The organism is Rhodococcus sp. BH4 (assembly GCF_002079265.1).
Classification (GTDB): domain Bacteria; phylum Actinomycetota; class Actinomycetes; order Mycobacteriales; family Mycobacteriaceae; genus Rhodococcus_F; species Rhodococcus_F qingshengii.
Map to the genome: position 1 here is coordinate 5,206,516 of NZ_CP014941.1, position 114,886 is coordinate 5,321,401.

Here is a 114,886-nt window from a genome sequence, read left to right on the forward strand (position 1 = left end):
GACGCCGAGGCCGGCCTGCACGCTCGTTCCGGCGGCCGTGAAGATGCCGGCCGACAGCGCGGTGGATCCACCGAGTTCGGTTTCGGATTCGAACAGCAGAACGGATGCGCCTTCTTCAGCTGCCGACACCGCAGCGGCGAGACCTGCTCCGCCGCCACCGATGACAACGACGTCCCAGTGTTCGGTCATGAAAGTTCTCCAGTCTCCGCGATGATGCGGTGGTAAAGACCGTTCGACACCAACCCGCCGTCGACAGTGAGTTCCGTACCGGTGGTGTAGGTGGAACTGTTCGAGAGCAGGAACAGCACTGCTTCGGTGATCTCGTCGAGAGTTCCCATGCGTCCGAAGGGAACCGACTTCAGTGACGCGGCGACGAAGTCGTTCGCGCCGCCGAGCAGCGCCGTACCGACCAGTCCCGGGTGCACCGAGTTGACGCGAATCCCCCACTGCGCGAAGTTGCCTGCGGCCGACTTCGACAGACCGGTCAGACCCCACTTGCTCGACGAGTAAGCCGGAGAGAAGTATCCGATCTGACCGGCGATGGACGAGATGTTGACGATCGATCCGCCACCACTCTCGCGCATCAGCGGCGCCACCGCCTTCATACCGTAGAACGGGCCGAAGAGGTTGATCTTCATGGTCAGCTCCCAGATGTCGTTCGGGGTGTCCATGAATTCGAGCCGACGCGAGATACCGGCATTGTTGACCAGTCCGCCGAGTTCCCCACGGGTGGTGCGAATTTCGTCGACAACCCGGTCCCAGGCATCGACATCGGTGACGTCGAGAATATGAGCGGACGCCGATCCGCCTGCGGCGACGATGTCGTCGACCACGCCGGATGAATCCGAAACATCGGCAATGCAGACATGCGAACCGCGCGCGGCGAGAGTGTGCGCGTGATGCGCTCCCATCCCGGCAGCACCGCCGGTAACGAGAACGACGCCGGGATATGTCGTGGACTCAGACATGCCGCGAACCACCGTCCACCGCAATGCTGTGCCCGGTGACGTAACGCGCGCTGTCCGAGAGCAGGAACAGCAGCGGGCCGAAGACCTCTTCGGGCGAGCCCAGACGATGCAGCGGTACCGCGTCGAGTGCGTTCGCGAGCGCGATCGGATCTTCCTGAACCCACTTCGTCATCGCCGTGTCGATGTAGCCGGGCGCAATGGAGTTGACCCGAATACCCTTGTCGCCGAACTCCACTGCGAGAGACTCCGTGAGGTGCGCAACGGCAGCTTTCGACGTGCAGTATGCGCCCCTCCCCTTCCGCACACGCAGCGCAGACACCGAAGACATGTTGACGATGGCGCCGCCGGGACCGAGGTGACGTGCCGCCGCCTGCGCACCGTAGAGCACTCCTTCGACATTGACACTCAGCGTTGCGCCGATCTGCTCCGGGGTGATCTCCTCGGCCAGCGCAAACGGGAAGATACCCGCATTGTTGATCCAGAAATCGACCCGGCCGAACTCCTTCAACGCCAACTGCGCAAGCAATTCATGCTCGTCGGGCTTGGTGACGTCGACCCGAGCTCCGACGACGCGACCCGGCTTGTCCGCCAGTGCATTCGATTCGAGGTCCGTGTTGATTCGTGCGGCCGTGGCGAGCATCTGCTCTTCGTTGATGTCGGCGCCGACGACATGTACGCCGCGCGTTGCCAGTCCTTCGGCGAACGTCGCACCCATACCCTGAGCCGCGCCGGTCACCACTGCGACCTTGCCTGCCAACTCCGGGTACACCGCCGACATCTGCGTCACAACGGTACGGCCCGGGTTCGTCTGGTCAGAGCTTTCGGTCATGATGTACTTCTCCTACTGAATATTGTTGTGCAAGAAACATTTCGGTACTTCAAGCTTGTTCGGACGCTCGGGGCGCGTCGTCGCGGGAGACGGTGCGGCGGGCGATCTTCCACTCCTCGCCGACCCGAACCACGTGATCTGTGACAGTTGTCATCCGCACCAGTCGCGAGTCTCCGCCGCGAGCGGTGGCAACGATCTGCAGGTACCCGTGCACTGTGAGAGCACTCTCGTCCACCGCCTCGACGACGAGATTGGTCAGAACGTGGCGATGCACTTCGTCAGTAGCTTCCGCCGCCGCGAAGAAGCGAGCAGCAAAAGCCGCAAGGGCGTCGAAACCGACCACGGGTTCCGGATAACTGGGGGAATGAAACTCACCGCCATCGGTGAATGTCTGCGCCCAATCCTGCTGGCGCCCAGAGTCTATGCAATGACTCTGGTGGCCGTACAGCTGGTGAATTGCGGCAACGTCCCCCGTTGCCACGACGCTGTAGTTGCTCATGAAGGTTCTCTCCGAACACGCTGCGCTGCATCCACCCGAAGGTTGTGCAGCTCCGTAAGGTGTGCGATAATCGCACACACTGTGCGATATGTTCAAAGCGTAGGTGGCATACCTCACAAACGTCAAGAAAGGGATTTGATGTCAGAGCTGAGCGAGGAACACCGACCGCGCAAAAGTGCAGTTCAAGTGGACTCCAGCATGTCGAAAACGCTGCACCACGGACTCGAGATCCTGGAACTCCTGACGTCCTATCCGCACGGCTTGTCGGTCACCGATATCGCCGACGGAGTGGGAGTCCACCGAACCGTCGCACATCGGTTGATCCGCACGCTCGAGGCTCATCACCTGTGCCGCAAGGACTCCTTCAAGCGCGTCACTCTCGGCGCCGGCCTGGTCACCCTCGCCGAACCGGTGGAACAGGATTTGCGCACTCTCGCTCGCCCGATACTTCAAGAACTTGCCGAGGCCACCGAGGCGACAGCGCACCTGGTGGTCCGCGAGAGCGATACCGAAGTGCGCGCGCTGATGGTGGTCGAACCGCGCAGCGCCAAGGTTCACGTCGCGTTTCATCCAGGGCAGGTCGATCCGATCGACCGCGGCTCCGCCGGGCTCTCCATCCTTGCCTCACTCCCGCCGACGAGCGGGGAACGAGAGGAAGTGACGGCGGCACGCGCACGCGGCTACGCAGTGACCGTCGGCGAGGTCATCCCGTCCGTCCTGGGAATCTCGGCGGTGATCCCCGGCCGACGCCGCGACGCCATCTCCAGCCTCGGAATTTCCGTCTTCGACTCCGAGGACCAAGCAGCGCTGGGCGCCGAGGTCATGGCAGCGGCAAAAACCCTCGGCAGCATGTTGCGCTGATCCGAACACCAGTCGAGCCCCGGGAATACCCGGGGCTCGACTTTGTTGACTCCGAATGAGATAGTTGAACAATCAACTACCTGACATCAGCTTCACGGATACAAGGAGTACGACATGCCTGCTGTGACAGTCGAGAACATCTTGGCCCTGCCCCGTCTCGACGAGCCGGCAGAGTCAGCAGTCGACCGCCCCGTCAAGAGCATCACCACCGCACCGGTCGGATACGAAGGTGAAGGCTTTCCCGTTCACCGCGCCTTCGCCGGCATCGACCTCTCCGCCCTCGATCCCTTCATCCACATGGACCAGATGGGCGAGGTCAACTACGCACCCGGAGAACCCAAGGGCACACCGTGGCACCCGCACCGCGGCTTCGAAACCGTGACCTACATGATCGACGGCATCATGGAGCACCAGGACTCCAACGGTGGCGGTGGCATTATCGGCGGCGGCGACACCCAGTGGATGACCGCGGGTGGCGGCATCCTCCACATCGAAACTCCGCCGGAGCACCTCGTCCTCAGCGGCGGCCTTTTCCACGGCGTCCAACTGTGGGTCAACCTGCCTCGCGACAACAAGATGGCATCTCCGCGGTACCAGGACATCACCGGTAACAAGGTGGCCCTGCTTTCCTCGCCGGACGGCGGAGCCTTGGTACGCGTCATCGCCGGAGACATCGCCGGCCACGCCGGACCTGGTTCGACGTACACACCGATCGCGCTCTCCCACACGACTGTGGCCCCGGGTGCGAGCCTGACGCTTCCGTGGAACCCCGAGTTCAACGCGATCGTCTACGTGCTCGCCGGCGAAGGCACGGTCGGGGCCGAGCGTCGGCCCATTCGTGTCGGACAGACAGCTGTCTTCGGACGCGGTGACTCCATCACCGTCGCCGCCTCCGATCGCCAGGATTCACGGACCGAATCTCTCGAGGTATTCATCCTCGGCGGCAAACCGATTCGTGAGCCCATCGCGATGGCCGGGCCGTTCGTCATGAACACCAAGTCCGAGGTCATGCAGGCCTTCGAGGACTTCCAGGCCGGACGCCTGGGATCCATCCCGGCGGCACACGAGACGCTGAGCTGACATGTCGTCGGTAGTCGTCCAGCGAGCTGACGAACGTGCGCATCTCAACTACGGCTGGCTCACGGCGCGTCACAGTTTCCCCTTCGCCGGAAACTTCGATCACGCCGCGTACGCGCATGGACTTCTGTTGGTGAACAACGACGACATCATCGAAGCCGACTACGGTTTCGACACTCATCAGCACCGCGACACCGAGATCGTGACGTGGGTGCTCAGCGGATCTCTGGTTCACCAGGATTCCGCTGGGCACTCCGGGGTCATCCATCGCGGACTCGCGCAGAGAATGAGCGCCGGTACCGGAATCCTGCACTCCGAGCGCAACGATCGCTTCCGGGCCGACGGCTCGCGTGTCACCGAGCCCGTTCACCTCGTCCAGATGTGGATACCCCCGGACGAATCCGGAGTGACTCCGAGCTATCAGGAACTCGACATCAACTCCGAACTCGACGGCGGTGGCCTGATCACCCTGGCGTCGGGGATGCCCGCGCATCGCGACCACAGCGCGATCAGCTTGCACAACAAACATGCGGCACTGCATGTTGCTCGCCTCGAGACCGGTGGGTCGGTATCTCTCCCGGATGCGCCGTACGTGCACGGCTTCATCGCCGGTGGCACTGTCGACGTCGAGGGAGTCGGATTGCTCGGTCCGGGAGATTCGTTGCGACTCAAGGATACTGGCGGTCAACGAGTCGAGGGAATCGGCGATGCGGAGATACTCGTGTGGGAGATGCACGCGTCGACGAACTGACGACACCACCGAGTACGCCCAATGTTCGGACTACACAGCAGGTTCGTCGTAGGGTGGATGCCGGTAGTGGCGGATCCCGATTGTGGTGGATCCCGGTGGTACAGAAGGAGGAGCCATGGCATCTGGTCGAGCACAGGCCCCACGGACGACACCGCACATCGATGTGCACCGCTCCGGCGATCGCTTGAAATCCCGCGTCTCCTGGCTGGATTCGAAACATTCGTTCTCGTTCGGACAGCACTACGATCCGGACAACACTCATCACGGATTGCTGCTCGTCAACAACGACGACACCGTACTGGCGGGAACCGGTTTCGACACCCATCCGCACAAGGACATGGAAATCGTGACCTGGGTGCTTCGCGGTTCGCTCGTGCACCAGGATTCCATCGGCCACACCGGCGTCATCTATCCGGGACTCGCCCAGCGCATGAGCGCCGGTACCGGAATCATGCACAGTGAGAAGAACGATTCGTGGCGTATCGGCGGCGAACAGCATTCCGACCCCGTGCATTTCATTCAGATGTGGGTGGTACCGGACGAAGGTGGACTGACCCCCGGTTACGAACAGCTCGAGATCGACGACGAACTGCTGCGCGGCGGTCTGATCCCGGTTGCCTCCGGGATGGAGCGCTACAAGGATCATTCGGCGATTCGCATCAACAACAAGAACGCCGCCATGCATGTCGCACGCATTCTGCCGGGCACCTCCGTGAATCTTCCGGGCGCACGGTTCCTGCACGTCTTCGTCGCGCAGGGCACTGCCGAGATGGAGGGCGTCGGCACACTGTACGAGGGCGATGCTGTCCGGTTGAGCGATTCGGGTGGCCAGCAGCTGACCTCCGACGCCGGGGCCGAAGTCCTCGTCTGGGAGATGCATTCACGTATCGGTGGTTGAGACCCGGTCTCGGCAGGACTCGGCGCGCTGGAGATACTCGACGGATGAGCATCGACAACTCCGCCGCGCCCGTCAAGAAGCTTGACCCACTCAACACATTGATGGGTGTGCGCGCCGTTTCGGTCGAGCCCGGGGACCTGGCCTTCGCGCAGGCCGTCGGCGAGCGATTCCACGATCACCGTGGCAAGACCGTGCTCGGTTCCATCGGAGTCATGATCGACGGTGCCATGGGTGGCGCGGTGTACTCGGGACTGACCTCGGGCCATCAGTCCGTGCTCGCGCAGGTCACGGTCAGTGCGGGCGCCGACATCCCCGACGTCGCGGACGTCGGTGCCACCGGAACACTCGTGCATCTCGACGACGGCGTCGGACTCGCATCCGGGCAACTTCGCGACGAGAACGGCACCCTTCTGGCAGTGATGGCCGGTCGCGCCATGGTGGTCTCGCGTCCCCCCGTCGTGGGAATCGACGACTACGTGGAGGGCGAGCCGCTGCCCGTCCCGACGCCGGAGAAGACAAGCGACCTGAGCGGGTTGTCCGGGTCCGACGTCGTCGAAGGAATCCGCGACGGCAAACTCGAACGCGGTCCACTCGCCGGTCTCCTCGATCTTGCTGTCGTCGACGTGACCCCGGGTTCCGTCGTCGGTGAGTTCGCACCCGTGGCCTGGATGGCCAACCCGTTGGGCGCCGTTCAGGGCGGTGTCCTCATCTCGGCAGTCGACGCCATCACTGGCCTGTCTGCCCAGACCCTGACCAGCGTCGACCAGGACTATCGCGTCCTCGACCACAAGATCGACTTCCTGCGCTCACCCGACATCGGCGGGCCGGTCTTGCGCGCCGAGGCCTCCGTGATTCGTGCCGGGCGCAGGCTCGCGCTGATCGAAACTCGCATCGTCGACGCCGGCGGACAGGTCTATGTGCGGGCCACTTCGAGCATTCAGATGCTCTCCCAGCAAGTTCACAGCGGATAACCAGTTCCGCACCAGGTCGCCCGTCCACCATTGAGACAACAGCCCACACAATGGAGGTACAGCGGCGTGAACAAAGACATCGAAGCGAGCAGGCTGCGCGTGAGCCGTCGGCGGGCTCTCGCCCTCGGCGGAACCATCAGTCTCGGCGGGCTCATCGCAGCGTGCTCCGGCAACAGTGGCACCGCCACGACGACTTCGGCTGCGGCTGCGTCGACGACAACCACTTCCGGCACCTCCGCCGCGGCCACGTCCGGCGACGCTGTCACCGCACTTCTGGCCAAAGCACCGCAGTGTGTCATGAGCAAGGAAGAGACGCAGGGTCCCTACTGGTTCGACGTCGACTCCATTCGCGGCGACATCCGCGAGGACCGTCCGGGCACCACGCTGCAGGTTGCGATGCGCGTGCAGGACAACAGCCAGTGCAACGTCGACGGCAGCATCGGCGCGGTCAGTAACGCCGTCGTCGAGATCTGGCACTGCGACGCCGGCGGCGTGTACTCCGGCTTCGAATCCGGTTCGCTGAGCGCCAACGGCGGCGGCGGTGGCGGAACTCCCCCGGCCGGGGGGATGGGTGAACCTCCGTCAGGTGCACCCGGAGGCGGAATGGGCGAACCACCGTCAGGCGCCCCCGGCGGAATGGGCGGCGGCATGGGAGGGTCCGGTGAGACCTCCGACGGTTCGTACAGCGTCGGCGACACCGAAGCCACCACCACCGACGACGGTACCTATCTGCGCGGGGCGCAGACCACCGATGCAAACGGCATCGCACAGTTCACCACGATCTTCCCCGGCTGGTACATGGGCCGCACCACCCACATCCACGTCAAGGTTCACATCGACAAGAAGACGGTCCTCACGTCGCAGACCTTCTTCGACGAGACCCTTCTCGACGAGGTGTACTCGCAGTCCCCGTACAGCGAGCACACCGGTCGTGAGAACAACACGAACAACGCCAGTGACGGCATCTACGACGACACCGGCCTCATGACCGTCGAAAAGCAATCGGACGGGTCCTACCTCGCCGTCATCAACCTGGGTATCGACGCCTGAGGTAGGAGCCCGGTCAGCTGCCGACGTATGCCGCGAGGTGCTTTCCGGTGAGTGTGGAGCCGTCGGCGACGAGCTCCTCGGGAGTGCCCTCGAAGACGATCCGACCGCCGTCGTGACCGGCACCAGGGCCGAGGTCGATGATCCAGTCTGCGTGTGCCATCACCGCTTGGTGGTGCTCGATCACGATGACTGACTTACCGGAATCGACCAGTCGATCGAGCAGGCCGAGCAACTGCTCGACGTCGGCCAGGTGCAGTCCGGTGGTCGGCTCGTCGAGGACGTACACGCCGCCCTTCTCACCCAGGTGGGTTGCCAGCTTGATGCGCTGACGCTCACCGCCCGACAGCGTCGTCAACGGCTGGCCGATCGTGAGGTATCCGAGCCCCACGTCGACCAGTCGGACGAGGATCTTGTGCGCAGCGAGGGTCTTGGCCTCACCCTCGCCGAAGAACTCCTCGGCCTCGGCCACCGACATCGTGAGAACCTCGTTGATGTCCTTGCCACCGAATTTGTATTCGAGTACCTCGGCTTGGAAGCGCTTGCCCTCGCACTCCTCGCAGAGAGTGGCAACGCCGGCCATCATCGCCAGGTCGCTGTAGATGACGCCGTTGCCGTTGCACGTCGGGCAGGCGCCCTCGGAGTTGGCACTGAACAGCGCCGGCTTCACGCCGTTGGCCTTCGCGAATGCCTTGCGGATCGGGTCGAGCAGCCCCGTGTACGTCGCCGGGTTGCTCCGACGCGAGCCGCGGATCGCACTCTGATCGACCGACACCACGTCTTCGCGTTTCGCGAGTGAGCCGTGGATCAGCGAACTCTTGCCCGACCCTGCCACACCGGTCACCACGACCAGGACGCCGAGCGGTACGTCGACGTCTACATCTTGGAGGTTGTGTGAGTTCGCTCCACGAATCTCGATTGCTCCGGTGGACTCCCGCACGGTCTCTTTGATTGCGGCCCGGTCGTCGAAGTGACGGCCGGTTACGGTGTCGCTGGCACGAAGGCCCTCGACGGTGCCCTCGAAGCAGACGTTTCCGCCGGCGCTACCCGCACCCGGACCGAGGTCGACGATGTGGTCGGCGATCACGATCGTCTCCGGCTTGTGCTCGACCACGAGCACGGTGTTGCCCTTGTCGCGCAGGCGCAGCAGTAGGTCGTTCATCCTCGCGATGTCGTGCGGATGCAGGCCGGTGGTGGGCTCGTCGAAAACATACGTGATGTCGGTGAGCGAGGAACCCAGGTGACGAATCATCTTGGTGCGCTGAGCTTCACCACCGGACAGCGTTCCCGACGGCCGATCGAGACTGAGGTAGCCGAGTCCGATCTCCACGAACGAGTCGAGCGTTTCACCAAGCGTCGTGAGCAACGGCGCGACCGAAGGCTCCTTCAGTCCGCTGACCCATTCCGCGAGATCGCTGATCTGCATCGAGCAGGCGTCGGCGATGTTGACGCCCTTGATCTTCGACGACCGCGCCCCCTCGCTCAGTCGCGTCCCGTCGCATTCGGGGCAGGTGGTGAACGTGATCGCCCGCTCGACGAAAGCCCGGATGTGGGGCTGCATCGCGTCGACGTCCTTGGCCAGGAACGACTTCTGAATCTGCGGAATCAGACCCGTGTACGTCAGGTTGATGCCTTCGACCTTGATCTTGGTCGGCTCTTTGTAGAGCAGATCGTTCAGTTCCTTCTTGGTGTACTTCTTGATCGGCTTGTCGGGATCGAAGAAGCCGCAGCCGCGATAGATCCGGCCGTACCAACCCTCCATGCTGTAACCGGGCACCGTGATCGCACTCTCGTTGAGCGACTTGGTGTCGTCGTACAACGCGGTCAGATCGAAATCGTTGACCGCCCCTCGTCCCTCACACCGCGGACACATGCCGCCGGTGATCTTGAAGCTGCGACGCTCTTTCGTCTGACGTCCGCCGCGTTCCATCGTGACCGCGCCTGCTCCGGAGATCGAGGCCACGTTGAACGAAAACGCCTGAGGCGAACCGATGTGAGGCTTTCCGAGACGGCTGAACAGGATGCGGAGCATCGCGTTGGCGTCGGTGGCGGTTCCGACGGTCGAGCGCGGGTCGACTCCCATCCGCTGCTGATCGACGATGATCGCGGTGGTCAGGCCGTCGAGAACATCGACGTCCGGCCGCGCGAGCGTCGGCATGAAACCTTGAACGAAAGCGCTGTAGGTCTCGTTGATCATCCGCTGCGATTCCGCGGCGATCGTACTGAACACCAGCGAACTCTTCCCCGAACCGGAGACGCCGGTGAATACCGTCAGCCTCCGCTTCGGGATCTCGACACTGATGTCTTCGAGGTTGTTCACCCGCGCGCCTTGCACGCGGATCAAATCGTGGCTGTCTGCGGTGTGCAAGGCAGTCATCGTGTCTCCATCTGTCAGTCGATCGCCGACGGTCTCAGCGCAGTTGACGGGCTCAGCGCAGTTCTTGAATACGGATCAGGTTTCCCGCTGGGTCCCGGACGGCGCAATCGCGAACGCCGTACGGCTGCTCGGTCGGTTCCTGGACGACGTCGATGTCGCCGGCCTGAAGCCGCTCGAACGTGTCGTCCAGATCTTTGGTGGCCAGGAGAAGTCCGCCGTAGGTGCCCTTGGCCATCATCTCGATGATGGTGCGGCGCTCCTCGTCGGTGATTCCGGGATCGACGGCCGGCGGATGCAGCACGATGGAGGTGCCGGGCTGGCCGGGCGGCCCCACCGTGATCCAACGCATCCCGTCGTAGCCGACGTCGTTGCGAACCTCGAAGCCGAGCGTGTCGCGATAGAAGTTCAGGGCGGCTTCAGGGTCGTCCTGCGGAAGGAAACTCGAGTGAATGGTGATGTCCATGGCGATCACGTTAATTGCGGCTGCGCGGTCTGCGCTTCTCGATTCCTGATCGGTCTGGTGACTTGTTTGGACACGCAGGACGGCATTCCTGCCGTCGACTGCTCGGCCTCGCGCCGATAGACACTGGGCGGAACCCCCACCAATTCGGTGAACTTGCTGCTGAAAGTGCCGAGAGAGCTGCAACCGACCTCGAAGCAGACGTCCGTGACACTGAGGTCTCCGCGCCGCAGTAACGCCATCGCTCGCTCGATTCGCCTGGTCATCAGGTAGGCGTACGGCGGTTCTCCGTATGCCTGACGGAATTGGCGACTGAGATGCCCCGCAGACATGTTCACTCCCCGCGCGAGCGCCTCCACGTCCAGAGGCCGCGCGTACTCCCGGTCGATACGGTCTCGCACACGTCGTAGTCGCGCGAGGTCCTGCAGGTGCGGATCTGCGGCAGGTCTGCTGGTCACGTATTCGATCGTGCCATGCCATACCGACGTTGCCCAGCACAAGAGATGAACTCGGCGTGGAGCGATCGCGCACACACCGAGCAGTTCGTCATGATCGTGTAAGGATGGAGAAATGACCACGGCTCATCGCTCAGGCATCGACCTCACCCACCTCGACGGCGACACACGGGCGCAGGACGATCTGTTCGTCCACGTCAACGGAAAATGGCTCGCCGAATACGAGATTCCGGCAGACCGCGCAGTCGACGGGGCCTTCCGGACGCTCTACGACAAGGCCGAAGAAGACGTACAGACCATCATCACCGAAGCCGCGGAGTCCAACTCGGCCGCCGGTACCGATGCACAGCGCATCGGCGACCTGTACTCGAGTTTCATGGACGCCGACGCCGTGGAGGCCGCAGGCCTCGGCCCCATCGACGACGAGCTCGACGCCGTCGCCGATGCGCCGGACCGGTCGTCGCTGGCCACCGTGATCGGACGCCACCAGCGCGTCGGCGTCGGCGGTGCCATCTCGCATTACGTCGACACCGATGCCAAGAACTCCGAGCGGTACCTGATCCACTTCAGCCAGTCGGGAATCAGCCTCCCCGACGAGTCGTACTACCGCGAGGACAACTACGCGGAGATCCGCGAGAAGTACGTCACGCACATCGACAAGATGTTCACCCTCGCCGGCGTCGGCTACGACGCCCAGCGTGTGTTCGAGCTCGAGAAGAAGATCGCGGCCGGGCATTGGGACGTCGTCAAGCGTCGTGACGCAGATTTGAGTTACAACCTGGTGGGCTTCGAGGAACTGACCGAGCAGAACCCCGGTTTGGACTGGGCGGCATGGCTGTCCGGTCTCGGCGCCGATTCGGAGAAGTTCGCCGAGATCGTGGTCCGCCAGCCCGATTTCCTGCACACCTTCACCGCACTCTGGGCGTCGGAGTCACTGGACGATTGGAAGGCATGGGCGGCGTGGAAGGTGCTTCATGCCCGCTCCCCTTACCTGCATTCGGCCCTGGTCGACGAGACCTTCGCTTTCTACGGCACCACGCTCTCGGGAACCGAAGAGAACCGTGAGCGCTGGAAGCGCGGGGTAAGCCTGGTCCAGGATCTGCTCGGCGAGGCCGTCGGCAAGCTCTACGTCGATCGACACTTCCCCGCAGAGGCGAAGACCCGCATGCTGGAACTGGTCGCAAACCTGCAGGAGGCGTACCGCCGCAACATCTCCGACCTCGAGTGGATGAGCCCGCAGACTCGTGAGGCTGCATTGGCCAAGCTCGAGAAGTTCACCCCGAAGATCGGTTACCCCGATAAGTGGCGCGACTACGCCGGACTCGAGATCTCGGCAACCGACCTGGTGGGCAACTACCGTCGCGGATACGCCGCCGAGTACGACCGTGACCTGGCCAAGCTGGGCGGCCCTGTCGACCGTGACGAGTGGTTCATGACACCGCAGACCGTCAACGCCTACTACAACCCGGGCATGAACGAAATCGTCTTCCCCGCAGCCATTCTCCAGCCGCCGTTCTTCGACGCGGCAGCCGACGACGCTGCCAACTACGGCGGCATCGGCGCCGTCATCGGCCACGAGATCGGTCACGGATTCGACGATCAGGGCGCCAAGTACGACGGCGACGGCAACATGGTCGACTGGTGGACCGACGAGGACCGCAGCGAATTCGGCAAGCGCACAAAGGCTCTCATCGAGCAGTACAACGAGTTCGAGCCCAAGGAACTGCCGGGCCACCACGTCAACGGCGAGTTCACGATCGGCGAGAACATCGGCGACCTCGGCGGGCTGTCGATCGCGATCGCGGCGTACAAGATCGCGACCGAAGGTACCGAACCTCCGGTCATCGACGGACTCACCGGCTTGCAGCGCGTGTTCTTCGGGTGGGCGCAGGTATGGCGCACGAAGGCCCGTGAGGCCGAAGCGCTTCGCCGTCTGGCCGTCGACCCGCACTCGCCGCCGGAGTTCCGGTGCAACGGCGTCGTCCGCAACCTCGACACGTTCCACGAGGAGTTCGACGTCAAGCCCGGTGACGCACTGTATTTGGAGCCGGAGAAGCGTGTGAAGATCTGGTAGCAGGGGCAAGCCCCTGTGCGCGCTTAGGGACCCCCTGGACTCCCTGAGCGCGCACGGGGCCGAAGGCCTACCGGGCGTACATGATCACCCCGACGCCGACCAGACAGATCAGCGCACCGGCGATGTCGAAACGATCCGGGCGGAATCCGTCCATCACCACCGCCCACAGCAGTGAACCTGCGACGAAGATCCCGCCGTACGCGGCGAGGATGCGCCCGAAGTTCGCATCGGGTTGCATGGTGGCGACCAGACCGTAGAGGCCGAGCGAGATGACGCCGAGCCCCACCCAGATCCATCCCTTGTGCTCGCGAATTCCCTGCCACACCAACCACGCGCCCCCGATTTCGAGCAGCGCGGCGAGTACGAACAGCAACAGCGAACGTGCGACGGTCATGCCGCACACAGTATCGCTACAGACGTACTCCGGTCTCCGCGGAAAAGAAGTACACCTCGCCGGCCTTGGGCAGCAGATGAAGCGACTCCCCCGGTGCCACCGACATCTTCCGGTCGACGCGAATGACGATTCGACCGGATCGGCTCTGCCACTGCGAATCCGGGGCACCCTTTGCATAGACGAACGATTCGGCTCCCAACTCTTCGAGCAGATCGGCATCCACGGCCAGCGAGCCCTTTCGCCACGCTCCCACCAGATCCCACGATTCCGGGCGCACTCCCACGACGACCCGCTCCCGCTCGGACGCCCCGGTGGGCAGCGGAATCCGCAGATCACCGAGCACTGCGACGGTTCCCTCGACCGGCGCTTCGATCAGGTTCATGCCGGGCGATCCGATGAAGGCGGCCACAAAGGTGTTGACGGGGTTGTCGTAGAGTTCGCGCGGCTTCGCCACCTGCTGCAAGCGACCGTCCAGCATCACCGCCACTCGGTCCCCCATCGTCATCGCCTCGACCTGATCGTGGGTGACGTAGACCGTCGTGGTGCCGAGTCGACGCTGTAAGGCGGCGATCTGCGACCGTGTGCTGACGCGTAGTTTGGCATCCAGATTGCTGAGCGGCTCATCCATGCAGAACACCTTGGGATGGCGAACGATGGCTCTACCCATGGCGACTCGCTGGCGTTGCCCACCGGACAGCTTGGCCGGTTTACGTCCGAGCAGCGGTTCGAGCTCGAGCATCCGCGCTGCCTCGAGTACCCGCTCCCGTCGCTCGGCCTTTCCTACTCCGGCATTCTGCAGCGCGAAGCCCATGTTCTGCTCGACGGTCATGTTCGGGTACAGCGCGTAACTCTGAAACACCATGGCGACGTCACGTGCTCGCGGAGCGAGGTGCGTGACGTCCGTGCCGCCGATCTCGATCCGGCCGTCCGACGCGGACTCGAGACCGGCGAGCATTCGCAGGCTGGTGGACTTACCGCAACCGGAAGGTCCTACGAGTACCAGGAACTCACCGTCGGCGATGTCGAGGTCGAGACGGTCGACTGCCGGTCGATCGGTTCCTTCGTAGCGGTGCGTGACTCCCGCGAATTGCACGTTGGCCATGAGTGTTCTCTCCTACTACTTCGGCAGCTTGGGGGTGATCTGCCGGTCGATGATCTGCTGCAACTGCGTGGCAACGCCGGCGAATGTCGATGCGACGTCGGCCTTCTGGAGAGCGATCTGCTCGAGTCCGGTGCCGATGATCTGATCCCCACCCGGGACGAACACGCGTGCGTAGTCCTGCGAGCGCGTACGCGAGAGCTGATCCACAGCGGTACGGGAGTTGGGGTTCGCGTCGAGGAACGCCTTCATGCTCGGCTCCGAGGTTGCCGACTTGCGGACCGGCATGTAGCCGACGTTCTGCGAGAAGTACGCCGTGTTCTCACCATTGGTGATGAAGTCGATGAACTTGAGCGCGTTCTTCTTACGCTGATCGGAGATCTTGGACGGGATGGCAAGCCCGGCACCGCCGGTGGGGCAACCGGGAGTTCCGTCCACTGCCGGGAGGAAAGCGGTGCCGAAGTCGAAGTTGGCAGTCTTCTTGATGCCGGACAGATCGCCCGTCGACGCGATGGTCGACGCCAGAATGCCGGTACCGAATTCGTTCGCGATGTCAGTGGAGACCGCGGCGTACTTCTTATCGTGAATCATGCTGGAGAGGAACTGCCCTGCGGCAATGGTCTTCTCGTTGTCGAGCTGCAGATTCCACTGGTCGGAGTACGAGCCGCCGAACGTCCAGATTGGGCCTTCGTAGGTCCAGCCGAGGTAATCCTTCGCGTTGCCCCACCCGTGTGCCAACTTGCCGTTGCCCACGACCTTCTGCAGCTCGGGTCCCCACTCGTCGAACTCCTGCCATGTCGCCGGCCCACGGTCGGGAAGACCTGCCTGCGACCAGACCGCCTTGTTGTAGTAGAACAACGGCGTCGACCGCGCGTAGGGAAGCGCATAGTGCTTGCCCTGGAACAGGTAGTCGGCGAGCAGTGAATCGACGTAGTCGGCCGAGTCGACCCCCACCTCGGAGAAGAGTCCGTCGAGCGGCTCGATTGCCCCGGCCAGTGCATAGTTGAACCACCAGACATCCGACAGCACAACCACATCGGGCACATCTCCACCGGAGAGGGCAGCGTTGAACTTCTGTGCCACCTCTTCGTAGTTCTTGCCGCCGTCCACCAAGTTGACCTTCAGGTCCGGGTACTTGGTCTGGAAGCGGTTGATCAGTTCCTTCTCCACGTCGGTGGACTTACCCGGATGGTTCGACCAGAAGGTGATGGTGTTGGAATCACCCGACGCACCGGATGTTCCCGCAGCATCAGCGCTCGACCCGCCGGATCCCGCGCACGCGGTCAGTGCGGCTCCGGCGGCGATTGCACCGCCGAGGCTCAAGAATCCGCGCCTGTTCATGTTTGCCATTACTGCTCCTCGAGAAAGAAATGTGACGGGAAAGCTGTCAGCCCTTGACCGCACCGGAGGTGAGGCCCTTGATCATGTGTCGTTGCAGCAGAAGGAAAATCACCAGGATCGGTAGCATCGTCAGCACCGTTCCTGCCATGACCGGACCCCAGTTGGTAAGTCCGTCGTTGTTCTGCAGTTGGGTCAATCCGATCGGCAGCGGCGCTACCGAGGAATCGTCGGACATGAGGAACGGCCACAGGTACTCGTTCCATTCGTTGACCACCGTGATGATGCCGAACGCCACCATCGTGGGTCCGGAAACGGGGAGCACCACGCGCCAGAGCAACCGCCAGTGGCCGGCTCCGTCCATCCGCGCCGCCTCGACGATCTCCGAAGGGATCGAGAGGAAGTCGTTGCGCATGAGGAACGTACCGAAGGCTACACCCGCGAGCGGAACTATGATGCCCTGGAACGTGTTACGCCAGCCCCACTCTGCCACGAGCGCGTAATTCGAGATCACGGTGATCTGGTTCGGAACCATCAATGCGGCGATGATTCCGAGAAAGACAAAGTTCTTCCCCGGGAAGCGCAGGAAAACAAGCCCATAGGCGCTGAGAGTCCCCAGAACGAACTTCGCCGCCGACAGAATCGTCGTGATCACTATCGAGTTCCGCAAGAACATCCAGAACGGGACCGATGTGGTTGCTTCCGAATAGTTTTCGGGATGCAGCGACGACGGCCACCACGTTGCCGGCTGCGTGTAGATCTCCGGGCGCTCCTTGAACGAGGTCATCACGATCCAGTAGAGCGGCAGGACGATGATGACCAACGCGATCACCATTGCCGCATAGCCGAGGATCTTCACACCGACCTCACGCCGGTCCACGTTCTTGCGGTCCGGCCCCGGCCTAACGACGGAAGTCGGAGCAGCGCTTTTCTTTTCCTCTACCGCTGTCATTTCTCTTCTCCCCGATCCATGGCACGAACCTGGTAGACGGTGATGATCAGCAGGATCAGGAACATGATGGTGGCAACCGTCGCACCGTAGCCCGCCCGGAAGTTTCGGAACGTCTCGTTGTACACCTGGTAGACCATCGTCGTCGTCCCCGTACCCAGCGGGCCACCACGGGTCATGACGTTGATGATGTCGAAGACCTGGAGCGAGTTGAGCATGACGGTGATGGAGAGGAAGAACGTCGTCGGGCGCAACTGAGGTAGGAGAACCCGGCGGAACTTGGTCCACGGCTTGGCGCCGTCGATTTCGGCAGCTTCGTTCAGCTCCTGCCGAACTCCTTGCAGTGCAGCGAGATAGATGACAAACGTGTACCCGAGGTTCTTCCACATGTATGTCACCGTCACCATGAACAGCGCCCAGTGGGGATCCTGATAGAAGTCGGGCGATTGGAGTCCGACACGGTGCAGGAGATCCTGGATCAGGCCGAAGTTGGGGTCGAAGACGAACTGAAACGCGACACCGATCGCTGCACCGGAGATCACGAACGGCGCGAAGATGGCCGACCGAACCAGGTTTCGCCCGACGAGCTTGCGATCGAGCAGCATGGCCAACGCCAAACCGATGACCATCGAACCCACCACTGTAACCAACGTGAATATCACTGTGTTGGTGACGATCTGCCAGGTGTCGCTTCGTCCGAACCACTCGCGGTAGTTGCTCAGCCCGATGAACGTCGCCTTCGGGTCCGCAATGTTCCAGTCGAAGAACGAAAGTCGGATGTTGTCCACCAGCGGGCGATAGGTGAACAAGATCAGCAACGCGAGATTGGGGCCGACCAAGAGCGCGAAGAGCGCGTAATCACGCCATGGTCTGCCCCACAGACCTGGCTTGCCTGAAGTGGGCAGCGTTCTTTCCGGACTCGATCTCACTGAGGCAGTCTGACCGCCCGCAACGAATGAATGGTGAACGTACAAGACACTCGAGCTGAACGCGACACGAAAAAGGCCCTGCGCGAATACTTCTCGCGCAGGGCCTTCCTCGTCGATGTCTAGCGGTTCCAGTCGCCCAATCCGTCGGCGCCGCTGAGGACTCCACCTGCGGTGTTCTGCACGATCACCGGGTCACCCTTGCCTGCGTTCTCGAAGAACCACTTGGCGTCCTCGGTGCTGACATTGAGGCAGCCGTGGCTGACGTTGGTGAAACCTTGTTGCGCAACCGACCACGGAGCGGCATGGACGAAGATGCCACTGTAGGAAATTCGTGTCGCGTACTCGACGTAGGTGCGGTAACCCTCGGGAGAATCGATCGGGACGCCGTACGTGGACGAATCCATGTACATGTCGCGCAACTGCTCGCCGACGATGTACGTGCCGTTCGGTGTTTCGTGACCCGGCTTGCCGAACGACGTCGGCATGGTGCGCACGACCTCACCGTTGCGGGTGACGGTGACCTGCTTGGTGTTGTCGTCCGCGACGGTGACGAGTGCGTCACCGATGTTGAACGTGGAGTGCGAATCACCGGCGTCGACGGTCACGGAGATGTTCGCCGGCCAGAACTGTGTCGGCTTCCAACGGACCTGGCTGTCGTTGATCCAGTAGAAGCTGCCCTCGACCGGCGGATCGGTGGTCACGCGAATCGCGCGTTCGGCCGTAGCACGGTCGCCGACGGCCTCGTTGAATCGAATGATGATCGGTTGCGCGATGCCGACTGTCTCACCCGCGGACGGATTGAGCGACGGAGCGGAGAAGTTGGGGACGCCGATGGGCGCCTGGATCGGCGTACCCGGGATGCCCGGAACCGGAATTGCCGGGTCGAGGTACGCAACGCCGGGAATGACGGGCAACGGAATGTCCGGTCCACCGGGGAAGAGAGGAACGGCCGCGGAAGGTCCGGCGAGAGCCAGGCCGGCAGCCACCGCTCCGACGATTGCCACGGCAACCCGTGACGTCCGACGACCCTTTTTGCTGCCCATGTCACTACCTTCGCTCGACTGACCACGTACTCACGTGGATTTTGCGCGGCCGGCATCGATACCCGCCTGGTACCGATGCCGATGCACCATTCGGACGCACCCGCTCGGAGCACACCTACACACCCGAGCACGCCGAAGAGAGCAAACCGCACATTTCCATAGTCATTAACACACAAAAGCGGCAATCGAGCAATTCGGATGTTCGCCCAAACGTTGCTATCCGTCGCTGCGGGCAGCCGCCAACATGGATTCGATGGAGATGAGTTTGGTTCGCGGTCGTCCGGTTGCGGCACCGGATGCGCGTTCTGCCTTGTCGATACGCTGCCAACCTTGATAGTCCACCTGATCCGGCGACCGGTCTGCCAACAAAACCTGCAACTTGTCGGCATCCTCGGTCGGGGCGGCGAGGCGCCCACCAGCGAAGTCGTCGAAGATCATCGACACGGTCTCGGCGGAGCAGTACTTGTTGGTGCCGATCACGCCAGTCGGTCCGCGCTTGATCCAACCCGCGACGTAGACACCCGGGATCGGCGTGCCGGTCTCGGTGTCGATTACTCTGCCGTTCTCGTTGGGGATCACGCCGCGAGCGTCGTCGAAGGGCAAGTCGGCCATCGGTGTGCCGCGGTATCCGACCGACCGAAGCACCAGTGAAGTGTCGATCGTCTCCTCGGTCTCGGTAGGCCGGGCGGAGAGCTGACCGGTCGGCGTTGCCACCAATTCGTTTTTCACCATCCGCACCTGCGAGACTGCACCGTCGCCGAGGATCTCGACGGGAGAGGTGAGGAACCGGAGAACGATCCGCTTGCGAGAAGGATCTGCGGTACGCGAAGCAAATTCCTGCGCCTGCTTGACCTTGAGCAGGACGGACGGCTCGGCGGCATCGCTTTCCACGAACGCCTGACTGGCCTCGTCGAGTTCGGCTTCGATCGGGTCGACGACTACGTCCACGTTCGCCATCTGTCCGAGCGCCAACAGTTCGGGATTGGTGTACGCGGCCTGCGCCGGCCCACGACGCCCGAGAATGACCACCTCACGAATCTTGCTGTTCCGCAGCGCTTCCAATGCGTGCTCGGCGAGGTCCGTCTTCGCAAGCTGGTCAGGGTCGGTCACCAGGATGCGTGCGACGTCGAGTGCGACGTTGCCGTTTCCGACGATCACCGCTCGCTCGCCGGACAGATCGAAAGTCCGATCGGCATATCCCGGGTGGCCGTTGTACCAGGCGACGAACTCGGTGGCGGCGTGACTTCCCGGCAGATCCTCGCCCGGGATCTCGAGCTTGCGATCCCCGGCAGCACCCACCGCGTAGATCACTGCGTGGTGATGGTCCAAGAGTTCCGAATGCGAGATGTGGGTGCCCACCTCGACGTTGAAGTGGCAGCGCACAGTCTTCTTCGCGACGACGGCGCGGAACTGATCGGTGACCCCCTTGGTTCCGGGATGGTCTGGCGCCACGCCGGCGCGCACCAAACCGTAGGGAGTGGGAAGTCGATCGAACATGTCGACCTCGACGCGAGGCTTGCCGGTCAGTTCCATCGCCGCGTAGCAGGCGGCCGGGCCGGAGCCGACGATCGCTACTTTCAGCGTTCCCAGTTCGGGATCGATCTTGGCCATCGTGATCGGCTCGGGCCAATCCGGGCCCATCGGATGCTTCTCGAAGTACGACGCGTTCATCTGCAGGTACGGCGCGTCGTCCTCGTCGAGTTCGTTGTCCGGGAAGATCGCCTCGACCGGGCATTCGTCCACACACGCACCACAATCGATGCAGGTGTCGGGATCGATGTAGAGCATTTCGGTGGTCGCGAACGGAGCTTCGTCCGGCGTCGGGTGAATGCAATTGACCGGACACACGTCAACACACGAGGCGTCGTTGCAGCACGGCTGCGTGATCACATACGCCATGACATTCCCCTATCCCTGAAACACGAAGCTCGAACTGGTTCCCAGACTATAACGTGTTCCAATTTGGCGCGAGAATCGTTTTCAGATCACCCCATTGCGCTTCAGCAGCCACACCGCCTGCACGGTGGCGTGACCTCGCCATTCCAACGCCGCGACGGGCGAATAGCTGTCGAAATCCACCGCCCAACCGCCGTCGCCATGTTGTCGCGCAGCGAGCGCAGACAGTTCGGACTCGATCACTGATGCGTCGAACAACGCGCGGGTCGGGCCGCCGGGAAGCGGTGAGAAATCGAGGGGCCGCATGAATTCGCCCTCGGCTCCCCCGTCCACGTGAACCAAGCCGTCAGCCGGGATACGCGAACCAAGAGTGCTCACCAACGACGACGCTTCGGGACTGTTCCGGTGAACCGCGTCGAGAAACTGCAAGGCAAAGGCCAGCTCGAGGGCATGGAGAGAATCCGCCCCGTCGATCGCGTCGAGGCAATATCGAACGGCAGAGGCGAACCACGGATGTTCGGCGACGGCCTCGTCGAATTCGGCAACGCGAGCCGCTGCAGCACACACGATGCTGGTGATCTGCAACGACGGCGCCAACGGATCCGCATCCACCCAGAAGGGCGCACAACCGGCCGGGTCGGCGATCGGGAAGGCGAACGGCAAACCGCCGTCTGCCAGCGAATTGGTCTGCAACCAGTCGCACAGTTCGACCGCTCTGGGCGTCGGCGTTCCGATGTCGGCAAAGGCTTCGAAGGCGTGCAGCGCGCCGCCAGGTTGGCTCGATGCCGAGCGAAGATCCGGTTCGAGTCCCCAGCCGTACCCACCGTCCGGGTTGCGATAACTGTCCACAGCCGCCAATGCCGCGGTCCGGTCACCCTGTCCGAGAATCAAATTCAGTCGATGCCGATCGAGAGTTCTGGCATGTCCCGCCATGAACCCGACGGCCGCCCTGAGATCAACACTCATGAACGACGACTCAAGATTCGTCGCCGTCGAGCCGGAAGCCTACCTTCAACGTGACCTGGAAATGCGCCACGGCGCCGTTCTCGATGTGACCGCGAGTTTCCACCACCTCGAACCATTCGAGGTTGCGCACCGTCTCGTTCGCCCGGGCGATGGCGGTGCGAATTGCCGCGTCACTGCTCTCGGTGGACGAGCCGACGATCTCGGTCACCCGGTACACGTTGCTGCTCATGGCATTCCCTTCGTGTCAGATTCGACGAACCAACTCCTGCGCCTCGGCGCCGAGCCTCGCAAGGCGAAGATCACCGAGAGCTGTCACAGCACTACCCAACCTGTTGGTGGTGAAACCGAGCGAGAGTCCGCTGGACAGGTCCGCATACGCGCCTGAACCGCCGACTCCGTAGTGGCCTATCGCATTCCGCGACTGCCGCCGCGCGGCAATGATCGGCGGGTGGTAACCGAGAGTCCAGTTGGGCCGCACCGCCAGCACGTAATCCCGATCGCGAGTCTGGATGGTCGACATCTGGTCGATGGTCGATTCCTTCAGGAACCGCTTCCCGTCGATCACGCCGCCGTTCGCGATGGCGCCGTACATCTTCGCGAGAGCACGCGCGCTGAACACTCCGTTCCAGCCCGGCATGACGGCGTCGTGGACAGCCGGGTTGCGCACCATGACGTCGAAACCGTCCGGCATCGCGGCCTCCGCGAGTCCGCGAGTCGGACCGACGTGTGAGAGCACGGTCGACGCGAAGGCCCAGTTCAAGCCGGCAGGGTTGATATGTGGGAACAGCTTCGCGATCCGTGGACGCTCGGTTTCGGGTACGCGGTACCAGAATTCGTCGACTCCGAGGGGCTTCGCTATCTCCGCTTGTACGACGTCGATGAACGGCTGACCGGACACCCTGGCCACAAGTTCGGCTACCAACCAGCCGTAGGTCACAGCGTGATAGCCGGGGCCTCGAAGCCGACGCGGATCCGGTTTCTCGGCAGCCAGGGCGGCAACGACCGCGTCGTAGTCCATCAGGTCGAGAGGATGCGGCATCAAGCCGCGAACTCGGTGAAGGCCCGCGCGATGTGACATCAGTTCACGGACGGTGATCTTGTCCTTGCCGGCCGCCGCGAATTCAGGCCAGTACCGAGCAACCGGGGCGTCGTAGTCGATCAACCCACGTTCGGCGAGTCGGTGAACGACGGTGCTGGCGACGCCTTTGCCGGTCGAGAACGACAGCGACACCGTGTCGTGGTCCCAGCGCCGATCACGATCGGCATTGCCGGCCCAGATGTCGAGCACTTTCTCACCGCCCAGGTACACGACGAGAGCGCCGCCACCTTGTTGCGGTTGGCGATACATCGCGAAGAAGCGGTCGGCCAAGGGAAGGAATCGCCGGTCCACGTACAGCTCGGTGCGCGAAGGCACCTCCACCCGGGCGAGTGAACCCCGTCGTGCACTGGGAGTCATCGCGTCCTCCGATCCCCGCTGATCAAGTTGCCCGGTCACCCGATCGGTGGCAGGAGCTTGACACCATTGTGACCACTGTCACGCAAGAGGCTCAGGGCCGGGGTGCCCTCACGGGGTGACCCACGTCGAAGTGCCGTCGCTGAAACATCCCTGACCTGTGGCGATATTGAAAACAAGGGTGGGACCACCTGAGCAGATCGCCCCGACGTCCGCGTCACCCACTGCCGCTCTGCCGCCAGGTCCGCTGAGCACGACGGCAAATGGTGAGGAGTCGGTGCGACCGAGTGCGAGCGAACCCGGGCCGTACGCGACGGCGGCAAGTAACCCACCGCGCGACTCCGCCGCAGCAACGCCGCCGAAGAGGCCGAGGCCTGCCGACCTGCCGCCGTCTCGAGAATCCGCGACGCCGACGCCGTCGCCCTCGACGTGTGAAATCGCGTAACTGGAGGCATCTGCCACCGCTCGGCATGCGGATGACCCGTCGACGATCGTCTGATCTTGCCCGCGCGCCGAACAATCCAACGTCGCGGCTGACGCTGTTCCGCTACCGAGTGACAATCCGAAGGCGGCAAGAATCACACCGCCCGCCGCTAAGCTTGCTGCTCGCATTTTCCGGCGATCCATATCCAACCCCCACAGTGCATTCGACGTGACCGTACATTCGACGTCTGATCGAATTACCCGATATGTCCGCCTCTGACGCTACCCGTCTTTGTTCTTCCGATCGCGGTCCTTGCTCGGTTGAACACGTTTGGGTTCACCGGGCATTTTGGGATAGTTCGGCGGGTACGGCAGATCGCCCAGTCCTGCCGCCAGATCCTTCTCCCACATCTCCAACAGAACATCGAGGGCAAAGGCCTTGTCGTGCATGGCTTCCATCGGATCACCACGATCGGCGAGCAAGCCGGGAACCGTGGCGATGGTGCAGTCGTCTGGATGCACGTCGCGCAGTTCGTCCCAGGTCACCGGCGTCGACACAGTTGCGATCGGCGTCTTACGAGCGGAATACGCCGCCGCGATCGTCCGGTCACGGGCATTCTGATTGAAGTCGATGAAGATCCGTTCACCCCGCTCTTCCTTCCACCACGCGGTTGTGGCGCGATCGGCACTACGACGCTCGACTTCACGAGCAAGGGCGATACCCGCGTGACGGACCTCGACAAAATCCCAGCGCGCCTCGAGCGGGATGTAGACGTGAAGGCCTCGGCCACCGGACGTCTTGGGAAATCCTTCCAATCCCAACTCAGCGAGCAGAGGGCGAAGGACCTCGTCCGCGATGGCAACGGCCTCGTCGAACCCGGTCCCCGGTTGCGGATCGAGATCGATGCGCAGTTCGTCCGGGTGGTCGGTGTCCGGGCACCGCACGGCCCAGGGATGAAACGTGACAGTCCCGAGATTGGCGGCCCACACGATGTTCGCAGCACTTCGCACTCGAAGGACGTCGGCCTTGCGACCCGACGGGAACGTGACCTCGCAGGATTCGACGTGCTCGGGCCGTTTTGCCGGCAGCCGCTTCTGGTAAACCTCTTCGCCCTCGATGCCGTCGGGGAATCGCTGAAGATGCGTGGGCCGATCTTGGAGCGCCCGCAACGCTGCACCCTGCAGCGCCACCGTTCGGTAGTACTCGACAAGATGCCGTTTGGTTCCGCCGTCCTCACCCAACTGCGGATAGTAGATCTTGTCCGGGCTCGACAATCGGACCGCGATCCCGTCGACGTCCAGTTCCTCTGCCGGGCTCGCCATCACTTACCGCCTGCAAGAACATCCGCGAAGTCGTATCGCACCGGAACCTCCAACTGATCGAATGTGCATTCGTCGGGCACCCTGTCCGGACGCCAGCGCAGGAATCGTGCAGCGTGCCGAAAGCGTTCCCCTTCCATCTGGTCGTACGCCACTTCGAGCACCCGCTCAGGACGAAGCGGAATCCAGGAGCGGTCTGCGGCCGATCTCCACCGGCTGGCCTCTCCCTCGGCTACAACGTCGTCCCCGAGGCGCAAAGGTTCGAGTTCGGCCAACAACTCGATCCGCCGCGCCGCGGTGAAAGCAGAAGCGCCACCGACCATCTTCAATTCGGAACCGTCGTACAGACCAAGAAGCATCGACCCGATACCTGGCTGACTCTTGTGGGGACGGTAGCCCAGCAGTACGACATCCGCGGTCCTGGCGTGTTTCACCTTGATCATCTCGCGCTTGTTCGGCAGGTACGGTCCCGCCAGCTTCTTGGCGACAACCCCGTCGAGACCCGCGCCTTCGAAGGTTTCGAACCAGGCCATTGCTTCGGCGCTGTCGGCCGTCGCTGCCGTGACGTGGCAACTCGGCCCGCCACCGATGCAATCGAGGAGCAGCGCACGTCGGACCCCGAAGTCCTCGATCGAGACGTCGCGATCGCCGAGCGCCAGTAAATCGAACCCGACAAATTGCGCTGGCGTCTGTTCCGACAACAATGCGACGCGGCTCGCGGCGGGATGAATCCGCTCGGAGAGCGCTTCCCAACTCAGACGCGTCACACCGTCGATCTCACGGGGAACCACCAGTTCTCCGTCCACGACACATTTTTCGGGCAATTCAGACTTGACAGCTTCCACCGCTTCGGGAAAGTACCGCGCCAGGTCCTTTCCTCCTCGCGACCCGAGCACCACTTCGTCACCGTCACGAAAGATGATTGCTCGAAATCCGTCCCATTTCGGCTCGTACGACCACGTCGGGTCACCGGACTCGGGCTGAGGCGGCACAGTGGCCGCAGCCTTCGCGAGCATCGGGGCGAGCGGCGGCATCAGGGGTAGCTCCACCTACCCATACTGACAGTCCGGTTGGCAATTCGACTACCGATGTATTGGAATAGGTCCCGAACAATCCACGAACCAACAGAATTATCCAAGAATCAACAAAGGGGTCCTTATGTCCGGAATCGTCCGGCGACTTTGCACTGCGGTGATCGCAACTTCTGCAATCGCCGCCTTCACCGTCGGTTGCGGTTCCGACATCGAGCCGAAAGCCATTGCGGAATCATCTTCCTCGGTTGCCGATTCGACCACTACCTCCGCGGCCCCGACCACCTCGAAGATCACCGGCCAGGAGGGTTCGGACGACGGCGGCGACGTCGACATCGACGTGTCGATCGGTGATTGCGTCAAGCTCGGAGGCACCACGACGGCCGCAGAAATCGACAACGCGGACTGCGGTAGCAAGGATTCCAACTACAAGGTGGTCGCCAAGGTTCCCACCTCTGATCTGTGTGCCTCCGACGTCGACTCGTACTACTACGAGACCCTCGCGGGTGACGAGCAGGGCGCTGTCTGTCTCGACGTCGACTGGGTAGTCGGCGGATGCATGGACCTCGGCAGCGGAATGGACGAGCCCGCCCGCATCGAATGCTCGGATACCAGCGGCACCAATGTAGTCGAGGTCGTCGAAATCCTGCAGAACTCCACGTCGATCGACGAATGCGGTTCGGGGGCAGACTCGGGATTCGAGCACCCGGAACGTAAGTTCACGGTCTGCGTCGCAACGCTCTGATTCGAGCGCCCTCCCGAAAAACACCTGTGCGCCTTGCCAACCGATCTCGGTTGGCAAGGCGCACAGCGCTTTCTACAGCCGGCACTTTCTACAGCCAGCCCCGACGCTTGAAGATCGTGTAGAGACTTCCACAGGTCAGGAACATCATCGAGAGCGCAAACGGATAGCCCAAGTGCCAGTGCAGTTCCGGCATGTCGTCGAAGTTCATCCCGTACACGGTTCCGATGAGCGTCGGCGCGAAGAGAATTGCCGCCCACGCCGAGACCTTCTTGATCTCCTCGTTCTGCGCGTAGCTTGCCTGCGTCAGATTGCGCATCTCCTCGTTCTGGTTCTGCGACACCAGAGTTGCGTTCACCGTGAGGATGTTTCCGAGCAACTGACGAAAGCCGTCGGCCCGCTCCACCACAGTCGTCGCATGGTCGGTGACGTCGCGCAGGTATCGCTGGAGTTCCTCGTCCGTGTGGTACTTGTCGAACCCTGCCGACAACCCACGCAGCATTCCCAGCAGCGGACGCGTCGCCCGCTGGAATTCGATCACCTCACGGGTCAGTTCGTAGATGCGACGCGAAACTCCGGGATCGCCACTGAATACTTCGGTTTCGATCTCGTCGATGTCGTTCTGCAGTCCGGCCACCACCGGGGCGTACCCGTCGACGACTGCGTCGAGAATGGCATAGAGAACGGCCTCGGTACCCAACCGCAACAGGTCAGGATCGTTCTCCATGCGAGTCCGCACCGCCGACAGATCCGGCGATTCACTGTGACGGACGGTCAGAATGAAGTTCGGACCACAGAAGATGTGCAACTCGCCGAATTCGACCCGCTCGGTCTCGTCGCGGTACCGCGCAGCACGCAGCACCACGAACAGTGTCTTGCCGTAGCGCTCGAGCTTGGGGCGCTGGTGCGCGACGATCGCATCCTCGACCGCCAGTTCGTGGAGGTCGAAATGTTGTGCAGCGGCATACAACTGGGCGTCGTCGGGCCGGTACATGCCGATCCACGCCATCGACTGCGAATCCGGAAGGCATGACAGTGCTTCCGCCAGCGTGGACGGTGACGCTATCCGCTCGCCGTCGCGGTACACGCCGCTGTTGACGACGGTCGATTCGACGGGCGCCACCGCCTCGGGCGGGGCCGCCTTGACGACGGTGCGTGCGGCACGCGAGTGTCCGGGATGTGAGTCACCGAGCCCCGCGGAACGACGCGGCAGTACCGAACGTGAACGACGAAATTCGCGCATGCTGAACAGCTTTCGAGGGAAGAGTGAACGACGACGCTTGCTTCACAGCAAAGCCGAAGCCGATGAACACACGATGAAGCTGCAGCAAAATACCGGATCAACCCGGGCGGCTACAGCTTCAGTTGGTACTCGGAGGTTGGCCACGCATTACAGCCACACCTCCTCTTCCCTGAATTCCTACGCAAGTCCGCGCACGACGCCAACATGCTACCCCGACTGTCAGAGCACGACAAACCGAACGACAAGCCGCAGGACAGCACGAACCGGTCGGAGAAAACCCGCTCGACGAATGCAGCTTTCAGTCAGTTCGCAGCGCGCAATCCGCCGATCAACAGTTCGACGATCTGGTCCGCCAACGACTCCGTCTCCGCCAACGTCTGCCCTTCACGCCTTCGGTACCAGAGGTCGATGCCGTTGAGACTGCTGAGGAGGACTTTTGCCGCCATTCGAGGTGAGCCCGCACGAATGGAACCATCCGCGACACCTTCGGTCATCACGTCGACGAACAGATTCTCGTAGTCGAGTCGCAGCGAATTCAGTTCCACGAGGACTTGCTGTTGCCTCGGCTTGAGCGCGGAGTTCATCTGACCCCGGACACCTTGGTGGATCGTGTGGTGGTACCCGAGATGTGTCATGAGATTGACCAGGTGGGCGTGCGACATCGCTTCGAGACGCGCGAGGCCGCTTTCTGCCCCGCCCATCCGAGACTCGACCTCAGCGCGGAGCAGGCTCATCCCGCGCTCGTAGATTGCCAGGTAGATGTCGAACTTGGAACGAAAGTGGTAGTAGACAAGACCTTTGGTGGCGCCGATTCGATCGGCCAGTAAATCTACAGTCGTGGCTGCGTAACCGTCTTCGGCAAAGGCGTCGGCGGCGCTGGTGATGATCGCGGATCGCACGTCCGGAAGATCACTACTCATTCGACTTCCACTCCCATTCACACTGCCCGCCGGCCCTTGACTGTTTCCACGCCATCGCATAGTAATACTGAGTAGTATCCCAGATCAGAGAGGTTTTCCAATGTCGTTGGATTTTTCCGGCAAGGTAGCGATCATCACGGGCGCAGGCGGCGGACTCGGCCGTTCACACGCATTGGCCCTCGCCGCACGCGGCGCACGCGTCGTCGTCAACGACATGGGTGGCTCGGTCAACGGCAGTGGCGGCGCTGATACCGCAGCAGCCAAAGTAGTGGCGGAAATCGTCGAGCTGGGCGGCGAGGCCATCGCGGACCACTGCGACATCACCGACGTCGACGCCGTTGCCGCCATGGTCGCGACGGCCGTGGACAAGTGGGGCCGCGTGGACATCCTGATCAACAACGCCGGAATCCTGCGCGACAAGTCGTTCATCAAGGCCGAGCTCGACGACTTCCGCAAAGTCATCGACGTGCATCTGATGGGTTCCGTCATCTGTTCCAAGGCAGTCTGGCCGCACATGGTCGAACAGAACTACGGACGCATCCTCATGACTACGTCAGCATCGGGAATTTACGGCAACTTCGGCCAGGCGAACTACGGCGCCGCGAAGTCCGGCGTCGTCGGCCTGATGAACGTTCTCGCCATCGAGGGCGAACGCAAGGGCATCCGCGTCAACTCGCTGGCCCCGACCGCCGCGACCCGCATGACCGAAGACCTCCTCGACGAGAAGACTCTCGCTCTGCTTGCACCCGAATCGATTTCACCCGGCGCACTGTTCATGGTCTCCGATGACGCACCGACGAAGACCATCCTCAGCGCCGGCGCCGGCGTCTTCGCGATCGCTCGCATGGAAGAGTCGCAGGGCGTCTACATCCCCGAAGGCGCACTCTCGCCCGAGGTCGTCGCCGAACGGTGGTCCGAGATCAGTGACATGACCGATTCCGTCCAGGTGCCCGCGGCGTTCGATCAGACCCGCCGGTTCGTCGAGAAGGCCGTGGCGGAGCAGCCCAGCAACTGAGCAGGGCAACCAGACAACTGATCGACCCCGCTCCCCCTAAGGTGTGGTGGTGACCACACCTACGGGAGTATCGATCGTCGACATCGTCGACAGACTGGGAATGACGTTCCTCAGCGGTGGCGACACCGTCGACGGCGCCCGCACTGTCAGCCGCGTGACCCTGCACGAAGGGTCCGAAGCTACCCAGGACAGTGCGGGCGCCGTCGTACTCGGCGCAGGTCTCGCAGGTTCGGCCGATATCGCAACGGCGGTAAGAGAATACGGTTCGGCAGGTGCGGTAGCGCTGATCGTCAAAGAGCCCCTGGACTTCGACGGCCTCGTCGAGAAGGCGGTGGCCGACACCGACGTCGCACTCCTCGGAATGGTCAAGGATGCAAGCTGGCTGCAAAGCGCGTCGTTGATCAACGAGATCCTCGAATCCGGCAACAACGGGGACCGCACGTCGGCCGCCGACGCCGACCTGTTCGATCTTGCCAACTCTATCGCTCAGGTATTGAACGGCCCGGTCACCATCGAGAATCAGTCGAGCCGGATCCTCGCGTTCTCGGCGGATCAAGCCTTCGGCGACGAGGCACGTAAGCAGAGTGTCCTCGGACATCAAGTGCCGCAGCACTATTCCGATCGGCTCAGGTCAATGGGGTATTTCAACAAGATCTACGGCTCTACCCTGCCGGTATTTCTACCGGGTATCGGGCCGGGCATCAGGCCCCGCGTCGGCATGCGAATACATGCGGCATCGCAGATCCTCGGTTCGATCTGGGTGATCTTGGACGAGGAGCCGAACGAATTGCAGGTCAAAACGCTCGTCGAGGCGGCGGGCGTGGCCGCGATGAGTTTACTTCGCGCCAAGCTGGCCGCCGATTCCGCACGACGACTGAGGTTGGGCGAGGTGATCACGTTACTGAGTGGCGGCACTTCAGCGAAGGAAGCGGCCGAGCGACTGGGCTACGGCCGTTCGAAGGCAAACGTGCTTGCGGCCGGCTTCCGTAGCGGCGCCGGTGCATCGTTGGAGGCCGAAGCCGACGTCGATCAACTGGCCCTGACACTCAATACCTATCTCGACCAAGTATTTCCGCTGTCGGTGGCGGCAGCGATCGGCGGCACCGTCTACGCCGTCATCCCACACACCCGGCACCAGACCGACGACGACTACGTGCGTCGGATCGCGTCGGAGTTTGCAGACCGTTCCCGTTCGGAAAAGTCGGTGGTCATCGGAATCGGTGCGACAGTGGCCTGCGTGATGACGCTGGAGAAGTCACGCGACGAAGCCGACCGAGCACTTCGCGTTCTGAGGTCGACGTGGAATTCTTCGGGCCGGACCGTCGCGCGCGCCGACGACGTGCAGATCAATTCCCTACTTCTGCGCCTCTCCGACGCCCTGGCGGACGAGAACGAGACCGCATCGGGTCCGCTCGCGGTACTGCGTGAGTACGACCGCAGTCACGACATCAACCTTGTCGACACTCTCCGTGCCTGGCTCGACACGTTCGGCGACATTCCGGCTGCTGCGTCCTTGGTTCACATCCACGTCAACACGTTCCGGTACCGCCTCAAGAAGCTTGCCGGGATTGCCGGCATCGATCTCGATGATCCGGAAACTCGATTCAGCCTGATGCTCCAGCTTCGTCTCTTCCATCCGACAATGTTGTAGCGATCTACCAAGTCTCACGAAACATTCGTAAATCCGGACGATGTTCTCGTTCTTTTGTTGGGTGAAGATTCAAGCAATCGTCTTTTGCTCCTGACCCGACAGACCTCGCGTCACTCGGGCGGGACCACACCTTCCGGAGGCACCATGAAACAACGGTCCTACGCACTACTGGCTGCGGCAACTGGCACCGTTCTTGCCCTGACCGCGTGCTCAACGGGTGGCTCATCGGGTTCGGGTGGGGGTGAACCCGTCACGGACGGCACCTTCAAATTGGCTCTCGTGGCCGACCCTGGCGCTCTGAATCCGCTGATGACCGCCGCTTCGCCGGCGCACCAATTGGCGCGTCTGAGCTACGACTATCTGCTCCATCCGGATCCCGATACCGGCGTAACCAAGCCGTGGCTCGCCGAGAAATGGGAAGAGACAACCACTTCCGCGTCCTTCACCATTCGCGACGGCGTCACCTGTAACGACGGATCCGCTCTGACTGCCCAGACCGTCGCCGACAACGTCAATTTCATCACCAACGCAGCAAACAAATCCGCTCTCCGCGGGGTGTACGCACCGGCAACTGCAACTGCCACCGCCGACCCGGCGACCCGGACCGTAACGGTCACAACTCCGGAACCCTCTCCGTTCCTGCTTCTCAACCTGGCGCGAATACCGATCATGTGCGAGGCCGGGTTGAAGGATCCGACGGCGGCAAACAAGACGACCTTCGGGTCGGGCATGTTCCAGATGACCGAGGCAGTCGCCAACGATCATTACTCCTACGTTCGGCGCGACGGATACAACTGGGGACCGGACGGCACTACCTCCGACACTGCCGGAGTACCCAAGAATGTCGTCGCATCCATCATCACGAACAACAGCACAGCGGCCAACCAGGTGTTGTCCGGTGATCTGAATGCCGCTGCCGTCTCCGGCCCCGATCAGGACCGCATGAACGCCGCGAACTTGGACACCGTCAAGCAGCCTGCTCCAGCGGGCGAGATGTTCTTCAACCACAGTCCGGGCAATCCGACGAGCGATCCTGCCGTACGCAAGGCACTGGTCCAGGCTCTCAATCTCGACGACCTCGCCGAGATCTTCACCGCCGGCCGCGGAACCCGGTCTACCACGATGGTGTCCATCGAACCGAGGGCCTGCATCTACGACTCTGTCGCCGGAAACCTGCCGGCCTTCGATCCCAGCGCAGCCGCAGAAACTCTCGAATCAGCGGGCTGGAAAATCGGTGCCGACGGTAAGCGCAGCAAGGACGGCACACCGCTCCGGCTTCGGATGGTCTACGAAACGTTCGGTGACTCGACCGATGCTGCCGCCGACGTCGCACTCAACGCTTGGAACAATCTGGGCGCAACTGTCGAACTCACCAGCGGAGACTCGAACAAGATCCTCGATGTAGCACTCAGCGGCAAGGACAACACCGCGTGGGATGTTGCGTGGGAGCCGATCAACGTCGCGCTGCCCAGCATGCTCGTACCCTTCCTCTCCGGTCCGGTGCCAGCTGCGGGACTCAATTTCTCGTCGATCTCCAACCCGGCCTACGACGCAGCCGTCGCCAAGGCTTCGGGACTGACCGGCGAGGATGCTTGTGCCGCTTGGGCAGACGCCGAATCAGAGATCATCAAAGCAAACTCCGCGGTACCTTTTGCCGACAAGATCACGACTCTCTACTTCAACAATGCGGGTCTTGCATTCGGCCGTAATTTCACCGGTTCGGCCCTGCGCCTGTACCAGTAGACCGCCGGTAGCGACCGGGGAAATCGTCGTGTTTCGCCGGTCGCTGTCGGTATACGGACAGGTATTCACTGATCCTGACGGTTTTCGTGGGAGCGGACGAAAATCGACCCGATTTTCGTGAGGATCGACAGAGATGCGCGTCACGTCATGCGCCAAGATTTAGCAGTCAACACTCAACCGCGCCCTCACGTTTTTCGCTCGGGCCCCTGCTCCATCACGGAGGCACCATGAAACACCGCTTCTATCCAACACTTGCGGCAGCCGCAGGGCTCACGCTTGTGTTGTCTGCTTGTGGCTCGGGAGGCACGTCCTCGGGCGCCAGTGGCGGTGAACCGGCCACCGACGGGACCTTCCGTTTCGCCCTGCAGGCCGATCCGGGTGCACTCAACCCGATCATGTCGGCCGCCTCGGCGACCGCCGAGTTGTCGCGTTTGGCGTACGACTACCTGATCTACCAGGATCCCGATACCAGTGAAGTCGGACCGTGGTTGGCGGAGAAGTGGGAGGAGACCCCGACCTCGGCGTCCTTCACCATCCGTGACGGGGTGACCTGTACCGACGGATCGACGCTGACACCGCAGACCGTCGCGGACAACATCAACTTCGTGGCCAACCCGGACAACGGTTCTCAGTTGCGCGGGTCCTCCGTACCGACCGGCGCCACTGCGACTGCCGATCCGGCAACGCGCAGTGTCACGGTGACCACTCCGGCGCCGAGCCCGTTCCTTCTTCTCAACGTCGGTCGCCTGCCGATCCTGTGCGAGGCCGGATTGAAAGATCCGACAGCGTCGAACAAGAAGTCGCTCGGCACCGGCATGTTCGAAGTCACCGAAGTTGCCGCCAACGACCACTACACGTTCCAGCGTCGCGAGGGCTACAACTGGGGCCCCGACGGCACGACCTCCGACACCCCGGGCGTCCCCAAGACGGTCGTCGCCGCCATGTCGCCGAACGTGAGCACCGCCGCAAATCAGCTGCTCTCGGGTGAACTCAACGCAGCTCCGATCGCCGGTCCGGACAAGGACCGCGTCGCGGCAGCCAATCTGGACTCCGTCGGTCGGCCTCTGCCGGCAGGCCAGATGTACTTCAACCAGATCGCGAGTAATCCCACCAGCGATCCCGCAGTGCGCAAGGCCCTGATCCAAGCGGTCGATCTCGACGACCTCACTCAGGTCATCACCGCCGGACACGGGGTCCGGGCAACCAGCCTCGTCGCGGTCGAACCGCGCGCCTGCGTTTACGACTCTGTCGCAGGCAACATTCCGGACTTCGACCTCACTGCCGCCAAGGCAACACTGGACGGCGCTGGTTGGACCGCCGGCGCTGACGGCAAGCGAAGCAAGGACGGCAAGCCGCTCAATCTCCGCCTCGTGTACGACGGCACCGACGATCCGCGCAACGCGGCGGCCGAACTTGCTCAGTCGGCGTGGTCCGAACTCGGCGCAAACGTCGAGGTGACCGGGGGCGACTCGAACAAGATCATCGACGTCATTCTGAGCGGCAAGGACAACTCTGCCTGGGACATCGCCTGGGTCCAGGTCAACTCCTCGCTGCCCAGCACCTTCACTGCGTACTTTGCCGGGCCGGTTCCCGCAGCAGGCAAGAACTTCGGATCGGTCAGCAACCCCGCCTACGAAGCAGCAGCCACCAAGGCTTCCGGTCTGACCGGTAGCGACGCTTGTGACGCCTGGGCCGACGCCGAGTCGGAGCTCACCAAGACGATCGCGGCCGTGCCCTTCGCAGACTCCGTCATGAACGTGTACTTCAACAAGGCCGGACTCTCATTCGGCAAGTCGCTCAACGGTTCTGCGCTGCGTCTCTACCAGTAGGCCGTCCGCCCACTCTGAAATATCTTCCCGCCCCAGCATCCCGCCCTCCGGAAAGACAGCCCATGAGTCAAACTATTGAAGCCGCGAAACCAGAAGCGGCGCCTCAGGCTCGAGCAAAGTGGCTCGAGTCCGACAGCTGGCCCGCATATCTTCTGCGTCGTTTCGGCACCTTCGTGATTTCACTCTGGGCGCTGGTGACTGCGGCGTTCCTGATGCTCCAACTGATTCCGGGAGACCCGGTTCGGTTGGCACTGGGAATGAACGCACCGGTCGAACTGGTCGAGACAACGAGGTCTCAGCTCGGTTACGACCTTCCCTTGTGGCAGCAGTACTTCCGATTCGTCGGCGGGTTGCTGAGCGGGAATCCCGGTGACTCGATCACCTTGAGGACTCCGGTCTTCGAGGTGATCGCGTCCCGCCTACCGGCAACACTCGAACTGGCTGTACTCACAGTCGTCACGGTGCTGCTAGTGGGCATTCCGATCGGCCTCATCTTCGCTGCACTGACCCGCAACGGTCGACGACGCGGAGTCGAGATCGGTTACACCGCAACGTCGGGCACCATCGCCGTGATCCCCGAGTTCATGTTCGGTACGGCGCTGGTCTACCTCTTTGCCGTCACGTTCCCTGTTCTGCCCGTCGCCGGCCGAGGTGGACCGGAAAGCTACATCCTCCCGGTCGCGGCCATGTCGATCGGTGCCATCGCCTCGATGTCGCGCATCGTCCGTGCAGAGGCACTCGGCGTGTTGGACATGGACTACATCCGTACGGCGCGCGCCAAGCGAATGCCCGTGGCACGAATCTACTTCCGTCATGCAATGCCCAACCTCATGACGTCGACGCTGACGCTCGCCGGACTCCTCCTGGGCGGTCTGATTGCCGGCACCGTGCTCATCGAGAGCATCTTCGCCTGGCCCGGCATGGGCATGGCGCTGGTCAAGTCCATCACCGAGAAGGACTACCCGCTCGCCCAGACACTGGTCGTGATCTACGGCGCCATCGTCCTTCTCATCAATTTCATCGTCGACGTGGTGCTCGCTCTCATCGACCCACGATCCACAATTCGGGAGAACTGAGTTGAGCACCTCACCTACGGCCCCCACTGCGGCCCCCAAGACGCCCCCGCGACGACACTGGATCGTCGGAACGTTCCGCACCCCATTGGGAATCCTGGCCCTCACCTTCCTGACCGCTCTGATCGCCCTCGTCATCTTCGGACCGATGATCTGGGGTGACGCCGCTGTCGCAGCCAACCCGAAGGCACTCTCTCAGGGACCTAGTTCCGAGCACATCTTCGGCACCGACGCCGGCGGGCGTGACGTCTTCGCCCGCACGATGACCGCCGCGAGACTGTCGGTGCTCATGGCTCTCGGAGCCGTCGCACTCGGTGTCACAATTGGCCTGATACTCGGTACGCTCCCGACGCTCGCTCCCCGCTGGGTCGGACGAATGGTCGTGGCATTCCTCAACTTCGCCATCGCATTCCCCGGACTGCTCCTCGCGATCTTCCTGTTGGTCGTTCTCGGACAGGGTGCTGGCAGCGCGGTGATCGCCATCGGTCTCGCCCTGGCCTCGCCGTTCGCGAGGTTGACGTACGCACTGGCTTCGTCGGTCAACGGACGCGACTTCATCGACGCAGCGCGCATCCTCGGGGTTACCAAGCCGGGGCTGCTGTTCCGCCACATTCTCCCCAATATCCGTGAACCACTCATCGTCAATGCCAGCATCGCTGTCGGCAGCGGCCTCGTGGTCTTCGCCGGACTCTCGTTCCTCGGCTTGGGCATTCAGCCGCCTGCATTCGACTGGGGCCGGATGCTCAACGAAGGTCTGTCGAAGATCTTCGTCAACCCGGCCACCGCACTCGCCCCCGGCATCGCCGTCGTGCTCGCCGGCTTGACCTTCACGCTGCTCGGCGAGGCCATTGCTCGCGGCGCGGGAGTTCGCAGCCCGATCAGCAGTCGCCTGCCGAAGTGGAAGCCGATCAACCGGAAAACTGCCCAGGCCGATTCGGCGCCCACCGACGAAGACGCGGTACTGACCGTCCGCAACATGTCCGTCGCAGTCCCCGCGGGTGACGACTGGCGTCGCCCCGTCGACAACATCAGTTTTACAGTTCACCGTGGCGAAACCGTGGGAATCGTCGGTGAATCCGGATCCGGAAAGTCACTGAGTTGCATGGCAATCGCGCAGCTGACCGACCACCCCACCGTGGTCGACGCCGGGCTCATCGAGTTCGACGGCACCGTGCTGATGAAGGACGGCAAGCGGCCGGACGACGCGGCTTCGCGCAAGGTTGCCCGCCAACTCGGCACACGTATGGCGATGGTGTTCCAGGATCCGATGTCGTCCATGAATCCGTCTCTCAAGGTCGGATACCAGGTCGCCGAGATCGGTTGGCTCCACGAAGGTATGAGCAAGGCCGACGCGAAGAAGGCGGCAGTCGAGCGACTGAACGCCGTCAAGATCCCCGACGCGCCCAGGCGTGCGAAGCAGTACCCCCACGAGTTCTCCGGCGGTATGCGTCAGCGCGCGATGATCGCCATGGGTCTGATGGGTAAGCCCGCTCTGATTATCGCGGACGAACCCACCACTGCGCTCGACGTGACCGTTCAGCGTGAGGTCCTCGGGCTGCTCCACGAGGTTCGCGAAGAAATCGGCGCCGCAATCCTTCTCATCTCGCACGACATGGCCGTCATCACCGGCATGTGCACCCGTGTCCTCGTCATGTTTGCCGGCGAAATCGTCGAAGACATCGCGGTCGACGATCTGATTGCCGGCCGTGCAAAGCATCCGTACACCCGCGCGCTGATCGCCGCGGTCCCCACCATGAGCACCGATCGCGACAAGCCGCTTGCCACCGTCGACGAAGCCTGGCAGGTGGAGAGCCTCGACGCCGAGGAGAGCACCGCCGACATCGAGTTGGAAGAACTGTTGGCTGTTGCAGAGGAGATCCGATGAGCAGACTCGAATTCCGTGACGTCAACGTCCACCTCGGTAGCGGTTCGAAAAAATTCCACGCCGTCAAGAACATCAATCTCGACATCCCCTCCGGATCGGTGGTCGGTCTCGTCGGTGAATCGGGTTCCGGAAAGTCGACACTGGCGCGAGCAACTGTCGGCCTGGCCGAGCCCAGTTCCGGCCAGATCCTTCTCGACGGTGTGGACGTCGCTCACGCCCGCGGCGCGACGGCTCGTCTGCGCCACCGGATCCAGATGGTCTTCCAAGATCCGTACTCGTGCCTCGACCCGCGAATGACCATCGGCCAGTCACTCGCCGAGGCGCTGCGGTCCACCGAGCGTCGTGACAAAGCTCGGCGCAGCCGCGGCGACCGCGCCGCCGAGGTCGCTCGACTCCTCACCACCGTCCAACTGCCGGTGGAGAAGGCGCACGAATACCCATCGTCGTTGTCGGGTGGTCAGCGCCAACGCGTTGCCCTCGCGCGGGCTTTGGCAGCCGCACCGGCAGTTCTGCTTGCCGACGAAATCACCTCCGCTCTGGACGTGTCCGTGCAGGGCGCGGTTCTGAATCTGTTGGTGGATCTGCAGAAGCAGCTTGGTCTGACGGTTCTGTTCGTCAGTCACAACCTGGCGGTGATCCGCTACGTCTGTGACCACGTCGCAGTCATGCTCGGCGGCGAGATCGTCGAGCACGGGCCGGTTCTCGACGTGATCGATTCGCCCAAGGAGCCGTACACGGCAAAGCTGTTGTCCGCGATCCCGACATTCGGGGAGCCGATGTTCCAATGACAACGCCGACCACTCTCGACTCCCCCGCTGCCGTAGCCCGTGCCGAAGAACGTCGTTCGGCGAGAATCCAGGATTACGCGTCCGTGGTTACACCGACCAACATCGCCGTATCGGCGTCGGGACGCATTGCATACGTACGTACCGAAGCGAATCCGGCTGCGGATACCCACGAGCACTCGATCTGGTTGGCTTCCCCGCAACTACAGCTCACCGCGGGACCTGCCGACACCTCGCCGGCTTGGCATCCCGTTTCGACGCTGTTGGTCTTCGTTCGGCCGGATTCCTCGGGCACACCACAACTGTGGAAGGTCGACGCCACCGGGGGCCCGGCAACACAGCTGACCACCACGGCGCAGCTCCCGCTCGGCGCGGGGGCACCGGTGTTCTCTCCCGACGGCGCTCGGATCGCCTTCAGCGCCCCCGTCGACCGCACTGCCGCCGGATCGTCATGCCTCTTGGTGGCGAAGCGCCTCAACTACAAGGTCGACGGATCCGGTGTCCGGGGCAGCGTTCGGGCGCACCTGTTCGAGTTCGATCTGGCCGCCGGCTCACTACGGCAGCTGACGGACGGCGATTGGGACGCTTCGCATCCCGCGTACAGTCCCGACGGCACCGAACTGGCTTTCACCGCGGCGATGGACGGCGACGCCGATCTGACGCGGGCGAGTTCCGCCTGGACCGTATCGCTGACTGATCTCGCCTCCGCTCCGCGGATGTTGGGGCAAGCACGCGGCATCGCAGGACCACTTGCATGGACACCTGCCGGCGACGCGGTCGTAGCCGTCGGTTGGCACACACCGATCATTCACAACAACGAACTTCTTGTCCTGCACCGCGACCAGCGAGTGGAAGACCGCAGCCTGACGTCCGGACTCGACCGAAACGTCATGCCGGGCGGGACCGGTTATCCCGGTGGCGCACCGAGTTTCACCGCCGACGGCGACATCGTCTTCTGCATCCGCAACCACGGCTCCACCGAACTGCACAAGGTCGATTTCGGATCAGGCTCCGTCTCACCACTTCTCACCGGCGAGCGGACAGTGGTCTCAGGCCTTGCCCTGACGTCCGGGCGAGCCGTCGTCGCGCTGGCAACGGCGACATCCTTCGGCGAGGTCGCCGTCATCGACCTCGAGACTCGTGCAGTCGAAACCGTCACCGAATTGAACACGGAACTGACAACTTCCGTCGCGTTTCCAGTCGCCTCCGAGCGTTGGTTCGACATCAGCGACGGCACCCGTGTTCAGGGTTGGATCCTGCGCGACCCGAACGTCACGGGCGCCGGTCCGCTGGTTCTGGACGTCCACGGCGGACCACACAATGCCTGGACCGGAACGCCGACCGTGATGCACGCATACCACGCGGAACTGGTCGCGCTGGGATTCACGGTCTTGATGATCAATCCGCGCGGAAGTGACGGCTACGGAAACGACTTCTTCGACGGTGTGCGGGACGGCTGGGGTGAGGCGGATCGTGCCGACCTGCTCGAACCGGTCGAAACCCTTGTCGCCGAGGGGATGGCCGATCCGAAGCAACTGGTACTCACGGGCTACAGCTACGGCGGATTCATGACGTGCGCCCTGACGTCCGTCACCGATCGGTTTGCCGTCGCAGTCGCCGGTGGTCTCGTTTGCGACATCGCGAACACAGCCGGCCCCTCGGACGAGGGCATCTTGCTGCAGACGGTCGAATTCGACCCGCAGTCATCTCGGGTACGGGAACTTTCGCCGCTGGGGCGAGTCTCCCAGGTGACGACACCGACGCTGATCCTTCACGGCGGCAGCGACGTCCGTTGCCCGGTCAACCAGGCCGAACAGTGGTTCGGTGGACTGCGTTTGGCCGGCACCCCGACCGAGTTGGTGGTTTTCCCGGACGCGTCACATGCCTTCGTGTTGACGGGTCGGCCGTCCCACCGACTGGAGTACAGCACTCGTCTCGTCGACTGGATCGAACGGCACCTCTCCCCCAAGCCCGCACTGACCACGGTCGATCCCGACTACTGGCAGTACCGACTCGACACCCTGAGTGCGAAGTACGGGGTACCCGGCGCCTCGCTGGGAATTCTGACCACAACCCGCAGCGGATTCGACCGCACCGTGATCACGTCCGGTGTCGTCAGTACCCGCACCGGCGTCGCGGCTACGCCCGACACGCTGTTCCAGATGGGTTCGATCAGCAAGGTCTGGACGGCCACCCTGATCATGCAGCTCGTCGAAGAAGGATTGCTGGATCTCGACTCACCTGTCCGGAACATCCTGCCGGACTTCGCAGTTGCCGACGCGGTAGCCACCGAAACGGTCACGACTCGCCACCTGTTGACTCACACCAGTGGCATCGACGGTGACGTTTTCATCGACGGCGGGCGCGGCGACGACTGCGTCGAGCGATACGTCGCATCACTTAAATCAACGGTGCAGCTCTTCGCCCCCGGCACCGATTGGTCGTACTGCAACACCGGCTTCGTGATCGCCGGACGAATCATCGAGGTTCTCCGAGGTAAGAGTTGGGACGCGGTTCTGCGCGAGCGGATCATCGAACCGCTCGGCCTGACCAAAACCACGACCCTGCCTGAGGAGACGGCACTGCACCGCGCTGCAGTCGGGCACGTCGGCGGTGCCGACGACCTCGAGCAGACACCACAATTCCTCATCCCTCGCTCGATGGGCCCCGCCGGCCTCATCAACAGCACGGCCGAAGATCTACTCCTGTTCGCTCAGGACTCGATGCGCGAGGACCCGGTTCTCCTTCGGCGTTCCACTCATCTGGCGATGCTCGAGGAGCGCCGCCAGATCGGTGACGTGTCGTCAGCGGACATCATGGGAACCACGTGGTTGCTGCACAATTGGGGCGGTGTACTGGCTCATGGCCACAATGGCGGAACTCTCGGCCAGCAGTCGTTCTTGCGAGTGGTGCCGTCGTGCGGTCTAGCCGTGGTCCTGATGGCCAACGGTGGAGCAATGGACGCTCTCTCCGGCGATCTTCTGGCTGAAGTAATCGGTTCCATAGGCGGCGTCAGTGTGACACCGGCATTCTCGCCTGGTGACCCCCACACCCGCGTCACGTCCTCACCTGAAGAACTCGATGCGCTGTGCGGCCTGTACCGCGATGCCGCAGCCGATTTCGTCTTGGAAAGGACCGGCGGTTCCCTGACCGCCCGCCGCACCGATCACATCGACCCTTCGGTCACCGCCGAAAGCGCAGAGTCCGTCTCTCTCAGCCTGATCGAAGTTCACCCTGGAGTGTTCGGGACCCGACTCCCTCAATCAGCAGGTTGGATCCGGATCACTTTCTCCGACAACGGGAGTACACAATTGCTACACGTCGGAAGCCGCGCGTATCCGCGAGTGAACAACCGATGACCATTCTCCGCGATCTGGCCGAGCGCCAACTTCCTCAGATCCTCGAGGACGCCATCGCGCTCATCGAAGTCGAGTCGCCGTCACACGATCTCGAAGCTGTTGCCCGCAGCGCGAAGTGGACGTCAGATCTTGTCCACGAACGACTCGGCGTGACACCGGAGTCGATAGTGACGGAAGGCCGAACCCATCTGGTGACCCGTTTCGGCAGCTCACCGACGCGGTTGATGCTGCTCGGTCATCATGACACCGTGTGGCCGATCGGCACCCTGACACGCCTGCCCGCAGCCGTCACCGACGGAGCGCTCCGAGGTCCGGGCGGACTCGACATGAAACTTGGTGTCGTTCAGGCAATCCACGCCCTCGCTATCGTCCGGGAGCTGCACGGCGACGATGCACTCGACGGAATCACACTCCTCGTGACCGGTGACGAAGAAATCGGTTCACCCACGTCGCGGTCCCTCATCGAGGAACTTGCGGCAGGCGCGGTACTGGTTCTCGAGGCCGGCGGTGACGGTGGCGAACTGAAGACTGTCCGCAAGGGGGTGTCGCTGTATCGGATCCATGTTGCCGGTCGCGCCGCCCACGCCGGGCTGGAGCCGGAAAAAGGCATCAACGCTGCAGTAGAACTGGCTCGTCTCGTGATCGCGATCAACGACTTGTCCTCGCCGGCACAGGCAACCACCGTCACCCCGACTGTCATTTCAGCCGGAACCACAACCAACACCGTTCCGGCAGAAGCCTTCGTCGACGTGGACGTGCGCGCAACCAGCGCCGCCGAGCAGGAGCGCGTCGATGCGAATATCCGAGCCCTGCAGGCAATCCACCCCGAAGCCGTAGTCACGGTCTCGGGTGGTGTCAACCGTCCACCTCTCGAAGCGACGATGTCCGCACCGTTGCTGGCGTTGGCGGAACGCGTTGCGCTCGAGCATGATCTGACTCCGCTCGTCGGCCTCGCCGTCGGCGGAGCCTCGGACGGAAACTTCACTGCCGGTATCGGTATCCCCACCCTCGACGGCCTCGGTGGCGTCGGCGGCGGTGCACACGCCGAGACCGAGCATGCGCTCGTGTCCGCAATCGCTCCGAGGACGGCGTTGGTTGCGGGCCTTATTCGTTCGATCACGTCTGAAGGGGGCCCTCGTGTCGAAAAGCAATGCGGTTGAGTTTCGAGAACTGGTCGATACCCGCGAAATAGCCGATCTATCCGCCGTTTTCGACGAGATCTGGGCTACCAGTCCCGGACCGGCTCATTTCGGCACTGCGATGTTGGTTGCGCTTCACCACGGTGGTCACTACGTGGTGGGAGCCTTTTCCGAAGGCGAAATGATCGGTGGTTGCGTCGGATTCTTCGTCGAGCCTCTCGGCGAGGTTCTGCACTCACACATCGCCGGAGTACTACCGGGACACGCAGGCAAGGGAATCGGCCGCGCCCTCAAGCATCATCAGCGAGACTGGTGCATCGAGCGCGGCGTCAGGACGATCCGGTGGACCTTCGATCCACTGGTCGCACGAAATGCCTATTTCAACATTCAGCGTCTCGGAGCCGAACCGGCCGAATACAACCCGGATTTCTACGGGTCGATGGCAGACGGAATCAACGCAGGCGACGCCAGCGATCGTATGCTCGTCAGTTGGGACCTCGACGTCGATGGATCTCCGAGTTCTACTGTGGCCGTGAATGATACATTCAAGGTGCTTCAACCCACCGAAGACGGTACGCCTCGAATGCTCCCGATCCCACCCGACTGCGTCGATATCGCAGTCGGAATACCCAGAGACATCGAGCATCTGAGAACAGTCGACCGCGCCTCTGCCTTTGCCTGGCGACACGCGCTTCGCGAGTACCTCGAACCACTGATCGCCTCGAAGGAATGGCAATCGACCGGCTTCGACCCCAGCGGCTATTACATGTTCACGAAAATCTGCGAGACAACCGGAGAAGAGCAAGTCCATGCACATTGAGTCCGTCGAATTGCGCGAACTGCGCATCCCTCTCGTCTCCCCCTTCACCACGTCATTCAGCACCCAGCTCGAGCGCAACACCCTCGTCCTGAAAGTGAGCGGCACCACCGACGGCCCCAACGGTCCGGTGGAGACCGTCGGCTGGGGCGAGTGCGGCTCGCTCAGCGATCCGTACTACAACTCCGAATACACCGCTGGTGCGCGGGCGATGCTTCGCGAGTATCTCGTTCCGACGCTGCGTAAGTCGCAGTCGGATCAGCCGCTCTCGGCCGAGACGGTCGGCAGCGTACTTCACCACGTCGTGGGTCACCAGATGTCGAAGTCGGCTATCGAAATGGCAATCCTCGATGCTGAATTGCGCGCTCGTGGACAGTCTTTCGCTCGGTACCTCGGTGCCACTCGCACTCGGGTGCCCTCGGGAGTGTCCGTCGGCATCCAGGACAGCATTCCGCAGCTACTCGAAACCGTCGGTAATTATCTGTCGCAGGGTTACGTGCGAATCAAACTGAAGATCAAGCCGGGCTGGGACATCGCTCCCGTCGCTGCGGTGCGCAAGGAGTTCGGCTACGACGTTCCTCTGCAGGTCGACGCGAATGCCGCGTACACCCTCGTCGACGCGCAGTTGCTGCGCCGCCTGGACGAATTCGCACTGCTCCTCATCGAACAGCCGCTGGCCGAGGACGATTTGGTGCAGCACGCCAAGCTTGCCCAGTCCCTCTCGACTCCGATCTGCCTCGACGAGTCGGTCGAGTCGGCCAAGGATGCGGCGGATGCCATCACGCTCGGCGCCGCTTCGGTCATCAACATCAAGCCAAGCCGCGTCGGTGGATATCTGGAAGCCAAGCGCATTCACGATCTCGCCTCGGCGCACGGTATTGCGGTGTGGTGCGGCGGAATGCTCGAGACCGGAATCGGCCGCGCCGCCAACGCAGCCCTCGCGGCGTTGGACGGATTCACGCTGCCCGGCGACATCTCGGCGTCCGATCGCTTCTACAAGGAAGACATCACCGAACCTTTTGTCATCGAGGACGGCCACATCGCCGTGCCGCAGGGACCGGGCTTCGGTGTGACTCCGCGCGAAGACGTCATGGATCGCTTCACGGTCGGAACCGAGATTCTGTAGGTCCGTCACACAGTCACGCAGCAGCCACCTCCACCTTCACCCCGGAGGTGGCTGTTCGTCGTTTGTGTCGGTAGGGGGGTGCATAGTGATTCGGACATGACGTTCTGCACCGAAAGGCCCCCGATGAGTAGCTGGTCCGATCGCCCGATCTGCGCGTTCGACCTCGAGACCACGGGGCGGGATCCGTCGACCGCTCGTATCGTCAGTGCCTGCGTCGCGGTGATCGACGGTTCGAGTGTCGAAACACGCACGTGGCTACTCGATCCCGGCGTCGACATCCCCGCCGGCGCCTCGGCTGTTCACGGCATCAGCACCGAGTTCGCGGCGCAACACGGCCAGGATTATTCCGAGGGCTACGAAGAGATTCGCGAGGCTCTGCACAATTCCTGGGCGCGCGATCACGCCGTCGTGGCGTTCAATGCCTCCTATGATCTGACGGTCATGCATGCCGAGGGTCTGCGCATCGGCAAGCCTGCATTCGTTCCGGGGTTGGTGATCGATCCGTACGTGATCGATCGGGCGATGGATACGTTCCGCAAGGGCAAGCGAACGCTTGCGGCCGTGTGCGAGCACTACGGAATTTCATTGGAGTCGGCGCACGAAGCCGAGGCCGATGCCAAAGCTGCGGCAGCGTTGGCCCGCGAGTTGGCCGTGCGGTTCCCCGACATCCTGGGGCTCGATCTCATGGTCGATCAAGCCGATTGGCACGCCGAGCGGCAACGCGATTTCGCCGAGTACCTTCTCAGCCAAGGGAGGGACGTGGCAGATGTGAACGGCCAGTGGCCGATTCGCATCATCGCCTGACGTCCTCCCCGGCTCGGACGACCGCGCGCTACGCCGGGACCGGCGGCCACACCGGCGCAATGGACCACGGACGGGCTGTTTCGAGCTGCGACGCAACCTGAATCAGCAGATCTTCACGGCCGAACGCGCCGACCAACTGCACGCCGATCGGAACGCCGGCCGAGTCATGACCCATCGGCAAGGAAATCGCCGGCTGACCTGAACTGTTGAACGGACTGGTCAAGCCGCTGTACCCGGCCGAATGCTCCCAGATCGACATAGGATTCGCCGTATCGAGCAGACCGAGCGGAGCTGCCGGCCGAGCCATCGTCGGAGTCAGCAACAGGTCGTGATCGACGAAGAACGCACCGATCACCTGGGCGGCCCGCTCGAGTTCCTGCAATGCCTTGACAACGTTCGTCGCACTTTCGGACTTCGCGCGGTCGTAGATCATCCGCGCCATCGGCTCGAGGTCGTCCTCGCGGATCGCGCGGTTCAGGGCGTCGAGTCGTTCGTCGACCTCGATCGTCATCGGAATGCCCATCAACACCGACAGCCCGGCAGTGAGCGCATCGAGCGGAAAGTTCGGGGCACTCTCGGTGACATCGTGACCGAGTTCTTCGAGCAGGCCGGCAACACCGGTCGCGACGGCCGAGCACTCCGGGTCCACCGGTGTGCCGTCAGGAAGAGCGTTACTCAGACCGATCCGCAACCGTCCGGGATCGGCACCCACTTCCTCGATGTACGGCCGCTTCGGCGCCAGGATCACGTAAGGATCGCCCACTGTCGGCCCGGCGGACAGATCGAGAAGCAGCGCAGTGTCGCGGACACTTCGGGTGAGCGCGTGATGAACACTCATCGGCGATGAGAAGAGCGTGCGCGCCGGTGCCGTCGGAGTACGTCCTCGGCTCGGCTTGAGGCCTACCAGGCCGCAGGCCGATGCGGGAATACGGATCGATCCACCACCGTCGCTGGCATGCCCGCCTGGCACGATCCCGACGGCAACAGCTACAGCCGTGCCACCCGAAGATCCGCCGGGCGAACGATCAAGGGCGTAAGGGTTACGGGTGGGTCCGAACAGCGCAGGTTCGGTACTCGCGTTCTTGCCGAACTCCGGGGTGTTCGTCTTGCCGATGACAACCAGACCAGCCTGGCGGTAGCGCTCGACGAGCGTCGAATCTTTTTCTGCCACAGCGTCGGCGAACAATCGAGATCCATTGGTGCTCGGCAATCCTGCGACGTCCATGCCGAGGTCTTTGATCACGAACGGGACGCCCTGCAGTGGACCATCCGGCAGGCCGCCTGATACCTCGTTGCGCGCTTCCTCTCGACGCTCACTGATCACCGCGTTGACTGCCGGGTTGCGCTCGTCGAGCCTGTCCAGACTGAACTCGAGGACTTCCTTGGCGGAGACGTCGCCGCTCTTGATCGCTTCGGCCAGGCCGGTCATGTCGTTGTTGTCGAACAAATCCTGCATCGATGCCCTCATCACTCGTGTCGAACTCTGCCGATAGTGAGGTCCGTCATATCAACCGGAGTGGCGACGCAGTTCCGAAATTCCGCTTGGCGGGACCGATCAGAGAATCAAGCCCTCACAGAATCAAACCTTGCCGCCGCGCTTCCACGACCGCTTCGTGACGACTGCGGACGTCGAGTTTTCCCATCAGATTCCTCATGTACGTCTTGATCGTTTCGACGCTCAGGGACAACCTCTCGGCGATCTCGGCATTGCGCAGTCCGAGAGCGACGTACCCCATCACCTCCCGCTCGCGTGGCGACAGGACAACGGTGTTCGCGACTGGAGTGTTCGCGGAAGGTTTCGGCGACGCCAACGACCGCAACTTTGCCTCGACCGCGAGGACCTGCGCGCTGAGAGCCATGTCCTCGAGGTTCGCCGCGATCTCGCCGAGCGCCAGGACGCTCTCGGTCAACCCTTCGGATATCTGGGCATCGCGGTTCGAACCATGTTCCACCGCAGCGGTATCGAGCATCGCCACCCGACGATCCACTTCGTCGCGAATCTCGAATTCTCGGGCCAACGCGTACGACGATCGCATCATCGTCTCTGCGATCACGTCGCCGATCGGCAGGTTGGCACGCAGTCCTCCGTAGATCGCTCCGCGAGTAACCCCGCGTACGACGATGGGGACTGCCATCAAGGATTCAATCGCTTCGGTACCCACTTCATAGTCGTAGTCGTGAGTGATGTGCGACGAGTTCGCGTAGTCCTGGACCGCGCCCGGTCGTTGTTCTGCGATCGCCCGACCGCCGAGTCCGCATTCGGCGTCGATCCGCAGGTTTCGCAGGATGTTGCTGCGCGTGCCGACGTGACCGGTGATGGTCAGCGACCGGTCGCTGACGCAGCCGCCGAACAGAACCGGCAACTCGGTTTTGGGGTGCAGCCGACGCAGTTCGGCGCGCAACGCGTCGTCGTCGCTCGGTCTCAGTACCCTGCTCACTCTCACCTCCACGTACCCAATTCAGAGGGTAGCGGCACCTTTGGCTGGGCAATAGCGTGCATCCAGGCCATTTGTAGTGCCGATCACACTTATCGTGACACCAACCGTGCCACGTCGCCTTCGGAGGAACCGTGTCTGTCCCGACAGCTGTTGCAGCCAACAACACCCCGCTCAGTCCGCTGCGTTTTCTCGAGCGCAGCGCCGCGGTGTTCCCCGAGCGCACCGCCGTCGTTCACGGCGACCGGACCTACTCGTACCGAGAGTTCGGTGACGAGGTCGCGGCTCTGGCCCGCGTCCTGCGTGAACGCATTCAGCCCGGTGACCGCGTTGCATACCTGGCGCCGAACGTACCCGAGATGCTGTTCGCGCATTTTGCCGTTCCCCTCGCCGGCGGGGTCCTGATCGCCCTGAACTCACGCCTCGCCGGTCCCGAACTCGAATACATTCTCGATCACTCGGGAACCACGATCCTGTTCGTGGACTCCGAATTCGTCGGTTCGGTCACCTCGTCCAAGGCAAACGTGGGGAGCCTGCGTGAGATCGTCGAGATCCCGGACTCCACCGTCCCCTATCCGGACGTTCCCACCGGAATCGTCACCGGGCAGTACGCCGATCTGATTGCCGAAGGCGAAGCTCTCTCCGATCAGCCACTGCACTGGGGCGTCGACGACGAGCAGCAGTGTATCGCCATCAACTACACCTCGGGTACCACCGGAAAACCCAAGGGCGTCATGTACTCCCACCGCGGGGCGTACCTGAACTCGCTCGGCGAGACATTCCACAACGGCTTCGACGGAGCGACGAAGTATCTGTGGACACTGCCGATGTTCCACTGCAACGGGTGGTGCACGCCGTGGGCCGTCACTCAGGCCGCGGGCACACACATCTGCCTGCGCGCGGTCCGCGCCGATGCGATCTGGGACGCCATCGACAATCTGGGCGTGACACATCTGTGCGGCGCTCCTACCGTCTGCTCCACCATCGCCGACGCAGACCAGGCCCACAAGGTCGACGCCTTGCGCATCACCACCGCCGGCGCTCCCCCGTCACCGACAATCATCGGAAAACTCGAAGACATCGGTGTCACCGTCGTTCACGTCTACGGCCTCACCGAGGTATACGGCCCCTACACGATCTGCGAATACCAGGAAGCCTGGGACGACAAGCCGCAGTCCGAGCGCGCCGCACTTCTCTCTCGTCAGGGAGTCGGCATGGTGCAGGCCGAAAATGCTCGCGTTGTCGATGCCGAGATGAACGACGTCCCCGCCGACGGCCAGACCATGGGTGAGATCGTGCTCCGCGGCAACAACGTGATGCTCGGGTACTACCGCGACGAGGCCGCGACAGCCGAAGCATTTGCCGGTGGTTGGTTCCATTCCGGCGACCTCGGCGTCATGCATCCCGACGGATACATCCAGCTCAAGGACCGCGCGAAGGACATCATCATCTCCGGCGGCGAGAACATCTCCACCGTCGAGGTGGAGCAGGCGATCATGAGTCACCCCGCGGTGATCGACGTGGCAGTCGTCGGCGTTCCGGACGAGAAGTGGGGCGAGCGCCCGAAGGCATTCGTGGTGCTGGGCAAGGGATTACAGGCATCCGCCGAAGACATCGTCGAGCACACCCGCACTTTGCTGGCCGGGTACAAGGTTCCCCGCGACATCGTCTTCCCGCTCGACCTTCCTCGCACCCCCACCGGCAAGGTTCTCAAGTTCCAGCTACGCGCCGACAACTGACGCCGACGAAACCTGGATACTTGCATCCATGACCGAGCGCTCCGATGTACCCGGAACTGACCCCGCACAGTTTCGGGTACACGTCGCGTCTCAAGCGATCCGGTTGTTCTCGGAGAACGGGTACGAAGCCACCACCGTCGAGCAGATCGCCGCTGCCGCCGGTGTGTCGCGTCGGACGTTCTTCCGGCAGTTCCGCTCCAAGGAAGACGTGATCTTCGCCGATCACGAGTCCCTCCTCGAACACGTCGCAGAGTTCCTCGCGTCCGATTCCGCCGACCCCTGGGCGTCCGTGTGCGAGGCCGCGGGACTGGTCTTCGATTTCTTCCGCAGGAACCGAGACCTGTCGATGCGGCGATACCGCGTCGTACAGCATGTTCCGGCTCTTCGCGACCGCGAACTCGTCACCGGATTCCGCTACGAGCGCCTCTTCGTCGACTACCTGCGCAGCGCTGTGCCCCGCGAACCTGTCCTCGAGGTTGTCGGTTTTGCCGCAGCTGTCACCGCGTGCCACAACTACCTCTTGCGAAGCATGATCAAAGGCGACGAGGACGCCACAGCTGATGCACTAAGTCAGGCATTGCTCGACGTTCGGCGGACGTACGGCGTGGCACCCGGGTCCAAGACCAGCACGCCAGAATCGAAGTCCGTGCTGGTAGTAGCCTTTCCCCCGGGCACGTCCGCTGATGAGATCAGCAGAAAAATCCACGAACAACTCGGCTGACACTGCTCGTGCACCGAAACTTCACACACCCATCCCTTGACCTGGCACTCAGTGCCGTGTTTGACTGGGGTCATGGGCACCGGTCTGTCCGCGAATCTCGCTGGTAACGCCGGAGCCGCACCGACCGCCTTCAAGCCACCTTCACCAAGGAGCGTTCCCATGGCAGGAAACCCGGATTTCAATCTCTTCGCACTGAACGAAGAGCACGACGAACTGCGGGCTGCTATCCGCGGACTCTCCGAGAAGGAAATCGCGCCGTACGCCAAGGACGTCGACGAGAACGCACGTTTCCCCGAGGAAGCGCTCACCGCTCTCAACGCGTCGGGCTTCAACGCCATCCACGTTCCCGAGGCTTACGACGGCCAGGGCGCCGATTCCGTCGCCACCTGCATCGTCATCGAGGAAGTCGCCCGCGTCTGTGGCTCCTCCTCGCTGATCCCCGCTGTGAACAAGCTCGGCACCATGGGCCTGATCCTCAAGGGTTCCGAAGAGCTCAAGTCCAAGGTGCTCCCGGACCTCGTCAACGGCGGAATGGCGTCGTACGCACTGTCCGAGCGTGAAGCCGGATCCGACGCCGCTTCGATGCGTACCCGCGCAAAGGCTGACGGCGACGACTGGATCCTCAACGGCTCCAAGTGCTGGATCACCAACGGCGGCAAGTCCACCTGGTACACCGTCATGGCTGTCACCGATCCCGACAAGGGCGCAAACGGCATCTCCTCCTTCATGGTCCACAAGGACGACGAGGGCTTTGTCGTCGGACCGAAGGAAAAGAAGCTCGGCATCAAGGGCTCCCCCACCGCTGAGCTGTACTTCGAGAACTGCCGCATCCCCGGCGACCGCATCATCGGCGAACCGGGCACCGGCTTCAAGACGGCACTCGAGACCCTCGACCACACGCGTCCCACCATCGGTGCTCAGGCTGTCGGCCTGGCCCAGGGCGCACTCGACGCGGCTCTGGCATACACCAAGGATCGCAAGCAGTTCGGCAAGTCCATCAGCGACTTCCAGGCTGTTCAGTTCATGCTCGCGGACATGGCGATGAAGGTCGAAGCCGCACGTCTGATGGTTTACACCTCCGCAGCACGCGCCGAGCGCGGCGAGAAGAACCTCGGCTTCATCTCCGCTGCGGCGAAGTGCTTCGCTTCGGACGTTGCCATGGAGGTCACCACCGACGCCGTGCAGCTGTTCGGTGGCGCCGGCTACACCACCGACTTCCCGGTCGAGCGCATGATGCGCGACGCCAAGATCACGCAGATCTACGAAGGCACCAACCAGATTCAGCGCGTCGTGATGTCGCGTGCGCTGTTGAAGTAAGGCACTTCGCGCCCCTGTGCGCCTTTCTGGTAGTTCTGACTACCGGAACGGCGCACAGGGGCTTGCCCCTAATTTTTGAGGAGAATTGTGGAACTCGTAGGCGTAATCGGCGGCGGCACCATGGGTGCTGGCATTGCCGAAGTTTGTGCAAAAGCCGGTAGCTCGGTACTGGTGCTCGAAACCAAAGAAGAATTTGCCGCCGCTGCTCGCGAACGGATCGCCAAGTCGATCAACCGCGGCGTCGCCAAGGGCAAGATCACCCAGGAAGACGCCGACGCCGCGATCGCACGCGTCCGCGTCACCTTGGACATGGAAGAGTTCGCCGATCGCGATCTGGTGATCGAAGCTGCTCCCGAGATCGAAGCTCTCAAGTACGAGATCTTCGGCAAGCTCGACAAGATCGTCAAGCCTGCAGGCATTCTGGCGACCAACACGTCGTCGATCCCCGTCATCAAGATCGCCAAGGCCACCTCGCGCCCCGGCCAGGTTGTCGGCGTTCACTTCTTCAACCCCGTGCCGGTCATGCCGCTCGTGGAGATCGTGGTCAGCCTGACGACGTCCGAAGAGACCGTTCTCGCCGTCACCGACTACGCCAAGAACACCTTGCGCAAGAAGACGGTTCGCGCGGGCGACCGTTCGGGCTTCATCGTCAACGCTCTGCTCATCCCGTACCTGTGCCAGGCTGTCCGGATGCTCGAATCCGGCTACGCCACAGCAGAAGACATCGACGAGGCCATGAAGGGCGGCTGCGGCTACCCGATGGGCCCGCTGACGCTGCTCGACACCGTCGGTCTCGACATCGCTCTCGCAGCAGCGGAGTCGCTGTACGCGGAATTCGCAGAACCGCACTACGCTCCGCCGGCGCTGCTTCGCCGCATGGTCGACGCCGGTCGCCTCGGCAAGAAGACCGGTCGCGGCTTCTACGAATACGCCTGAGTCCGACCGCTTCACTCTTCCGGCCCCTCACCTGTTGCAGGTGAGGGGCCGGAGTTGTTTTCGGGCAGATCTAGCCGAATCCATTGACAAATTCGCGCGGCGCAGCAAAAGTCATCATGTGACAACAACCGTTGTCACATGAGCGCAGGCGGAGGGTCAACCAGATGAGCAGCGATCCGGACACCGATACTCGTCGACCTAAGCCCCAGGCGCGACCAGAGCCCCGGGAACTACGAGCCGATCCGATCGGCCCCGGTTCCCTGACGTGGACACACTTCGGCGACGTTCGCGGTCTGCTGTATCTCGGACGCGCAGGCACGCTGCAGAACATGCACCCCGCGGTAAGTGGAGCGCTGCAAGATCATTCGAACTTCTTCGACAATCCGCTCGACCGCCTGTTCCGCTCACTTCCTCCCATCTACGGGGTCGTGTACGACCGGACCGAAGAGGGCACAGGCACGCTCGTTCGCAACTTCCACACCGATCTCAAAGGAACAGACGAAACCGGCGGGCGCTACCACGCCCTCGCTCCTGACACTTTCTGGTGGACTCACGTCACGTTCTTCGAGGTGATACTCGATTTCAACGAACGATTTGCATACAAGAAGTTCACACCGGAGCAGAAGGACCAGCTTGTCCGTGAGGCCGTAACCTGGTGGCGCTGTTACGGACTCACCGACCGACCGGCTTTCGACGACTACGCCAGCTTCCGCACGTACTGGGAAGACATGCTCGACAACCACCTGATCAACACCCACACCACAAAATGGTCGACGCGCATCGCCGAGCACGACATCGCACCGGCTCCGAAGGTTCCGACGTGGCTGTGGCGTCTTAGCTCTCGCCCCACGATGGCCGTGGCGAACTGGATCGGCAAGGCACTGATGCCGGAGAAGGCGCGCAAGACCCTTGAATGGGAATGGACGCCGCGCGACGAACGGATGTACTTCTGGTTCGCCCGCTTCCTGACATTGACAGATCGGTTCTGGCATCTGCTGCCGTTACGACTGCGGTATGCACCGCGCGCCTACTCGGGCATCCGCGCGCAGGGTCTGTGAGCACTCGTCGGTAGGCTGGAGTGCGTGCCAGCCCAACTCCCCTCCGACGCGATCAGTGTCCGCGTGGACAGCTGGACGTGGGCGGTTCGGCTGTTCAAAACACGCTCGCAGGCGGCGACCGCCTGCCGATCGGGACACGTTCGGGTCAACGGAACGTCGGCAAAGGCGGCTCAGCAGGTGAAAGCCGGCGACGAGGTGCGGGTGCGTGTATCCGGCATCGAGCGCATCGTCGTCGTGGTCAAGCCGATCACGAAGCGAGTCAGCGCCGTGCTGGCCGCCGATTGCCTGCAGGACAATTCGCCGCCCCCACCACCGCCCGAACTGATCGCGTCCATTCCGCGACGTGATCGTGGCGCCGGCAGACCGACCAAACGCGAGCGACGCGACCTCGAGAAGTTGCGCGGCCTCGAGCCCTGATTGCTACCTCGAAACAGGCTGACGCAGAACCGTCTTCAGTTTCTCGGGCGGTGTACGGCGAGCGTCGCTGAGATAGATCTCGTGATGATCGCCGTTGAAGCTCAGGCCGTTCGACGGGATGAACGTGTTGTGCAGCCGGTCCAGGGTAGGAGCTTCGTCGTCGTACGAGCCGACGTGAAGAATCTGGACGGACAGACCTTCCTCCAACTCGAGAAACCTGACCTTGTCGAGAGCGGCAATCTCCTTCTTGGCCCGCACTGCTTTGGCCCGGACTGCGTCAATCGACGCAGACAGTTCGGTCTCCGTGATCCACTCCGGTTGCGAGATCATCATCGTCCAATCCCACGACGACTTGTCCCGCGTCACGAACACCTCGGGGTCATCTGCCCGCCACAACCCTTCCAGCGGGCCCACGACGAAGTCGCGATCCAGTTCCTTCTTGCTCGCGAATTTGGTCGCGTAGGACACCGAATACAGCGCTTCGAGCGCCTCGGAGTACTCGGTGGCAGTGTTGGGATCACCGTGACCGTCGACGGCGAAGTAGCCGAAGCGCGGGACGGTCACGAGGGCAAAATCGCGGCGCCCGGGGGAATAGAGATCCTTGTATGCCTTCTTGACGTCGTACTTCTCCATACGCCACCCACCTGATCACTGGCCGAGTTTCAACGTTCGGAAACCTATCCGAGAACACCGACATTCCGATAGCGGACCACCGTCCCCTTGTTAATAGACCAGTGGACCTTTACTCTGGACGGGGTGACTACACCCCAGGCGACCGACGTCGCTCGAGTTCCGCGCCGCAGACCGTTGCGGATCGTTGCCATATCCGCGATTGTCGCGTCGATCTTGGCTCTGTTGTTCGTGTACCCGTGGTGGAGCTTGTTCGTCCGGCCGGACTGGCCGACAGCGGTGGCAGTTTTCGGCACCGTTCTATTTGCCGCCCTCCTGATCACCCTGCCTGCCACCATGATGCTCAGCCACGGACACACTGACCGCGATCCAGTTCGCCTGGTCGGCGACGCCCTCCTCGGAATCATCTGGGTCGTGTTCGTGTGGACCCTGCTCGGTGAAGTCCTGAGGCTCGGATTGCTCGTCGGCGGCGTGGATGACCCGCTTCGATCGAGAATCGTCGCCGTTGCGGCACTGATCACCTCGGCCGTTCTGCTGATCTGGGGCTATCGGGAAGCCATGAGACTGCCACGGATCAAGCACGTCGACGTCACCATCCCCCGCCTTGGTGCGGGGATGGACAAACTTCGGGTAGTCGCGATCACCGACACTCACTTCGGGCCGATCAATCGCGAGAAGTGGTCCGAGCGCGTGATCGCGGCAGTCAACGATCTCGACGCCGACATCGTGGCCCACGTCGGTGACATTGCCGACGGAACAGTGGAGCAGCGCCTCGGCCAAGCCACCCCACTCGCGTCGGTGGAAGCCAGACTCGCTCGTGTCTACGTCACCGGGAATCACGAGTACTTCCACGAGGCTCAGGAGTGGCTCGACTACATGACCTCGATCGGCTGGGATGCCCTGCACAACCGGCACCTCGTCGTCACCAAGGGCGGCGACAACCTGGTCATCGCCGGAGTCGACGACGCCACCGCTCTGGGATCGAAGCTCGACGGTCACGGCGCGAACTTCGATATGGCCCTTGCCGGCACCGACCCCGATTTGCCGATCCTGATGCTCGCCCATCAACCGAAGCAGGTAACTCAGTCCGCTTCCGCGGGAGTGGATCTGCAGCTCGCCGGTCATACCCACGGCGGACAGATCTGGCCGTTCAACCTTCTGGTCAAACTCGATCAACCGTCGGTGCACGGGCTCACCCGTCACGGCGACCGCACGCAGTTGTACACAAGCCGCGGAACCGGGTTCTGGGGTCCACCATTCCGCGTGTTCGCACCGAGCGAGATCACCGTCCTGACGCTGCACAGCGCCTGAACGGGCTCAGCTCGTTCGGGTTGCCGCTCGCGCCGACAGCCCGACGAGCTGATTGATCAGACCTTCACGTAGGCCGGTTGCGAACATGTCGGCAGCAGGGGGCGCCTGCATCTCGTTCAGTACGACGACCATGGATTCGGCAGGCTCGGCAGTCGGCCACAAGCCTGCAACAATCACCAGGGTTATCTTGGCGAATTGAGCCGCGTCGCCCTCCGACAGGTGAGGCAATTGCGAATGAATCAGCGACGCAAACCTTCCCGAGTTGACCGTTGCCCGCTTCTTGAAGTCACGGGCGAAGTCGACGGAGATGTTTCTTTCGAGGACACCTGCCATGACGCTCATCAACTCACACAGTAAACGCTGTGCGACAAGCGATTCCGCAACCGTCGATGCCACATGGATTTCAGTGGCGAACGGTGACTCGTCACCGGCCGGAGTCAACGACTCGGACAACCCGTCCAACCAAGCTACCCAGTTCTCGTCGAGCACTTCGAGAAAGATGGCTTCGCGACTGTCGAAGTAGCGAAGCACGTTGGACTTCGCCAGTCCGACGCTCTCACTGAGCTCACGCAGGCTGATGTCGGCGACGGGCCTGGACCCGAGCATCGCGCGGGCCGCATCGAGAATCGCGCACCGACGCGCTTCGATCTGCTCAGGCCTGCGCGCGCGCTGAAATCCGTGGGTCGCCACCATCACGCAAGATTATCAGACCATCGTTCTATTGTTCGCTGCGATGCATGTCAGTTGTCCGAAGACGCGTGCTGCGCCACGACTCCCCTCGACGCCAATACACGACGCAGCGAATCGGTATCGACAGACGCGAGATCAACCCGGTGAGTGCGGGCAGCCAAGGCTCGGACTTCCTCGGACAGGTCCGCCACCTGCTTACGCGTCGCGGCCTGGGATGCCTCGTCCTGTTCCGCCACGCGCTCGACCAACCAGGAAGCGAGTGTGGCAGTCACGATGCCCAGCAACGCAATTCCGCCGATCATCAATGCTCCGGCGATCATGCGCCCGGTCGTGGTAACGGGCGCCATGTCTCCGTAACCGACGGTCGTGACCGTCTCCATCGCCCACCACAATGCCGTTCCGTACGACGTGATGGCAGCGCCCTGCGCGTGACGCTCGGCATCGAGCATGGCCAGCGCCGCGACACCGATCAGCAAGGCCGTGGCACCAGTGGCGTAAATAACCACCCGTCCACGCAAGCTTTGCCCGCTCGAGCGGTGAACTATCGCAAGCAGTGTGACCAACCGAAGTAGGCGCAGCGGACGCAGCATGGGCAACACCACCATCGCCAAGTCCAAGAGATGCCTGACGAACCAGCGACCGCGGGCAGGTGCCAACCACAGGCGAACTGCGTAGTCGACGGCAAAAACGACCCACGCAGCCCACATCGTCCATTCGGTCAGACGATGTGGAAGGCCCGTCGGTTGCGCCAGCACTTGGTACGCGTACGCCACCAAGAACAGGCAGGCCGCAGCGGTCAACGGGATGTCGATGGCTAGCTGCCATTTCTCCAACGTCCACGCAGCGCGGCGGTGCGCCGACTTCGTCGATTCGTTCATCCGAGAAGTCTGACACCACCGCTACCTAGTGCCCGGCAGAACCGACTCAGATCCGAGTGTGCGTCAAGATGTTGAGCGCCGTGGGAACTGCCTCGATCGTGATGGGCAACGGCCCCACCCGATCGCCGTCCGCGTAGGCGATGATGCCCTCGGAGACCAACCGCACCTTCTTCGACCGATACGTCTGCACCGCATCCAAGGAGACGTGAGTTCCCTTGTACACCCGCGGAAACAGGCGCACCAGACGCAACCTCGAACCGTGCCCGACGACGGTCAGATCCAGCAACCCATCAGACTTCGACGCGCCCGGAGTGATGAGCATGCCGCCACCGTACGAGCGGCCGTTGCCGACAGCCACGAGCGTCGCGTCCACCGTGATGACCTCGTCGTCGAGTTCGATCCGGTACGGCAGCGGCTTCATCTTCGCCAACTCGGCGAGCATCGCCAGGTTGTAGCGCATCGGCCCCTTGGGCCAGGGCATCCGATTGGCCCGCTCACTGACCAGCGAGTCGAAGCCGCTGGCGATGATCGTTCCCGACCAGACGACGGAACCGTCGGCCAGCGTGATCTTCGCCAGATCTGACTGCTGCACGACACCGTCTGCGATGACATCGGCTGCTGCCTCGGGATCGCCTGTGGGAATACCGAACTCACGGGCGTGATCGTTGCCGGTGCCCGCCGGGATGAGCCCAATGGGCGTATCCGTCAACGCGGCAGCCTGCAGTCCGATGCTGATGGCACCGTCGCCGCCGACCACCACCAGCGCGTCGGTACCCTCTTCGATCGCACGACGGGCCAATTTCTTGGCGTCGTCGGCGTCGGTTCCGATGATCTCGGTGACGGCAACTCCCCGAGCGCGCAGTCGCGCAACACCTTTGCGTCCTGCCACAGGCGCGTGACCATGTCCCGCCATCGGATTGATCAGGACGGTAACCTTCTCGATCTGACTGCGGGTTTCGGTCACGGAATCAGCTTTCCAGGATTGAGGATGCCGGCAGGGTCCACTGCATTCTTCACTGCGCGAAGGATGTTCGCGCCCAGTTCACCGACCTCGTCCTTCATCCATGGGCGGTGATCGGCGCCGACAGCGTGGTGATGGGTGATCGTGCCACCGGCGGCGATGATCGCATCGCCAGCGGCAGTTTTCGCCTTGTGCCACTGAGCGATCGGATCCTCGGTCTGCGCGCTGACCACGGTGAAGTACAGCGAAGCACCGGTCTTGTAGGTGTGCGAAATGTGGCACATCACGAGCGGCTGAGTCCCCTGCTCGATGAGAGCCTTGGTCAGCGCCTCGGTGACCGAGGAGCGCAGGTTCGCGAGGTTACCCCAGGTGGTTGCCGTCTCGAGGGTTTCACACAGCGCACCGACATCGAGGAGAGCGTCACGCAGATACGGTGCATCGAATCGCCCGTGTTCCCAGCTGTTTCCGGGCTCCTCGCCGAGCGATGTGCCGCCGTGAGCGGTGAGAATTGCTCGGGCCTCCGCCATCCGTTCAGCGGTGTGCGAAGCGGTGCCCTCGTAGGTAGTGATGCCGAGGCAACCACCGGTGAAGGCGTTCTCGCCGATCTTGTCGGTGGTCGCCAAATTCACGCCACTCTCGGCCTCGTCGGACAACCGCAGCACGGTCGGAGCCGATCCTTCCTGGACAAGCTCACGCAATGCAGCTGCGCCGGTGGCGAAGTCGGGGAAGCTCCACCCTTCGCGCACGGTGGTCTCGGGCAGACGGTGAACCCGCACACGCACGTGCGTGATGACGCCGAAGGTGCCCTCGGAGCCGACAAAAAGCTCACCCAGATCGGGGCCTGCAGCGGATGCCGGCGCACGCCCGGTCTCGATCACTCCACTCGGGGTGACAACGGTGAGGCCCTGAACCATGTCCTCGAAGCGCCCGTATCCAGCCGACGCCTGCCCCGAAGACCGGGTGGCGGCAAACCCGCCCAGAGTGGCGAACAGGAAGCTCTGCGGGAAGTGCCCGACCGAGAAACCGTGCTCACGCAGAAGCTCCTCGGCCCGTGGGCCGGTAGTTCCGCCGCCGAACGTCGCAATGCCCGATTCCTCGTCCAACCCGACAAGCTGATCGAACCTGCGCAGATCGAGAGAAAGAACTGCGTCGAACCCGTCACGAATGGGATCGAGCCCGCCGACGACGCTGGTGCCACCACCGAACGGGACCACTGCGATCCGGTTGGCAGAGCAGTATCGGAGAACCTGCTCGACCTCTGCGTCTGTCCCTGGAGTGACGACTGCGTCCGGTGCGTCCTGCGGCTCGACGCTACGACGGCGAAGCAGATCCGGGGTGCTCTTGCCACCGGCCCGAAGGATTCGATCGGAATCCTTGGTACTGACGTACTCGGCCCCGACCAGCCCAGCCAGCGCTTCGACATGCGACTGGGCCATAGCGGACGGAGCCACCTGGACGTCTTCGATGGCGAGACGCGATCGAGTCGGTGCGGAGACACCGAGAAATCCGGTCAACAATGATGTGACTGCGTCCGACAGTTCACGCTTCTTGGCCGGATCGCCCCAGGCGTCCCACTGCATCGGCGGTTGCAAGGCAGACTTTTCGGTGCTCATAGACACTAGTGTTACATATTTATGTGATGTGTAAACATCCCGGTGGATCAATCCATCCATCAACCCATCGTCTTGGAACCGTCGATGGCTTCGCGAAGCATGTCCGCGTGGCCCGCATGCTGGGCCGTCTCGGCGATGATGTGCAGCAATGCGCGCCGCGCTGACCAGCGAGCTCCCGCTTCGAACCACGGCGCCGACGGCAGTGGATGCGAGATGTCGAGGCTGTCCAGCGAGGCCACCAACTCGTCGGTCCTGGCCGCGATCCCCTCGTACTCGGAAACGATGCCTGCCAAGGTTTCACCCTCGACCATGGCGAATTCGTTCGCCCGTTCCTGTTGCATCTCTTCCGACCACTGGGTCGGGTCGAAGTCCCCACCGAGTCCGGCCGGCCCTTCCAGAATGAAGTCGACCCATCCCTTTTCCGCCTGACCCACATGCTTGATCAATCCGCCGAGGCACAGTTCACTCACGGTCGGCCTCGAAGCGGCCTGCTCGTCGGTGAGGTCCTTGACGGTGAAGAGAAGGAATTCACGATGCCGACGCAGGCTCTGGAGGAGATCCGCGCGCTCGCCGGTGACGGTGGTGATCGGTGCGTTCATGATGTTTTCCTTCGCTCGTGGGTTCGTGCCCTGTGAGAACTACGTTAGAAGTTATTGCGGACAGAAACGGTCCTCATTAGAAAACGATCAAGAAAAAACTCCCGGCACCCACCGATGAAGGTGAGTGCCGGGAGTTCGAGCGAGCTAGACGCGATCAGACTGTGCGAGCCAAACGATCGGCCAGCAGGCGCGTGAAGTGCGCCGGATCGCTCAGTTCACCGCCCTCGGCAAGCAACGCCATGCCGTAGAGCAACTGAGCCGTCTCCGTCAGGTTCTCTGCATTGTCATTGGCGGCCTGCGCCTCCCGCAGACCCGAGACAAGCGGATGCTCCGGGTTGAGCTCGAGAATGCGCTTGCTGTGTGGAACAGGCTGACCCGAAGCCTTGTACATCTTCTCGAGCGTCGGAGACATGCTGAACGCGTCGCCGACGATGCAGGCAGCCGACGTGGTCAGGCGCGTCGAGAGACGCGTTTCCTTGATGTCGTCGGACAGGGTTTCGGACAGCCACGTCAGCAGCGCGCCGAATTCCTTTTCCTTCTCTTCGCGCTCGGCTTCGGCCGCCTTCTTCTCGTCCTCGGTGTCCAGGTCGACCTCGCCCTTGGCGATCGACTGGAAGGTCTTGCCGTCGAAGTCCGAGACAGCGTCGACCCACATCTCGTCCACGGGGTCGGTAAGTACCAGAACCTCGAGGCCCTTGGCCTTGAAAGCCTCCATGTGCGGGGAGCTTTCGATGAGGTGACGAGATTCGCCGGTCATGAAGTAGATCTGTTCCTGACCGTCCTTCATGCGCTCCACGTACTCGGCGAGAGTGGTCACGCCCTCTTCGCTGTTGGTCGAGGCGAAGGACGAGATGTCGAGCAGCGTCTTGCGGTTGTCGGCATCGGCCATCAGGCCTTCCTTGAGCGCGCGTCCGAACTCGGTCCAGAAAGTCGAGTACTTCTCCGGCTCGTTCGCCTTCATGTCCTTGATGGTCGAGAGGACCTTCTTGGTCAGACGACGACGGATGGCAGCGATCTGCCGGTCCTGCTGCAGAATTTCACGAGAGACGTTGAGCGAGAGGTCTTGTGCGTCGACCACGCCCTTGACGAAGCGCAGGTAATCGGGCACCAACTCTTCGCAGTCGTCCATGATGAAGACGCGCTTGACGTAGAGGTGGATGCCGGCCTTGCGCTCACGCATGAACAGATCGAACGGCGCCGTCGACGGAATGAACAGCAGCGCTTGGTATTCGAAAGTACCTTCGGCCTTCATCGGGATGACCTCGAGAGGCTCGTCCCAGGCGTGGCTGACGTGCTTGTAGAACTCCTTGTACTCGTCCTCGGACACCTCGTCCTTGGAGCGAGTCCACAGCGCCTTCATCGAGTTGATCGTCTCGGTCTCGATGGTGACCTCGGGCTCCTCGCCCTCGGCCGGCGTCGACGTGCGAGCGACATCCATGCGGATCGGCCACGCGATGAAGTCGGAGTACTTCTTGACCAGTTCCTTGATCTTCCATTCCGACGTGTAGTCGTGCAGGCCGTTCTCGGAATCCTCGGGCATCAGGTGCAAGGTCACGGAGCTACCCTGCGGTGCCTCTTTCACATGCTCGAGCGTGTACGTGCCTTCGCCGGTCGATTCCCAGCGCGTCGCGTGATCTTCACCGGCGCGGCGGGTCAGCAGCGTGACCTTGTCCGCGACCATGAACGTGGAGTAGAAGCCGATGCCGAACTGACCGATCAGTTCTTCGGATGCCGCTGCATCCTTGGCTTCCTTGAGCTTGCGACGGACCTCGGCGGTGCCGGACTTGGCGAGCGTGCCGATCAGGTCGACGACCTCGTCACGCGACATGCCGATGCCGTTGTCGCGGATGGTCAGGGTGCGTGCTGCCTTGTCGATGTCGATCTCGATATGCAGATCGGAGACGTCGACGTTGAGGTCTTTGTCCTGGTAAGACTCGAGGCGGAGCTTGTCCAGCGCGTCCGAAGCGTTGGAGATCAACTCACGAAGGAAGCTGTCCTTGTTCGTATAGATTGAATGAACCATCAGATCCAGCAGCTGACGTGTTTCTGCTTGGAACTCGAGCTGCTCGGTATGCGCGGTCACTTCGATCCCTTTCTCTTCTCGGACTGATCACAGGAATTTTACTTGACCTCGAATACCGCGGGTCGCCCCCCGCACAGACAAGGGATGCCACGCGACCTGCGCGTGACCTCCCGTTATCTTCACCACCGATCTACTCGGTGACGTTCACCATCGAATAGTTCGAGACGCCGGCGGCCAGCACCCTGAGGTGATCGTCCGATGCGCCCAAAGTATGTTCGATGGCCACCAGCCGCGAGACGTAGTGCCCGACCGGATACTCGGCTGTCATTCCGATACCACCGTGCATCTGAATTGCTTCCTGACCGATCTGATGCGCGGCGCGACCGACAGACAGCTTCGCTCGCGACGCGATGGTCGGATCGATCACTCCGTCGGCGATGGCCATGGTGGCGTACAGACTCATGCTGCTCGCCAGTTCGAGCGCCACGTACATGTCGGCAGCCCGATGCGTCAAAGTCTGGAACTTCGCGAGCGGAACGCCGAACTGCTTGCGCTGCTTCAGGTAATCCGTCGTCAGTCGCAGCGCTTCGGTCATGATCCCGATCGCCTCGGCGCACAGAGCTGCCTGCGCCCGAACCTCTGCTTCGACGATCGCCTCCGTGACATCGCCGCCCTCACCAAGCTGTTCGGCCGCGGCATCGGTGAACGTGAACTGCGCACCGCGACGGCCGTCGTGAGTTGCGTATGTGCTCCGTGAGACACCCGCGCTTTCCGCATCTACCAGAAAAAGCCCGGTACCCCCGCCTGGAAGTGCGGCGCTGACGATCACGACGTGCGCGCTGTCGCCCTGCAGGACCGGGTTCTTGACGCCGGTGATCGTCCACCCCGATCCCTCCTGCGATGCAGTGGTCGTGACAGTGGCGACCGGCCAGCGCGTGCCAGGTTCCGTATGGGCGAAGGCCGACAATGTGGTCCCGTCGCTGAGCGCCGGCAGGAGTCGCGCCCGTTGACCTGCCGAACCGAGTGAAGCAATCAACCCACCGGGGATCAGAACACCACCCAAGTACGGCTCGGGTGCAAGCGCCCGGCCCAGTTCGGTCATCACCACCATGGTCTCGACCGGCCCAGCGCCCATCCCGCCATCGGCCTCCGCGAATGGCAGGCCGAGCAGCCCGAGCTCGGCGAACTGCTTCCACACCGAGGCATTCCATCCCTCGTCAGTGGCCGAGGTGGCGTTGCGCTTCTCCGCGTCGTAGCTGCGGTTGAGCAATTCACGCGTCGTGTCGCGAAGCATCGTCTGCTCGTCGTCGAGTTCGAAATTCATCTCAGATGCTCACAATCCGAGGATCGAGGAGGCAATGATGGAGCGCTGCACCTCACTTGATCCGCTGTAGATGGAAACCTTCCGGTAGTTCAGGTAGCGCGGCGCCGCTTGCTGCGCCCACTCCGGCGAGTCGATCTCGACCGTATTCACCGGCAACGAGTCCGGACCCGCAACATCCATCAGCAATTCCGTTGCTGCCTGCTGCAATTCGGAGCCGCGGAGCTTGAGCAGCGAGGACGCCGGGTTCGGCTTGCCGTCTGCCGAACTCGCCACAACTCGCAGTTGAGTCAGATCCAGCGCAAGCAAATCGTTTTCCAGCTCAGCCAACCGAGCCGCGAACAACGGATCATCGAGGAGGGTGCCGGTTCCAACGCGAACTTCCCGCGCCTTCTCTTTTGCCGTGGCGACAAGAGTTTTGGAGAACCCGACCCGCGTGACGCCCGTGCGTTCGTTGCCGAGCAGGAACTTGGCGTAGTCCCAGCCTTTGTTCTCTTCGCCGACAAGATTCTCCGCAGGGACGCGGACGTTGTCGAAGAACACCTCGTTGACCTCGACGCTGCCGTCGATCAGTTTGATGGGGCGAACCGTGATGCCGGGAGTTGCCAGATCGATGAGCAAGAACGAAATTCCGGCCTGCCGCTTCTGAGCACTGGCATCTGTACGAACCAGACAGAAGATCCACTCGGCGTGCTGCGCGAGAGTAGTCCACGTCTTCTGACCATTGACGATGTAGTCTGCGCCGTCACGAACAGCGGCCGTCTTGAGTGAAGCGAGATCCGAACCGGCTTCGGGTTCCGAAAAACCCTGGCACCACCAGATATCGGCGTTGGCCGTCGCCGGGAGAAACTGCTCCTTCTGCTCCTGCGAACCGAAGGCAGCGATAACGGGCCCAACCATGCTCACGTTGAACGGCAACGGGTTGGGTACCGACGCCAACTGCATTTCCTCGGAATAGATGTGGCGCTGAACCGGAGTCCAGTCCTTGCCACCCCATTCGACCGGCCAGTGTGGAACCGCCAACCCGTGTGCGTTCAGAATCTGTTGACCCGCAACGATGTCCTCACGAGTCAGCTTTCCGAATCCGGCTGCACGTGCTCGAAGTTCGGGCGAGAATTCGGTGGTGAAGAACTTTCGCATCTCCTCGCGGAACGCAACTTCCTCAGTGGTCAGTTCGAGATTCATGTGGAGTCTGCTTTCTTCTTGCAGGATTTCAGAACAAGATTCGCGCGACGGTCTGCGCAACGACGGCAGGTTTGCCCACGCCTTCGATCTCGACGGTGTTGGTGATCTGACTCTGTAGTGAACCGTTCGGCAATTCTTCGATTGCGGAGAGCACTGCGGTATTTCGAACCTTGGCCCCGACTGGCACCGGACTCGGGAATCGAACCTTGTCGGACCCGTAGTTGACGACCATTTTCGCGCCGTCGATGCGATACACGGACTTCGACAGAAGCGGCAGGAGCGAGAGAGTCAGATACCCGTGGGCAATCGGACCACCGAAAGGTGATTCACGCTTTGCCCTTTCGTCGTCGACGTGAATCCACTGATGGTCACCGGTCGCGTCGGCAAATTGATGGACCATCTCGCGGGTGACCTCGACCCACTCGCTCGAGCCCAGCGTTTCACCGACCGCCCCCAGGAGATCGGACTTGTTCTCGAACACCCGTGTCATCTGATCCTCCACGTTCCCGAACACTGTTAGGTTAATTGGATAATAAACTCACAGTGTAAGGTTGTCCAGTACTTTCAGACGAAAGGGTTCTGGGCGATGGCGCGACCGCGGGTTCCACTACTGAGTAAGCCGATCATCAGGGACACCGCCCTGAAACTGGTGGACGAGCACGGTTTGACCGACTTCTCGATGCGCAAACTCGCCACTGTTCTCGGCGTACAGGCACCGTCGCTGTACAGCCATTACGCCAACAAGGACGAGTTACTCGACGACGTCGCGAACGTCATCATGGAGTCCGTCGACGTGAGCGGCTTCGACTCCGACGATTGGCGCGGCGCGCTACGCACGTGGGCGCGGTCCTACCACGCCGCCCTGGGCAAGCATCCCAATATCGTTCCCTACTTGGCCTACGGTCCGAGCGTCAGGCCCATCGCCCTCGATCGCGCGAACGCCATCCATGGCGGACTGGTGCGCGCCGGATGGCCACAGCGCACGGCAACACTGATCGGCGCTTCCGTCAAGTACGTGGTCATGGGTGCTGCGACGGCGACGTTCTCCGGCGGATTCGTGGACGATCCTGCGATCTACGCCGAGCGTTACCCGCACCTCACGCGAGCACATCTGTTGCGTGAGCGTGCTGCGGAAATCGACGGTGCCAGTTTCGAACTCGCGCTGGAATCCCTACTGGACGGACTGGAAGCCAAATATGCACTGCTGCAGACCACTTCAGAGTAATCCCCTGAAAACTGTAGGTCGCTACTTTCGGTCAAGCACGCCGAGCATCGCAACAAAGGCCGCCTGACGATCCCCGAGAGCGGCAAAGAATTCCCGATCCGATGCTTCGACCGCACGATTTGCCTTGCCTGCCAGGGCCGCACCCGCCTGGGTCACCACCACCGAGCGTGCCCGAGCGTCCGTCGGGTGTGGACGTCGTTCGACCAATTTCTTGGATTCGAGGGTCCGAATCACCTGTGACGTCATCATCGCGTCGGTGCGCGCGTACTCGGCAAGATCGCGTTGAGTTATCGGCGTCTCTGCATCCAGCCAGGTCAGTGCTGCGAGCAGAACGAACTGCACGTGAGTCAGGTCGAAAGGCCGCAGCGCCGCGCGAATCGAGGCCTGCCACGCGTTGGTGACACGCCACAACATCAGACCGGGACTCTCGTCCGCGTCCTCGAAGTCGGTTTCCAGTTTCTTCGCCACAGCGCCAGTGTGTCAGCTCGTCGTCGAACGCAGAACCTCGACGTCGTTGTCATCCAACGGAATCAAGCCACGCCGGAGTTGATACCCCCAATTCGGTGCCGAGGTCAGCGCCAATCGACTCCGCACATCGCCGAGTGGAACGGGCGTGAACTGCTCGTATCGCACTCGACGCCGAAACGGCTTGAAGCACCCCTCGTCCGCCTGCCAGATCTCACCCTCTTCGATCACACCGAGAGCTGTGAACTCGCGCAACGGATCTCGATCACCAATGGACTCGACCGGCGAATAGTAGACCAGCACGTCACCTGCTTTCATCCGTGCCAATCCGGCTCTCTTTCCGTGCCCGATCTGTGCGATACCGAGATCCACTGCGCGACGCACATGTTCGGCGGACACAACTCCCAACCATGCGTTCATCGCCGACCACCTGGCGAACCGCTCACAATCTCAATCATGGATTTAGTATGCGCGCTTATTATCTCGCTCGCAACAGATCAAGTCTTGAACGTGTTCAACTTTGGGGCGTACGCTGCACTTGAACATGTTCAAAGAAGGAGTGTCGATGAGTAGTCGCGGGATCGAGACCAGGGAAAAGCTGGTGGAAACAGCATTGCGGCTCTTCCGCGACGAAGGCTTCGCAGCGACGACCATGCGCAAGATCGCAAATGAGGCAGAGGTCTCGCTCGGGAACGCCTACTACTACTTCGCCAGTAAAGACGAACTGGTTCACGAGCTGTATCTCGTCATCCAACGCGATCACCGCGCGCGGGCGCTTCCACTCCTTCGCGAAGGTGGGTCACTGACAGAAAATCTCAGGATTGTTCTGCACACCGGACTCGATGTCATGGGGCCCTATCACGGCTTCGGCAGCACGTTTCTGCACGTTGCCCTGCCCACCACATCACAGTCCAGCCCGTTCTCGGCCGAGTCGACCGATGCGAGATCGATGGCCGTCGATCTGATGCGTGAAGCACTGGCGGCGTCGAAGCAGAAGACGCCGGCGTCATTGGAGACCCAGCTCCCCACGCTCTTGTGGCTCAGCTATCTGGGCGTGACGCTGCACTGGGTCACCGACGCGTCTCCGGGGCAAACTCGTACCCGATCCCTCGTCGACGGCCTGGTACCGATCATCGCGAAAGCGCTCACCCTCGCCCGGCTGCCAGTGGCACGAGGTCTGGTCGGCGATGTCGCCGCCCTGATGACAAAAGTCGTTTCTGCAGAGGGGAACACAAAACCATGAAGACCGTTGTTGTCTGTGGTGCGTCGGGTTACGTAGGCCAACACCTTCTTCGAACGCTCGAATCCAACGGGGTCGACGTTCGGACGATCGGCCGGGGAGGAACGAGCGATGCCACGTGGTCCGACGAGCACGGCGTCGCCAATGTACTCAGCGGCACGGATCTGCTCGTCAACCTCGCCGGCCGCTCCGTGAGCTGCCGCTACAACAAGCGCAATGCCGACGACATCTTCTCCTCCCGAGTGGAAACGACTGCACTGTTGGGTCGTGCGCTGACCCGCACGCCGCAGCCACCCTCACTCTGGGCGAATGCCAGTACCGGCACGATCTACCGAGACGCACGAGATCGACCGATGGACGAGAAGAACGGAGAGCTGGGAAAGGGATTCTCCGTAGCGGTCGCGCGAGCGTGGGAACACGAATTGTTCTCAGCCCCAACGCCTGTTCGCAAAGTGGCACTTCGGATGTCGATCGTCCTCGGAGCCGGCGGTGGGGCGATCAATCCGTTCGTCAACCTCGCCCGAATGGGCTTCGGCGGACGAATGGGCGACGGCCGACAGATGTTCAGCTGGATTCACATCGCCGACGTCATTCGCGCGATCATCCACGTCTACGAGAATCCGGAGATCTCAGGCCCGGTCAATATCGCATCCCCGTATCCGGTAACCAACACCGACATGATGCGGATGGTACGAGCGAAACTTGGCCGACAATATGGGTTTCCGACGCCGGGCTGGATGCTCGAGTTCGGCGCACGAATCATCCGCACCGAGGCTGAACTGGTAACGAAGAGTCGCTGGGTTTCACCAGGGGTGCTCGCGGACAGCGGCTTCCAGTATCAATTTCCGACGTTGGAGTCTGCGCTGAACCAGATCGCTCAAGAGACCCCGCGAGGGTTGCTTCCGGTTTCACTCGGCTGAATATCCTGCTCTCCGGTCCGCCCGCCGTACGTCGCAATCTTGTACTCCGTCGCAGCCAAAGACAACGTGAGCTCCTTGATCTGCCGACGAACGGTGTCCCGGTGTTCGAGCAGCATGTCGAGCCTCTCCGGAACTGTCCCTTCACCGGCGTCGACCAGTTCGACGTAGTGCTGCAGGTCGCGAATCGCCATACCCGAGATACGCATGCGGGTCAGAAACACCAGCCTGCGAACAGATTCCGGACCGTACACACGATGTCCGCTCGAGTCACGATCGACCTCGACCAGACCGATCTTCTCGTAGTAGCGCAGCGTATGTGCCGAGACATCCAGCAGGTCCGAGACTTCGGCGATCGACATCGGCTCCTGAACGTCCCCTGCATCGACGAGTCGGTGAATCACCTCGATCGACATTGGCCCGTCCACTTCCCCAAGTGCCTCGAGTGCCTTACGCATCAAGTCTTCCGTAGCCATGACTCTCAGCCTAGAACGGGCGGACAGGGCCGGCAGCATCCGCGAAGTCTGCACTGCGAGCCAGGTCGGCCCAGACGCATACCTCGGCGAGATTCTTCCGATACGACGCGGAGACACGCTCCACGGCTTCCTTTCCGAGTGGCAGACGAAGTGGCACATTCTCGCTGTGCGCAAGCGAGGTGATGATCTCTGCTGCTTTCTCCGGATCACCCTCCTGAACACCGTCTGCGGCCGCCATGTCCCGCAGAACGGGATCCAGCAAATCACGGTATTCCGATGATGATTCGGCGAAGCTCAGAACGCCAGGCGTGTTGAATGCTGTACGGAATCGGCTGGGCTCGACGATCATCACCCGAACGCCGAACTGCGCGACCTCACCGGCGAGAGCCTCCGACCAACCTTCGAGAGCGAACTTCGACGCCGAGTACGCCCCGACGCCGGGAAACGACATACGGCCGCCTTGACTGCTCATCTGCACGATCGTCCCGCTGCCCTGCACTCGCATCGACGGGAGGACGGCGCGCACCAACGCGGCGGGTCCGATCAGGTGCAGTTCCATGAGATCCCGCAAGGTCGAATCGTCCACCATCTCCGCCGCGCCGACCATCCCACGACCGGCATTGTTGACCAGCACGTCGATGCGACCAAAACGCTCGAGCGCATATTCGACGACGCCCGGAGCCGCTGCGGTATCTCTGACGTCGAACGTCACCGCCGAGAACCGATCCGGATTCGCCGACGCAATATCTGCAACGGACTCGGGACGACGAACTGCAGCGACTACCGCGTCCCCCGATCGAAGTGCAGACAGTGCGAGTTCACGGCCGAAACCCTGAGAAACTCCAGTGATGATCCAGGTCTTTGTTGTCATGGTCGGCAACGCTAGGGGTTAGAGCGCGCTCCAACGCAAGCCTGTGGTTCTACCGCCGAACTACACGCCGGCCCACACCGGTCGTTCCCCGCGAAGGAAACCGTCGACGCCGGCTTTGAAGTCGTCACTGCTGTAGATCATGCTCATCAGATCATCGTTGTCGGCAATCACTCGGGTTCTGATGCGCCGCAGGGACTCCCGAATAGTCCAGACGGTCATCGGGGCGGCGGCAAGTAGATCGCGAGATACCTGGGCAGTCAGGGTCGCGAACTCGGACTCTGTTGCACAGTCGCTGAGGAAGCCGCTCCGCAGAGCCTCGCCACTCGACATCACCCCAGCCCGAGCGATCAACGACATCAGACGCGAACTGCCGATCCTGTCCGCCAGCAACGCCACGGAATGGATCGACAACGAGTTTCCGAGTGTGCGCGCGATCGGTAGGCAGAAGCGTGACCCCTGCGTCGCGATCCGCACATCGCACGCTGCCGACAGCAACAGCCCTGCTCCCGCGCACACACCGTCGATGACCGCGAGGGTGGGAACCCTCACTTTCTCGAGTTCGGTTAGTACGCCAACGAACCGGCTTTCGTAGTCGAGCCCGTCCTGAAAGCTCGAGAAGGTTTGAAAGTGGCCAATGTCGGAGCCTGCCGAGAACGCCTCTCCCCCAGCACCTCGGAGAGTGAGTAACCGAATCTCGCGGTCGGAGTCGGCGCGCCGGCAGGCTCCGGCAATGGCGTCGTACATCTGCGGGGTCAATGCGTTGCGCTTTTCCGGCCGGTTGAACACGACGTCGAGGGTCTCGCCACGACGGATGATCAAGATTTCTTCGTGCGTTTCAGTCATGACACTCACGTTATTTCCGGTAGAGAAAAGCCGAAACACATTGCACTTGAATATCTTTGCGAATTCTCGATGCAAAGTTGCAGATAGTGCGAACGGAGAAGCGTCGACGAGGCCAGGAGACGGTGATGCCAGAACCGAACCTCGCCGACGCAGTATCAAAGGGGTGTCATGCCACGACAGCAAAAAGTGTCATGCCACGACTGTGCGCTGTGGCACGCCCGAATACTGGCTCAGCGGCCTGATCAGTGCATTCGACTGCCCCTGCTCGATGATGTGCGCCGTCCATCCGGTGATGCGGCTCATCACGAAGATCGGCGTGAACATCTCGACGTCGAAGCCCATGAGGAAATATGCAGGGCCCGTGGGGAAATCGAGATTCGGCTTGATTCCGGTGGCACTGACCATTGTCTTCTCGAGGATCTCGTACATCTGCACCCACTTCTCGCCGTCGGTCGCTGCCGCGACGTCGAGGAGGGCCTGCTTCATGGTCGGAACACGCGAATCACCGTTCTTGTAGACGCGGTGCCCGAAGCCCATGACCTTCTCCTTGGCAGCCAACTTCTCCGACATCCAGGCTTCGGCGCGGTCGGGGTCGTCGATCTCGAGCATGTCGTGCATGACAGCTTCGTTTGCACCGCCGTGCAACGGGCCCTTGAGCGTGCCGATAGCAGCGGTCACTGCGCTGTAGATGTCCGAAAGTGTGGACGTCACAACACGAGCGGCAAACGTCGAGGCGTTGAAGGAGTGCTCCGCGTACAGGATCAGCGAGACCTCGAAGGCCTTCACGATCGCCGGCTCCGGAACAGCACCGAAGCACATGTTCAAGAAGTTTTCGGCGAAACCCAGGTCCGACTGCGGCGCGATGGGATCCTGACCGCGGCGGCGGCGGAAATCGGCAGCGACGATGGTCGGCAGCACAGCCGTCATCCGCAGGGCCTTGGCCAGATTGGCCTTCTCCGAGTTGTCGTCCTCCGCCGGATCCTCGGCTCCGAGGTAGCTGATCGCCGTCCGGACCACGTCCATCGGGTGGCAGTTGTCCGGTATCTTGGTCAGGAGTGAGAGCAGTGAGCGATCGGCACGACGGGCCGCACGCTCACGCAGGCAGAGTAATTCGAGCTGCTCGGGAGTCGGCAGTTCGCCGTACCAGAGCAGGTGCGCAACTTCTTCGAAGCTGCAGTTCGCGGCAAGGTCCTGCACTGCGTAACCGCGATACGTCAACGAATTCGTCTCGGGCACTACCTTGGAGATAGCCGTCGTATCGACGACAACTCCGGCCAAGCCCTTGTAGATCGTCGGAATCTGTTCGGTCATGTCCTACTCCCCTCCAAGCTGAAATTGAAAATGCCACTGTCGAATTCGTTGTAGCGCTCGTACTCGATAATCTCGTACAACCTGCTGCGATGCTGCATTTCGCCGAGCAGTCCTTCTTGCGTGCCCTCCGCAAAAATCTCGCGCAGACCCTTTTCGATAGCGAACATCGCCAGCCGAAGGGTGGTCACGGGGTAGATGACGGCGTTGAAACCGATCTCTTCCAACGTCTTCGCCGAAATGAGATTCGACTTCCCGAACTCGGTCATGTTGGCGAGGAGCGGAGTGTCGACCGCTGCGCGGAACTTCTCGAAGTCGGCCTCGGTGGCAAGAGCTTCGGTGAAGATCAGATCGGCACCGGCATCCACATAGGCCTTTGCTCGCTCGATCGCCGCGTCGATACCGTCGATTCCGGCAGCATCGGTGCGCGCGCAGATGACGAAGTTCGGGTCACGACGCGCCGACACTGCAGCACGAACACGGCGAACCATGTCTTCGGTGGGCACAATTGCTTTGCCGTCGAGGTGCCCGCAGCGTTTGGGGTTGATCTGATCCTCGAGGTGCAGACCGGCTATTCCGTCGTCCTCGAAGATCGTGACCGTGCGGGCCGCGCTCATAGGTTCACCGAAACCGGTGTCGGCGTCGACGAGCGTCGGGAGGTCCGTGACGCGCGCGATCTGCTTGCTGTGGCCGGCGACCTCGGTCAAGGTGGTCAGTCCGATGTCGGGAAGCGCCAATCCGGCGGAGTACGCACCACCTGAAACGTAGACACCCTCGAACCCGATTTCCTGAATCAGTCTGGCTGTCAGCGGATTGATCGCACCCGGGAGTCGTTGAATCTTTCCGGACGTCAGCCCCGCCCGGAAGGCAATCCGCTTGTCGGCTGCAGACGTCGCTGCTGCGATGAGGCCCGACATCAGAAAAGTCCCTTGGCGACCTTGGGAGCCCGAGCGAGAACGTCTTCGGAAACGGTGAAGGTCAGCTGATCGAGTTCGCCTGCCTTCAATTCGGCGGTGCGCTGAGCCGCATCGAGGAAGCGGTCCTGTTCGCTCGGCTCGATGACGCCCTCGGCGAGGGTGCGGAATTTCGCGACGTACTGATCGCGAGCGAACGGACGTGCGCCGAGCGGGTGCGCATCGGCCACCGCAAGCTCGTCGACGATGACTTCGCCGCTCTTCAAGGTGATCTCGGCGCGAGCACCGAAAGCCTTCTCGTCCGGATCCGTCGAGTGGTAACGGCGTGTCCATTCGGGATCTTCGCGCGTGGAGATCTTGTTCCACAGCTCGATCGTGTCCGCGCGCTGTGCACGCTCGGACGCGTAGGAACGTTCGTGGTGCCACGTACCGTCCTGTAGCGCAACGGCAAAGATGTACATCACCGAGTGGTCGAGGGTTTCACGCGAGGCGGTCGGGTCGAACTTCTGCGGATCGCCGGAACCGGTGCCGATGACGACGTGGGTGTGGTGGCTGGTATGCAGGACGATCGAGGCGATCTGGTCGAGATCACCGACACGAGAACGCATTCGGCGAGCGAGGTCGATCGGCGCCTGGCTCTGGTACTCCGCGGAGTGTTCTTTGGTGTACGAGTCGAGGATGGCGCGCTTCGCCTCACCCGAACCGGGCAGCGGAACGTGGTACTCCTTGTCCGGGCCACCGAGTAGCCAGGCGATGACGCCGTCTTCGCCTTCCCAGATCGGTGACGGTGCGCCCTCACCGCGCATCGCGCGGTCGACCGCCTCTACGGCAACCTTGCCTGCCAGCGCAGGCGCGTACGCCTTCCAACTGGATATCTCGCCCTTGCGGGACTGACGTGTCGCCGTCGTGAGGTGCAGCGCCTGGCCGATTGCCTGGTAGACCGTCTCGGTGCCCAGGCCCAGCAAAGTTCCGATACCTGCCGCAGCCGAGGGGCCGAGGTGTGCGACGTGGTCGATCTTGTGCTCGTGCAGGCAGATAGCCCGAACCAGGTCGATCTGGATCTCGTAGCCGGTCGCCAGACCACGAATCAGGTCTCGACCGTCACGGCCGGTGTGCTGAGCGACGGCGAGGATCGGCGGGATGTTGTCTCCGGGGTGCGAGTACTCGGCGGCGAGGAACGTGTCGTGGAAATCGAGTTCACGAACCGCGACACCGTTGGCCCAGGCGGCCCATTCAGGCGAGAACGTACCGGGGATACCGAACACGGTGGAGCCCGGCGTATACGGATGCGACTGTGCTTGCGCCCGCGCATTCACCACGGGACGGCGCACCAGGGAAGCTGCGGCAACTGCCGCGTTGTCGATGATCCGGTTGACGATCATGTCGGATGTGGCGTCCGTGACGTCGACGGAATCCGTCGCAACTTCCGCGATCTTCCACGCGAGGTGGTCTTCCTTGGGGAACTCTTCGGCAGAGCGGTGAGTGCGTACGAGATGCGTCTTCATCGGTCCTCTTCTCACGTTCTTCGGTATCTATTTGCACGCTACGCAGCTCATTCACCTCGGGATAGGCCCTCGCAATTGCCTATTTGTGCAATGACAATGCTGCAATGTTGCGAATGTTGCGAATAGCTTCTCGGTAGGGTGAACGCGATCGGCACCGAGGAGATTCGATGAAGAAGATGTACGCGGGAGCGCGGCTGCGACGGCTGCGGGAGGAACGAAACCTGTCACAGTCCGCACTGGCGAAGGCACTCGAACTCTCCCCCAGCTATGTCAATCAACTGGAGAACGATCAACGACCGCTGACGGTGCCCGTCCTTCTCAAGCTCAACGCCGAGTTCGATCTCGACGTGCAATTCTTCGCCTCCGATTCCGACGCACGCCTGGTTGCGGACGTTCATCACGCCTTGGCCGAAACTTCGGAATCTGGAGACGTATCTCTGGCCGAGGTGGACGAATTGGTGGCCCGCATGCCGGCGGTAGGACGCACCCTCGTGATGTTGCACCGCCGCCTTCACGCCGCGACAGAGCAGTTGGACCAGTTCTCGACGCAGTTGTCCGGCGAACCAGCGTCCGATGTGTCACTCGTACCGATGCCCTACGAGGAAGTTCGGGACTTCTTCTACGACCGAAAGAATCACATCGCCGTTCTGGACGACGCTGCCGAGCAGATGTTCCTGGACAACGGATTGTCCGTGGGCGCAGTGGATTTGCAACTGGCACGACTACTTCGCGATCAGCACGGCGTCACCGTGACGATCCGTACCGACGAACCCGACAAGCTCGGCCCCAAGCGTTACTACGATCCGAACAAGTCGGTCCTCACACTCGCCCGTCGTCTGTCGGCAGGACAACGCGCGTTCCAGATCGCAATGCAGTTGGCCTTCTTCACGCAGGCCGACGTGATCGATTCCCTTGTCGCCGAGGATGAATCATTGAGCGCCGAGTCCGCAGCGCTGGCTCGCGTCGGACTCGCACACTACTTTGCCGGCGCACTGCTACTCCCGTACACCCAATTCCTGCAATCCGCTGAGGCCTTGCGGTACGACATCGACCTGCTCAGCCTCAAGTTCGAGGTCGGCTTCGAGACAGTCTGCCACCGGTTGTCCACTCTCCAACGACACGGCCAACGCGGCATCCCTTTCTTCTTCGTCCGAACCGATCGCGCCGGAAACATCTCGAAGCGTCAGTCTGCTACCGCCTTTCACTTCTCCAGAGTCGGAGGCAGCTGCCCGCTGTGGGTCATCCACGAGGCATTCGCGAGCCCAGGTCGCATCCTCACTCAGGTCGCGAAGATGCCCGACGGCCGGACATACCTCTGGGTGGCGCGCACTACCCACAGCGGCGGACTCGGGTACCTCGCACCCGAGCGCAACTTCGCCGTCGGACTCGGTTGCGACATCGGCTACGCCGATCGCATGGTCTACTCACACGGAATTCAGACGGACGACCCCGCGACCATCGTGCCGATCGGCGCGGGGTGCAAAGTCTGTGACAGGCCAGCGTGCTCTCAACGCGCCTTCCCCCAACTCGGCCGCTCGATCTCCGTCAGTGAGAACAGCAGCAGCCACCTTCCGTATCCGCAACAATAGGGCGCAAACAATAGGGCGCACCGACTCCACCTGCAGTTTCCCGGAGCTACGACGCTCTTCTGCTTCCATGGACGTCATGCAACCCGATGCCGTGACCCCTCGTCGACTGGTTCTTCGCCGCCTTTCGGCCGTGGCCGGTGTGGCCGGCATCGTGACTAGTTTGGTTGCCTTGATCGCAACTCAGTTGGACGTCGATCACAACATCGTGATCGTTCTGGCGTCAGTGGCGCCCTTGTTGATGATTGCTCCGCTGATCGGTGCCGTCGTCTCGGGTATCGGGCGTCAGTGGATCGTGTGCGCCGCCTCGATCCTCGTCCTTGGGTTGTTCGGATGGTCTGTGAGCCCGCTGTACATCGGAGGAACTGGGGAGTCGACGTCTGCGAACGGTCCATCGATTCGAATCATGCAGGCCAACTTGATGGTCGGTGCAGCGGATCCGGAGTCGCTTGTGGCGATGGTCCGCGAGCGCAACGTCGACGTGGTGACGGTCCAGGAGTTGACGTACCAGGAAGCCGACGCGCTCGAAGCCGCCGGGCTTGACGAGGTTCTGAGCCACCAATTCCTCGTCCCGTACACCGACGGCGGTGGCGGGGCCGGAATCTACAGTCGCTTTCCACTCTCCAATCCGCGTAGCCTCGACGGATTCTCACCCGAAACGCTGTCCGCAGAACTGAATGTCGGCTTGGCGCAGCCAGTCACATTGTTCGCCGTGCATCCGGCACCGGCGTACATCTCACCGGCTTCGGTGTGGGCGGACGAGCAGCGAAGGCTTGGGTCTTACATGGACAAAGTCGCCGGGCGGGACAACGTGATAGTGAGCGGCGACTTCAACGCGTCGTACTCGAACAAACAGTTCCGGAATCTTCTCACGAACGGATATACCAGCGCCGCCGACCAATTGGGTTCCGGCCTGATCCCGACCTATCCGACCGACAAGCGGTATCCGGCGGTGGTCGGTATCGACCACATCATCACGAAAGGCGCCGTGGCGACATCCTTGGAACGGATCGAGATCGAGGGATCCGATCACCACGGCCTGATTGCCGACATCACGTTGTCTTGAGTAAATACTGGATTGAGCAAGCACCGGGGCATGGTTGTGCCCCGGTGCTCACGTCTTCAGTTGTCGCGGTTCACGCCGCTGTGGGTGGGCTGTTCCCGCCGATCGGCTGTTGATACGGATCGATCGACATCGGTGGATAGAACACCGTTTTCCGATCCGGGCCGATCTCCACCCGCCACTCCGTGTGGTGCAGCGTCTGGTGGTGATGACCGCACAACAAGATCAGATTGTCGAGATCCGTTGGGCCACCATCGTTCCAGTGAACAATATGATGGGCATCGCACCACCCCGACGGTGTCCCGCACCCCGGAAACGCGCACCCACCATCACGAACCGCAAGAGCCCGCCGCTGCGGCACCGTCGCCGTTCTCGCTTCCTTGCCGCAGTCGAGCGGAACACCATTCGCATCCAACAAAATCCGCGTCACGGTGCAGTCGCACGCCAACATCCGCGCGGTATCGATACTGATGGGGCCCACCCAATCCGCCCACGCGAAACCCAACTCCTCGGTGGACGGCAGGAGGTCTTTCAACGCCTTGAGGTCCGTCATGTCTTTCGCCGACGCAGTCACCGTGATGTGCGGTTTCACTCCGCCTTCGATCGGACCCAACCCCGCCCGCTCGTACCGCCGCAACAATTCGCAAAAGCCGTCCGCCCGCCGCAGCGCCGGCGTACGGGTGTCCTTGACGCCGTCCTTCTCCGGCGTCGGCGCCGACAGGCTCGACAACAACGTGATCAGACGCGCCCCGTTCACAGCATCCAAGTCACCCTTCACCGACACGCGCCCGTACAAACCTTTCGACGCGTAGAACTCGTTACGCTCCGAATCCTCGCCGACCGGAACGCCGTCCTCGCGCTTGCCGTACTGCTTCTCGATCCGCCGGATCGCCGCCCGCACCGCATCACAATCAGCAATATTCTGCGACGCCAACCCCAACAGAATCCCGCGAGCCTTGTCCACATCCGCCGGCGTCATGTTCTTCGGCGGATGCTGACAAAACGACGCCACCTGCCGCGCCTTCAACGCATCAACATCCCCGCGGTGAAACGCATCCGCGACAACAGGTTCGAGCATCAACAACCGCGCCAACCCGACCAGCAGACTGCACTCACCGATCTCCAGATTCGTCGAACCATGCAACCACTGCGCGATCGCCCGAAAACCCTTCCCGCCGAGAACCTCACGGGAAAACATCTCCACGATCAGCAACACCATCCGCGATTGCAGCTCGTGCCGGACGCGCACCAGAGCCAGAACCTCACTCTTGAGGCCCTCACCGTCCAGCTGCCACGCTCCCCGACTGTCCATACTCAAAGCTTAATCGAACATACTTTCGATAACCAGAGACAAACCGGACAACTTCAAACAGGTGGGTGGCTCGAGACCTATTGAAGTACAGGCTCGTTCACGACTGATACAGCGCTAGGTCGGAGTGACTATCGCAAAGTTCGGATCCGGCTCGTCGAGGTACCCGGCAAGTTCTGCGAGCTTCGCCGGGTCGCCGGAAACCGAGATGGTTCCATTCGCAATCTCGGCACCCAAGTCCACACCACCGAGCAGCACACCGAGTAAGTCGCGCCGACTCAAACTGAACATCGCATCCACAGACCCAGCATCTGCAGACCCACCTTCCACGTCGAAATGGATCAGAACTCCGTTGCTGAGTTCCGTTCGGTGAACGATGTTTTCGTCAGTGATGTTCCAATCGACGACGATGTGCGAGCCCGCTGCGCGCACTCCGTCCACGCGCAGCGATACTGCATCGAAGACTTGACTTACCGACAGCGCTGCGGTGATGTCGGGCGCCGCGGCAACCGTGGGCGTCCCCACTGAGCCGTTGCGCAGTTCGTATGCACCGGTGAGGTAGAAGTTCCGCCATGTGCCGTTCTCGGCGCCGTACCCGAGTTGCTCGAAGGTATCGGCCTGCAGATTCTTGGCCTCGACGTTGTCCGGTTCAGCGAAGACCACGTAGTTCACCACCTGCGCAACCCAGCGAAAGTCGCCGCGCTCGTACGATTCCCGAGCTTTCCGTAACACTTCTGCTGATCCGCCCATGAACTCCACGTGACGCTTGGCCGATTCGACGGGTGGATGCTCCCACAGATGCGCAGGGTTACCGTCGAACCAACCCATGTATCGCTGGTAGATGGCTTTGACGTTGTGACTGACGGAACCGTAGTACCCGTGCGTGTGCCACGCTTGCGCCAATGCAGGTGGCAGCTCGATCGATTCGGCGATCTCGAGACCGGTCCACCCCTGATTGATTCGACGAAGTGTCTGATCGTGAAGGTACCCGTAGAGGTCGCGCTGCAATGACAGGAACTCGGTGAGCCGTTCGGTCCCCCACGTCGGCCAGTGGTGGGACGCAAACAGAACGTCGGATCGTGAGGCGTAACGATTGATCGATTCCGTCAGGTACGCAGACCAGACATGAGGATCTCGTACCAGGGCACCGCGAAGCGTGAGCAGGTTGTGGAGAGTATGAGTTGCGTTCTCCGCCATACACAGTGCGCGCAAATCCGGGAAGTAGAAGTTCATCTCGGACGGGGCCTCGGTTCCGGGCGTCATCTGGAATTCGATCCGAACGCCGTCGATCGTCTCCGTGTGACCTGTCTTCGAGATCGACACCGTCGGCGAAATGAGCGTCGGTGTGCCGGTTGAGGTGGTCTGCCCCAACCCGGCTCCGACGCTACCTCGGGGACCTCGGGGTAAGGCCGCCCCGTACATGTAGGCCGCGCGTCGAGCCATTGCCGTTCCCGCATAGACGTTTTCCTCGACCGCGTGCTCCACGAGCCCGGTGGGTGCGACGATCACGCATCGCCCGGCGGCGACGTCGTCGTCGGTGGTCACTCCTTTGACCCCGCCGAAGTGGTCGATGTGCGAATGCGTGTAGATCACCGCGACAACCGGTCGATCACCACGATGCTCCCGATACAACGCGAGACCAGCGGCAGCGGTTTCCCGGGAGATCAGTGGATCGATGACGATGATTCCGGTATCTCCCTCGATCAACGTCATGTTCGACAGATCAAGTCCGCGAATCTGATAGATCGAATCCGTCACCGCAAAGAGTCCCTGCTTGGCGACCAACTTCGACTGACGCCACAAGCTCGGATTGACCGTTGGCGGGCAGTCCTCGTCAAGGAACGCGTAGGAATCGTTGTTCCACAGGACTTTTCCGTCCGAATCGGAAACCAGCCCCGGATCGATTGCGGCGACGAAACCCCGCTTCGCCTCGGTGAAGTCGGCGTCGTCGGAGAACGGTAGAGTCTCGGCGACTCGGGCGTTCGCGGCTTCGATTGCGGCCGATGCCGCACGTGGGTCGATCATAAGTCAGCCTTTCACGCCGAATTGCGGCAATGCGCATTGCCGCAATTGAAGAGAACAGCAGGGCTAGCTCAGCAACTGCGCCTTTGCCGCCGCGAACTCGGCATCGGTCAACACGCCGGACTGATGAAGCTGTCCCAACTCCTGCAGCTTGGAGACCAGATCGTCCGCGCCTGAAGGGGGAACGGACTGCACGGGGGCGACCTGCTGCTGCGGCGGCGGCTGTTGCTGCTGGTACTCCTGCTGATATTCCTGCTGCTGCTCGCTGGCCTTTCGTTGACTCCGTCGATCCATGGCGTTGGACGTCGCCTTTGCGGTTCCAGCCACTACCGCCGTGCGCGCCACCGTGCCGAGCAACCCCGGCCGCCCTCTGCGTCCACCTCGAAAAACCATGCCGAACTCCTTGGGAAATTGTCGCTACTGAAATGCTGCTTCGACCGCTGCGACGACTACCTCGCGCGGTATCTGAACGTGAAGGACTACGTCGCCGCCGCCACCGCGAACCGTCGACGCGAGCTCACGCGCCCACGTCTGCTCGTAGACGATGACTGCGGCGGACGTTCCTGGTTCGAGTGACTCACGGACCACGTCCAGGTCCTCGTCACTGATCAATGCCTTGGCTTCGATGGACAGAATCGCCAGTCCGATGTCGGTGAGATCTTCGTCGACATCGATCTGCGACACCTGTCCGTCCGCGTCCTTGGCGATGTACACGAGGTCGAGCAGAGTGACAAAACCTCGTTCCACCACGTTCTGCAGCGCGGCGACAGCTTCAGGATCCACAGTTGAACCTGGGAATGCCAGCACCACGAGCTCGACCGGTCCGATGTTCATTGCGTCGTTCATCCATCAAGCCTGGTGGCTCGGACGCTTGGGAACCTCACCCGCAGGGGATGAATTACCCGATGCGATCGAGTTATTTGTTGCGGCGAATGACTTCGCGAATCGGCCGTACGTGTACGCCTTCTGCTGCGAGGGCTCGCCGGGCTTTGCCTCGGGTGACGAGCACACCGACGATACCGAGAATCCAAACCGGATATTGCACCATCCAGGCGACACGGAATCCGTCGAACGTGTACCCGCCCATGTGCCCGAGGATGACGCCCATCACTTGAATCACGATGAGGGAAGCGAGGAATCCCCCGATGTTGACCATGCCTTGCGCGGTGCCCATCGCCGAACTCGGGTTCGACGTACGCGCGTAGTCGAAGCCGATCACCGAACCCGGTCCACCCACCGAGATGACGACCACCAGGATCGTCAACAACCAGAGCGGAGACGGTTCGCTTCGTGAAAGCACGATCGTCCACATGAGCGCGCTGGCCACCATGATGGTGAGAACCAACCACGATCGACGCATGGGATAGCGACCGGTGAGAATACCGAGGATCGGGCCGGCCACGATTGCCGAGATGACTGACAGCGTCAGCAGCGAGCCGACCGTCGTGGAGTCGAGGCCTTGAGCCGATTTCAGGTACGGCACACCCCACAGCAGCGCGAACGTCGTGATCGAGAACTGAGTCCCCATGTGGCTGAAGAACCCGAGTCGGGTGCCGGGCCGCATCCACACCGTCTTGATCTGTCGCCCGATCTCCTTGGCGCCGGCCGGCACGGCGACCACGTCGGCACCGGGAGGCGCGTCGCGGATGACACTCAACGCCAGCGCAAACGCCAACAGTCCGACAGCGGCAGCGCTGCCGTAGGCAAAAGTCCAGCCCGGTCCGGACAACAGCAACATGAACGGAAGCGCAGACATCACCTGGCCCAGCTGACCGAGGATGCCCGTGAACTGCGAGACCAACGGCACCTGCCGGGGCGGGAACCACTGCGGTACCAACCGCAACACCGAGATGAAGGTGAGTGCATCCCCGGCACCGACGGCAATACGTGCACCGATCGCGACGGGCAGCGATTCGGTGAAGGCGAGAGCCAACTGCGCGGACATCATGATGAACGCACCGACTGCGATCATGATCCGCGAACCGTAGCGGTCGAGGAGGACTCCCGCCGGAATCTGCATGCCGGCGTACACGACGATCTGCAGCACGACGAAGCTCGACAGAACGCTGGGCGAGATCGAGAACCGATCAGCAGCAGACAGACCCGAGACGCCGAACGAAGTGCGGTGAAGCACGGCGATCACGTAGGCAAAAACACCGACACCCCAGACCAACCACACTTTTTTCATCGGGTCTGTATGTTACTCCTGTCTTTCGCAAGGCTCAGGACATGATTATTCGCGGCCCTGAGAGACCCAATTCAAATCAGCCGAACGGAAGCCTTCGGTAATCGCGGCGAGGGAGTCGAGGCGAGCGATCTGGTCTTCGCTCAGAACGATGTCCAACGCTCCGGCGTTTTCGGTGACTCGTGCAGCGAACCGAGTGCCGGGAATCGAAACGGAAGGCAACCCGTACTGGCGGCCCTTGGCATCGAGCCATGCCAGGGAAACCTGTGCAGGCGTCGCGCCGAGCTCCTCACCGACGGCGCGGACCACGTCGAGAACCTTCTGATTGGCGGGAAGTGCGGAGTCCGAGAAGCGGGGGAAGCGTCGGCGCAGGTCGTTGTCACCGAGCGTCTCCGCATCGAACGATCCCGCCAGGAAGCCTCGGCCCACAGGTGAGAAGGGCACGAATCCGACTCCGAGTTCCGCGGCGGTGGGTACTACCTTGTTCTCGACGTCCCGACTCCAGATGCTCCATTCCGACTGGATCGCCGCGATCGGATGCACCCCGTACGCACGACGCAGTTCATCGCCGGTCGCCTCGGACAGGCCGATGTTGCGGACCTTGCCCGCCTTCACCTGCTCCGCGATCGCGCCGACGGTGTCTTCGATCGGCACGTTCGGGTCGACCCGGTGCAAGTAGTAGAGGTCGACATGATCGACGCCGAGTCGTCCCAGAGACTCGTCGAGTGCCCGCGGCACGTAAGCCGGGTCTCCGTTGATCCCGCGCTGACCGTTGGCGATGTTGCCGACCAGACCGAACTTGGTCGCCAACTGCACTTCCTCCCGGCGGTCTTTGAGAAGCTCTCCCACCGCACGCTCGCTCGAGCCCTCGCCGTACACGTTGGCGGTGTCGATGAACGTGATCCCGATGTCCACCGCATGGTGCAGCGTGGCGAGCGCCTCGGCCGGATCCACCGGGCCGTAGACCGGGGCGACGGACATCGCGCCGTATCCCTGGGCGCTGACAGTGAGACCTTCGGCCAGAGTGACGGTGGGGACGGTCATGAAAACTCCTCGATTCGACTGAGCGACAACCCCGACAGTCTTCACCGAATCGAAGCCTCACGCACCGATTAACGTCACGCTGATCGGGTTACCCTCGAGTGATGGCATTCGATTGGCTCGAACTCGTACTCACCGCCCACCGCGAATTCGGTTCACGACTCGCTGCGGTCGAGGACTGGAACGCACCCACGCCCGACTCCGACTGGCACGTCGAACACCTCGTCCGCCACGTCATCGAGGAGCAGCAGTGGGTACCGCCGCTCCTGGCCGGACTGACGGTCGGCGAGGCGACACCGGACATCGTTCCCGTCGGGGACGACCTGTGGACCGAATGGCAGAAGTACTCCGATGCCGCAATCAAAGCGTGGAAATCGACGGACCTCAGTGCCCACGTTCACCTCTCGTACGGCACGGTGAAGGTGGAACCCTATCTGCGCCAGCAGACCTCGGACGTCACGATCCACACCTGGGACCTCGCGCGAGCGGTCGGAGCAGACGAGCGACTCGATCCAGACCTCGTCGAGGCCGTCTGGTCCGACCTCGACGGGCAGCGCGACATGCTCGCCGAGAGCGGACTCTTCTCCGATCCCGTCGACCTCCCGGACGATGCGTCGTTGCAGGACAAGCTGATTGCCCTGACCGGTCGCGATCCTCGTTAGACGTTCAGCGACACACCCGTCGTGCGAGCGACGCCGTCCCAGCCGCCGGCAGGTGCACCGAGGCCGAGCAGAGCCGCAACCGTCGGCGCGACGTCGATCGTGCGAGCCTGCGTGTCGATCTTCCGTCCACCGTCCAGAGCGGGATGCCCGCCGCTGAGGAAGAACGGAATGGGCAGTGTCACGAAATGGCCGTGGTTGCCGGGAATCGGGTTGGACAGTGGAGTCGGATCACTGAACCGCCAGCCCTGAGCGCAAAACGCAACGACGTCACCGGCATTGGTGCCGAGATCGAATTCGGCGGGGAGGTGGCTGGATTCGACGCCGTCCACACCATCCACGATCTGCTGAATCCGGCTGACGGCTTCCGCCCGTTCGCCATCGGGTCCGATGAAGTAGATCAGGTCTGCGCCACCGTTCTGGGCGATTCGAATCTTGCCTGCCAGCAACGGGTCCGCGTTCAGCGGTCGATCCAAGCCGATGAGCCGCGCGGGCTCCGACCAGTCCATGGAGTGGTCGGCCAACACGATCAGAATGCTCCGATTCCAGCGACCCGTGTCATGAAGGAAGTCGACGAAGCGGCGAACCTGGTTGTCGGTGTTCTGAAGTGCAGCCGTGCGAGCGATCCGGATGGACGGACCGGACAGATCCAGGTGCCCGACCCGATCGACGTCACCGAGGTTGGTGAACGAGAGCCGCGGCGAGTTCCCGCCGACGATACGGATCAAGGCGTCGATCGTGAAGTTGTCCGGCGCATGCTCGGTACCGGGAACGAGCGGCTGCGGATCCCACACCAATGAGGCGCGGTCACCGAACAACCCGTGCAGGTAGCGCTTCGACAGCACACTCGCAGTGGTCAATCCGAGTTCGGTGCGCACCCGATCCAGAACCGTCGATGCCTGCAGGTCGGAAGGCCGATCGAGGTCACGCTTCTTGTCGATGGCCGGATCGTAGACGGAGTTGGCGGGTACACCCGAACGCGCCGGCAGCACTCCCGTCATCATCGCCGTGTGGTTCGGCAGCGTCTCTGCGATCGTGATGGCACTGGCGTCCGGGTAGTGGATACCGCCGGCCGCAAGCCCGGTCAGCGTCGGGGTGAGCTCCGATCGCAGCTCGTCCGGCCGCATGCCGTCGACGACTATGACATGCACGTCCAGGTCTGGGATTCCGGCGCTGGTGGGAACACTCGCGCGAGCGGGCGTTCCGAGCAATGCCGTTCCGGCGACAACACTTCCGCCGATCAGAACGCTACGACGCGAAACTTCGATGCTCACTGGTCGACTCCTGGTCGGTACGAGGCCTGATCGAGGGCGGCCGAGGTGGGTGAGACTCTACTGCCCGCGCCTGCCGGAAGACGGTAGCTCACGGCGTAGTGCGCATTGCTCTGCGGATTGGTGAGATCGTCGACGTAGTACCAGTCCATCTGAGTACCTTCGCGGGCGATTTCGAATACGCCGTAGCCGTGCGAATCCAGTTCGACGTACCGCACGTGTCGGTTCACGGCCTTGAATGCTTCTTCTGCCGCAACGGTTACCGTGCGCGGTGGCACTTTCAGCATGTCGTCGATATTGGGCGACGTCACCGACGGGACGACGAACTCGGCGCCGACGGTCGGCCCACCCGGATAGTTGGCGGCGTTGGTCGGTAGGTCGCAGGCCCACGACGTGTGGATGTCACCGGTGATGAAGACGGTGTTGTCCACACCGTTCGAGGTGATCGCGTCGAAAAGCCTGGTGCGGTCGGCGGTGTACCCGTCCCACTGATCCGTGTTGTACGGGACACCGGCCTGCGGCACACCCACCAGTTCGGTCAACGCCGCGGTGGTCGCCGGTTCCAGCGGCGGGAACACGCAGGGCGTGATCATGACCGGATTGCCGACGACCTTCCACTGCGTCGGGGAGGTGACGATTCCGTTGGTCAACCAATCCATCTGTGCGCGTCCGGTAATGGTGCGCGACGGATCGTCGACCTGCTTCATGGTCGGTTGCTCGTCGCGGTAGGTACGCAGATCGAGCATCGAGATCTCGGCCAGATTCCCGAAGCGGAACCGACGATACAGCTGAACGCTCGAACCATTACCCGACGGGCGGACGGGCATCCACTCGAAATATGCCTTGGCCGAGTTGGCCTTTCGATCTGCCCAGTCACCTTCGACACCGGGAGTGTGGTTTTCGGCGCCGTCCCGGTACGCGTTGTCGGCCGATTCGTGATCGTCCCACGTGGTGATGAACGGGAGCTTCAGGTGCAGAGCTGCCAGATCCGGGTCTGTCTTGTACTGCGCGTGCCGAATTCGGTAGTCGGCCAGCGAAATGATCTCGTGGGCCGGCTCGTGAAGGCGAACGGATCCGTTTCTCGCGCCGTACTCCCCCTGCCCGTACTCGTAGATGTAGTCACCGAGGTGGATGATCGCGTCGAGGTCTTCGCGGAATGCGAGGTGACGATAGGCACCGAAATACCCCGCCTCCCAATTGGAGCAGGACACCACGCCGAAGCGGAGACGATCGAGATCTGCCGAGTTCGACGGAGCCGTACGGGTGCGGCCCACCGGAGAAACAGCCGAACCCGCAGTGAATCGGTACCAGTACGCCGTCGACGAATCGAGTCCGGTGACGTCGACCTTCGCGGTGTGATCGGAATCCGCCGAAGCAGCAACACTTCCGGACGCAACGACGCTCGCGAACCCCTCATCGGTCGCGACCTGCCAGTTGAGAGTCACCGCCGGCCCGACGCCGGAACCGGGCGTCGCGTCTGCCGTCGGGGTGATGCGGGTCCAGATGATCACCGCATCCGGCAACGGGTCACCGGATGCCACGCCGTGCGCGAAGCCCGGGCTGCCACCCGGAACCTCGGCACCGGCGTGGCTCGCCGAAGCGACACCAAGACCTACTGCGCCGGCGAGGGCCGCCGATCCCTGCAGCAGGCCACGTCTGGATATTCGATCGAAGGCATTCGTGTGCACGCTAGGAGTGAACCCGCACCTGAACGGGCGTTCAAGAGAGCTTCGGGATGTTCACCCAGGCTTCGCCTGCGCTTCTCTGGAAGTTTGATCGAGTCGATCCCGATTACAACCGGTAATCGAGGGCCGAGCCTCGAACCACACCGACCTTGACTCCGATGTAACCGCCGAGTGCACCCCCGGCCGCGATCAGGATCCAGAACGCCGGCGGAAGCAGAGCCTCGGACCCGTCGACCTCGGAGAACGCGGAATAACCTGCGATCAACGCGCCGAACAGGATGGGCAGTATCAGCAGAGCGGCAAAGAAAGTCACCCACACCCGATGCGACGAGTCTATTCACGACGGACGGCGTTTGTCGGCAAGTCGAGTCGCTCGTCTGCCGGAAACACACCCCGCTGACGCCTATGCTTGGAAAATGACCGAACCCGACATCAAGCCCAGAAGTCGTGACGTCACCGACGGACTCGAAAAGACCGCAGCGCGCGGCATGTTGCGTGCAGTAGGAATGGGCGACGACGACTGGGTCAAGTCGCAGATCGGCGTCGCCTCGTCCTGGAACGAAATCACGCCATGCAACCTGTCCCTCGATCGCCTGGCCAAGGCCGTCAAGGAGGGCGTACGGGAAGCCGGCGGGTTCCCTCTCGAATTCGGCACTATCTCCGTCTCCGACGGCATTTCGATGGGGCACGAGGGCATGCACTTCTCCCTCGTTTCCCGTGAAGTGATCGCGGACAGCGTCGAGACCGTCATGCAGGCCGAGCGTCTCGACGGATCGGTCCTTCTCGCCGGCTGCGACAAGTCGTTGCCCGGCATGATGATGGCGGCGGCCCGCCTCGACCTCGCCAGCGTGTTCCTCTACGCCGGCTCCACCCTCCCCGGCGTCGCCAAACTTTCCGACGGCAGTGAGCGGGAAGTCACCGTCATCGACGCGTTCGAGGCGGTTGGCGCCTGCTCGCGTGGGCTGATGAGCCGCGCCGACGTCGACACCATCGAACGGGCGATCTGCCCGGGCGAAGGCGCGTGCGGCGGCATGTACACGGCAAACACGATGGCCAGCGCCGCCGAGGCCATGGGAATGTCGCTGCCCGGCAGCGCTTCACCGCCCGCACCGGATCGTCGCCGCGACGGCTTCGCCCGCGAGAGCGGCAAAGCCGTTGTCGAACTCCTGCGTCGAGGTATCACCGCGAGGGACATCCTCACCAAGGAAGCGTTCGAGAACGCCATTGCAGTAGTCATGGCATTCGGCGGATCCACCAATGCGGTGCTCCATCTCCTCGCGATCGCGCACGAAGCGTACGTCCCCCTGACGCTCGACGACTTCGCTCGCGTCGGCGCGAAGGTCCCGCACCTCGCCGACGTCAAGCCTTTCGGAAAGCACGTCATGACGGACGTCGACCGTATCGGCGGCGTCCCCGTGATCATGAAGGCATTGCTCGACGCGGGACTCATGCACGGAGATTGCCTGACCGTCACCGGTAAGACCGTGGCGGAGAATCTCGCGCACATCACCCCGCCCGATCCGGACGGCAAGGTCCTGCGGGCGATGAACAAGCCCATTCACCCCACCGGAGGCATCACGATCTTGAAGGGGTCACTCGCGCCCGGCGGCGCGGTGGTCAAGTCGGCAGGATTCGAGTCTGATGTATTCGTCGGCACTGCACGGGTTTTCGAACGCGAGCGCGCCGCGATGGATGCTCTCGAGGACGGCACCATCACCGGCGGTGACGTTGTCGTCATCCGCTACGAAGGCCCGAAGGGTGGTCCCGGCATGCGCGAGATGCTGGCCATCACGGGCGCGATCAAGGGCGCGGGTCTCGGCAAGGACGTCCTGCTGCTGACGGACGGACGATTCTCGGGCGGCACCACCGGCCTGTGTGTCGGACACGTTGCGCCCGAGGCGGTTGACGGCGGTCCCATCGCGTTCGTTCGCGACGGCGATCAGATCCGACTCGACGTGGGTACCGGACAACTCGAATTGTTGGTCGACGACTCCGAATTGGAAGCCCGCAAGAAGGGCTGGGAGCCGTTGCCGCCTCGCTACACACGTGGTGTGTTGGCCAAGTACTCCAAGCTCGTGGGATCAGCCTCGGGTGGAGCAGTGTGCGGCTGATCCCAGCCCGCTGCTAGATGGGCCGGTACCCGGCGCCGACGCCTCCGTGGGCATTGATCGTGTCCACGATGGAGGTCATGTTGGTGCCGAGTTCCGGCCCCAGGCATGGCACCCAGAGGTAGGCGTTGACCATCGCGACCAGCGTCGTCCCGACCGTGACCGGGGCTCCCGAATCACCGTGGTCGACGCAGATCTGAGTCCAGGTGGATGCGTCGGCGCTCAGGTCTCCCCAGACGACGCCGCAGGTCGTGCCCGTCGTACGGCCTTCCTTGCAGGCTGTAGCCGGGAAGCTGGCCGGAGCGCCGATCGAGATGATGGTTGCCGCGCCCACCGTTCGAACTGGTGTGACCTTGCCCGGATCGAACTGGATGACCCCGTAGTCCAGGTCCGGGTTCGACTCGACGAACGTGCCGACCACGCCTGCGTCCTCGTTGCTTTCCGGGATCACGAACGATCCAGGACCACCGCAGTGACCTGCGGTGATACCCACGAGTCTGCCGCCGTTGTCGTGACCGATAGTGGTCAACGTACAGACCAGTTGATTGTCGATGATGATGCCCGAACCACCACCCATGGGCGTGGGTGCAGCAACAGCGTTGCTGCTGACGATGAACCCGAGTCCGAGTGCCAAGACCAACGCTGCCAGAGCCGAAACAATTCGCTGCAACATCACAATCTCTCCGCCGGTAATCTCCCCGCTGCAAAAAACGCATACCCCGGAAAGTGCGGACCTACGCAGCGTTTCTAGTCGGTAGCTCCGAGCGCTTCGAGCATCTTGCGTGCCTCCTCGAGCTGACGACTCAACTCGTCGACTCGCGCTGCAGCCATGTCCCGTGCAGCGACGATGATGGACTCGACAGCCTCGATTGCGGTGGGCTCACCCAACTCGCGGACAGCTCGCTCGACCGCATCGGGTGCGACCGGAACTGCTTTGCCCGGACGCTTGGCGCCCTGTGTGACCGTCACGCTCCAGTCGTTGTCCGCGCCCGCATGGATCGTGACGCTGATGCCGGCCGGCAGTTTCTTCGCACGCTTGACGGCCGGACGAGGTGTCGCGGCAGGGGCAGCAGTGGTAGTCGGGACCGGAGCGGGTGCAGGCTGCGCACGCGGCTTCGGTCGAACAGGCTCTACGAGTGGCTCCATCAGGGGCTCGGACTCCACAACTGGTTTGGGCCGTGGCGCCGGTTTGGCCGGTGCCGCGGAGACGCGGTTTATGCGCAATTCCTCTGCCTCGAAAGGCAATTCGTCGTTGACGCCTTTGGGGCGGATCATCACGGTGTTGCCGTCCACCGACACGACTTTCGCCGAGGTACCGGCTTCGATCCCCAAGCTGGGAGTCGCCTCGCGCAGATAGACGGTGGCGCGCTTGCCTTCGGCGACAGCCGTGGCGAGCGCTGCCAGATTGTCCGCAGTGAGGTGATCCGGCGTTGATGCGGCAGCGCCGGAACGTCTACGGGGTGGCATGCGCAGGTCCTTTCAGAAGTATCTCGTGCATTTCGGTATCGACAGTGCTTTTCTCGGGGCAACTCTTGCACAAGCCACCGACGTGTTGACTCTCACCGCCCGCCTGAGCCCGAGGATCCGTAGACGGTTCGGCCAATTCAGTACTGTTCTCGTGGCACCGCGTGGAAGATGGTGGACAGAAATTCGTTGCGGCAATAAGGAGCACGGTGAGCAGTTCGGAGTCAGAGTGGATCGACGAGGTCACCGAACCCGCCCCTGCTGAATCTCACGTTGCCGAACCTCACACCGCTGATCCGGTCGACGTCGATGCTCATCTGCTCAGCCGGATTCAAGCCGACATCGAGGAGTCCCTCCTCGGCGGACCGCGCTGCTTCACGCAATCGCAGATCGCGGAATTCGCCGGTGTGACACGCGAGCGTGCCGATCGTTTGTGGGTCGCGATGGGCTTTGCCGTCGACGAGGATCCCGACGCCGTCATGTTCACCCAGCAAGACGCCAACGCCCTCAAGACGATCATCGACATGGTCAATCGAGGAGTCATCTCGCAGAGCAGTGAGGTGGCTGCCGCCCGTTCACTGGGGCAGTCGATGTCGAGGTTGGCTGAGTGGCAGGTCTCGCTGATCAGCACACACATCATCGACCAGCTCGCCGACTCGGCAGATCACGAGCCCGAAGCGATCCGGAAGATCGTTCTGCGCCTCGGCGCCGAGATCATTCCCGCTGTCGAATCTCTGCAGACGTACGTGTGGAAGCGCCACGTCGCGTCGTCGACGGGCCGCAACGTCGGAAACCCGGGCGAAGAAGTAGCGAGTCGTGTTCTGGTCGTGGGTTTCGCCGACATCGTCGGGTACACCTCGCTGACCCGCGGCCTCGACTCCGCCGAACTCAACGATCTGCTCGAGCGGTTCGAGTCCGCGTCCACCGAAATCATCGGTCGCAACTACGGCTGGGTGGTCAAGACCGTCGGTGACGAGGTCATGTTTGCCGCCGAGAGTCCTCATCACGCCGCCGAGATCGCTTTGCAGATCCAGCAGGCGGTCCTCGCCGATCACGACGATCCGCAGCTTCGGGTGGGTCTGGCCATGGGGCCGACGTTGGTTCGCTTCGGAGATCTCTACGGTTCGGTGGTCAACAAGGCCGCGCGTCTCACCAGCTCTGCTCGTCCCGGCACTGTGCTGATCGACTCCGAGCTGGCCACCCAGCTCGGCTCGGACGCCAATTTCAAACTGCGACACCTTCGTCCGCGACGAGTGCGCGGCATCGACAGGCTCGAGCAGTACGTGCTACGCCGCAATCTGGAGCCGTGAGCTCTCAGCTCGACACTCCGCGTGCAGCCAGAAAGTCGTCCACGATCTGCTCACACGCAGCCTCCCCGAGAGGCGTCAGCGTGGCCAGCTTGGTGAGCACCAAAGGTCCGACCAACTGAGCAAGTGCGACGTCGTAGTCGTACTCCCCCAACGCGTCGATCGCGTCCGGCGAGCGCAGGATCCGATCGAACGCGTGTCGGTACTGCTCGAAAACCGTCTGGCGCAGCGATCGCAATTCGGGCTTGTCCGTGGACAGGGCATCGACGCTCGAATAACCCTTCAGTTCCGGCCCCAAGCCGAGCCAGCACATCGCCGTCACCTGGATCGGTGCGCTTTCGATGGCCTTGGCCTGACTGGTCAACAACTCGAGCAACTGCGCGCGGAGATCGCCTTCACCGGACATCTCCGGCACCGGCGGCAGTAGACGTGCAAATGCCGCGGCGAGTAACTCCGTGCCGCTGTCGAAATGGCGGTACAGCGTCGCACGCGCGACGTTGGCCAACTTGGTGACGGCATCGATCGTCACGGCGTCGACGCCGCCTTCTGCCAGCAGCGTGGTCGCTGCGTCGAGCAACCTGGACCTGGAACGCTGTTTGCGCGGGTCCTCGTCGTTTCCCTGCTGTTCGATTCCCTGCTTGTCGATTCCCACCGTCACAACTTCAGTTATACCCACTTGGGGGTTGTGGAACTGCTGTTCTTGTAACGATACTGATGGTCTTGTTTCTATCGGGAGGTTTCGTGAGTAGCGATACGACGCTCGAACAGTCCACGTGGACCATCCGACAGATCTGGATGCTGACGGTCGCGTGCTGCGCCGTCGCGCTGGTCGTCGCAGCGATGGCCGCTCTCAACACGGCCCTTCCCGACTTGGCCCGCGATACCGGTGCAACACAGAGCCAGCTCACGTGGATCGTGGACGGGTACACGCTCACGCTGGCTTGTCTCTTGTTGCCGGCGGGCGCACTCGGCGATCGATACGGTCGACGAGAACTGCTCATGTTCGGACTACTCGTTTTTGCTGCCGGCTCGTCGATTCCGGTCTTCGCGGACGAACCGTCGTGGGTCATCGTCTCCCGCGTGATATCCGGCGTCGGCGCCGCATTTGTCATGCCGGCGACGCTGTCTCTACTCACTGCAGGTTTCCCGCCGGCGCAGCGTGCCCGCGCCGTCGGAGTCTGGTCCGGCGTCGCAGGGTCCGGTGCAATCGCCGGACTCGTCGTCTCCGGGCTACTCCTCGAAAAATGGTCCTGGCATTCGATTTTCGTCAGCCTGGCCGTCGTCTCGGTCCTCATCCTCGTGGTGTCGTTCACGATCGTGACGTCGAAGGACACGGAGGCAACTCCACTCGATCTACCTGGTACAGCGCTGATCGCCGGCTCGATCGGACTGTTCGTCCTGGGGATGATCGAGGCGCCGGCCCGTGGTTGGCTCGATCCGGTAGTTCTCGCGTTGCTGGTCGGCGGAATTGCCATGACAGCAATCTTCAGCTGGGTCGAATTACGCACTCGCCACCCACTTCTGGACGTCAGACTGTTTGCCAATCGTGCATTCGGCAGCGGCGCAGCGTCACTGACCCTGCAATTCCTGGCGACTTTCGGCTTGTTCTTCCTGATCGTGCAGTATCTCCAACTGGTGCTCGACTACTCCCCCCTGCAATCGGCGCTCGCCCTCATGCCGATCGCCGTGCCGGTGATGGCGCTGTCCGTGGTTGCTCCCCTGCTGATTCCGCGTATCGGCCTTCGCGCCCTCACCGCCACCGGGGTTGCCTTCCTCGGAACCGGAATTGCGCTCTTGACGCGCTTGGACGCCAGTTCGACCTATGCCGAAGTCTGTGTTCCCTTGGTAGTGGCCGCTATTGGATTGGGTTTGTCGACAACCCCCGCCACTGCTGCCATCGTCTCCAACGCACCGGACTCCAAACAGGGTGTTGCATCAGCAGTCAACGACGCAACCCGTGAGATCGGCTCCGCCATCGGCGTTGCACTGGCGGGAAGTATCCTCGCCGCCGGCTACGGAAATCACGTCCAGCCCGCGGTCGACTTGCTACCCGAACCGGCCAAGGAGCCGGTATCCGGTTCTCTGGCCGCCGCTCTCCACGTCGCCGAAGCAGCCGGGCCGCAGGGTGCCCAGTTGGCCGAATTCGCCCGTGAAGCCTTCATCAAAGGCATGGATCAAGGAGCACTCACGCTCGCTGCGATCATGTGGGTATCCGCGATCGTTCTGGGATTCTGGGCTCCGGGTCGTCAGCGAGACTGACCGCCTCGTCGGTACGCCGGGGCCTTGGTTGTCTGCTCCGACTGCAGAGTCTGCAGGAGGGGCATCGACCGGAGCGGCACCACAACCGAGAGAACCATGACGCTGGTCGACCGGGTGGCTATCCCCGACCGATTCAGTTCGAGCAGCGTCGCTTGCAAATCCTCGTGCGACGCAGCGGCAATCCGGCACAGCACGTCGCCGGAGCCGGTGGTGGCAAAGGCTTCGAGCACACCGGGGATCGCCTCGAGTTCCGCGGTGACGGTGTCGAGCGCCCCCTGGGCGATCTGCAAAGTCACGAATGCCTGTACTCCGAAACCCGCTGCAGCCAAATTGACGTGCGGCGCGTATCCGGCGATGACGCCCGCATCTTCCATCCTTTTCAATCTCGCCTGCACTGTCGCCCGCGCAACCTTGACCTGACGCGAAAGCTCCAACGCACCGGCTCTCGGGTGCTTGTTCATCGCGTCCAACAGAGCCAGATCCACTGCGTCGAGATTCACGTCCGCTCCACTCGTCGTTCAACTATGCAAATTGCCTACAAAACAGTGCCACCATCTTCGCATTCCGGCGCTGTGTCTACTTTCAACTACCTCCGTTGACTACCCAACCTCTGAAGGACTTATCTGTTTGTACCGGCAGTGCCGAACATAACTCGAGCACCGCGCTGTGTACATCGCACTCAGAGGGGACTCACCATGACCGTCGAACAGACTCTCACCGACGACGAACAGTTGGCCGGCCTGGATCTGGAGCAATTACGCCAGCTGGTCGGACTGGTCGAGTACGACAGCGATCACGATCCCTTCCCGGTGAGTGGTTGGGACGGCCTCGAATGGATCGTCGGAAACGCCACGCAGACTTCACATTTCTTCCAGTCCGCATTCGGCATGGAATTGGTGGCCTATTCAGGCCCGTCGACGGGAAACCGCGACCACCACGCGTTCGTACTCAAGAGCGGTGCCGTGCGCTTTGTCGTCAAAGGTGCTGTGGATCCGACAAGCGAGTTGATCGCGCATCACAGCCGTCATGGCGACGGCATCCGCGACATCGCGCTCAGCGTCCCTGACGTGGACAAGTGCATCGCGCACGCCATCACCCAAGGTGCGACGGTGTTGAGCGAACCGCACGACGTCACCGACGAGCACGGCACCGTTCGCCTGGCCAGCATCGCGACGTACGGCGAGACTCGGCACACCCTCGTCGACCGTTCCCGCTACACCGGCCCTTACCTTCCCGGATACGTCGAACGGACGTCGTCGTACCGCAAGCGTGACGGCGCGCCCGAGCGCATCTTCCAGGCCCTCGACCACGTCGTCGGCAACGTCGAACTCGGCAAGATGGACCAGTGGGTCGACTTCTACAACCGGGTCATGGGATTCACCAACATGGCCGAGTTCGTGGGCGGCGACATAGCCACCGACTACTCCGCGCTGATGAGCAAGGTCGTCTCGAGCGGCAATCACCGAGTCAAGTTCCCACTCAACGAACCTGCCATCGCGAAGAAGCGGTCACAGATCGACGAGTACCTCGAGTTCTATCAAGGTCCCGGCGCTCAGCATCTCGCGCTTGCGACCAACGACATCCTCGGAGCAGTCGATGCTCTGGTCGACGAAGGAATCGAGTTTCTCTCTACTCCGGCTTCGTATTACGAGGATCCCGAATTGCGCGCGCGTATCGGAGAGGTTCGAGTTCCGATCGAGGAATTGCAGAAGCGAGGCATCCTCGTCGACCGCGACGAGGACGGCTATCTTCTTCAGATCTTCACCAAGCCGATCGGAGATCGTCCCACCGTGTTCTTCGAGATCATCGAACGCCACGGCTCACTGGGATTCGGACTGGGAAACTTCAAAGCCCTGTTCGAAGCGATCGAGCGTGAGCAGGCCGCGCGGGGCAACTTCTGAGGTAGGTCAGCTGTTTTCGGTCCACGCCCAGACCACCGCGGGTCGCCCGGTGGCACTGACCCGGACTCGTTCGTCCGTACGTTCCAGCCCTGGCAACGCTTTGAGCGTCCGGTTCAAATTGCCCGGGTCCGGACGCACACCGGAAAGCTCCTCCGCCACGGCCAGCGCGTACGACGCCGGAAACGACGGACCCAGTAGTGCCCGCGTGAATGCCTGATCTCGCCACAACAGGGTGTCAGCAAGGATCGGGCGGGTATCGGCGACTATCCGATTGTGGTCGAACGCAAGGTCCCCCGGGTTGTCCCAGCTCACCCATTCGGCCGAACCCGGCACCTCGTCCGACGAGATCACTGCCCACATGGTCACCGAGAGCGTCGGACCGCGGGGGTCTCGATTGGGTTCGTCGAACACGGTCAATTGACCGCTGACGAGGATCTTCTCGTCGGGAATTCCGAGCTTGGTGGTCACGGCTCGCCTGGCGGCGTCCTGCAACCGCTCACCGGCGCCCAGCAGTACACCGGGCAGCGCCAACTGCCCGGTGTACGGCTCCGCTTGCCGCGGAGTGACGGCAAATCGCAACATCCCGGGTTCCGGATTGCCGAACCGGAGCGCGATGACATCGATCGAGACAAGTGACTGGTCCACACCGTCCATCATGCAGGCACTGGGCAGCGCACCTGACGATCGACCCGGTCGGCACCGTTCGCGGTCAGCACTACCGGCGCACCCATTTCCTCGCTCAGATACCGGGCGAAATCCTCCGGGTCGGCCGGAAGTTCCTTCGGCACGACCCCTACGGCTTTCAGGGAATCTGTCAGCGCCTGCTGGTGATCGAGATCCTTCCACTCTCCGACGGGAACGAACGGCAATCCTTCGTACGCGTGCACCCCGTGGATCGGGATGCCTGCAGCCCGCGCGCGATCCATCGCATCGAGATGAGTAAGCGCCAAACCGTCGACGCCACCGCTCACCTCGATTGCGTAGTGCAACAACAACTCGTCGAAGTGGCCCGTCCGGAATCCGCCTTGATACTCACCCGTCCCGTTGTGCAGCTCGGGCAACACCTTCGCCAACTCCGGATCCTCCGTCGGGAAGGGCCCAGCTCCGTGTCGTGTCATGTAGGTGCGGGTGACGCCGAGTACGTAACTGTCCCGGCCCAACTCGTCGATCATTGCTCGCGCGTTGGACGGCTCGACCGTCGACCACGTGGTGTGTGGGTGAAACCCCCGCCACTCGTCGAGAAGGACACCTTGTGCCCCCTCGAATACCAGACGACCACCGGCACCCAACGCGCCCAGCGCATCCGGGTCGGCGATGTCCACGACGGCACCGAATTCCGCGTACATGTCGACCATGTCGTCGATCGGCGGAAAACCGTGGCGACTCTCCGCGATCAACGGTCCGTAGAATGTGACCAACGCCGACAACTTACGACGCAAGGAGTCAGGTCGCCGGCAGTCTCCCACCGTAGGCGCATTCGCAACTTCGAGCGCGTACGCCGCGGTCTCACCGATCCCCTTGCCACACGAGCCGTGTCGGTTACCGCCGCGAGCATCCTCACGGGCCCTGTTGGCGGCCACGTGAATCGGCGTCGTCAACAATGCGCGCGCGTCGATCCGTATCAAATCGAACGGATTTCGAACTCCGAGCGCTTCCAGAGCACGCGCCTCCCGGGCGAGCGCGATGGGCTCGACCAACACGAATCTCGAGAGAAACGTCGGGACGCCGGACAGCGTTCCCGAACCGAACTGCGAAAACGTGTGGTGGCGCTCGCCGACCGTCACGTTGTGCGCTGCCTGTGCCCCACCGTTGAAGCGGACCACTGCGGCCACACCCAAATCGGCTTGGTCGGAGCAAAGCCAATCGACGGTTGCTCCCTTCCCCGCATCTCCGAACCCGAGGTCTACGACGACGATATCGCGGTCTTCGAACGGCTCCATCATGCTCTCCTTCTATGCGAAATCGACATCGTCCGTATCGGTTCCGAGATCGTGGGGCAACCCGGCCACCGTCGCGGTGCTGCGCCCTGGAATTAGAGCGAGAGCCTTGCCGACGGTCTCGGCTTCAGCTCTTGAACCGATGTCGCGGAGATCCGCCAGTCCGTCACGCAGGTCGATGCGGTCCTCGCCGATTCCGACCGTCAGCGCGATCAGTTCGCACACCGCAGCGGGGTCGTCGAGTTTGACGAAGCGTTCACCGAGCAACTTCTTCCAGTGATCCGCGATTTCCGGATCGTTGAAGTACGACGACTGATCTGGCAGAACGAAGTAGACATTCCATCTTTCTTCGAGTTCACGGTAGATCGACGAGACCGATACGTCCTGACGTACCTTGTCCCCGATCACCGAACGGATGTGACGAGCCGAGAGCCGCGGCTTGTTCAGCTCGTCGCCGATGATGAAGAGGTAGCCTTTCCTTCCGCGCTTCTCCCAGGCATCCGTACTGGTGTGGCGCGCCATGAAATATGCTGCCAATTCATAGCTTTCCGACTTCTGTCCGCCACCGTTGCCCTCGAGGAAGATCGTCCGAAGCTGCTCGTCCATCGCGTTACCCGACTCGAACTGACCGACTTGTAGTGGCACCTGATCGGAATCGGCGTCGCCGATACCACCGAACAGAATCTGCGGATCATCCGCGTATCCCTTGCGTTGCAGCAGCCCGTGCAGCTTTCCGAGCTTGTCCTGCATGATTCGCGGAACAGCGCCCATCGAGCCGGTGACATCGAAAAGCACTGCTATCGGGAGAGAATCGGGGTGCCCGGCCGAGTCTCGGCATTCACGCTTGTCGACGCCGAAGGGGTCGAGGGTCGGGTCCGCTTTCCAACTGCTTCGCGGACGCGACCGAAGCGAATCGGTGTAACCGAAATCGTCGACACCGCGTGCGGCACGAAAAGTCTTGCCCGCCAAATAGGTGTTGTCGTCCCAGTATCCGTAGCCCATGACAATCACTGTCCTTTCGTGGATGGAACGGCGAACGGACGAAATGTCCGCTGGCCATAGAGAAGATCGAGGAGTTCGTCGAACTCACCCAGTAGGTCGACCGCGTCGGGACGCAATCTCGGGTTGTCCTGCATGCAGCCGTCGGCAAACACCTTCATCCGTTCGTGGGTCTGCTCGCCCAGCATTCGGAGCATCAAATGATGAGCCATGTAGACGTCCCAGGCCGGAGACGCTCCTTCGCCGAGTTCCGGTGGGTACGAATCACGATCGGAACCGATCGTCGCCACCGGGCGGCTGCCCGTACGGGTGCCAAAGGACCAGCCGACCAGCACCACCCCGTGCCGATCAGGCTCGATCAGCACGTTCTCCGCGGTAATCGCGGTGTGCACCCAACCAGTCGCATGTGCTGCTGCCAGAGCCCGAAGTAGCCGTCGGTGCATCCACGCCCAGTCCCGTGGATCGAGGCCACCCGGATACGCCTCACGGACGTCGGCGAGACTCACAAAACCTTCGGTCAGATCGTCCAGCACATCGATCTGACGTCTCGTGCCGCTGCCCACATGGGTGATTCGATCGATCAATCGCGGGAAGTACGAGACTGCCCAACCGGCTTCGCACGAATTCTCGATGTCCGTCAGCACATTCCGTTCGGCCTCGATCATCGAGTTCGCCCGAGGGTTTCGCGGAATCTTGAGTACGACACCGGCATCGGACCGGTACAGGTTAGCGACCGAGCCGCGCTCTACCAGTCCACCCAACATGTACTCGCCCCGCTCGCCGACATAAACGGGTCGAGAATCTGCCGGCTCGAACTCCACTGTCCAACTGCGGTAAAGCTCGTTCAATCGAGATGTTGCGGCCGAGTATCGCACCCGATCTTCGGGCTTCGCCCGGTCCGGATGAATGGCTGAGGCGAGCCGATGAAAACGACGCTTTGCAGCGCGGCGGGAGTCGAGATCACTGGGGACTCCCCCGAACACATCAGCCGAAACCTTTGCCGTCTCGACCGTTTCGAGTGCAGTGTGCGTCGTTTTCATGGTTTTAGTCTAAGCGACTAAAACGAAAACGGCAAGAATGCGTATTTCATCCGAGTACATGCGCATCACATCAGGACACAGCAATCACCTGTCGGCACCGAGGGCTGAAACAGCTTTGCGTAGCTCGATCACTGCCGGACTGCTGTCGCCCTCACGGGTACACAGATCGATCGAACACTGCTCGATATCGGAAATGCGCACGAAACTGATATCCGAGCGGGTGTAGTACTCGGCAATGGTTGCTGCCGTTATCACCACCGCCCGACCGTTGGCGACAACCTCGAGCGCTTCGTCCATCGTGCGGACAGAGGGACCGTACCGGACGGGTACACCACTGGGGCGCGGGTCCACCGACCACCATTTCACCCATTCGGGTGGCGCACCGTCACTCGAAACCTGCACAGTCCCATCTATTTCAGAAATCTCGATGCTCGTACGGCCCGCCAGTCGGTGTCCTCGAGGCAGGGCCACCACCCGCGGTTCGACGCCGATCCGTTCGAGCACCACACCGTCGAGCACCGGCAGTGGAGGGCGCACGAAGGCGGCATCGACGGTCGCGCTCGCCACCGCGGAAACCTGTTGGGACCAGTCCAATTGGACCAGCTCCACCTCCGCATGCAACGAATCGATCACCGCACGTCCCAAACTTCCGGCCGCCCCGTTGATGAATCCGATCCGCAACCGCCTGGCCCGCCGACGCTCGAGTGCGTCGAGCCCGTTCATCGCGCGGACGGCGAACTCGAGAGCGGGCCGTGCATCCGCGACGAACACCTCACCCGCGGCGGTGAGCACCACCGGGTGCGAACTGCGATCGATCAACTCGACTCCCACCTGCTCCTCGAGTCGACGAATCTGCTGACTGAGAGCAGGCGCCGTGACGAACAACCGGTCTGCCGCTCGTCCGAAGTGCCCTTCCGCCACGACGACGAGCAACGAGGACACCAACCGCAGATTCAGATCTTCACCTCTTCTCGCCTTTTTCATTACCGTCCATTCGGTTGTCTTAGGCCGCCGTTCGCCAGCAAAGTGATGACCATCACGGTATCTGAACAGCGGAGTTAAGCAAACCGGCAATTGTCGAACGAAGTTCTACATGTACAGCGAATGCCACGTCAGGTCACAGTTGTCGCAGATCCGGACAGCCCGCCGAATCCGCGAAACCAGGAGATGTGATGAGCAAGTACGAGCACGAATTCGTCCACATGATGGATGGCGTCGAAAAGCAATTGGAAACCATCGACAATCCGCGGCACCAGAAGATCCTCCGAAACTACCGGCGCCACGCATTGCTCGAGGTCTCCGGTCGTTACAAGGAAATCCTCTCGCCCGACATGACCGTCGAAGAACCCGTCTACCGGTTGTTCGAAGACGGGCAGTCGATTGTCCTCGACGGCATGGACGCCGTCACCAACTTCTACCAGTCACTCGCCGAGACGGACACCCTTGTCATGTGGACCGGACAGTCCGACTTCGCGGTCTCCGACAGCGGATTCTCGGGTGAGACTCTCTTCAGTCAATTCGTCCCAGGATCGATTCTGGGAGACGGGGTGTTCGGCGCGGTGCACGAATCGGGTGGATCCACCCCCGCAGCCCCCGAACAGTCGTCGGACATCGACCCCGACGGTTGGTATCTCGTGCGTCGGACCTTGGCATTTGTCTGGCCGTACGACGAGCAGGGGCGACTCATCGGTGAGCATGTCTACGAAGATTCTGCTTCGAAAGTCGTGACCAAGGTGGACCCGAGCGAGGTCATCACTGCGGCGCGCGCAGCCGAACTGCTTGCCCCACTGCTCGAAACGCACCTGCCGTGAGCGCGCCCGTAGCCATTGTCACCGGCGCAGCTGCCGGGTTGGGCGCCGCTATTGCCGAGCGCCTTGCGGAGGACTTCGGCACCCTGCTTCTCCTCGACATCGAAGAGGCCGCACTCGCCGACACCGCAGCACGCCTGGAAAGCCTTGGCGTAGCAGTCCACACGGCACGATGCGATGTTCGACGTGAAGGTGACGTCAAGAACGCCTTCGACGTGGCTGCATCGGCCGGAAGCCCGACTGCACTCGTCAACGGCGCCGGAATCGGCGTCTTCACTCCGTTCCTCGAGATCACCGAAGACCAGTGGGACAACACCTTTGCGGTGAACACCAAGGGCAGCTTCCTGATGTGCCGCGAATTCGTGAGCAGAACCGAGGGTCCGGCAGCGATCGTCAACATCGCGTCGATCGGTGCCCGCTTGGGCGGTGACATGCTCGCGCACTACGGACCGTCGAAGGCCGCCGTGATCGAGATGAGTCACAGCGTCGCCCGAATCGGTGCGACTCGAGGACTTCGCTCGAATACGGTCATGCCCGGCCTGATCCTCACCGACATGTGGCTTCGAACCATCAAGGAACTGCGTCGACGCGATCCCTCGCTCACAGATGTTTCCGATGCTGACGTCTTCGATTCTTTTGTCGCACAGATGGTTCCGATGGGTCGAGCTCAGACGCCCGGAGACATCGCCGAGATGGTCGCCTTCTTGCTCAGTGACAAGGCTCGCAACGTCACCGGCCAGACGATTGCCGTCGACGGCGGCGCCGTGATGACCTGATCGGGTCGATGGCGGTCAGCCCCAGCGCGACTGGCCGCCGTCGAGCGGGATCGTGGCACCCGTGAGGTACCCGGCGTCTTCGCTGACGAGGAAGACGACGGCACGACCGATGTCGGTCTCGGGGTCTCCGACGCGTCCCAGCGGAATACCTGCGACAAATGCCGCTGCCTCTTCGGGATTCTTTTCCATCCACCACTGCAACGCGGGAGTCTTGGCGTGCGGGGCAACATTGAGAACGCGAATGTTGTCCTTGCCCCATTCGCAGGCGGCAGCGCGGGTCAACGAGCGCATGCCTTCTTTGATGGAACCGTAAGCGCCGTAGTTACTGGCATCCCAGCGCACCGCCGCCGAGGTGACCATGTTGATGATGACGCCACCGCCACGACTGTTCATGTGGGGGTACGACGCCTGCATCATGCGCAGGGTGGCGAGCGGCCCCGTCGCGAAGGAACGCTCGAAGTCTTCGTCGAGCACGCTCAAGAGTGGGCCGGGCTTGCAGTCGTTGGCGTTGTTGACCAGGATGTCGATTCCGCCGAACAGTTCGACGGTACGGTCCACGGCGTCGGTGATGTCGTCCTTCTTGCTGACGTCGCAGACCACCGCCTCACCGCGCGCACCGATGTCAGCCAGTAGTCCGCACGTGGTGTGCAACTTGGATTCGGTGCGGCCGGCAACGGCGATCACGGCGCCCTCTTTGGCCAAGGCCAGGGCAATCCCCTGCCCGATTCCCTGACCCGCACCGGTGATGAGTGCGACTTTGCCTTCGAGCTTGCCCATGTGACTACTCCAATGTCCGTCGACGCAGAGGTCCCTTTTGCGGGAGGGACCGGTCGATTCTGGTGACTGCCGCTGTTTGTCGTCTACACTCGACCTACAAAACAACCAAGCACTTGCTTGACCCTAAGGTGTGCGACCACGTCGCGTCAATCACATTGGGCGGCAATTCAGCTCGGCACCGCACCAGGAAGGCTCCACCGTGACACTGCCCAACCCCGTCGATTTCAGCGGACGCTCGGTGATCGTCACCGGCGGCACCAAAGGCATCGGCTACGTCATCGCCGAAACCTTCCTCGCCGCGGGTGCGAACGTGCTGGTCTGTGGCCGTAACGAGCCCGAAAACCTACCCACCGCCGACGGTCGTAGCGCAGCCTTTCGCGCCACGGACGTCCGCGATCCCGCCGACGCCGCAGCCCTCGTCCAGGATGCCGTCGAGCGCTTCGGCCGTCTGGACGTCCTGGTCAACAACGCCGGCGGCTCCCCCGACGCCGACGCTGCGACGGTGTCACCCCGCTTCGTCGAGAAGATCGTGGCCCTGAACCTGTTGGCACCCTTCAACGTTGCCCAGGCCGCAAATGCAGTGATGCAGACTCAGGACGACGGCGGTGCCATCATCAACATCGGCAGTGTCTCGGCGATCGACCCGCAGCCCGGAACCGCGGCGTACAGCGCAGCCAAGGCAGGCCTCCTCGTTCTGACCAAGGCATTGGCCCTCGAATGGGCGCCGAAGGTCCGGATCAACCACATCACCACCGGCCTGATCCGTACCGAGGCTGCCGCCGAGGTCTACGGCGCCGACGGCGGCGCTGCGGTCACCAGGACCATTCCGATGGAGCGCATGGCCGTGCCGGCCGATATCGCCAACTCCTGCCTGTTCCTGGCGAGCCCGCTCTCCTCGTACGTGAACGGCGCCGACATCGCCGTTCACGGCGGCGGTGAGTACCCGGCTCGCTACATGGCGACCCACCAGGATTGAAACAAATACGAAGCAGCCCCTGAGCGGATTCGCTCGGGGGCTGCTTCTTCGTGTGAACAACTGCGGGGCGCGACGAGGGGTCAAGCACCCCGCAGTTGAGTCTGGAGGGACTAGCGAGCGGAGAAGCTCACTCGTGCACCGGAAATCGCTACCTGATCACCCTTGGTGACCTGGAAGGCCAGGTCGTCGGGAGTTCCCCACGCAACGATGGACGGCGCCTCACCCGGATGGATCGCCGCAGCGAATCGACCTTCGAGACTGACAAGATCAGCCGGATGCACTCCGGCGACCCGAGCAAGCTCGAGTGTGCTGGCGGCCAACGTACACAGGCCGTGCATGATCGGACGCGGCTGGTTGATCCGCGCCGCAGCCTGGGGATCGATGTGGATGTGGTGCTTGTCGCCCAGGAGCCGGTACATCGCCGTCTGGTTCTCCGCTGTGGTCAGCACACCGGTCAACGAAGGCTCGCCGGTCGGCTCCGCCGGACGTGAGGGTCCACGTTCTCCGCCGAATCCACCGGCACCGGGGGCAAAAAGTGACCAGGTCGCGACGAAGTATTCGCACTCCACCTTCACTTCGAACACGGCCGCTGCGCCCTTGTCCCACACCTCGCCGACCGAAGCCTTCAAGGTCACGTCACCGCTACGCGGAAGCGGAGCAAGCACTTTCAGCTCTTGCGAGCCGTGCAGTGCCGTCGAGGTGTCGAAGGCGCCCGCCGAACCCAGAGCGTCGGGAGCCCACTGCGCCAGCGTCAGAGCAAAGGTCGGCAGTACCCGAAGCTGATCCTCGAAGACGAGGTCCAGCTCGGTCGCCTTGGCGCCCACGGCAAGTGCGTACAGGATCGCGTCGCGCTCGGTGTACGACACGGTGCGGGTCCCGAGATCGGCTCCACGCCAATCGCCGGCGGTCTTCGCAGCTTCCGAAGTTGTCACTGTCTTTTCCTCTCTCAAACAGCGCCGAGAACGAGACCGCTGGTGGGTACTGCTGTTCCGGCTGTGACCAATACGTTTTCGACGCCCTCGGGCTGGTTGGTCGACGTGCCTCGCACCAGTCGCACACCTTCGGCAATTCCGTTGACACCGTGCAGGTACGCCTCGCCGACCTGACCACCGTGAGTGTTGGACGGCAGGCGTCCACCGATCTCGAGGTTGCCTTCGCGGATGAAGTCCTTGGCTTCGCCTGGCTTGCAGAAGCCCAGTTCTTCGAGCTGCGGAAGCACCAACGGGGTGAAGTGGTCGTACAGGATCGCGGCGTTGATGTCATCAGGGGTCAGGCCGCTCTGGCCGTACAACTGACGAGCAACCAGGCCCATCTCCGGGATACCCGAGATGTCGGGCCGGTAGTAGCTGGTCATCATGTGCTGATCCTTGCTACTGCCCTGAGCGGCGCCCTTGATGACGACGGGCTTGTTGGCCAGATCCTTTGCGCGCTCGGCAGAGACGATGACCAATGCCTGGCCACCGTCGGTTTCCTGGCAGCAGTCGAGCAGGTGCAGCGGCTCGGCGATCCAGCGCGAGTTCTGATGGTCCTCGAGCGTGATCGGACGCTCGTAGAACCAAGCAGCCGGGTTGTTGGCGGCATGCTTGCGCGCCACCACTGCAACTCGTCCGAAGTCCTCACTCGTCGCACCGTACTGGTGCATGTAGCGGCGGGCGAACATGGCGACCCACTGAGCGGGAGTCGACAATCCCTGCGGAGTCATCCACGCATATGCCGCGCGATCCGCGGTGCTGTCCATGGGGCGATCGTGCTGCCCTAGGCCGTAGCGCACACCGGAGCGCTCGTTGAAGGCGCGGTAACAAACCACGACGTCGGCAACACCCGTCGCAACTGCCATGGCCGCCTGCTGCACGGTGGCACACGCAGCGCCGCCTCCGTAGTGAATGCGCGAGAAGAACTTGAGCTCACCGAGGCCGCAGTTGCGAGCCACGATCGCTTCGCCGTTCGTCTCCGACGTGTAGGTGGACAGACCGTCGACCTCGGACGGATCGATACCGGCGTCAGCGAGTGCCGCGACGATGGCCTCACACGCCAACTGCAGTTCGGTGCGGCCGGAGTTCTTGGAGAACTCGGTGGATCCGATGCCGACGATGGCGGCGGCTCCCGAGAGTGGGCTGATCGCCATCAGGGCCTCTCCTCTTCCTTGAAAGCGACTGCGACGGTGCCGGATGCATGGTTGCCGAGGCTGTTTGCACCCTGCACCTTGACCATGACCACTCCGTCTTCCTTGGACACGACCTCACCGGTCATCGTCATGGTGTCACCCGGGTAGTTGGGCGCCCCGAGACGAATGGCGATGCGGCGCAGGGTCGATGCAGATCCGGCCCAGTCCGTGACGTATCGACCGACAAGACCGTTGCTCGTGAGGATGTTCATGAAGACATCCTTCGAGCCACGCTCCTGCGCCAGGCTCGGATCGTGGTGCACGTCCTGAAAATCGCGAGTGGCGATTGCCGTGGCGACGATCAACGTGCGGGTCAGCGGGATCGCCAACTCGGGCAATGCCTCTCCGACAACGACGTCTGCGTAACTGCGACTGGCAAGTACGGTCATGCGAGCACCTCCACACCGGATGCGAGCTGCGCACCCAGACGCGCCAGATCGGAGCTGGAACCACCGAGGGTGGCAGCAATCTGCTTGCCCCACAACAGATGACGGTGAACCGGGTAGTCGGTGTCGACGCCCATGCCGCCGTGAACATGCGTGGTGCGATGCACGACGCGCTGTCCGCCGTCGGTAGCCCACCACTTGGCGACCAGTACCGAGGTGCCGAGATCCAGTCCCTCGGAGATGCGCCAGGCGGCCTGCCACAGTGTCACGCGCATCGCTTCGAGATCGATGTAGCAGTCAGCGAGTTGATGATTGACGGCCTGGAAGGTCGCCAGCGGACGGCCGAACTGCTTGCGGCCGTTCAGGTACGTGACGGCCTGCGCGACTGCACCCGACCCGACGCCCCATTGGATTGCGGCCAATGCCAGCTGAACGCGGTCGATCAGCCACGGAACCGTGGTGCCGTCAGCCGCACCGATCAGCTGCGCGGGGGCACCGGCAAAGGTGACGTTGGCACAGATCTCCCAACTGGTGGACTGCGTCTGTTCGAGCGTCACTCCCTCGGCACTCAGGTCGACCAGCAGCAGTGCCGTACCAGTGGAAGCGGTTGCCGAAACGAGAGCAAGGTTCGCGACGTGAGTCATCGGCACTACTGCCTTCTCACCCGTCAGAGTCCAGTTGCCGTCGGCGTCCTGCTCAGCCGTGGTCAGTGGGTCGCCGCCAGTGTACGGACCGAACTCTTCGAGACCGACGGTCAGGAATCGACTGCCGTCGGCAACTCCCGGAAGGAGTTCGGCGCGAAGGGAATCAGAGCCGAATTCGTTGACAGCCAATGCTGCAAGGGTCGTTTCCCAGATCGGCACGGCCGCAACGTGACGTCCCTGCTGTTCGAGCAGTGCGTACAGCTCGGACAAGCCGAGGCCACCGCCGCCGAACTCCTCCGGCAGGGCGATACCGAGCAACCCGGTGCTCGCGAGCTCACGCCACAGTTCACGGTCGACGCGCTCAGCGGAGAGTTCGATCTCCTTGGTGCGCTCGATCGTTGCCTTGCTGGTGAAGACCTCGTCGGCCAGTGCGCGAATTGCTTCCTGCTCTTCGCTGAAATTGAAGTCCATCAGTGCTCCTCGCGTACGGCCGGCCGGAACGCGGGAAGCGTCAGATCCGGGTCGGCGTCGATCCAGTCAAGTTCCACGGGCATGTCGACCACGACATCTTCGGGCGCGATACCCACCATGTTGGCGATCAATCGGGTTCCCTCTTCGAGTTCGATTACCGCAACGATGAGCGGGTAGTCGAACGCGTCGATCTTGGGGTGGTGATTGACCACGAAGCTGTACACCGTGCCACGACCCGACGCGTTGATCGTGTCCCACTCGAGTGACCGGCACTCCCCGCACATCGGGCCGGTGGGATGACGCAGCGTCTTGCAGGACGTGCAGCGCTGGATCACCAGACGGTGCTCCTTGGCTGCTTCGAACCAGAAAGCGTTGTCCGCGTTGAGAGCCGGACGCGGACGCAGTGCACGAGGAGCTTCGGGCGCAGCAGATTCCTGAGGTTTGAACCGCAGCGTCCGCCACCGCTGGGTGCCGACAACCTGATCGTCACCGTTGCGGTAGGTCTTGAGCGTCGTGACGAAGTGTCCGACACCGAGGCCGGTCTTCTTCTCCGGCGAAATCGACTCGATGACCTCGGTGTAGTTAACGCGATCGCCTGGGCGCAGTTCGGCGAAGAACTCCTGATCGGAATCGGTGGCCACGACAGAGCTGTAGCCGGCTGCGTCGAGGGTGGCGATCAGATCGGTCCACACCTGCGACGGGTCGTTGCCCGCCATCTTGTCGGTAAAGGTCCGCATGATCCAGACCTGGAGCATCTGAGCGGGAGCGACGACGCCGTCGCGTCCGGTGGCGCGGGCGGCGTCGTCGTCGAGGTAGACGGGGTTGGTATCGCCCATGGTCTCGGCCCAATGCCGGATCATGGGGATGTTGACCTCGTCGGGTCCCCAGGTGGTGGGAACAAGCGTCTGGCCGACAAAAGCGTCGAGTTGCGCTGAAATGTCGCTCACTTGACCCTCTTTTCGCGAACGAGTCCCAAGCCGATGGTGCCGACCATGTCCCGCAGAACTTCGTTGACGCCGCCGCCGAAGGTGTTCACGACACCCTGACGCGAGATCTGCTCGATCTGACCGGCAAGCAGAGCGCCCGGAGACTCGGGGCGGATGCGACCGGCGGAGCCGAGAATTCCGAGCAGGGTGCGGTAGACGTCGACGTGAGTCTCGGTCCCGTACGTCTTGGTGGCACCGGCGTCGGCTCCGGAGAGCGTGTCCTGTGCGACGGCTGCCGTCATCTTCCAATTCAGCAGTCGCATGGCCTCGAGCTTGGCGTGTGTGCGAGCGAAGTCCTGTTGCACCCACGGGATGTCGATGGCGCCGTTTTCCTTGGCCCAGTCCAGGACCAGGTTCCACAGACCGTACGTGCGACCACCGATGGCCGCCAGGCCGATTCGCTCGTGGTTGAGCTGAGCCGTGATGAGCTGCCAGCCGCCGTTGACCTCGCCCACAACGTCCTTCGACGGAACTCGAATGCCGGAGTAGTACGTGGACGTCACCATCAAACCGCCGACGGTGTTGATCGGTGACCACTCGAAGCCTGCATCCTCGGTGGGGACGATCAGGATCGAGATTCCCTTGTGCTTGGGGGCATCCGCGTCGGTGCGGCAGGCCAGCCACACGTAGTCGGCAGTGTTGGCGCCACTGGTGAAGATCTTGTTGCCGTCGACGATCCACTCGTCACCGTCGAGAACCGCACGAGTCTTGAGTGACGCAAGGTCGGTGCCGGCCTCGGGCTCGGTGTACCCGATTGCGAAGACGATGTCGCCGGCCAGGATGCCGGGCAGGAAACGTTCCTTCTGTTCTTCGGTGCCGTACTTCATCAACGTCGGTCCGACGGTATTGACCGTCACGAAGGGAAACGGCAGACCTGCGCGCTGAACCTCGTCGAAGAACACGAACTGCTCTTCGATGGAGCGTCCCTGTCCACCGAATTCCTTGGGCCAGCCGATACCGAGCCAACCGTCCTTGCCCAGCAACTTCACGATCTCGCGGAAGTACTCGCCACCCACACCTTGCTCGCCGGCCGCGCGACGCTTCTCTTCCGGCAGCAGCGCCGCGAAGTACGCGCGCAACTCCTTGCGGAGCTCCTGCTGCTCGGGCGATTCCCTCAGATCCATCGCTGTTTCTCCTATGGCATTCATGGCTGGCAACTCTTGGCCTGGACGCTAACCAGATGCCCAGGTGGGCGCTGTGAGTGTCTCGATGAGCGGGAAGCCGAAACATGAGCGGCGTCACATAGGGTGAGATATGCGCATGGACTCCTCGGATCGCGTCGCTCTCACCGACTTGGCCGCCAGGTATGCACAGGCCGTCGACCGCCGAAACACCACTGCACTTGCGGCTCTCTTCACTGACGACGTGGCATTCGTCTTGCCGCCGGCACTGAACGGAACGGGTGCGCCGACGGAGATACGTGGGAATTCCGTCGTCAGCAGTTCGGTGGTCGATGCCGTCTCACATCTGCACTCGACCCGGCACATCGTCGAGCAGCAGATCCTCGACCTCGACGGCCCCACCACCGCACACGGTGAGGCTTACTGCTCCGCCCACCACATCTATCCGCGGGGCGAGGGCCACCGGGACAACCGGATCGAGATTCGTTACCAGGACAGCTTCGAAAAGATCGACGGCACCTGGCTGTTCTCGCGTCGCGAACTGGTAGTCGATTTTGCCGAGGACGTTCCGGTCATCCTGCTCGGACAATAGGTACATGAAAAAATCGCGGTGATTCTGTATCTCCTCACGGGAGGTTTACCGGGCTAGCGTTCAGCAACTGTCACGCCATCTCGGCGTGCGTTCGGCTATGTCTTGGAGATTCACATGTCACGCTCGCGCACCAGAAGATTCCTCGCTGCCTTCGCAGTGGCCGCCGTCGCAGTCGGAACCGTAGCCGCGTGCTCGAGCGACAACTCCTCCGACGAGAACGCACCTCTTCGCATCGTCGCTTCTTCGGTTCCGCACGCCGAGATCCTGAAGTTCGTCGAAGAAAAGGGCCTGCTCGGTGACACCAAGATCGAGGTCAGCGAGATCACCGGCGATCTCGACGCCAACGAGGTGCTCGAAGCCGGAGACACCGACGCCAACTTCTTCCAGCACGTGCCGTACCAGGAATCGTGGTCGAAGGAAAAGGGTGTCGACGACCTGGTCGCCGTGGCGAAGGTCCACGTCGAGCCCCTCGGTGCATATTCCAAGAAGGTCACCAACGTGGCCGACCTGCGCCAGGGCGCAACGGTCGCTTTGTCCAACAACGTGACGAACTTCGCCCGTGGGCTGTACCTGCTGCAGCAGGCCGGATTGATCAAGCTCGATCAGCAGTTGGGCGCCCCCGGCACCGACATCACGCAGATCAGCGAGAAGAACATCATCGACAACCCCAAGGGACTCACGTTCACCCAGGTCGATCCCCCGCAGCTGCCGCGCACGCTCGACGACGGAAATGTCGATCTCGCAATCATCAACGGCAACTACGCAATCGAAGGTGGCCTCAACCCGGCCAAGGACGCCCTGGTGCTCGAGAAGGCCGAGGGCAACCCGTACGCCAATGTCCTGACCGTACGCACCTCGCTCGAAAACGATGCGCGAGTACAGAAGTTGGCCGAGGCATTGACGTCCGCCGACGTCGCGACGTTCATCGAGCAGACCTATCAGGGCTCGGTCATTCCGGCCAGCGCTACCTGATCGAGACCCGTCATGGTCTTCTCGATCGAATCGGTCTCCAAGGAATACCGCAGCGGCACAAAGGTTCTGCATGCACTCGATTCTGTATCCCTGAAAATCGAAGACGGCGAAATCTTCGGCATCATCGGCAAGAGCGGCGCCGGCAAGTCGACTTTGCTGCGCTGCCTCAACCTGCTCGAACGCCCGACCAGTGGCCGGATTCTGTTGGGCGACACCGATCTGACCGCGCTGAGTCCAGCGCAACTGCGCGACACACGCAAGCGGATCGGGGTCGTGTTCCAGCATTTCAACCTGCTGCATTCCCGTTCGGTCGCCGCCAACATCGCCTTCCCTCTCGAAGTGGCGGGATACTCTCGGGCAGATCGACGTGCCCGCGTCGACGAGCTGATCGAGTTGGTGGGCTTGGAAGACCGACGTGACGCCTTCCCCTCGCAACTGTCCGGCGGCCAGAAACAACGCGTCGGCATCGCGAGAGCCTTGGCGGCTTCACCCGACGTCCTCCTGTGCGACGAGGCCACGAGCGCCCTCGACTCGGACACAACCGATTCGATCCTCGACCTGCTCGCCGATCTCAATCGACGACTCGGTGTGACCATTGTTCTGATCACCCACGAGCTCAACGTGGTTCGACGGATCTGCCATCGCGCTGCGCTGATCGATCAGGGCCGCATCGTCGACGAGGGAACGCTCACCGAACTGGTCGCAGACCCGGACTCACCCCTCGGAGAGGCGCTACTGCCGACCGGAACGGTACGAACGTCCACGACCGGAATTCCGGCGCTCCTCACCTTTGTCGATTCACTGTCCACCTCACCCGTGATTTCCCAACTCTCACGAGATCTCGACGTCGACGTCACCGTGATCTCCGGCGGTATCGAGGACATCGGATCCCATCAGGTCGGTCGCCTTCGCGTGGAGTTCGCCTCACACACGGGACTCGTCAGCAACGAAGAGACAAGAAAGTCTGTCGAAGAACATCTTTCGCAGCGCGGAGTGAAGGTGACGTTCTCATGAACAAGACGTCCTGGCAGGATTCCCTGGGCGAAGCATGGGAAGCCCTACTCGACACGCTCTACATGGTCGGTGTCTCGTTCGTGCTCACCGTGATCATCGGTATCGCTCTCGGTGTTCTGTTGCACGCGAGCGCGCCCGACGGAATCCGTCCCAACCGCGTCCTCAATTCGGTTCTGGGCACCGTGGTGAACGTCGGCCGTTCGCTGCCGTTCGTCATCTTGTTGGTGCTCCTCATCCCGGCAACGAGGGCGATCGTCGGAACAGCGCTCGGCGCCACGGCAGCGATCGTCCCGCTGACCATCGGTTCGGTGCCCTTCTTTGCGCGCGTCGTCGAGAACGCCTTGCGTGAAGTCGATTCCGGACGCGTCGAGGCAGCGCGGTCCATGGGCGCCACCGACAAAGACATCATCACCAAGGTGCTACTGCCCGAATCCGTTCCGGGATTGGTAGCAGGAGCAACCCTGACGGCGGTGATGCTGATCGGCTTCTCGGCCATGGCAGGTGCCATCGGCGCCGGTGGACTCGG

Annotated in this window: 111 protein-coding genes (2 of these 111 running past the window's edge); 44 read left to right on the plus strand and 67 right to left on the minus strand. The window is 62.4% G+C overall.

The window, feature by feature from the left end; genetic code table 11:
* The 4 genes in view from A0W34_RS24000 to A0W34_RS24015 are tightly spaced (at most 49 nt apart) and all read right to left on the minus strand, a layout consistent with a single transcriptional unit that may run on beyond the window.
* Positions 1–189: the 5' end (the start) of an FAD-dependent oxidoreductase gene (locus tag A0W34_RS24000; protein WP_050654819.1), read on the minus strand. It extends 1,269 nt beyond the left edge of the window; 189 of the gene's 1,458 nt are visible here — the first part of the coding sequence; its start codon is at positions 187–189; its stop codon lies off the left edge, out of view.
* Positions 186–968 carry an SDR family NAD(P)-dependent oxidoreductase gene (locus A0W34_RS24005; protein ID WP_081558863.1) on the minus strand — a complete coding sequence of 261 codons (783 nt, stop codon included), beginning with the start codon at positions 966–968 and terminating at the stop codon, positions 186–188. Before A0W34_RS24005 ends, A0W34_RS24000 begins: the two co-directional genes overlap by 4 nt.
* The gene (locus A0W34_RS24010) at positions 961–1,797 is read right to left on the minus strand and encodes an SDR family NAD(P)-dependent oxidoreductase (RefSeq protein WP_007731420.1); all 837 of its coding nucleotides are present in this window, start codon (positions 1,795–1,797) and stop codon (positions 961–963) included. The genes A0W34_RS24005 and A0W34_RS24010 overlap by 8 nt, the downstream gene beginning before the upstream one ends.
* A 49-nt stretch (positions 1,798–1,846) precedes the next feature.
* Entirely contained in the window at positions 1,847–2,296 is a 450-nt protein-coding gene (locus A0W34_RS24015; RefSeq protein WP_081558400.1) for a nuclear transport factor 2 family protein, read from the minus strand.
* 138 nt (positions 2,297–2,434) lie between these two features.
* Between A0W34_RS24015 and A0W34_RS24020 the strand changes: the two genes are divergently transcribed.
* From A0W34_RS24020 to A0W34_RS24045, 6 genes are all read left to right on the plus strand, one after another.
* A complete protein-coding gene (locus A0W34_RS24020) occupies positions 2,435–3,157 on the plus strand; it encodes an IclR family transcriptional regulator (protein WP_003939719.1) in 723 nt (240 codons plus the stop codon).
* A 114-nt stretch (positions 3,158–3,271) separates the two neighbouring features.
* Complete coding sequence (locus A0W34_RS24025; RefSeq protein WP_007731415.1) at positions 3,272–4,237, plus strand: pirin family protein; 966 nt, start codon at positions 3,272–3,274, stop codon at positions 4,235–4,237.
* 1 nt (position 4,238) lies between these two features.
* A complete protein-coding gene (locus A0W34_RS24030) occupies positions 4,239–4,985 on the plus strand; it encodes a pirin family protein (RefSeq protein WP_003939960.1) in 747 nt (248 codons plus the stop codon).
* A gap of 115 nt (positions 4,986–5,100) precedes the next feature.
* The gene (locus A0W34_RS24035; protein ID WP_003940511.1) at positions 5,101–5,883 is read left to right on the plus strand and encodes a pirin family protein; all 783 of its coding nucleotides are present in this window, start codon (positions 5,101–5,103) and stop codon (positions 5,881–5,883) included.
* A gap of 44 nt (positions 5,884–5,927) precedes the next feature.
* Positions 5,928–6,854 carry a PaaI family thioesterase gene (locus A0W34_RS24040; RefSeq protein ID WP_003940082.1) on the plus strand — a complete coding sequence of 309 codons (927 nt, stop codon included), beginning with the start codon at positions 5,928–5,930 and terminating at the stop codon, positions 6,852–6,854.
* Between the two features lie 66 nt (positions 6,855–6,920).
* On the plus strand, positions 6,921–7,904 hold the full coding sequence (locus A0W34_RS24045; protein ID WP_042926419.1) for an intradiol ring-cleavage dioxygenase: 984 nt from the start codon (positions 6,921–6,923) through the stop codon (positions 7,902–7,904).
* Between the two features lie 13 nt (positions 7,905–7,917).
* On the opposite strand, the gene A0W34_RS24050 is transcribed toward A0W34_RS24045, so the two are convergent.
* The 3 genes from A0W34_RS24050 to A0W34_RS24060 are packed head-to-tail and all read right to left on the minus strand — an operon-like array spanning position 7,918 to position 11,196.
* Positions 7,918–10,278 (minus strand): ATP-binding cassette domain-containing protein, encoded by a 2,361-nt coding sequence (locus A0W34_RS24050; protein WP_081558401.1) that lies wholly within the window; start codon positions 10,276–10,278, stop codon positions 7,918–7,920.
* Between the two features lie 52 nt (positions 10,279–10,330).
* On the minus strand, positions 10,331–10,741 hold the full coding sequence (locus A0W34_RS24055; protein WP_003940539.1) for a VOC family protein: 411 nt from the start codon (positions 10,739–10,741) through the stop codon (positions 10,331–10,333).
* Between the two features lie 5 nt (positions 10,742–10,746).
* Entirely contained in the window at positions 10,747–11,196 is a 450-nt protein-coding gene (locus A0W34_RS24060; RefSeq protein ID WP_030535180.1) for a helix-turn-helix transcriptional regulator, read from the minus strand.
* Positions 11,197–11,308: 112 nt separating this feature from the next.
* Here A0W34_RS24060 and A0W34_RS24065 point away from each other — a divergent pair, with 112 nt between their 5' ends.
* Positions 11,309–13,267, plus strand: coding sequence for a M13 family metallopeptidase (locus tag A0W34_RS24065; protein ID WP_081558402.1), 1,959 nt, complete (start codon positions 11,309–11,311; stop codon positions 13,265–13,267).
* Positions 13,268–13,334: 67 nt separating this feature from the next.
* Here the strand turns inward: A0W34_RS24065 and A0W34_RS24070 are convergent, their stop codons facing one another.
* The 13 genes from A0W34_RS24070 to A0W34_RS24130 all read right to left on the minus strand — a co-directional run bounded on the left by A0W34_RS24070 (position 13,335) and on the right by A0W34_RS24130 (position 26,126).
* Complete coding sequence (locus A0W34_RS24070; RefSeq protein WP_003940244.1) at positions 13,335–13,661, minus strand: YnfA family protein; 327 nt, start codon at positions 13,659–13,661, stop codon at positions 13,335–13,337.
* A 16-nt stretch (positions 13,662–13,677) separates the two neighbouring features.
* A complete protein-coding gene (locus A0W34_RS24075; RefSeq protein ID WP_054187729.1) occupies positions 13,678–14,763 on the minus strand; it encodes an ABC transporter ATP-binding protein in 1,086 nt (361 codons plus the stop codon).
* A gap of 15 nt (positions 14,764–14,778) precedes the next feature.
* Positions 14,779–16,110 carry an ABC transporter substrate-binding protein gene (locus A0W34_RS24080; RefSeq protein ID WP_003940485.1) on the minus strand — a complete coding sequence of 444 codons (1,332 nt, stop codon included), beginning with the start codon at positions 16,108–16,110 and terminating at the stop codon, positions 14,779–14,781.
* A gap of 37 nt (positions 16,111–16,147) precedes the next feature.
* Entirely contained in the window at positions 16,148–17,050 is a 903-nt protein-coding gene (locus A0W34_RS24085) for a carbohydrate ABC transporter permease (protein ID WP_081558403.1), read from the minus strand.
* Positions 17,047–18,021, minus strand: a complete 975-nt coding sequence (locus A0W34_RS24090; protein WP_172827032.1) for a carbohydrate ABC transporter permease — start codon at positions 18,019–18,021, stop codon at positions 17,047–17,049. Before A0W34_RS24090 ends, A0W34_RS24085 begins: the two co-directional genes overlap by 4 nt.
* Before the next feature lie 74 nt (positions 18,022–18,095).
* Positions 18,096–19,019, minus strand: coding sequence for a L,D-transpeptidase (locus A0W34_RS24095; RefSeq protein ID WP_081558404.1), 924 nt, complete (start codon positions 19,017–19,019; stop codon positions 18,096–18,098).
* 216 nt (positions 19,020–19,235) lie between these two features.
* The gene (locus A0W34_RS24100) at positions 19,236–20,918 is read right to left on the minus strand and encodes an FAD-dependent oxidoreductase (protein WP_081558405.1); all 1,683 of its coding nucleotides are present in this window, start codon (positions 20,916–20,918) and stop codon (positions 19,236–19,238) included.
* Between the two features lie 81 nt (positions 20,919–20,999).
* Positions 21,000–21,881 carry a hypothetical protein gene (locus A0W34_RS24105; protein WP_050654826.1) on the minus strand — a complete coding sequence of 294 codons (882 nt, stop codon included), beginning with the start codon at positions 21,879–21,881 and terminating at the stop codon, positions 21,000–21,002.
* A gap of 10 nt (positions 21,882–21,891) precedes the next feature.
* Positions 21,892–22,110: a dodecin gene (locus A0W34_RS24110; protein WP_003939815.1), complete on the minus strand. Its 219-nt coding sequence runs from the start codon at positions 22,108–22,110 to the stop codon at positions 21,892–21,894.
* A gap of 15 nt (positions 22,111–22,125) precedes the next feature.
* On the minus strand, positions 22,126–23,337 hold the full coding sequence (locus tag A0W34_RS24115) for a serine hydrolase domain-containing protein (protein WP_081558864.1): 1,212 nt from the start codon (positions 23,335–23,337) through the stop codon (positions 22,126–22,128).
* Positions 23,338–23,445: 108 nt separating this feature from the next.
* Positions 23,446–23,961, minus strand: coding sequence for a DUF6764 family protein (locus A0W34_RS24120; RefSeq protein WP_407720053.1), 516 nt, complete (start codon positions 23,959–23,961; stop codon positions 23,446–23,448).
* Positions 23,962–24,039: 78 nt separating this feature from the next.
* The gene (gene ligD, locus A0W34_RS24125) at positions 24,040–25,080 is read right to left on the minus strand and encodes a non-homologous end-joining DNA ligase (RefSeq protein WP_003940248.1); all 1,041 of its coding nucleotides are present in this window, start codon (positions 25,078–25,080) and stop codon (positions 24,040–24,042) included.
* Positions 25,080–26,126, minus strand: coding sequence for an ATP-dependent DNA ligase (locus A0W34_RS24130; RefSeq protein WP_003940354.1), 1,047 nt, complete (start codon positions 26,124–26,126; stop codon positions 25,080–25,082). Before A0W34_RS24130 ends, ligD begins: the two co-directional genes overlap by 1 nt.
* Positions 26,127–26,235: 109 nt before the next feature.
* Here A0W34_RS24130 and lppU point away from each other — a divergent pair, with 109 nt between their 5' ends.
* The gene (gene lppU / locus A0W34_RS24135; RefSeq protein WP_007731384.1) at positions 26,236–26,853 is read left to right on the plus strand and encodes an LppU family putative lipoprotein; all 618 of its coding nucleotides are present in this window, start codon (positions 26,236–26,238) and stop codon (positions 26,851–26,853) included.
* 88 nt (positions 26,854–26,941) lie between these two features.
* On the opposite strand, the gene A0W34_RS24140 is transcribed toward lppU, so the two are convergent.
* The gene (locus A0W34_RS24140) at positions 26,942–28,093 is read right to left on the minus strand and encodes a magnesium and cobalt transport protein CorA (protein ID WP_007731382.1); all 1,152 of its coding nucleotides are present in this window, start codon (positions 28,091–28,093) and stop codon (positions 26,942–26,944) included.
* A gap of 302 nt (positions 28,094–28,395) precedes the next feature.
* Complete coding sequence (locus A0W34_RS24145; protein ID WP_007731377.1) at positions 28,396–29,013, minus strand: TetR/AcrR family transcriptional regulator; 618 nt, start codon at positions 29,011–29,013, stop codon at positions 28,396–28,398.
* 100 nt (positions 29,014–29,113) lie between these two features.
* Here A0W34_RS24145 and A0W34_RS24150 point away from each other — a divergent pair, with 100 nt between their 5' ends.
* The 12 genes from A0W34_RS24150 (at position 29,114) to A0W34_RS24205 (ending at position 46,239) form a co-directional block, all read left to right on the plus strand.
* Positions 29,114–30,028 (plus strand): SDR family NAD(P)-dependent oxidoreductase, encoded by a 915-nt coding sequence (locus A0W34_RS24150; protein WP_007731375.1) that lies wholly within the window; start codon positions 29,114–29,116, stop codon positions 30,026–30,028.
* A 49-nt stretch (positions 30,029–30,077) separates the two neighbouring features.
* The gene (locus A0W34_RS24155; RefSeq protein ID WP_081558865.1) at positions 30,078–31,679 is read left to right on the plus strand and encodes a PucR family transcriptional regulator; all 1,602 of its coding nucleotides are present in this window, start codon (positions 30,078–30,080) and stop codon (positions 31,677–31,679) included.
* A 144-nt stretch (positions 31,680–31,823) separates the two neighbouring features.
* Positions 31,824–33,422 carry an ABC transporter substrate-binding protein gene (locus tag A0W34_RS24160; protein WP_081558407.1) on the plus strand — a complete coding sequence of 533 codons (1,599 nt, stop codon included), beginning with the start codon at positions 31,824–31,826 and terminating at the stop codon, positions 33,420–33,422.
* Between the two features lie 227 nt (positions 33,423–33,649).
* On the plus strand, positions 33,650–35,251 hold the full coding sequence (locus A0W34_RS24165) for an ABC transporter substrate-binding protein (protein WP_003940335.1): 1,602 nt from the start codon (positions 33,650–33,652) through the stop codon (positions 35,249–35,251).
* Positions 35,252–35,313: 62 nt separating this feature from the next.
* The gene (locus tag A0W34_RS24170; RefSeq protein ID WP_003940249.1) at positions 35,314–36,327 is read left to right on the plus strand and encodes an ABC transporter permease; all 1,014 of its coding nucleotides are present in this window, start codon (positions 35,314–35,316) and stop codon (positions 36,325–36,327) included.
* Position 36,328: 1 nt separating this feature from the next.
* Positions 36,329–38,209 (plus strand): dipeptide/oligopeptide/nickel ABC transporter permease/ATP-binding protein, encoded by a 1,881-nt coding sequence (locus A0W34_RS24175; RefSeq protein ID WP_232329916.1) that lies wholly within the window; start codon positions 36,329–36,331, stop codon positions 38,207–38,209.
* A complete protein-coding gene (locus A0W34_RS24180) occupies positions 38,206–38,997 on the plus strand; it encodes an ABC transporter ATP-binding protein (RefSeq protein ID WP_003940215.1) in 792 nt (263 codons plus the stop codon). Before A0W34_RS24175 ends, A0W34_RS24180 begins: the two co-directional genes overlap by 4 nt.
* On the plus strand, positions 38,994–42,353 hold the full coding sequence (locus A0W34_RS24185; protein ID WP_081558409.1) for an alpha/beta fold hydrolase: 3,360 nt from the start codon (positions 38,994–38,996) through the stop codon (positions 42,351–42,353). The genes A0W34_RS24180 and A0W34_RS24185 overlap by 4 nt, the downstream gene beginning before the upstream one ends.
* Complete coding sequence (locus A0W34_RS24190) at positions 42,350–43,513, plus strand: M20/M25/M40 family metallo-hydrolase (protein ID WP_081558410.1); 1,164 nt, start codon at positions 42,350–42,352, stop codon at positions 43,511–43,513. Before A0W34_RS24185 ends, A0W34_RS24190 begins: the two co-directional genes overlap by 4 nt.
* A complete protein-coding gene (locus A0W34_RS24195) occupies positions 43,491–44,312 on the plus strand; it encodes a GNAT family N-acetyltransferase (protein ID WP_081558411.1) in 822 nt (273 codons plus the stop codon). The genes A0W34_RS24190 and A0W34_RS24195 overlap by 23 nt, the downstream gene beginning before the upstream one ends.
* Positions 44,302–45,435, plus strand: a complete 1,134-nt coding sequence (gene menC, locus A0W34_RS24200; RefSeq protein ID WP_030535169.1) for an o-succinylbenzoate synthase — start codon at positions 44,302–44,304, stop codon at positions 45,433–45,435. Before A0W34_RS24195 ends, menC begins: the two co-directional genes overlap by 11 nt.
* A gap of 123 nt (positions 45,436–45,558) precedes the next feature.
* Positions 45,559–46,239: a 3'-5' exonuclease gene (locus tag A0W34_RS24205; protein ID WP_003940028.1), complete on the plus strand. Its 681-nt coding sequence runs from the start codon at positions 45,559–45,561 to the stop codon at positions 46,237–46,239.
* A 28-nt stretch (positions 46,240–46,267) separates the two neighbouring features.
* Here the strand turns inward: A0W34_RS24205 and A0W34_RS24210 are convergent, their stop codons facing one another.
* Together A0W34_RS24210 and A0W34_RS24215 are read right to left on the minus strand one after the other, a co-directional pair.
* The gene (locus A0W34_RS24210) at positions 46,268–47,695 is read right to left on the minus strand and encodes an amidase (protein WP_081558412.1); all 1,428 of its coding nucleotides are present in this window, start codon (positions 47,693–47,695) and stop codon (positions 46,268–46,270) included.
* 115 nt (positions 47,696–47,810) lie between these two features.
* A complete protein-coding gene (locus A0W34_RS24215; protein ID WP_042452756.1) occupies positions 47,811–48,677 on the minus strand; it encodes a helix-turn-helix transcriptional regulator in 867 nt (288 codons plus the stop codon).
* 131 nt (positions 48,678–48,808) lie between these two features.
* On the opposite strand from A0W34_RS24215, the gene A0W34_RS24220 reads away from it, so the two are divergent.
* The 6 genes from A0W34_RS24220 (at position 48,809) to A0W34_RS24245 (ending at position 54,862) form a co-directional block, all read left to right on the plus strand.
* On the plus strand, positions 48,809–50,413 hold the full coding sequence (locus tag A0W34_RS24220) for an acyl--CoA ligase family protein (RefSeq protein WP_030535166.1): 1,605 nt from the start codon (positions 48,809–48,811) through the stop codon (positions 50,411–50,413).
* Between the two features lie 28 nt (positions 50,414–50,441).
* The gene (locus tag A0W34_RS24225; RefSeq protein WP_003939674.1) at positions 50,442–51,134 is read left to right on the plus strand and encodes a TetR family transcriptional regulator; all 693 of its coding nucleotides are present in this window, start codon (positions 50,442–50,444) and stop codon (positions 51,132–51,134) included.
* A 159-nt stretch (positions 51,135–51,293) separates the two neighbouring features.
* Entirely contained in the window at positions 51,294–52,451 is a 1,158-nt protein-coding gene (locus A0W34_RS24230; RefSeq protein WP_003939784.1) for an acyl-CoA dehydrogenase, read from the plus strand.
* 87 nt (positions 52,452–52,538) lie between these two features.
* Complete coding sequence (locus A0W34_RS24235) at positions 52,539–53,387, plus strand: 3-hydroxybutyryl-CoA dehydrogenase (RefSeq protein ID WP_020909078.1); 849 nt, start codon at positions 52,539–52,541, stop codon at positions 53,385–53,387.
* A 164-nt stretch (positions 53,388–53,551) separates the two neighbouring features.
* Positions 53,552–54,445 carry an oxygenase MpaB family protein gene (locus tag A0W34_RS24240; RefSeq protein WP_063315802.1) on the plus strand — a complete coding sequence of 298 codons (894 nt, stop codon included), beginning with the start codon at positions 53,552–53,554 and terminating at the stop codon, positions 54,443–54,445.
* A gap of 24 nt (positions 54,446–54,469) precedes the next feature.
* Positions 54,470–54,862 carry an RNA-binding S4 domain-containing protein gene (locus A0W34_RS24245; RefSeq protein WP_029256216.1) on the plus strand — a complete coding sequence of 131 codons (393 nt, stop codon included), beginning with the start codon at positions 54,470–54,472 and terminating at the stop codon, positions 54,860–54,862.
* A gap of 3 nt (positions 54,863–54,865) precedes the next feature.
* On the opposite strand, the gene A0W34_RS24250 is transcribed toward A0W34_RS24245, so the two are convergent.
* Entirely contained in the window at positions 54,866–55,495 is a 630-nt protein-coding gene (locus A0W34_RS24250; RefSeq protein WP_007731353.1) for a GyrI-like domain-containing protein, read from the minus strand.
* A 123-nt stretch (positions 55,496–55,618) separates the two neighbouring features.
* Here A0W34_RS24250 and A0W34_RS24255 point away from each other — a divergent pair, with 123 nt between their 5' ends.
* Entirely contained in the window at positions 55,619–56,803 is a 1,185-nt protein-coding gene (locus tag A0W34_RS24255; RefSeq protein WP_064687691.1) for a metallophosphoesterase, read from the plus strand.
* 6 nt (positions 56,804–56,809) lie between these two features.
* Here the strand turns inward: A0W34_RS24255 and A0W34_RS24260 are convergent, their stop codons facing one another.
* The 9 genes from A0W34_RS24260 to A0W34_RS24300 form a co-directional block, all read right to left on the minus strand.
* On the minus strand, positions 56,810–57,496 hold the full coding sequence (locus A0W34_RS24260; protein WP_064687692.1) for a TetR/AcrR family transcriptional regulator: 687 nt from the start codon (positions 57,494–57,496) through the stop codon (positions 56,810–56,812).
* Positions 57,497–57,543: 47 nt separating this feature from the next.
* On the minus strand, positions 57,544–58,371 hold the full coding sequence (locus A0W34_RS24265; RefSeq protein WP_064687693.1) for a potassium channel family protein: 828 nt from the start codon (positions 58,369–58,371) through the stop codon (positions 57,544–57,546).
* A 46-nt stretch (positions 58,372–58,417) separates the two neighbouring features.
* Positions 58,418–59,335 carry a diacylglycerol kinase gene (locus tag A0W34_RS24270; protein WP_081558413.1) on the minus strand — a complete coding sequence of 306 codons (918 nt, stop codon included), beginning with the start codon at positions 59,333–59,335 and terminating at the stop codon, positions 58,418–58,420.
* Entirely contained in the window at positions 59,332–60,912 is a 1,581-nt protein-coding gene (locus A0W34_RS24275; protein WP_064687694.1) for an FAD-binding oxidoreductase, read from the minus strand. The genes A0W34_RS24270 and A0W34_RS24275 overlap by 4 nt, the downstream gene beginning before the upstream one ends.
* A 92-nt stretch (positions 60,913–61,004) precedes the next feature.
* Complete coding sequence (locus A0W34_RS24280; protein ID WP_030535159.1) at positions 61,005–61,544, minus strand: DinB family protein; 540 nt, start codon at positions 61,542–61,544, stop codon at positions 61,005–61,007.
* A 154-nt stretch (positions 61,545–61,698) separates the two neighbouring features.
* Complete coding sequence (htpG, locus tag A0W34_RS24285) at positions 61,699–63,627, minus strand: molecular chaperone HtpG (protein ID WP_081558414.1); 1,929 nt, start codon at positions 63,625–63,627, stop codon at positions 61,699–61,701.
* A gap of 130 nt (positions 63,628–63,757) precedes the next feature.
* Positions 63,758–64,891 carry an acyl-CoA dehydrogenase family protein gene (locus A0W34_RS24290; RefSeq protein ID WP_042925025.1) on the minus strand — a complete coding sequence of 378 codons (1,134 nt, stop codon included), beginning with the start codon at positions 64,889–64,891 and terminating at the stop codon, positions 63,758–63,760.
* A gap of 9 nt (positions 64,892–64,900) precedes the next feature.
* On the minus strand, positions 64,901–66,073 hold the full coding sequence (locus A0W34_RS24295; protein WP_047271166.1) for an acyl-CoA dehydrogenase family protein: 1,173 nt from the start codon (positions 66,071–66,073) through the stop codon (positions 64,901–64,903).
* A gap of 28 nt (positions 66,074–66,101) precedes the next feature.
* Complete coding sequence (locus A0W34_RS24300; protein WP_007731344.1) at positions 66,102–66,563, minus strand: MaoC family dehydratase; 462 nt, start codon at positions 66,561–66,563, stop codon at positions 66,102–66,104.
* A gap of 96 nt (positions 66,564–66,659) precedes the next feature.
* Here A0W34_RS24300 and A0W34_RS24305 point away from each other — a divergent pair, with 96 nt between their 5' ends.
* A complete protein-coding gene (locus A0W34_RS24305) occupies positions 66,660–67,298 on the plus strand; it encodes a TetR/AcrR family transcriptional regulator (protein ID WP_081558415.1) in 639 nt (212 codons plus the stop codon).
* Between the two features lie 21 nt (positions 67,299–67,319).
* On the opposite strand, the gene A0W34_RS24310 is transcribed toward A0W34_RS24305, so the two are convergent.
* Together A0W34_RS24310 and A0W34_RS24315 are read right to left on the minus strand one after the other, a co-directional pair.
* On the minus strand, positions 67,320–67,766 hold the full coding sequence (locus A0W34_RS24310; RefSeq protein WP_081558416.1) for a MarR family winged helix-turn-helix transcriptional regulator: 447 nt from the start codon (positions 67,764–67,766) through the stop codon (positions 67,320–67,322).
* A 12-nt stretch (positions 67,767–67,778) separates the two neighbouring features.
* Positions 67,779–68,183, minus strand: a complete 405-nt coding sequence (locus tag A0W34_RS24315) for an EVE domain-containing protein (RefSeq protein WP_050656414.1) — start codon at positions 68,181–68,183, stop codon at positions 67,779–67,781.
* 145 nt (positions 68,184–68,328) lie between these two features.
* Between A0W34_RS24315 and A0W34_RS24320 the strand changes: the two genes are divergently transcribed.
* The gene (locus A0W34_RS24320) at positions 68,329–69,006 is read left to right on the plus strand and encodes a TetR family transcriptional regulator (RefSeq protein ID WP_007731336.1); all 678 of its coding nucleotides are present in this window, start codon (positions 68,329–68,331) and stop codon (positions 69,004–69,006) included.
* Positions 69,003–69,923 (plus strand): TIGR01777 family oxidoreductase, encoded by a 921-nt coding sequence (locus A0W34_RS24325; RefSeq protein WP_081558417.1) that lies wholly within the window; start codon positions 69,003–69,005, stop codon positions 69,921–69,923. The genes A0W34_RS24320 and A0W34_RS24325 overlap by 4 nt, the downstream gene beginning before the upstream one ends.
* Here A0W34_RS24325 and A0W34_RS24330 read toward each other — a convergent pair.
* The 6 genes from A0W34_RS24330 to prpD form a co-directional block, all read right to left on the minus strand.
* Positions 69,881–70,396: a MerR family transcriptional regulator gene (locus tag A0W34_RS24330; protein WP_042925042.1), complete on the minus strand. Its 516-nt coding sequence runs from the start codon at positions 70,394–70,396 to the stop codon at positions 69,881–69,883. The two genes, A0W34_RS24325 and A0W34_RS24330, sit on opposite strands and share 43 nt — an antisense overlap.
* A gap of 10 nt (positions 70,397–70,406) precedes the next feature.
* Entirely contained in the window at positions 70,407–71,267 is an 861-nt protein-coding gene (locus A0W34_RS24335) for an SDR family NAD(P)-dependent oxidoreductase (RefSeq protein WP_081558418.1), read from the minus strand.
* A gap of 60 nt (positions 71,268–71,327) precedes the next feature.
* On the minus strand, positions 71,328–72,110 hold the full coding sequence (locus A0W34_RS24340; RefSeq protein WP_081558419.1) for an enoyl-CoA hydratase: 783 nt from the start codon (positions 72,108–72,110) through the stop codon (positions 71,328–71,330).
* 189 nt (positions 72,111–72,299) lie between these two features.
* The gene (locus A0W34_RS24345) at positions 72,300–73,421 is read right to left on the minus strand and encodes a bifunctional 2-methylcitrate synthase/citrate synthase (RefSeq protein WP_081558420.1); all 1,122 of its coding nucleotides are present in this window, start codon (positions 73,419–73,421) and stop codon (positions 72,300–72,302) included.
* Entirely contained in the window at positions 73,418–74,335 is a 918-nt protein-coding gene (gene prpB, locus A0W34_RS24350) for a methylisocitrate lyase (protein ID WP_081558421.1), read from the minus strand. The genes A0W34_RS24345 and prpB overlap by 4 nt, the downstream gene beginning before the upstream one ends.
* A complete protein-coding gene (gene prpD, locus A0W34_RS24355; protein WP_081558422.1) occupies positions 74,335–75,837 on the minus strand; it encodes a 2-methylcitrate dehydratase PrpD in 1,503 nt (500 codons plus the stop codon). The genes prpB and prpD overlap by 1 nt, the downstream gene beginning before the upstream one ends.
* A 167-nt stretch (positions 75,838–76,004) precedes the next feature.
* On the opposite strand from prpD, the gene A0W34_RS24360 reads away from it, so the two are divergent.
* Complete coding sequence (locus A0W34_RS24360; protein ID WP_003939891.1) at positions 76,005–77,426, plus strand: short-chain fatty acyl-CoA regulator family protein; 1,422 nt, start codon at positions 76,005–76,007, stop codon at positions 77,424–77,426.
* A 67-nt stretch (positions 77,427–77,493) separates the two neighbouring features.
* The gene (locus tag A0W34_RS24365) at positions 77,494–78,489 is read left to right on the plus strand and encodes an endonuclease/exonuclease/phosphatase family protein (RefSeq protein WP_081558423.1); all 996 of its coding nucleotides are present in this window, start codon (positions 77,494–77,496) and stop codon (positions 78,487–78,489) included.
* Between the two features lie 70 nt (positions 78,490–78,559).
* On the opposite strand, the gene A0W34_RS24370 is transcribed toward A0W34_RS24365, so the two are convergent.
* The 6 genes from A0W34_RS24370 to A0W34_RS24395 form a co-directional block, all read right to left on the minus strand.
* On the minus strand, positions 78,560–79,798 hold the full coding sequence (locus tag A0W34_RS24370; RefSeq protein ID WP_081558424.1) for an HNH endonuclease signature motif containing protein: 1,239 nt from the start codon (positions 79,796–79,798) through the stop codon (positions 78,560–78,562).
* 114 nt (positions 79,799–79,912) lie between these two features.
* A complete protein-coding gene (locus tag A0W34_RS24375) occupies positions 79,913–81,820 on the minus strand; it encodes an alkyl/aryl-sulfatase (RefSeq protein WP_064687702.1) in 1,908 nt (635 codons plus the stop codon).
* Positions 81,821–81,883: 63 nt separating this feature from the next.
* Positions 81,884–82,210, minus strand: coding sequence for an SHOCT domain-containing protein (locus tag A0W34_RS24380; protein WP_003939954.1), 327 nt, complete (start codon positions 82,208–82,210; stop codon positions 81,884–81,886).
* Positions 82,211–82,234: 24 nt separating this feature from the next.
* Positions 82,235–82,663 (minus strand): DUF6325 family protein, encoded by a 429-nt coding sequence (locus tag A0W34_RS24385; RefSeq protein WP_007732604.1) that lies wholly within the window; start codon positions 82,661–82,663, stop codon positions 82,235–82,237.
* 70 nt (positions 82,664–82,733) lie between these two features.
* A complete protein-coding gene (locus A0W34_RS24390) occupies positions 82,734–84,005 on the minus strand; it encodes an MFS transporter (protein WP_007732605.1) in 1,272 nt (423 codons plus the stop codon).
* A gap of 45 nt (positions 84,006–84,050) precedes the next feature.
* A complete protein-coding gene (locus A0W34_RS24395) occupies positions 84,051–85,046 on the minus strand; it encodes an aldo/keto reductase (RefSeq protein ID WP_081558866.1) in 996 nt (331 codons plus the stop codon).
* Between the two features lie 101 nt (positions 85,047–85,147).
* On the opposite strand from A0W34_RS24395, the gene A0W34_RS24400 reads away from it, so the two are divergent.
* Positions 85,148–85,705 (plus strand): TIGR03086 family metal-binding protein, encoded by a 558-nt coding sequence (locus A0W34_RS24400; RefSeq protein WP_007732609.1) that lies wholly within the window; start codon positions 85,148–85,150, stop codon positions 85,703–85,705.
* On the opposite strand, the gene A0W34_RS24405 is transcribed toward A0W34_RS24400, so the two are convergent.
* The 3 genes from A0W34_RS24405 to A0W34_RS24415 all read right to left on the minus strand — a co-directional run bounded on the left by A0W34_RS24405 (position 85,702) and on the right by A0W34_RS24415 (position 88,971).
* The gene (locus tag A0W34_RS24405; RefSeq protein WP_007732611.1) at positions 85,702–86,976 is read right to left on the minus strand and encodes an alkaline phosphatase family protein; all 1,275 of its coding nucleotides are present in this window, start codon (positions 86,974–86,976) and stop codon (positions 85,702–85,704) included. The two genes, A0W34_RS24400 and A0W34_RS24405, sit on opposite strands and share 4 nt — an antisense overlap.
* On the minus strand, positions 86,973–88,661 hold the full coding sequence (locus tag A0W34_RS24410; protein WP_075834393.1) for an alkaline phosphatase D family protein: 1,689 nt from the start codon (positions 88,659–88,661) through the stop codon (positions 86,973–86,975). Before A0W34_RS24410 ends, A0W34_RS24405 begins: the two co-directional genes overlap by 4 nt.
* Before the next feature lie 103 nt (positions 88,662–88,764).
* Positions 88,765–88,971, minus strand: coding sequence for a hypothetical protein (locus A0W34_RS24415; RefSeq protein WP_223304509.1), 207 nt, complete (start codon positions 88,969–88,971; stop codon positions 88,765–88,767).
* Positions 88,972–89,074: 103 nt separating this feature from the next.
* Between A0W34_RS24415 and ilvD the strand changes: the two genes are divergently transcribed.
* Positions 89,075–90,769, plus strand: coding sequence for a dihydroxy-acid dehydratase (ilvD, locus tag A0W34_RS24420; protein WP_003940201.1), 1,695 nt, complete (start codon positions 89,075–89,077; stop codon positions 90,767–90,769).
* Between the two features lie 13 nt (positions 90,770–90,782).
* Here the strand turns inward: ilvD and A0W34_RS24425 are convergent, their stop codons facing one another.
* Together A0W34_RS24425 and A0W34_RS24430 are read right to left on the minus strand one after the other, a co-directional pair.
* Positions 90,783–91,439: a S1 family peptidase gene (locus tag A0W34_RS24425; protein ID WP_081558425.1), complete on the minus strand. Its 657-nt coding sequence runs from the start codon at positions 91,437–91,439 to the stop codon at positions 90,783–90,785.
* Between the two features lie 74 nt (positions 91,440–91,513).
* The gene (locus A0W34_RS24430) at positions 91,514–92,233 is read right to left on the minus strand and encodes a DUF6319 family protein (RefSeq protein WP_003940205.1); all 720 of its coding nucleotides are present in this window, start codon (positions 92,231–92,233) and stop codon (positions 91,514–91,516) included.
* 206 nt (positions 92,234–92,439) lie between these two features.
* Here A0W34_RS24430 and A0W34_RS24435 point away from each other — a divergent pair, with 206 nt between their 5' ends.
* On the plus strand, positions 92,440–93,540 hold the full coding sequence (locus A0W34_RS24435) for an adenylate/guanylate cyclase domain-containing protein (protein WP_007732623.1): 1,101 nt from the start codon (positions 92,440–92,442) through the stop codon (positions 93,538–93,540).
* A gap of 4 nt (positions 93,541–93,544) precedes the next feature.
* Here the strand turns inward: A0W34_RS24435 and A0W34_RS24440 are convergent, their stop codons facing one another.
* On the minus strand, positions 93,545–94,195 hold the full coding sequence (locus A0W34_RS24440; protein ID WP_030537009.1) for a TetR/AcrR family transcriptional regulator: 651 nt from the start codon (positions 94,193–94,195) through the stop codon (positions 93,545–93,547).
* A gap of 56 nt (positions 94,196–94,251) precedes the next feature.
* On the opposite strand from A0W34_RS24440, the gene A0W34_RS24445 reads away from it, so the two are divergent.
* On the plus strand, positions 94,252–95,796 hold the full coding sequence (locus tag A0W34_RS24445) for an MFS transporter (protein WP_058037678.1): 1,545 nt from the start codon (positions 94,252–94,254) through the stop codon (positions 95,794–95,796).
* On the opposite strand, the gene A0W34_RS24450 is transcribed toward A0W34_RS24445, so the two are convergent.
* Positions 95,784–96,296, minus strand: a complete 513-nt coding sequence (locus tag A0W34_RS24450) for an Lrp/AsnC family transcriptional regulator (protein WP_051649709.1) — start codon at positions 96,294–96,296, stop codon at positions 95,784–95,786. The two genes, A0W34_RS24445 and A0W34_RS24450, sit on opposite strands and share 13 nt — an antisense overlap.
* A gap of 195 nt (positions 96,297–96,491) precedes the next feature.
* Between A0W34_RS24450 and hppD the strand changes: the two genes are divergently transcribed.
* Complete coding sequence (hppD, locus tag A0W34_RS24455) at positions 96,492–97,697, plus strand: 4-hydroxyphenylpyruvate dioxygenase (protein ID WP_058037677.1); 1,206 nt, start codon at positions 96,492–96,494, stop codon at positions 97,695–97,697.
* Positions 97,698–97,703: 6 nt separating this feature from the next.
* Here hppD and A0W34_RS24460 read toward each other — a convergent pair whose 3' ends face one another.
* From A0W34_RS24460 to A0W34_RS24480, 5 genes are all read right to left on the minus strand, one after another.
* Positions 97,704–98,354 (minus strand): NUDIX domain-containing protein, encoded by a 651-nt coding sequence (locus A0W34_RS24460; RefSeq protein ID WP_020909123.1) that lies wholly within the window; start codon positions 98,352–98,354, stop codon positions 97,704–97,706.
* A complete protein-coding gene (locus A0W34_RS24465; RefSeq protein WP_058037676.1) occupies positions 98,351–99,640 on the minus strand; it encodes an adenylosuccinate synthetase in 1,290 nt (429 codons plus the stop codon). The genes A0W34_RS24460 and A0W34_RS24465 overlap by 4 nt, the downstream gene beginning before the upstream one ends.
* A gap of 9 nt (positions 99,641–99,649) precedes the next feature.
* Entirely contained in the window at positions 99,650–100,636 is a 987-nt protein-coding gene (locus A0W34_RS24470; RefSeq protein ID WP_030537005.1) for a hypothetical protein, read from the minus strand.
* Positions 100,637–100,641: 5 nt separating this feature from the next.
* The gene (locus A0W34_RS24475) at positions 100,642–101,673 is read right to left on the minus strand and encodes a hypothetical protein (protein WP_081558426.1); all 1,032 of its coding nucleotides are present in this window, start codon (positions 101,671–101,673) and stop codon (positions 100,642–100,644) included.
* A gap of 84 nt (positions 101,674–101,757) precedes the next feature.
* Entirely contained in the window at positions 101,758–102,657 is a 900-nt protein-coding gene (locus A0W34_RS24480) for a LysR family transcriptional regulator (RefSeq protein ID WP_065455831.1), read from the minus strand.
* Positions 102,658–102,845: 188 nt separating this feature from the next.
* Between A0W34_RS24480 and A0W34_RS24485 the strand changes: the two genes are divergently transcribed.
* Both A0W34_RS24485 and A0W34_RS24490 read left to right on the plus strand, forming a co-directional pair.
* Positions 102,846–103,484 carry a hypothetical protein gene (locus tag A0W34_RS24485; RefSeq protein ID WP_007732640.1) on the plus strand — a complete coding sequence of 213 codons (639 nt, stop codon included), beginning with the start codon at positions 102,846–102,848 and terminating at the stop codon, positions 103,482–103,484.
* A complete protein-coding gene (locus A0W34_RS24490; RefSeq protein ID WP_007732641.1) occupies positions 103,481–104,257 on the plus strand; it encodes an SDR family NAD(P)-dependent oxidoreductase in 777 nt (258 codons plus the stop codon). The genes A0W34_RS24485 and A0W34_RS24490 overlap by 4 nt, the downstream gene beginning before the upstream one ends.
* 15 nt (positions 104,258–104,272) lie before the next feature.
* Here the strand turns inward: A0W34_RS24490 and A0W34_RS24495 are convergent, their stop codons facing one another.
* The gene (locus A0W34_RS24495; RefSeq protein ID WP_081558427.1) at positions 104,273–105,034 is read right to left on the minus strand and encodes an SDR family NAD(P)-dependent oxidoreductase; all 762 of its coding nucleotides are present in this window, start codon (positions 105,032–105,034) and stop codon (positions 104,273–104,275) included.
* Between the two features lie 199 nt (positions 105,035–105,233).
* On the opposite strand from A0W34_RS24495, the gene A0W34_RS24500 reads away from it, so the two are divergent.
* Positions 105,234–106,010: an SDR family oxidoreductase gene (locus tag A0W34_RS24500; RefSeq protein WP_003940546.1), complete on the plus strand. Its 777-nt coding sequence runs from the start codon at positions 105,234–105,236 to the stop codon at positions 106,008–106,010.
* 110 nt (positions 106,011–106,120) lie between these two features.
* On the opposite strand, the gene A0W34_RS24505 is transcribed toward A0W34_RS24500, so the two are convergent.
* From A0W34_RS24505 to A0W34_RS24530, 6 genes are read right to left on the minus strand one after another with little or no spacing between them, the layout of a single operon-like run.
* Entirely contained in the window at positions 106,121–106,942 is an 822-nt protein-coding gene (locus tag A0W34_RS24505; RefSeq protein WP_007732645.1) for a MaoC/PaaZ C-terminal domain-containing protein, read from the minus strand.
* 14 nt (positions 106,943–106,956) lie between these two features.
* Positions 106,957–108,135: a lipid-transfer protein gene (locus A0W34_RS24510; protein WP_003940050.1), complete on the minus strand. Its 1,179-nt coding sequence runs from the start codon at positions 108,133–108,135 to the stop codon at positions 106,957–106,959.
* Positions 108,135–108,563, minus strand: coding sequence for a MaoC family dehydratase (locus A0W34_RS24515; RefSeq protein ID WP_081558428.1), 429 nt, complete (start codon positions 108,561–108,563; stop codon positions 108,135–108,137). Before A0W34_RS24515 ends, A0W34_RS24510 begins: the two co-directional genes overlap by 1 nt.
* Positions 108,560–109,675: an acyl-CoA dehydrogenase family protein gene (locus tag A0W34_RS24520; protein WP_030537002.1), complete on the minus strand. Its 1,116-nt coding sequence runs from the start codon at positions 109,673–109,675 to the stop codon at positions 108,560–108,562. The genes A0W34_RS24515 and A0W34_RS24520 overlap by 4 nt, the downstream gene beginning before the upstream one ends.
* Positions 109,675–110,622 carry a bifunctional MaoC family dehydratase N-terminal/OB-fold nucleic acid binding domain-containing protein gene (locus tag A0W34_RS24525; RefSeq protein WP_054827060.1) on the minus strand — a complete coding sequence of 316 codons (948 nt, stop codon included), beginning with the start codon at positions 110,620–110,622 and terminating at the stop codon, positions 109,675–109,677. Before A0W34_RS24525 ends, A0W34_RS24520 begins: the two co-directional genes overlap by 1 nt.
* Positions 110,619–111,785, minus strand: a complete 1,167-nt coding sequence (locus A0W34_RS24530; protein WP_003940442.1) for an acyl-CoA dehydrogenase family protein — start codon at positions 111,783–111,785, stop codon at positions 110,619–110,621. Before A0W34_RS24530 ends, A0W34_RS24525 begins: the two co-directional genes overlap by 4 nt.
* Positions 111,786–111,915: 130 nt before the next feature.
* Here A0W34_RS24530 and A0W34_RS24535 point away from each other — a divergent pair, with 130 nt between their 5' ends.
* From A0W34_RS24535 to A0W34_RS24550, 4 genes are all read left to right on the plus strand, one after another.
* Complete coding sequence (locus tag A0W34_RS24535; RefSeq protein ID WP_030537000.1) at positions 111,916–112,374, plus strand: nuclear transport factor 2 family protein; 459 nt, start codon at positions 111,916–111,918, stop codon at positions 112,372–112,374.
* A gap of 114 nt (positions 112,375–112,488) precedes the next feature.
* A complete protein-coding gene (locus A0W34_RS24540; protein ID WP_003940478.1) occupies positions 112,489–113,346 on the plus strand; it encodes a MetQ/NlpA family ABC transporter substrate-binding protein in 858 nt (285 codons plus the stop codon).
* Positions 113,347–113,358: 12 nt separating this feature from the next.
* A complete protein-coding gene (locus A0W34_RS24545; protein WP_047270724.1) occupies positions 113,359–114,360 on the plus strand; it encodes a methionine ABC transporter ATP-binding protein in 1,002 nt (333 codons plus the stop codon).
* On the plus strand, positions 114,357–114,886 hold the 5' portion of the coding sequence (locus A0W34_RS24550) for a methionine ABC transporter permease (protein WP_042448389.1). 139 nt of this gene lie beyond the right edge of the window; the window shows 530 of its 669 coding nt (coding positions 1–530); it begins with the start codon at positions 114,357–114,359; its stop codon lies beyond the right edge, outside the window. Before A0W34_RS24545 ends, A0W34_RS24550 begins: the two co-directional genes overlap by 4 nt.

Bases quoted from the DNA above. Each gene is read 5' to 3' on its own strand.
- A0W34_RS24295 (WP_047271166.1), bottom strand. From the start codon at position 66,073: ATGAATCTCGAACTGACCACTGAGGAAGTTGCGTTCCGCGAGGAGATG.
- A0W34_RS24510 (WP_003940050.1), bottom strand. From the start codon at position 108,135: ATGGCGATCAGCCCACTCTCGGGAGCCGCCGCCATCGTCGGCATCGGA.
- A0W34_RS24315 (WP_050656414.1), bottom strand. From the start codon at position 68,183: ATGAACGCATGGTTGGGAGTTGTGTCCGCCGAACATGTGCGTCGCGCA.
- A0W34_RS24345 (WP_081558420.1), bottom strand. From the start codon at position 73,421: ATGACCGAACAGATTCCGACGATCTACAAGGGCTTGGCCGGAGTTGTC.
- A0W34_RS24545 (WP_047270724.1), top strand. From the start codon at position 113,359: ATGGTCTTCTCGATCGAATCGGTCTCCAAGGAATACCGCAGCGGCACA.
- A0W34_RS24080 (WP_003940485.1), bottom strand. From the start codon at position 16,110: ATGGCAAACATGAACAGGCGCGGATTCTTGAGCCTCGGCGGTGCAATC.
- A0W34_RS24365 (WP_081558423.1), top strand. From the start codon at position 77,494: ATGGACGTCATGCAACCCGATGCCGTGACCCCTCGTCGACTGGTTCTT.
- A0W34_RS24300 (WP_007731344.1), bottom strand. From the start codon at position 66,563: ATGACACGGGTGTTCGAGAACAAGTCCGATCTCCTGGGGGCGGTCGGT.
- A0W34_RS24160 (WP_081558407.1), top strand. From the start codon at position 31,824: ATGAAACAACGGTCCTACGCACTACTGGCTGCGGCAACTGGCACCGTT.
- A0W34_RS24180 (WP_003940215.1), top strand. From the start codon at position 38,206: ATGAGCAGACTCGAATTCCGTGACGTCAACGTCCACCTCGGTAGCGGT.
- A0W34_RS24020 (WP_003939719.1), top strand. From the start codon at position 2,435: ATGTCAGAGCTGAGCGAGGAACACCGACCGCGCAAAAGTGCAGTTCAA.
- A0W34_RS24395 (WP_081558866.1), bottom strand. From the start codon at position 85,046: ATGACCGTCCCCACCGTCACTCTGGCCGAAGGTCTCACTGTCAGCGCC.
- A0W34_RS24005 (WP_081558863.1), bottom strand. From the start codon at position 968: ATGTCTGAGTCCACGACATATCCCGGCGTCGTTCTCGTTACCGGCGGT.
- A0W34_RS24185 (WP_081558409.1), top strand. From the start codon at position 38,994: ATGACAACGCCGACCACTCTCGACTCCCCCGCTGCCGTAGCCCGTGCC.
- A0W34_RS24025 (WP_007731415.1), top strand. From the start codon at position 3,272: ATGCCTGCTGTGACAGTCGAGAACATCTTGGCCCTGCCCCGTCTCGAC.
- A0W34_RS24370 (WP_081558424.1), bottom strand. From the start codon at position 79,798: ATGGACAGTCGGGGAGCGTGGCAGCTGGACGGTGAGGGCCTCAAGAGT.
- ligD (WP_003940248.1), bottom strand. From the start codon at position 25,080: ATGGCGAGCCCGGCAGAGGAACTGGACGTCGACGGGATCGCGGTCCGA.
- A0W34_RS24040 (WP_003940082.1), top strand. From the start codon at position 5,928: ATGAGCATCGACAACTCCGCCGCGCCCGTCAAGAAGCTTGACCCACTC.
- A0W34_RS24335 (WP_081558418.1), bottom strand. From the start codon at position 71,267: ATGACAACAAAGACCTGGATCATCACTGGAGTTTCTCAGGGTTTCGGC.
- prpD (WP_081558422.1), bottom strand. From the start codon at position 75,837: ATGAAGACGCATCTCGTACGCACTCACCGCTCTGCCGAAGAGTTCCCC.
- A0W34_RS24320 (WP_007731336.1), top strand. From the start codon at position 68,329: ATGAGTAGTCGCGGGATCGAGACCAGGGAAAAGCTGGTGGAAACAGCA.
- A0W34_RS24150 (WP_007731375.1), top strand. From the start codon at position 29,114: ATGTCGTTGGATTTTTCCGGCAAGGTAGCGATCATCACGGGCGCAGGC.
- ilvD (WP_003940201.1), top strand. From the start codon at position 89,075: ATGACCGAACCCGACATCAAGCCCAGAAGTCGTGACGTCACCGACGGA.
- A0W34_RS24260 (WP_064687692.1), bottom strand. From the start codon at position 57,496: ATGGTGGCGACCCACGGATTTCAGCGCGCGCGCAGGCCTGAGCAGATC.
- A0W34_RS24105 (WP_050654826.1), bottom strand. From the start codon at position 21,881: ATGAGTGTTGATCTCAGGGCGGCCGTCGGGTTCATGGCGGGACATGCC.
- A0W34_RS24240 (WP_063315802.1), top strand. From the start codon at position 53,552: ATGAGCAGCGATCCGGACACCGATACTCGTCGACCTAAGCCCCAGGCG.
- A0W34_RS24520 (WP_030537002.1), bottom strand. From the start codon at position 109,675: ATGGACTTCAATTTCAGCGAAGAGCAGGAAGCAATTCGCGCACTGGCC.
- A0W34_RS24360 (WP_003939891.1), top strand. From the start codon at position 76,005: ATGAAGAAGATGTACGCGGGAGCGCGGCTGCGACGGCTGCGGGAGGAA.
- A0W34_RS24530 (WP_003940442.1), bottom strand. From the start codon at position 111,785: ATGGATCTGAGGGAATCGCCCGAGCAGCAGGAGCTCCGCAAGGAGTTG.
- A0W34_RS24290 (WP_042925025.1), bottom strand. From the start codon at position 64,891: ATGAATTTCGAACTCGACGACGAGCAGACGATGCTTCGCGACACGACG.
- A0W34_RS24030 (WP_003939960.1), top strand. From the start codon at position 4,239: ATGTCGTCGGTAGTCGTCCAGCGAGCTGACGAACGTGCGCATCTCAAC.
- A0W34_RS24210 (WP_081558412.1), bottom strand. From the start codon at position 47,695: ATGCAGGATTTGTTCGACAACAACGACATGACCGGCCTGGCCGAAGCG.
- A0W34_RS24485 (WP_007732640.1), top strand. From the start codon at position 102,846: ATGAGCAAGTACGAGCACGAATTCGTCCACATGATGGATGGCGTCGAA.
- A0W34_RS24460 (WP_020909123.1), bottom strand. From the start codon at position 98,354: ATGATGGACGGTGTGGACCAGTCACTTGTCTCGATCGATGTCATCGCG.
- A0W34_RS24230 (WP_003939784.1), top strand. From the start codon at position 51,294: ATGGCAGGAAACCCGGATTTCAATCTCTTCGCACTGAACGAAGAGCAC.
- prpB (WP_081558421.1), bottom strand. From the start codon at position 74,335: ATGTCGGGCCTCATCGCAGCAGCGACGTCTGCAGCCGACAAGCGGATT.
- hppD (WP_058037677.1), top strand. From the start codon at position 96,492: ATGACCGTCGAACAGACTCTCACCGACGACGAACAGTTGGCCGGCCTG.
- A0W34_RS24465 (WP_058037676.1), bottom strand. From the start codon at position 99,640: ATGATGGAGCCGTTCGAAGACCGCGATATCGTCGTCGTAGACCTCGGG.
- A0W34_RS24540 (WP_003940478.1), top strand. From the start codon at position 112,489: ATGTCACGCTCGCGCACCAGAAGATTCCTCGCTGCCTTCGCAGTGGCC.
- lppU (WP_007731384.1), top strand. From the start codon at position 26,236: ATGTCCGGAATCGTCCGGCGACTTTGCACTGCGGTGATCGCAACTTCT.
- A0W34_RS24095 (WP_081558404.1), bottom strand. From the start codon at position 19,019: ATGGGCAGCAAAAAGGGTCGTCGGACGTCACGGGTTGCCGTGGCAATC.
- A0W34_RS24170 (WP_003940249.1), top strand. From the start codon at position 35,314: ATGAGTCAAACTATTGAAGCCGCGAAACCAGAAGCGGCGCCTCAGGCT.
- A0W34_RS24055 (WP_003940539.1), bottom strand. From the start codon at position 10,741: ATGGACATCACCATTCACTCGAGTTTCCTTCCGCAGGACGACCCTGAA.
- A0W34_RS24425 (WP_081558425.1), bottom strand. From the start codon at position 91,439: ATGTTGCAGCGAATTGTTTCGGCTCTGGCAGCGTTGGTCTTGGCACTC.
- menC (WP_030535169.1), top strand. From the start codon at position 44,302: ATGCACATTGAGTCCGTCGAATTGCGCGAACTGCGCATCCCTCTCGTC.
- A0W34_RS24100 (WP_081558405.1), bottom strand. From the start codon at position 20,918: ATGGCGTATGTGATCACGCAGCCGTGCTGCAACGACGCCTCGTGTGTT.
- A0W34_RS24250 (WP_007731353.1), bottom strand. From the start codon at position 55,495: ATGGAGAAGTACGACGTCAAGAAGGCATACAAGGATCTCTATTCCCCC.
- A0W34_RS24115 (WP_081558864.1), bottom strand. From the start codon at position 23,337: ATGACTCCCAGTGCACGACGGGGTTCACTCGCCCGGGTGGAGGTGCCT.
- A0W34_RS24475 (WP_081558426.1), bottom strand. From the start codon at position 101,673: ATGAAAACGACGCACACTGCACTCGAAACGGTCGAGACGGCAAAGGTT.
- A0W34_RS24535 (WP_030537000.1), top strand. From the start codon at position 111,916: ATGCGCATGGACTCCTCGGATCGCGTCGCTCTCACCGACTTGGCCGCC.
- A0W34_RS24015 (WP_081558400.1), bottom strand. From the start codon at position 2,296: ATGAGCAACTACAGCGTCGTGGCAACGGGGGACGTTGCCGCAATTCAC.
- A0W34_RS24140 (WP_007731382.1), bottom strand. From the start codon at position 28,093: ATGCGCGAATTTCGTCGTTCACGTTCGGTACTGCCGCGTCGTTCCGCG.
- A0W34_RS24120 (WP_407720053.1), bottom strand. From the start codon at position 23,961: ATGGATCGCCGGAAAATGCGAGCAGCAAGCTTAGCGGCGGGCGGTGTG.
- A0W34_RS24430 (WP_003940205.1), bottom strand. From the start codon at position 92,233: ATGCCACCCCGTAGACGTTCCGGCGCTGCCGCATCAACGCCGGATCAC.
- A0W34_RS24480 (WP_065455831.1), bottom strand. From the start codon at position 102,657: ATGAAAAAGGCGAGAAGAGGTGAAGATCTGAATCTGCGGTTGGTGTCC.
- A0W34_RS24010 (WP_007731420.1), bottom strand. From the start codon at position 1,797: ATGACCGAAAGCTCTGACCAGACGAACCCGGGCCGTACCGTTGTGACG.
- A0W34_RS24325 (WP_081558417.1), top strand. From the start codon at position 69,003: ATGAAGACCGTTGTTGTCTGTGGTGCGTCGGGTTACGTAGGCCAACAC.
- A0W34_RS24065 (WP_081558402.1), top strand. From the start codon at position 11,309: ATGACCACGGCTCATCGCTCAGGCATCGACCTCACCCACCTCGACGGC.
- A0W34_RS24385 (WP_007732604.1), bottom strand. From the start codon at position 82,663: ATGAACGACGCAATGAACATCGGACCGGTCGAGCTCGTGGTGCTGGCA.
- A0W34_RS24205 (WP_003940028.1), top strand. From the start codon at position 45,559: ATGAGTAGCTGGTCCGATCGCCCGATCTGCGCGTTCGACCTCGAGACC.
- A0W34_RS24070 (WP_003940244.1), bottom strand. From the start codon at position 13,661: ATGACCGTCGCACGTTCGCTGTTGCTGTTCGTACTCGCCGCGCTGCTC.
- A0W34_RS24165 (WP_003940335.1), top strand. From the start codon at position 33,650: ATGAAACACCGCTTCTATCCAACACTTGCGGCAGCCGCAGGGCTCACG.
- A0W34_RS24190 (WP_081558410.1), top strand. From the start codon at position 42,350: ATGACCATTCTCCGCGATCTGGCCGAGCGCCAACTTCCTCAGATCCTC.
- A0W34_RS24495 (WP_081558427.1), bottom strand. From the start codon at position 105,034: ATGGGCAAGCTCGAAGGCAAAGTCGCACTCATCACCGGTGCGGGTCAG.
- A0W34_RS24275 (WP_064687694.1), bottom strand. From the start codon at position 60,912: ATGCAGTGGGACGCCTGGGGCGATCCGGCCAAGAAGCGTGAACTGTCG.
- A0W34_RS24225 (WP_003939674.1), top strand. From the start codon at position 50,442: ATGACCGAGCGCTCCGATGTACCCGGAACTGACCCCGCACAGTTTCGG.
- A0W34_RS24445 (WP_058037678.1), top strand. From the start codon at position 94,252: ATGGTCTTGTTTCTATCGGGAGGTTTCGTGAGTAGCGATACGACGCTC.
- A0W34_RS24515 (WP_081558428.1), bottom strand. From the start codon at position 108,563: ATGACCGTACTTGCCAGTCGCAGTTACGCAGACGTCGTTGTCGGAGAG.
- A0W34_RS24375 (WP_064687702.1), bottom strand. From the start codon at position 81,820: ATGATCGACCCACGTGCGGCATCGGCCGCAATCGAAGCCGCGAACGCC.
- A0W34_RS24400 (WP_007732609.1), top strand. From the start codon at position 85,148: ATGGCATTCGATTGGCTCGAACTCGTACTCACCGCCCACCGCGAATTC.
- A0W34_RS24380 (WP_003939954.1), bottom strand. From the start codon at position 82,210: ATGGTTTTTCGAGGTGGACGCAGAGGGCGGCCGGGGTTGCTCGGCACG.
- A0W34_RS24305 (WP_081558415.1), top strand. From the start codon at position 66,660: ATGGCGCGACCGCGGGTTCCACTACTGAGTAAGCCGATCATCAGGGAC.
- A0W34_RS24050 (WP_081558401.1), bottom strand. From the start codon at position 10,278: ATGACTGCCTTGCACACCGCAGACAGCCACGATTTGATCCGCGTGCAA.
- A0W34_RS24075 (WP_054187729.1), bottom strand. From the start codon at position 14,763: ATGGCCAACGTGCAATTCGCGGGAGTCACGCACCGCTACGAAGGAACC.
- A0W34_RS24340 (WP_081558419.1), bottom strand. From the start codon at position 72,110: ATGACTGAAACGCACGAAGAAATCTTGATCATCCGTCGTGGCGAGACC.
- A0W34_RS24110 (WP_003939815.1), bottom strand. From the start codon at position 22,110: ATGAGCAGCAACGTGTACCGGGTGACCGAGATCGTCGGCTCGTCCACC.
- A0W34_RS24145 (WP_007731377.1), bottom strand. From the start codon at position 29,013: ATGAGTAGTGATCTTCCGGACGTGCGATCCGCGATCATCACCAGCGCC.
- A0W34_RS24330 (WP_042925042.1), bottom strand. From the start codon at position 70,396: ATGGCTACGGAAGACTTGATGCGTAAGGCACTCGAGGCACTTGGGGAA.
- A0W34_RS24035 (WP_003940511.1), top strand. From the start codon at position 5,101: ATGGCATCTGGTCGAGCACAGGCCCCACGGACGACACCGCACATCGAT.
- A0W34_RS24085 (WP_081558403.1), bottom strand. From the start codon at position 17,050: ATGACAGCGGTAGAGGAAAAGAAAAGCGCTGCTCCGACTTCCGTCGTT.
- A0W34_RS24265 (WP_064687693.1), bottom strand. From the start codon at position 58,371: ATGAACGAATCGACGAAGTCGGCGCACCGCCGCGCTGCGTGGACGTTG.
- A0W34_RS24470 (WP_030537005.1), bottom strand. From the start codon at position 100,636: ATGGGCTACGGATACTGGGACGACAACACCTATTTGGCGGGCAAGACT.
- A0W34_RS24390 (WP_007732605.1), bottom strand. From the start codon at position 84,005: ATGAAAAAAGTGTGGTTGGTCTGGGGTGTCGGTGTTTTTGCCTACGTG.
- A0W34_RS24280 (WP_030535159.1), bottom strand. From the start codon at position 61,544: ATGAACGCACCGATCACCACCGTCACCGGCGAGCGCGCGGATCTCCTC.